Genomic DNA, 115,343 nt, shown 5'->3' with positions numbered 1-115,343 from the left:
AGCCCCTCGACTCGTATGCGCGCCTGCTCGCAGAAGGTGTCGGCCAGCACGAAGGCATCCTCGGCGCCGGGATGCCGGTCGGCGCGCTGTCGTTCGGCACGCACGCAGCACGCTGCCATCGCGAACAGCTCGGCCCCGATGTCGACTACGCGTCCCAGAAAGTTCTGTCGCTTCTCGAGCCCGGCCTGCCAGCGGGCCATCCCGTAGAACGTCGACCGTGCGAGCTTCCGAGAGGCTCGTTCCACATACCTGAGATGGACAGCCAGAGAACCGAATTCATTGTAGGAGTTCGGAAGTTGACCCTTGCCCGCCACCAGTTTGGGGAGCCACTTGGCGTAGAAACCGCTGGCCCTCGCTGCGGCTTTCGCTTTTGCCTCGGCGGAGGCCTTGGGATCGGCAAGATCACCTGCGGCCTTCAGGTGTGCGTCGACTGCCTCTCGCGCGACGAGCAGTCGCATGATCTCGCTCGACCCTTCGAAGATCCTGTTGATGCGCAGATCACGCACCAATTGCTCGGCCGGCACGGCCCGTTCGCCGCGCGCTGCAAGCGATTGCGCGGTCTCGTATCCGCGACCCCCGCGGATCTGTACGAGTTCGTCGGCGATGATGCACGCCATCTCGCTGCACCACAGTTTCGCGAGGGCGGCCTCGATGCGGATGTCGTTGCGTTTCTCGTCGGACATCTGCCCGGAGAGCTCGACGACGGACTCCAGCGCGTAGGTGGTGGCAGCGATGAACGAGATCTTCGACGCCACTGCGGCGTGCTCGCCGACGGGTCTGCCCCACTGAACCCTCGCGGACGACCACTCGCGCGCGATCTTCAGCGACCACTTTCCCGCCCCCGCACACATCGCTGGAATCGCAAGGCGCCCGGCATTGAGGGTGGTCAGCGCGATTTTGAGGCCGTCGCCTTCGCGTCCGATGAGGTTCTGCGCGGGAACACGCACCTTGTGCATGCGCGTGACACCGTTCTCGATGCCCTTCAATCCCATGAACGTGTTGCGGTGCTCCACCGTGATGCCCGGTGAATCTGCTTCGACGACGAAAGCCGAGATCCCGCCTCGATGTGCGTCGTCACTGTGGCCGTCTCTGCGGGGCACACGTGCCATGACGACGAGCAGTTCGGCGACAACACCGTTGGTGGTCCACAGTTTGACTCCGTCGAGTTCGTACGCCTCGCCGTCTTCGATCGGGGTTGCCGTGGAGGCGAGGCGAGCGGGGTCGGAGCCGACGTCGGGTTCGGTGAGCAGGAACGCGGAGATGGCACCCTTCGCGCAGCGTGGGAGATATTCCTGCTTCTGCTCGTCGGTGCCCGCGAGCGCGAGTGGCTCTGGCACGCCGATCGACTGGTGGGCCGACAACAGCGCACCGATGCTCGGATGCACGCTCGCCACCAGTGTCAATGCGCGGTTGTAGGCCACTTGGGAAAGGCCGAGCCCGCCGTAGCGGGGTGCGATCTTCATGCCGAAGCATCCGAGGTCGGCGAGAGCTGCAACGTAGTCGTCGGGGATCTCCGCGTCGCGTTCGATGACGGCGCCGTCCATCGTGCGGCACAGGTTCCGCAGTTTCGTCAGGAACTCTTCGGTGCGGGCGTCCTCGTCGGGGGTGGGTCGTGGGAACGGGTGGACGAGGCCGAGTGTGAGCCGGCCGAGGAACAGCTCCTTGGCGAAGGAGGGTTTGTCCCAATCGGCTTCACGTGATTCTTCGGCGACTGCGCGTGCTTGTTCTTCGGTGACGTGCGCGGATCCGGTCATGATGCGCCTCCATCGGAGAGTGTCTACCCGCGAGTATCCACCTTCGTGTGGTATGCGTCATACGGTTGAGCGGATTCGATACCGACCGGTAACTCAGGCGCCGGTGGTCCCGTCGTCAGGCACCGCCTGCACGCGCGGAGGTTCGGCCGCCACGGGCGGGAACGACGGACGACGCGTGCGATAGAAGACGACGCCACCGAGGACGACGGCGCCGAGTACACCGGTGACGAGCAGTGCCTTGCGTCCGCCACGCGACTGCGTATCGGTCTTCTTCGCGATGCCCTTGTCGGTCAGGGCCTTCTCGGTGGCCGCCTTGATCAGCGGAGACGCCTCTTGGCGTGCGCGACGTGCGTGAGCAGCGAGCTCCCTCGACACCTCGACACCCTTGCGGGCGACGACGAGGCCGGCTGCCGCCGACCCCTGAGCCAACGCCACAGCACCGTCCCCGGCGACACGAAGCGCGCCAACGAGATTGGTGGAGTCGTCGATCGGAGGTACGAGGTCGCGGACGGACTCGGAGAAAGCACTACCGGAAAGGGACTCGCTCACACTCGACATGGCTCCACACTGCCACACCGGTTCCTCCTTCCGTCAGAAGCGCGGGAGGATCATCACAGTAGGAGGAGTGCCGCACCGAACAACACAAGGATGGCAACATGGGGGTGTGACTTCACCCAACCAGACAGCAACCGCCACCCTCCACACCAACCGTGGGGACATCGTCATCTCCCTGTTCGGCAACCATGCGCCGAAGACGGTCGAGAACTTCGTCGGCCTCGCCGACGGCTCGAAGGAATACAAGACGCAGAACGCAAAGGGCGAGACCACCGGCCCGTTCTACGACGGTGCGATCTTCCACCGCGTCATCGACGGCTTCATGATCCAGGGCGGCGACCCCACCGGCACCGGCCGCGGCGGCCCGGGCTACCAGTTCGGTGACGAATTCCACCCCGAGCTGCAGTTCGACCGTCCCTACCTCCTCGCGATGGCGAACGCGGGCCCGGGCACCAACGGCTCACAGTTCTTCATCACGGTCGGTGCCACCCCGCACCTGAACCGTCGCCACACCATCTTCGGTGAGGTCGTCGACGCAGAGTCGAAGAAGGTCGTCGACGCCATCGCGACCACCGCAACCGATCGCGGCGACCGCCCGACCGACGACGTCGTGATCAACAGCATCACGGTCGCCTGAAAGAGAAACCCATGACGAACCCCGGCTGGGGCCCATCGGCCGAGGGGGGCGGCCCCGCGTCCCAGCCGCGGTGCGTCCGTCACCCCGACCGCACCACGCTGCTTGCCTGCACGCGGTGCGGCCGACCCTTCTGCCCGGAGTGCCTGCGTCCCGCGTCGGTGGGGCATCAGTGCGTCGAGTGTGTCGCCACCGCGCAACGCTCCGCACCGCAGGCCCGAACGGTCGCCGGTGCGCCGGTGCGCACCGATCGGCCGACTCCGCTGGTCACCTACATCCTCATCGCGCTCAACGTCGTGATCTTCGGGATCACCGCCGCGCAGTCCGGCAGCGTGATGAACAACGAGCAGGCCTCGCGCCTGTTCCTGGATTGGGCGCTGTGGCCGCCCATGATCGCCGCCGATGGCGACTACATCCGGGTGCTCGGCAGCGGCTTCCTGCACTACGGCCTGCTACACCTCGCGGTCAACATGTTCGCGTTGTGGATCATCGGCCGCGATACCGAGTTGGTTCTCGGTCGTGCCCGCTATCTCGCCGTGTATGTGGTGTCCATCGTCGGTGGTTCCGCTGCGGTGATGTTCCTTCAACCCGACGCTGTCACTGTGGGGGCGTCGGGTGCCGTGTTCGGTCTGCTCGGAGCCCAGGCCGTCATCCTGCTGCGGTTGCGTCGTAGCCCAGCACCGGTGCTTGCGGTGGTGGCACTCAACGTCTTCATCAGCATCACGATTCCCGGCATCTCCCTGTGGGGACATCTCGGCGGCCTGGTCGCGGGTGCTGCCGCGACGGCAGCTCTGCTCTACGCCCCGCAGTACACGGGCGCCGGAACCGACCGAATCAAGATCGTCCGCACGGGGTGGATCGCGCTCGCTGCGGTGGCGTTGGTCTCGCTCGTACTCGTGGTGCTCGCAGTGCTGCGTCTGCGCTCTCAGCTGGGAGTGTGATCGGGCGCCAGTCCGTGCACCGCAAGCGCGTCGTACACGTCGCGTGGGTCCGTGCCCAGATCCCAGCGGCCGAAGATCATCAGCCGCTCGTCGCCGGTTCCGGGTTCGAGCGTGTCGATTTCGAGCATCGGGACCCGCCGACCGAGTCGCGGGTATTCCACGATGCGTACCCGGTGCAGTGTCGCGCGCGGGAATTCACGACGACCGGACAGGCGCGTGGTCGCAATTCCCGATGCCTGCCCGTCGGTGTCGCCGAGGACCTCGAGGCGGGGCCGCTGGCGGGCAGCCGAGAACGCCATCGAAAGAACGAGTAGCGCAGCGAATCCGATGAGAATCCGGCCTACTGCGTCGGGAACGGCGAACACCGCCGCCACCGCGAGGACCACTCCGCCGGCTGCGAGGGCTGCGACAGCGACCGGGGGAGTGGACCATTCGAGTGGAGCTCGATCGGTCATGCCACTACGTCCGCACAGTTGTGCACAGGGTTCTCCACAGGTGGGGATGAATTACAGCGGTGTAATCCAGCGTCATCGGCGGTCGTCAACGCCACTTCATCGTCATGATCAGGCCCGCCACCATGAAGCCGAATCCGATGAGGAAGTTGTACGCACCGAGGCTGTTCATGAAGGAAATGTGCTCTGCGGCGAGGTAGTACACGATCAGCCACAGCAATCCGATGATCATCAGGCCGAGCATCACCGAGACGTAGATGGAGCTCGACGGCGCGGCCTTGACCTTCACCGGAGTACGGCTGACCGACCTCTCGACCGCGTCGTCCTTCTTCTTCCTGACCTTCGACTTGGGCATGGTGTCCTCGCTGGTACGACTCCGCCTCCTGCAGGCCGGCAGAGTAGGTTGGGCATCTACCTGTGCTGTACACGCTAACGCAGTAGCCGAAAGGGAGGTTCGACGTGTCGAACGGTCGGCTGCGCACTCTGGCCTGGGCGTCCGCGACACTGGTCGTGTGCCTCGTTGCGGGGCTGCTGCTCGGCACCACCCGCGGTGTTTCCGACGGTAGTGAATTGCGCGCGAGTGACTCGCCCCGCCTGTCCGACCTCGTTCGTGTCGCGCAGGCCGAATCGGATGATCTCGCTGCCACCCGTGACGCACTGGCCACGCAGGTCGCACAGCTTCAGAGCAGTGCAGCCACCGACGACGACGAAGTCGCTGCCGTGCTCGACCGGATCGCCGCACTCGAGGAACCTGCGGGACTGACCGAACGGCAGGGCGCCGGTGTCACCGTCACCTTGACCGATGCGCCGCGCGACGCCGACGGCCGGTATCCGGCAGGCGCCTCGCCCGACGATCTCGTGGTGCACCAGCAGGACGTGCAGAGTGTGCTCAACGCGATGTGGGCCGGTGGAGCGGAAGCCATCTCCATGCAGGATCAGCGGATCGTCGAGACCTCGGCCCCCCGCTGCATCGGCAACACCCTCCTACTGCACGGCCGCACCTACTCGCCCCCGTATGTCATCACGGCGCTGGGGGACCCCGCAGCGATTGCGGCGTCGCTCGATGCCGAACCCGGAGTGCGCTTGTACAAGCAGTACTCCACGCGCTACGGATTGGGCTTCACACAGCAGGTCGGTTCCGAACTCACTGTCCCCGCCTACACCGGCGGAGCCGCGGCACGATGACTCGGTGAGTACTCTGCTCACCATGCGCATTCTCGTCGTCGACAACTACGACAGCTTCGTGTTCAACCTCGTGCAGTACCTCGGTCAGCTCGGAACACGAGCAGAAGTGTGGCGCAACGACGACGAGAGGCTGACCGCGCCCGGCGCGCTCGAGAAGGTCGTCGACGAGTTCGACGGCATCCTGCTCAGCCCCGGCCCCGGCACCCCGGAACGCGCCGGAGTCAGCATCGACCTCGTCAAGGCATGCGCCGCCGCACGCACGCCGCTGCTGGGTGTGTGCCTCGGCCACCAGTCGATCGGTGTTGCATTCGGCGGAACCGTCGATCGTGCCCCGGAACTTCTGCACGGGAAGACCAGCCTCGTGCATCACGACGGTGCCGGTGTCCTGTCGGGCCTGCCCGACCCGTTCACCGCGACCCGTTATCACTCGCTGACGGTGCTCCCGGAAACGCTGCCCGACGAACTCGTCGTCACCGGGCAGACCGACAGCGGTGTGATCATGGCGTTGCGGCACGCGGAACTGCCCATTCACGGCGTGCAGTTCCATCCGGAGTCGGTGCTCACCCAGGGAGGTCATCGCATGCTGGCGAACTGGCTTGCCGTGTGTGGTCGGGCGCCGCAAGAATCGCTCGTCGCGCAGCTCGAGGGTGAAATGGCCAGGGCACTCGACGGTGGTGCCGCCTGAGGGCTCCCATACACACGACGCGGCGGCCTACTCCATCGGAGTAGGCCGCCGCGTCGTATGGAAGTTCGTGCTATCGGATTCCCAGGACCCCGACTCCGACGCTCACGGTGTCGGACTTGGAGATCTCCGAACCGGGCGGCTGCTGCTGGGTGATGATCGTGCCCACGAGACCGGCATCGAGTGTGGCCTCCCGGGTCTGCACGAGCTGAGCAGCCGAGCCGGTCCAGCCTGCCGCGCGAAGCGCCGACAGTGCCTGCGACACCGAACGGTTGGTGAGCACGGGCATCTCGATCCGGTCGCCGTCGGAAACCTGGATCGTGACGGTGCCACCCGAATCGGTCGTGGCGCCGCCCGCCGGGCTGGTCGACACCACGGTGCCTGCCTTCTCGCTCGACTCGACCTGCTCGACGACGACCTCGAATCCGGCGCCCTCGATGTTGCCTCGGGCAACTTCCTGGGCCTGTCCCACGACATTCGGGACACGGACCTGCTCGGGCCCGGAACCGAGTGTGATGGTCACCGTGGCGCCACGGTCGATGTTCGCGCCCGCCGACGGCTTCTGCTCGACTACGGTGTCGACCTCGTCCTCGTCGGACGGCGCCCGCAACACATTCGGGTCGAGCCGCAGCCCGACCGAATCGAGTTGTTGCGCGGCCTTCTCCTGAGAGAGGCCGTCGAGCCGCGGAATCTGCACCTGCTCGGGTCCACTCGACACCTCGATGGTGACAGTCGAGCCCTCATCGGCCTGGCTGCCCGGTACCGGGCGTGTGTTGACCACGTTGCCTTCGGCGACCACCGTGTCGGGTTTCTCCTGCAGAGCCACCCTGAAGCCGCTGTCCTGCAGTTGGCTTTCAGCCTCGCTCGCCGCGAGATTACGGACGTCGGGAACGGCAACCTGCGCCGCAGTGGAGCCAGGGCCCAGCGACCACAGGAACACACCGACGATGCCCACCACGATCACCGCCGCGACACCGAGGAGGACCTTGCGTAACGTCGAACCGCCACCGCCTTCGGAGTCGTCACCTGCAGCAGCCCCGCCTGCAGCGGCCGCTGCGGCAGCGGGACGATAGTGCCTGCCGGTGTTCTGCTCGACCGAATCGATCAAAGTGGTGCGGTCTTCGTCGGTCATCACCATCGGCGCGCTGGGACGCTGGCCGTTGAGAACCCGGATCAGGTCGCTGCGCATCTCTGCCGCGGACTGGTAACGGTTGGCGGGGTTCTTCGCCATCGCCTTGAGGATCACCGAATCCAGTTCGGGGGGAACCTGTCGATTCACCGACGACGGCAGCGGCGGATCTTCACGAACATGCTGGTAGGCGACCGCGACGGGTGAATCACCTTTGAAAGGGGGCTCGCCGGTCATGATCTCGAACAGCACGCAGCCCACCGAGTAGACGTCGGAGCGCGCATCGACCTGCTCGCCCCGAGCCTGTTCGGGGGACAGGTACTGAGCGGTGCCGATCACGGCGGCGGTCTGCGTCATGGGGCTCGACGCGTCGGAGATCGCGCGGGCGATGCCGAAATCCATGACCTTGACCGCGCCGGCCTTGTTGATCATGACGTTGGCGGGCTTGACGTCACGGTGCACGATCCCGTTGCGGTGGCTGAAGTCGAGCGCCGCGCACACGTCGGCGATCACCTCCATCGCCCGCTTGGGCGCCATCGGGCCCTCGCCGCGCACGATGTCGCGCAACGTGTCGCCCTCGACGAACTCCATGACGATGTACGGGATCGGGCCGGCTTCCGTCTCGGCTTCACCGGTGTCGTACACGGCGACGATCGCCGGGTGATTCAGTGCCGCCGCGTTCTGTGCCTCGCGCCGGAACCGCAGGTAGAACGTGGGGTCGCGGGCGAGGTCGGCGCGTAGAACCTTGATTGCCACGTCACGACCGAGTCGTAGATCCCGAGCCAGATGCACCTCGGACATGCCACCGAAGCCGAGGATCTCACCCAGCTCGTAGCGTGAGGAGAGCTTGCGCGGTGTGGTCATGACGTTCCTTGTGTGTCCGTCGGTGCGTTGTTCGTACCGTTGCTGGCTGCGGGCTCTTCGTCGCCTCCCGTACCTCCGTCGCCTTCTCCGCCACCCGAAGCGTCGCCCGGCGACTCTTCTCCTCCTTCGACGGGTTGCGTCGTGGTGGTGGTGGCGGTGGTTGTCGGTGTCGCGGTGGTCGTGGTCGGAGTTTGAGTGGTCGGAGTCGGAACCTCGACCGTGGTTGTCGGCTCTACTGTCGTCGGCACCTCGACCGTGGTCGTCGGCTCGAACGTCGGCGGCTGGGTCGGAACAGGGAGCGGAGCAGTCCACTCCGAGGTGGTCGTGGTCTGCGGTGCGCGTGTCGTCGTGGTGGGTTGCGGCCTCGTCGTGGTGATCTGCGTGGTCGGCGACTGCCCCGTGTCGGGCTCGTTCTCACCGTTGGTGAGCAGAACCACGCCCAGCGTGACCAGCGCAAGCACGATCGCCACGCCTGCGGCCCACGCGAGTGCGGTGGGGCTCGGCCCCTTCCGGTCGCCATCGCCGTCACCTCCGCCCGAAGCGGCGGCCGCAGCAGCATAGGGAGGTCGGCCGGTCGTCGGTGGCTGCGACGCCCCGGTGTACGGACCCTGCGTGTACGCGGTCGGTGCATACTGCTGCGTCTGCTGAGACGACTGCATGGGCACCGTCGTCGTCGCCCCCGGAACACCCGGAGGCAACACCCGATTGGCGCTCGTCACCGGCGGCACATTGCCCGGCGGCGGCGCGGGCCGGCCGGACCGCACGGCCGACACGGCGTCGGCGAACTCGCCGCCGCTCGAGTAGCGGTACTTCGGGTCCTTCGTCATCGCGATGTCGATGAGGTCGTGGACCTCGTGCGGGAGATCGGCGGGCAGCGGCGCGGGAGTTTCCTGCACGTGCTTCATCGCGACGGTGACGACACTCTCGCCCAGGAAGGGGCGCCGTCCCGACAGCACCTCGTAGCCGACGGCCCCGAGCGAATACACATCGCTCGCCGAGGTCGCTTCCTGCCCGAGAGCCTGCTCCGGCGCGATGTACTGCGCGGTGCCCATGACCATCCCGGTACGCGTGACGGGCGATGCGTCGACGGCCTTCGCGATACCGAAGTCGGTGATCTTCACCTGGCCGGTCGGGGTGATCATGATGTTCCCGGGCTTGACGTCGCGATGCACGACACCCGCATTGTGCGCGGCCTGAAGGGCCCGGCCGGTCTGTTCGAGCATGTCGAGGGCCTGCGACAACGACAGCCTGCCCACACGCGACAGGACCGCGTTGAGCGGCTCGCCGTGTACGAGCTCCATCACCAGATAGGCGACGGACTGCCCTTCCTCGTCGGTCGTCTCGCCGTAATCGAACACCCCGGCGATACCCGGGTGGTTGAGTTGCGCCGTGGTGCGCGCCTCGAACCTGAATCGGGTCAGGAAGTCCTGGTCGTGCGACAACTCTGCCTTGAGAACCTTCACCGCGACACGACGGTCGAGCCGTGTGTCCAGGCCTTCCCAGACCTGCCCCATACCGCCCGTGGCGATCAGTCGCGTGAGGCGATATCGGTCGGCGACCATGGCGCCGCTGTACAAAGCCATGTCAGCCTCCCTGTATTCCGGCCGAAATCACGGCCCGTCCGATAGGCGCAGCCACCGAGCCACCGGTAGCGGCGAGAGCGCGATCACCACCGTCCTCGACGATCACGGCCACCGCCACTGTGGGCTGCTGAGCGGGTGCGAACCCGATATACAGCGTGTGAGGTGGGGTGTTGCGCGGGTCGCTGCCGTGCTCGGCGGTGCCGGTCTTCGACGCGATCTGAACACCGGGAATCGCACCCTGTCCACCCGACCATTCTTCGGAGCCGATCATCAAATCGGTCAGTGTTGCCGCGACCGAGGGGTCGATGGCCTGCCCGAGGGATTCGGGCTTGGTTTCCGCGAGGAGTGCGAGATCGGGCCCCTCCAGACGTTCGACGAGATACGGCTTCATGCGCACACCGCCGTTGGCGACGGTCGCGGCGATGACCGCGTTCTGCAGGGGAGTCAGTGCGACGTCGCGCTGACCGATGGTGGACTGCCCGAGCGCAGCCCCGTCGGCGATCTGCCCGACCGTGCTCTCCGCGACAGGCAACGGAATGTCCATGGTCTCCCCGATGCCCAGAGCTTCCGCCTGGTCGACCAGAGCCTCACGACCGGTGTTGATGCCCATCTCTACGAACGCGGTGTTGCACGAGCGTGCGAACGCTTCGCGAAGCGACACCGTCGGAGCGCCGCCGCAGGCAGCGCCGCCGTAGTTCTCGAGGGTGGTCGTGCTGTCGGGAAGGGTGATGTTCGGGGCGGCCGTGAACTGATCGTCCGGGGTGACGCCCGACTCGAGGGCTGCCGCCGTCGTCACCACTTTGAACGTTGAACCCGGCGGGTAGGTCTGAGAGATTGCGCGGTTGAGCATCGGCTTGTCCGGGTCTGCGTTCAGTTCGTCCCACGCCGCCGACGTTGCGGCACCGTCGTGTCCGGACAACCGGTTCGGGTCGTAGCTCGGCGTGCTCACCATCGCGAGGATCTTGCCGGTCGCAGGCTCGATGGCCACGACCGACCCGGTGTATCCCTTGGAGGTGAGTTCGTCGTACGCGACCTGCTGCATGGCCGGATCGATTGTCGAGACCACATTGCCGCCGCGCGGGTTGCGTCCCGACACCAGATCGAACAGCCGGCGTCCGAACAGCAGGTTGTCGGAGCCGTTGAGCAGTTCGTCCTCACTGCGTTCGAGGCCCGTGCTGCCGTACTGCATCGAGTAGAACCCGGTGACCGGCGCGTAGGCGAGCGGACTCATGGGCTGTGCGGGTGTCGACGGATATTCACGCAGGTACTTGTAGCGACTGTCGGTGGGGATCGACACGGCCAGCGCCTGCCCGGCAGCCGAGATCTGACCGCGCTGACGGGAGTACTCGTCGATCAACACCCGTGAGTTGCGCGGGTCGGTGCGCAGATCGTCTGCCTTGATGACCTGCACGTAGGTGGCGTTTGCGAGCAGGGCGACAACCATGAACATCACGGCCATCGCGACCTTGCGGAGCGGAGTGTTCATTCGCGCCCCATCATTTCCGTCTGCGCTTCCGCGATGGGCGTCATCGGCTTCTTACGCGGCTGCACGGGTTCGCGTGCGGCGTGCGAGATCTTCATCAGCAGAGCGAGCAGCAAGTAGTTCGCGAGCAGCGACGACCCGCCGTACGAAACGAACGGCGTGGTCAGGCCCGTGAGGGGAATCAGTTTGGTGACACCGCCGACCACGACGAACAACTGGACGGCGAGGGTGAACGACAGACCGGCGGCGAGGAGTTTGCCGAAACTGTCGCGCACGGCGAGAGCGGTGCGCAAGCCGCGGATGACGAGGATGAGGAACAGCAGCAGGATCGCGGCGAGCCCGATCAGGCCGAGTTCCTCACCGATCGCGGCGATGATGAAGTCGGTCTTCGCGAACGGCACCTGGGCGGGCCGCCCGCTGCCGAGACCCGTGCCTGCGACACCGCCGGTGGCCAGACCGAACAGCGACTGCGAAATCTGATATCCGGTGTTGCTGTAGTCGGCGAGTGGGTCGGCCCACGTCTGGACGCGGACGCGGACGTGACCGAACATCTGGTACGCGAAGACGAAGCCGACCGCGAGCAGCGAAAATCCGATGATCAGCCAGCCCACGCGTTCCGTCGCGATGTAGAGCATCACCAGAACGGTGGTGAACAGCAACAGCGAGGTGCCCAGGTCTTTTTCGAAGACCATGACGCCGATGGAAATGATCCACGCGGCGAGGATCGGGCCGAGGTCTCGCGCACGGGGAAAATCCATGCCGAGGAAGTGTTTGCCTGCCGTGGTGAACAGATCACGTTTCGCCACGAGCACGGAGGCGAAGAAGATGATCAGCAGAATCTTGGCGAATTCACCCGGCTGGATACTGAAGCCGGGAAGCCTGATCCAGATCTTGGCGCCGTTGACCTCGGAGAACTGCGACGGCAGCAACGCGGGGATCGCGAGGGCGATCAGCCCGATCAACCCGAGGGTGTAGCTGAAGCGGGCAAGCAGCCGGTAGTCGTGGAGGAACACGAGGACAGCGATGAACAGGGCTATGCCGATCGCGGTCCACAGCACCTGCTGGTTCGCGTCGGGCGACGGCATCGGCAGACCCATGTAGCGCGCGTTTTCCTGGTCGGCCAGGTCGAGCCGGTGGATCAGCACGAGGCCGAGACCGTTGAGCAACGCGACGATCGGCAACAGCAGTGGATCGGCGTACTTGGCGTACCGCCTCACCGCCAGGTGCGCGACGAGGAACAACCCGGCGTACGCGAGTCCGTACTTTGCGAGATCGAGCGTGAGCGCCTGCTCGAGAGAGGCCTCGACGAGCATCATCGACACCGTCGTGATGCCGATCGCGACGAGCAGTAGTCCCAGTTCGGTGTTGCGCTTCGTGGATTGAGCAGGGGCCGGAGCGAAACCACCGGGGGGGCTGGGAAAAGCCCCCGCACCATGGGTCACCGACATCAGGCGCCCACCCTGCAGTTCTGGCCGGGGACCTGGGGTACGGGCGCCGGTTCCGGCGCCGCCGTCGTTTCGATTCCGCCGTTTTCGGGCGCTTGTTCACCGGGTGCGGGTGCTGCCTCATTCGGGACGGGCTCGGCAGGCGGGGCAGGTGTCTCACCGGGCACGGGTGCTCCCGGTGTGGGTTCGCCGGTCGCAGGTGGTGTGGGTTCCGGGGCCGGGGCAGGAGCCGGCTCCTCGACCTTGCACACCGGAAGCAGATCCTGCTGCGCGAGGCGGGCCATCTGCACGCTCGCCTCGTCGAGCGTCCCGGACGGAAGGCCGGCACGAACCTGCTCTCGCGCGGCGGGCTGAAGGTCGTCGACCATCATCACGCGACACTGCGCGTCGGCCGGATCCACAAGGGTCAGCTCGCCCTCGTCGGTCACGCACCCGATACGTGCCGGCTCCTGCAGCGAGTAACCGAAGATGTTGCCGGGGAGACCGCGCAGCACGGTGACGCGCGCGTCATCGGCGCTGACGTAGTAGTTGTTCTGGATCATCTGCCGACCGAAGTACCCACCTGTGGCGACCAGACCGAGCACCACGAGCGCGATGAGCGGGGCCCACCACCGGCTACGACGCTTCTTCGGCTCTTCGGGCGCTTTGTTGATGACGCGCTTGGGTGTGGCGCGGGGCGGCCGCATGGCGGCGGCGCGACCGGCGGCGGTGTTCGGCCGGGGAGCTTCGTCCTCGTCCTCACCCGATGCTGCTCCGGCGACGATGGGGTTGCTCTGCCCGTAGTCGAGATCGATGACGTCGGCGACCACCACGGTGATGTTGTCGGGGCCGCCGCTGCGCAATGCAAGTTCGATGAGCCGGTCGGCGCATTCGTCGTGGCCGCCCTCGCCCAGGGTGTTCGCGATCGTCTCGTCGCTCACCACATCGGACAGGCCGTCGGAGCAGATCAGGTAACGATCCCCGGCGCGCGCTTCGCGCACCGTCAGGGTCGGCTCCACTTCTGCACCGGTGAGCGCGCGCATGATCAGCGAACGCTGCGGATGCGTGTGCGCCTGTTCCGCGGTGATGCGGCCTTCGTCGACCAGTGACTGCACGAACGTGTCGTCGCGGGTGATCTGGGTGAGCTGGTTGTCGCGCAGCAGGTAAGCGCGGGAGTCGCCGATATGCGCCAGGCCCAGCTTGCTTCCTGCGAACAGGATGGCGGTGAGCGTGGTGCCCATGCCGTCGAGTTCGGGTTCTTCCTCGACCTGATCGGCGATCGCGGCATTGCCCTCTCGAACCGCGTCGTCGAGTTTGCCGAGGAGATCTCCTCCCGGCTCGTCGTCGTCGAGATGTGCGAGCGCGGCGATCATCAGTTGCGAGGCGACCTCGCCGGCGGCGTGACCACCCATTCCGTCGGCCAGGGCCAGCAGGCGCGCACCGGCATAGACGGAGTCTTCGTTGTTGGAGCGAACGAGACCGCGGTCACTGCGGGCGGCGTAGCGCAGTACAAGTGTCACGGGCGGAGCTCGATCACGGTCTTACCCACGCGCACAGGAGTGCCGAGGGGTACGCGGACAGCCGTGGTGACTTTTGCTCGGTCCAAGTACGTTCCGTTCGTCGAGCCGAGGTCTTCGACGTACCAATCGGACCCGCGCGGCGATAGTCGCGCATGCCGGGTGGACGCGTAGTCATCGGTGAGCACGAGTGTCGAATCGTCGGCGCGACCGATCATCACCGGTTGCGTGCTGAGCGTGATCCTGGTGCCCGCGAGGGCACCCTGCGTCACGACCAGGTACTTGGCGGTCTTGTTACGGCCGAGCGACGGCAATACCGACTGCTTGGGGGAGTAGCGCGGTAGTGGTCGCGCAGAACCGGCATAGATGTCCGAGCGCAATGCTCGTAGCACTGCCCAAACGAACAGCCACAGCAGGAGAAGGAAACCTGCCCGGCTCAGCTGCAGAATCAGCCCCTGCACGGCATGTCCTCCTTCGGCATGTGCGACCGGCGCGCGGTCGTCCGGTTCGGTGCGGTCACTCACAATACGGACATCGACCGACTCCATGCAGAATCAGATCCGCAGCTCGTGCTGCGGATGAGATCTGTGGATCCGGTGAGCCGGTTTTTCCGCTGGTCAGAGGATACGAACGAGGATTTCTGAGTGGCCTGCGCGGATCACATCGCCATCGGCGAGCTGCCAGTCCTGAACGGAAGCACTGTTGACGGTGGTGCCGTTGGTCGAACCGAGATCGGAAAGCATCGCGACCTGCCCGTCCCAGCGGATGTCGATGTGGCGGCGGGACACGCCCGTGTCGGGGAGGCGGAACTGGGCGTCCTGCCCGCGTCCGATGATGTTGCTGCCTTCGCGGAGCTGGTAGTAGCGGCCGCTGCCGTCCTCGAGCTGCAGGGTCGCGGTCAGGACACGTCCGGCCGCGGCGGGAGGCTGCTGGTAGCCGCCGCCCGCATATGCCTGCTGCTGGTAGCCCTGATCGGGCTGCTGGTAGCCGGGATCGGCGTAGCCCTGGTCGGCGTAGCCCTGCTGGCCGTACGCCTGCTGCTGGTAACCCGGGTCTGCGTAGCCCTGGTCGTACCCCGCGCCCGCTGCGTACCCCTGCTGCTGCTGGTATCCCTGGTCGGGCTGCTGGTAGCCGGGATCGGCGTAGCCCTGGTCGGCGTAGCCCTGCTGGCCGTAGTCCTGGCTGTAGGCCTGCTGTCCGTATGCCTGCTCGGCCTGCTGCCCGTACGCCTGGTCCTGTGAGTAGCCACCCTGGTCCTGCTGGTAGCCCTGGGCGCCGTAGCCCTGCTGGTAGTTCTGCTGGTCGTAGGCCGGCTGCTCGTAGCCTTGAGCGCCGTAGGCGGCCTGCTGGTCGTAACCACCCTGGTCGTCGTACCCGCCGCCCTGAGGGGCGTAACCACCGTTGTAGCCCTGTGCGTAGCGCTGATCCTGGCCGCCGTGCGCGTGACCGTTTCGTGCGTACTGTGCTTCCGCCTCGGCGGGGTCACGGCTTGGTTCGTAGCCGGGGTTCTGCGTCATGGAGCCAACTCCTGGTTCGGGGGTCACTGTTGGACGGTTCTGCGGGGTCCGCTGTGACGGGACGTGCGTCTGTGGACGCCCTGCCTCAGGGTCGACCGAGCCGCGTGTCCGGAACTGCCCGGTGTGCAGTGCCGAAGACGACTCGAATACAACCTGGATTTCACCGTATGTCTGCCATCCCTGTTCGCGAATGAAGTCCTCAAGGTGACGCGCGAACGCCTTCACAGTCAAGTCCCGATCCGCCGCCAAGGCCTCGTGATCGGAGTCGCTGATGGTGATGACGTACTTGTTCGGGGCCAGCGTGTGGCCACGATCAAGCTGCTGGACGCCGTCGGTGGCCTCTTGTTGGAGGGCAGCTTCGACTTCTTGGGGGACGACGCCACCACCGAAGACGCGGGCGAACGCGTCGCCGATTGCTGCCTGTAGCTTTCGCTCGAAGCGTTGGGCGATACCCATGACGACCCCCTTTCCGGTCCAGCGTGTCGTGGGTGCAGATCTCGCTAGTGCATGGTATCCATTTTTGCTCGGATTCGACCGGGCGGATTACTCCGCGTGTTCAACCTGACATGCCTGGGTGCGGGGACGGAGCCCGAAAAGTTACTCTGACCTCGCGAATCGGTGATTCGGTAGGCGCTGTGTTACTGTTTTCTGCGTTGCTCGGGCGAGTGGCGGAATGGCAGACGCGCTGGCTTCAGGTGCCAGTGTCCTTCGGGACGTGGGGGTTCAAGTCCCCCTTCGCCCACAGTGAGTAGTTCCACGAACTGCACAGAACGAGGTCACGAACTCGAAAGAGATCGTGACCTCGTTTTGTTTCTCCGGCCGTCGAAAGTGGATCGAACCCGGCCGTGCCCGTACCTGCTTGAACACATGTTCGAGTTGACGCGCGTCACACCACGTGGGACCATCCCTGCACCGACCTGAATACAGGTCGACCCCGGCTGGTGGTGGAACACCGAACCGGGGTCTGGGCACACGACAGGAGCGCTGTCATGCACCGTAGGGTGGAGTCTATCCACACGCCCCCAGGGGGCGCTTCTCATGGTTCGGTCTTCGATACCGACTTTCTTCTTCTCACCCCGCCGGGGTCTTCGCTGACGTCCTGACTTCTTGAGCCTCTCGACATACCCGTCGAGGGGCCCCGAGGTGTTTGTGCTGCGACGTGTGCGCGGGCCGGTCCGGTAGCCGCGGCATGTCGGGCATTCGTCGCTCGCCTCCCAGAGTCCGACGTCAGTGCTTCGACGCTGCGCGCAGGGGTGTCATTCCCGTGCGTGAAACCGACTGGGCGCCAGTACCTTCGTCTCCACAGCTGGCGGTGGAGCACCCGCTCGTGAGGGTCGACACGAACGACCGGGTCCAACGTAAGCCACACGTCTTCTACGGCGTGGGGCCAGAAGCGTTGGCCGAGATGGTCTATCGGGGTATGGCGACCGGGCAGCGTTGGGGAAGGGGCCGAAGGCAAGCTCAGCGACCCGCAGGGTCTCCGCTACCGCCCTCCACCTGACGGGAGATTCCGTCGAGCATTGTCGCGAGTGCCGTGGTGAACAGGACGTCGAGATCGAACTCCCCGGTGGCCTCGAGGAACACCTTCGCCGAATACGGGTACGGGCCCGATTCGATGAGCGCAGTGCCGCGGTCGTGATGGCGGCGCATCCAACGGTCCTGGTCCATACCGGTTTCCGCCTGTTCGTACGCCTCCGTCTCGAGGCTGGCGGCCGTGCCGTGCGCCAGATTGAACAACGCGATGTGAAGGACGAACACGGTGTCGGGGCTCAGCCCCAGTTCGGAGAGCACCCGCAGGTTCCATTCCGAATAGCGCAGCTGGTTCGGCCCCGCATAGGGCCGCGTCAGGGACGAAGTGCGTGCCAGCCACGGATGTCTCCGGTACACACCCCACAGTGCGGCCATCGACACTTCGAGTTGATGCCGCCAGGTGCCTTCCGGTACGTCGGGGAGGTCGATGTCCCCGAACGCTGCGTCCCGCATCAGCAGAAACAACTCCTCCTTGTTTGCGACGTGCCGGTACAGCGACATGGGCGCAAGGTCGAGGTCGGCGGCGATGCGTCGCATCGACACGGCCGCGATGCCTTCGGTATCGGCGATCCTCATGGCGCACCGCACGATCGGTGCTCGCCGTGTGAACTGTGGGACGGCAGGCTCGGTGACGTCCGTGGAGGTCACGGAAACCACGGTGCCGACGCCGGGCACCACTTCGACAAGGCCGCGACTGCGTAGTTCGGCCAATGCTTTGGTGGCAGTGGCCATGGCGACCCCCCACTCGGCGACGATCTTCCTGGTCGACGGAACGAGCTGCCCAGGGCGAAGGGAACCCGAGACGATGCGCTCGCGCAGCGCTTCGGCGATCTGTAGGTAGGGCGGGTTCATCGGGCTCCTCCAGCTGTACTAGTGCAGTGCGCACATCTGTCCTGAATGTTCAGGGCTGTACTAGTGCACTGACTCCGAGAATCACTGTTTTCGCTGTTCAGATCACTAGTAGTGCGCATGCGTACATCGTAGATTCACCAGTGGGCCCCAGAACAGTCGAACGGCCCGACAAGACGAGAAGGAGTCGAGATGTCGCACCGCCGTAGCGCCCTCATCAGCGGAGCCGGAATTGCCGGACCCGCCCTCGCCTACTGGCTCAACGAATACGGATGGCAGGTCACGGTGGTCGAAGCCGCGCCCGGCATCCGGCCCGGCGGACAGACCGTCGACCTCCGCGGCGCCGGAAGAACCGTCATCGAAAGGATGGGGCTCATGCCGGCAGCCCGCGCGGCATGCGTGGAACAGAAAGGGATCGCCTGGGTCGACGCCTCGGGCAGGCACCGCTCCGAGATGCCCGTCGACGCGTTCGGCGGCGACGGCATCGTGAGCGAAGTCGAAATCCTCCGCGGGGATCTTGCGTCGCTTCTGTACTCGGCCGCAGATGATCACGTCGAGTACCTCTTCGGTACTCGCATCACCGCGCTCGACGACAGCGGCGACGAGGTGACGGTCACGCTGTCCGACGGCACCGTTCGCACCGTCGATCTCGTATTCGGCGCCGACGGCCCGCATTCGGCGGTGCGCCGCTCAGTATTCGGTCCCGAGGAGGACGTCGTACATCCCGTCGGTGGCTACACTGCCTGGTTCACTGCGCCGAGCACTTCGATGGACACACACGGCTGGTACGAGATGTTCCAGGCACCAGGCGGACTGGTCGCATCGATCCGCCCCGATACCGATCCCACGCGCATGAAGGCATCACTGGCATTCGCATCCGAACCCCTGATGTACGACCGCAACGATATCGACGCTCAACGCAGCCTCATCGCCGAACGTTTCGCCGGTACCGGCTGGCACGCACCACAGTTGGCCGAGGCGGCGCGCACCGCCGAGGACTTCTACCTCGACGCGCTCGTCCAGGTGCGGATGGACAGCTGGACGAGCGGGCGCGTCGCGCTCGTCGGGGACGCTGGCTACTGCCCCTGCCCGCTCACGGGCATGGGAACGAGCCTGGCACTCGTGGGTGCGTACGTCCTGGCCGGTGAATTGGCAGCCGCCGACGGCGATCACCGCCGAGCCTTCGCGCGTTACGAGCAGGTCCTGCGCCCGTACGTGGAGCAGGGGCAACAGATGCCGGGTGGTGGCATGAAGATGTTTGCGCCGAAGAGCGCCTTCGTGATCCGCGTCGGTCAGATGCTCAACCGCGCCATCACCAGTCGCGTCCTCCAGCCGCTGGCGCGGAAGATGTTCTTCTCCCACGCGGAAAACATCGAACTTCCCGACTATTCGACCGCACCCGAACAGCAGATGTCCGAACAGCTGCGGTCCGCCCGGTAAGAGGATCGATGACAGGTCACCCGCCCGCACGCTCGGCGAAGCTCAGACCGACCAGCAGCACCACCACGATCGTCGTGGCACCGAGAAGCGGCCACACCCACATGCGCGCGCGCCGTCGCGCGGCAAGGACGATACCCGCGACAGTGCCGATGCAGGCCACGGCAATTCCTCCCCACGTGACTGCGAATGCGACGGTGAGATAACCCTCCTGGCAGCCTTCGGGGCCGCACGAATCCATTCCCATCGGAAACAGCATGGAGAAGAAGAACGCAACGGCCGCGAAAACGATGGTCACGATGACGAACAGAACGGTCACGGCGGTATCGATCGTGGCGGGAGCGGAGCTGCGCGGGTCTTCGTCGCCGCGGCTGTGGCTCATCGAAGTCATACGTCCATTGTCGGTGCTGCCGACGCGCTGTCCTGAGCGGTTCTACCCGAGTATCGAAGTGGCGTCTGCCGTGATCCCCGGGCACTATCGAATGCGACGAAGGGATGACCACAGTGGTGAACGACGCGGATCTCGCACACCTGCATCGATGCATCGAACTCGCTGAGGAATCATTGGTCGCAGGCGACGAACCATTCGGCTCCGTACTTGTCGGCGCCGATGGCCGAGTCCTCGCAGAAGATCGCAACCGAATCGCCGACGGTGACCGCACTCGGCATCCCGAATTCGCACTTGCCAGGTGGGCAGTGGAGAACATGACGCCCGACAGTCGCGCGGGCGCAACCGTCTACACCTCGGGAGAACACTGCCCGATGTGCGCAGCTGCGCACGGGTGGGTCGGTCTCGGCAGAATCGTCTACGTCGCATCGTCTCGGCAGCTCACCGAGTGGCTCGAGGAAATGGGCGTTCCACCGGCGCCGGTGCGGCCCCTGGCGATCCACGAGGTCGCGCCCGGCGTCATCGTCGAGGGTCCGGCACCGGAACTGGAGGACGCGATCCGTCGGTTGCATCGCCGATGCCACCTCGGTGAGTGAAAAGTGTGCGGAAATCAGGGCGCCACGGGATAGTGGCTGGTGATCGCCACCCGATTCCACGCGTTCATCACGATCGCGAGCCAGCTCACCGCTGACGCTTGTTCGGCGCTCAACGATCCGTCGTCCCACGCATCCGTCTCCGGAACGGGCAACCGGGTGACCTGCTCGGCGAGGGCGAGCGCGGCCCGCTCCTGAGCTGTGAAGTACTGAGACTCCCACCAGGCCGCGACCACGGCCAGCCGGTCGGTCGTCTCACCCTTGTCCAGTGCGTCGCGCGTGTGCATCCGTAAGCAGAATGCGCAACCGTTGATCTGCGATATTCGGATCTTGACCAGTTCGGCCAAGAGCGGATCCAGACCCGCGTTCTTCACCGCGGTCTCGGCCTGCTCATTGAGACCAACCAGTTGCTGGTACGCAGCCGGATGCAGCTTGCTGAGGTTCACGTCGCTCATCTGTCGCCTCGTGTTCGTGCTGTGCTGAGAATGCGCGGGACTGCGCTGACAAACTAGCCGAATCGCCGGTGTGCCGTGGTCCGAATCGTATTCGAGACGAATGAAAACGTTCCGGGGAGCACGGTGGAAGTGGAGGATGGCGGGTGCCCTCGTCTCCCGAACAGTGACCTCCGAAGGATTGGAAGGTGAGTATGTCGATCGTTGTCGTTGCGGGTAATCCCAAGCCCGGCTCTCGAACTCTCGACGCCGGAGTTCGGCTTGCGACCGCACTGACCGGCCGGGAACCCGACCATGTGATCGACGTGATCAGCCTCGGTGCAGGTCTTCTCGGGTGGGGTGACAAGGACGTTGCTGCCGCTGTGTCGACTGTTTCCGAGGCCGCTCTGGTCGTGTTCGCCAGTCCGACGTTCAAGGCAACCTACACCGGTGTGCTGAAACTGTTCCTCGATCAATTCGCCACCGGCGACGGATTGCGCGATGTCGTCGCGGTACCGCTCATGCTTGGCGCAGGCCCGGCGCACGCACTCGCGCCAGACCTGCTGCTCAAGCCGGTACTGGTGGAACTGGGTGCGACGACACCGGCGCCAGGGCTGTATCTCCTCGACTCGACCTATACGACGGACAACGCAATCGCCGATTACGCCGAACGTTGGGCGCGGGGGGTGACTGCGGCAGTCCGCACGGAGGCGTCTTGAACGCACTTCGACCACTTGGCCGTGTTTGTCCGTTCTTCCACACCTGGGGATAAGTGTGTTGAGCGATGTGCACGACGATCCGCACTGTTTCAGCGCAATGCGGTGTCCAGAGCGGCCATGAGTTGTGCAGCACGGCTTCTGCCGGTCGGTGCCGCCGGGTACCGGCACAGGACGTCGATCAACACCGGAGTTGCTCGCATGCGCGCTCTCTCGATCATCTTGTACCCGACGGCCGGGACGTCGCCGGCCTCGATCTCTGCGATACGTGCCGCATTGGCTGCCGCCCGAAGGATGTGCCCGACCTGGTGGGCTTTCGCGATGGGATGCAGATAGGCCGCGGCGGCGGCGTCGCCTGCGGCTTGTGCGGCCAGTCGCGCGACCTCGGTGGGAGCGTCCGCGGCTGCGCGATGCGCATCCATCGAGGTGATGCGTTGAAGTTTCGTTCGGCGTGCACCGCCGATGAACTCCCAGGCAGCGTCCAAGGCGGCACGAGGTCGAGGATCGTCGGGCCTGACGGCCTCGAACCGGGAGAGCACCTCATGCGCGGACTCGGCGACGTAACGAGCAACCACCCGCAATTCGTCGTGTGTCAGTTCGAAGTCGCCGGTCACCGACGTCATGGCTCGGTCCTCCCTCGTCGAACTCGCCCGATCGGCACCGCGCCGCCGTCAACCGACCCACAATGGGTGACAGCATGTCCGTCGTCGACGAAGGGATGTCCCAGTGGATCGATACGAACTCCCGCAAACGGTTCGCCGATCGTCGAAGGAGGTGCAGGAACTGTACGGTACTGCCTACGAAGCAGCGGTCAAGCGGGTCGGGGAGGGCGAGGACGCCGAGCGTGCAGCCTACGGGGCGGTCAAGGAGAAGTACGACCTCGAGAACGACCATTGGGTGCCGAAGCAGGATTGATATTCGGCAGCTGTAGACGCCGGATACGGTGAGGTGTATGAGCGCTGTTCCGAGCCACTGGATTCCGCACCGTCGCGAGGACGGTGAAGTCATCGGTTGGATCGACCTGGAGTCACAGGAACCGGAGATGATTCCCATCGACCGCCTGGGCCGGCCCCTCGAGCCGGTCTCCGACTGGACGACGGCCGAGGAAGTACTCGAAGACCGTGGCCTTCGATTCCTCATGAATCGGTTCCATTACGACGGACATACAGTGCGGATCAGGCACCTCTACGACGACCGGGTGATCGTCACGACCGCGGTATCCGATGCTGTCGGTGATGTCGGGCAGGAGTTCACGCTGCCATTCCCGGTGGGCACGGACCTCAGTGAGATCCGAACGCGCTGATCGGGCGGTCACTATGCCGGTGGCAGACCCAGCGCATCGGCGAGCAGCGGCCACGACTGATGGAACGCGTCCTGCCAGTACCCCCACGAATGAGTACCTCGAGGCTGCAGGTCGAATGTCGCGGGAATGTCGAGTTCGTTCAAGCGGTTCTGCAGGTTCGTCGTGCACCAGTGCACCGCCGCCTCGATCACACCACCGACCACGACCTGGTTCGCCAGCGCAAGCGCCTGATCCTCGACACTCGCATCCGGTTCTACGACCGTGAACTCATTGCCGAGAGTTTCGTGCGGTCCGGGCAGGCCGGTGGCGTCGGAGATGAACAGCTTGGTTCCGCGCAGGCCCTCGGCGTTGACCACCGGATCGTTCTCCACCCACGCCGGATCGTCGTCCTCGCCCCACATGTTGCGCACATCGCCGCCGCCCCATGTCTCGACGACGAGTTTGACGAACTCCCTGCCGATGGGGTCCGACGTTTGTGCGCACCCGCTGTAACCCGCTGCTGCGGAGTAGAAGCCCGGTTTGGCGATCGCGTATTGCAGCACGGCGGTGGCAGTCATCGAGTTCGCCGCGATGGCCTGTATGCCGTTGGTACCCAGCGCGGCATCGATCAGCGGCGGAAGCTCCTCGAGGAAGAACGTCTGCCACTTGTTGAGACCGAGGTTGGGATCTTCCCGTTTCCAGTCGGTGTAGTACGAGAATGCGCCGCCGATGGGCATGACCACGTTGACATCTTGTGTTTCCAGAAAATCGCCGACGTCGGTGTTGGCCCACCACGTTGCGGCATCGGTACCACCTCCGGCACCGTTGACCAGGTACAGCACGGGCCGGGCCTGGGAGGCGTCCCGTGGTCGCTGGACCCGGACGGGGATGTTCTTGTCCATCGCTGCGGAATAGACCTGCAGTGTCAGATGCTGTCCGTCGATCTCGCTCGAGACGATCCGGGAGCCGTCCGGCGACACCGGGTCTGCGAGCAGTGATTGTGTCGCAACGATGGGGTCGTTCGGCGGTTGCTCCTGTGCGAATGCGATGCCGCTACCGGCAGCGGCCGCCACCATCGTCGCGATTGCTCCGGAGACGACGATGCTCTTGACTCTCCCTTTCGATATCGACCGCATCTCGGTCCTTCCTCTAATGGTTCAGCCGGCGAGAGTTCCGTGCAGCGCGAGTGTGATGAGACCGAGTATCGACATGGTAGCCATGATGCCCCTCCACCCGCACTTCATTCGACATCGTGAAGTGTTGCCCGGCCGTGTCATTGGTTGTAACGCAGTTCTCTCGACCGCGATACGTAGTTGCACTGTCAAGATCAACACAACGTCACAACGTAGAGGGGTACTTCATGCTCAGAAAACTCGCTCTGGTCGGTGCTGTGGCTCTGTCGCTCGGCTTGGGTTCGGTGGGTACTGCTGCTGCGGAACCTGTGTCACCACTTCCGGTCATCGACAACTGGGGGTGTGAAGCGGAACCACTACGGTGCCACGTTCTCAACCCCCTGCTGGCGATTCTCATTGGAATCGCGACCGGCTCGGCCGACGGCGGTGGCCTTACCGGCCCGTAATCGGGTCCAGCGGCGCACCAGGAAGAACCCTGCCTGGTGCGCCGCCGGGGGCGATGACTTTTGCTGACGCGCGCAGTCTCAACTCCGTGCCATCAATGACGAGTGCGTGGAGGATCGAATGAGCCAGCTGCTGAGGGTCCAGAATTTCACCGTGTCGAGCGACGGCATTGCTGCTGGTGAAAACCAGAGTTTCGAGAATCCGTTCGGTCTCGACCACGGCGAGATGCTCGCGTGGGCCGGAGCTACGGCGAGCTGGCCCAATCGCACCGAGCCGGGTGGAAGTCGCGGCCTCGACGACTACTTCGCACGCGACTTCGCGCACAACATCGGCGCCGAGATCATGGGACGTAACAAGTTCGGTCCGCAACGTGGCCCCTGGGCGGATCACGAGTGGCTCGGATGGTGGGGTGACGAACCGCCGTTCCACACGCCGGTGTTCGTCATGACCCATCATGTGCGCCCGTCGTTCACGCTCGGAGACACCACGTTCCACTTCGTGAACAGCGACCCGGAAACCGTCCTCGAGCAGGCACGCGAGGCTGCACAAGGCAAAGATGTGCGCCTCGGTGGTGGCGTGACCACGATCAAGGAATTCCTCGATGCCGATCTGGTCGACACCATGCATGTAGCCGTGTCGCCCGTGAAGTACGGACGAGGTCTCCGGCTCTGGGAATCACCCGACGAGTTGCGCGACAGGTTCCACCTGGACGTCGTACCCAGTCCGAGCGGTGTCACTCACCACGTGTTCTGGCGGAAATGATGCGGACGAATCACTCCGCGCGGGGGCGCGCGAGATACCCGGCGATGAACAGCCCTTCGGCCGACACACAGACCTCGCCGTCGGTCGTGCTGATCTCTCCGACCGTATGGATTTTCCGGCCGTCGCGCGACACCTGACGGGCAGCGACCGTCAGCGGTTCGAACAATGGCGCCACGCGGTGGTACCGGACCGTGAGCTGCGCTGTCATGCCACGCTCGCCCGCGTAGTCGTTCGCGTTACCGAGAGCGTGATCGAGTAGGAGCGCAGACACGCCGCCGTGCACCTTTGCCGGTGGCCCCTGGTACGGCAGGTCGAGCGTGGTTTCGCCGCGGATCGATCCGTCGTCGTATCCCCGGAACTGCAGCGGCGGTGCGATCGGATTGTCGACGCCGGTGACAGGACTGTGGCGCGTCGGTCCGTTTCCCTCCCACATTTCGACCAATCGCGTGTCGAGGTCGGGGGAGTGCTCGTCGAGCGTGTCCGCGATCTCGTGCAGCGTGTCGCGGATGCGGGCGAGGTGTGGGTTGTCGCGTCCGGTGCGCAACACCGCCGTCATGAGACGTCGCGTTGCATCCGCGACCTCCTCGATCACATGGCCTGTGGGTGGGGCGCAGGTCGCGACACCTTCGTTGATCTCTGCCGAGGCAGTCGATGCCATGGTCACCCCTTCTCCACAATCCCTGCGCTGTACGAGGACCGACGGTAGGTCCTGACCGCAACGGTCGCCGGGCAACTTCCGCTGATCGGGAGCGGAAGCATTCGCGCTGACCGCGATGGTGGTCCGGTGTGCCGAACTGGCGCGAACCGCACTCTGAAACAACACGGTGCGCGCACCATTGTTCTGTGACCACACCCGACCAGGGCCGTCCCACTCGCGCACCGTTGGTGCTGACCTCGCTGATCCTCGTCGCAGCGGTGGCGAATCTGAATCTCGCCGTCGCGAACGTCGCGCTGCCCGACATCGGGAAGGCGTTCGATGCGACCCAGACGAGTCTGAACCTCATCGCGGTCGGATACTCGCTCGGCCTTGCGGCGTCCGTCCTCTATCTCGGCGCCATCGGCGACCGCTACGGACGCAAGAACATGCTGCTCCTCGGCATGGGGTTGTCGGTGCCCGCGTCGCTCGTCGCGGGTCTTGCACCGAACGAGGGGATTCTGTTTCTGGCCCGGGTGATCGGGGGAGTGTCGGCCGGGCTCGCCTATCCGACGACGTTGGCGCTGATCACGGCGCTGTGGTCGGGAGCAGGCCGGACCAGGGCAATCGCGTTGTGGTCGTCGATCGGCGGTGGTCTCACAGCGCTCGGGCCGCTCGTCGCCGGGTCGCTGTTGGAAGGCTTCTTCTGGGGGTCGGTGTTTCTCGTGACGATCCCGCTGGCACTTGTGGCGCTCGGACTCACGATCGTGTTCGTGCCGAGCCACGTCAACGAGTCGACGGACCCCGTCGATCACCTCGGGGGAATGGTGTCGGTGGTCCTGGTCGGATCACTCGTCATCGGTATCAACTTTGCACCGGTGGACGGAATGACCACTGTCGCCGTGTCTGCGCTCGCGATTGCTGTCGCCTCGGGTGCGGGTTTCGTGATCCGTCAACTGCGGGCGCGGAATCCGCTGTTCGATCTGCGGATCGCGCGGCGTCGGACCTTCTGGGTCGCGGCTGTTGCGGGCATCATCGTGTTCGGCACGCTGATGGGGACGATGTACATCAGCCAGCAGTACCTGCAGAACGTCCTCGGGTATTCGACTCTCGCCGCGGGATCGGCTGCGCTTCCCGCGGCGTTGGTGATGGTGCTGGTGGCGCCGCAATCGGCGAAGCTCGTCGAGTCGCACGGGGCTCGGTTCACGCTGCTGCTGGGATACGTCGCAATCGTGCTCGGATTGGTGGTGGCTCTGATGATGTGGGACGCCGATGCCCACTATTGGGTTGTTGCGCTGGGTTTCATGTTCCTCGGCGCAGGCGTCGGCCTGGCAGGCACACCGGCATCCCACTCACTGACGGGCTCGGTGCCGGTGTCGCGCGCGGGCATGGCCTCCGGAACAGCCGATCTCCAGCGCGACCTTGGTGGCGCCATAGTGCAGTCGATACTCGGAGCGCTGCTCACAGCGGGGTATTCGGCATCGTTCGCAGCCACGATTGCCGCGAATCCGCAGGCGTCGTCGGTCAGCGAACCGACGCAGGCCGCACTGGAGAAATCGTTCGCGGGTGCGGCGAACATCGCTGAACGGTATCCGCAGTACGCGCAGCAGATCATCGCCGCAGCCCGAGCAGCATTCCTCGACGGCGACACGCGCGCATATGCGGCAGCAATCGCAATCGTCCTCATCGGTGCGGCACTTGTGTTCTTCGCGTTCCCGAAGCGCGACGCCGAGCGTGTGCTGCTGGCGAGCTACGCCGCCGAGGATGCGCGTGAGGCCTGAGCGGCGTGTCGCCGGTGCCCGAACCGGCAGTTCGGCGAAGGTGGCGGCATGGTCTCTGCCTTGCGATGCGTCCTCATCGTCGTCGGGGGTGTTTCATCAGGTGTCGTACTGGGTGAGCCCAGCGTCGACACCTACATCGACTTCGGCTCGAGCTCGGTGTTCGATTCCGATGTCGCAGCGGCTGCGGCGGGCTCGATCGTGGCGATGCTCGCGGCAACGGTGTGCCGCGGCCGCTCACAGGTGGCAACCACGGTCCTCGCAGGGGCTCTGCTCGTGGCGATCGTCGCGTTGCCCGGAGCATGGAGTTACGACATCTATCCTGCGACGATCGGCGCGGGCCTGATTCTCGGTGGCCTGTCGGCGATGTGCTGGGGACCGCAACTGCTGTGTCGGCAGAGCGTACTTTCTGGCGCTGTGGTCGCCGGTCTGTTGACGGCGTCGCCGATCGCCGAATACCGAATGTTTGCGGCCTCGTCCCCCGGCTGGACGGCGTATGTCGAGGTGAGCGAGCAACCCGCGAATGTCGTGTGGTTGAGCTCGGCGGTCGCCGTCGCTGTCCTCGCGATCGCGACAGTGGTGATCGGTGGTGTCGATACGGGCGACGCACGGGCGTGGGACATGCGTGAGTTGGTGGCCGGTGTCGGAATCCCTTTTATCGCAATCGTCTTGTACTGGTCGTTCGACCGTGCCCTGTACACGCCGACGAGCGATTTCGGGCAGGGGCGATGGGTTCTGGGCGTCCTGATCGTGCCGATCGTGATCATCGCGGCACTGAGCTTGCGGAACCGCTCCGGAAAGCTGCTTCTCGCCGCTACTGCACTGCTCGTCTCGGCTCGTGCAGCAGAGGAATTGACCCCGGGCGCGTGGCCGATCCTGTTGATCCCGTCGATACTGGTGGCTCTCGGTGTGTGGCTCGGCCGCCGGTATCCGGTACCTCTTGTCGGGATCGGAGTGCTGGCGCTCGTCACGGCAACAGCGATCTTCGAGCGGGCACCATGGGACAACATGCATTTCGTGGCGACGATCTTCGCCCTACCGTGTGCTGCCGCATACACGATCGTCGCGTCCCTGCCCTCCACCGCAACTGTGACTGCGACGTCGCTGACACTGCCGGCCGTGATGGCGCTGCCGCTGATGATCCAGTTCGGGTGGACCGCATACACCCCGCTCACCGAAGCGAATCAGGACTTTCCGGAAGATGTGCCGAGCACATGGACGGTGATGACGGTCGCTGCGTCGGTGGCATCGGTGATTGCGTGCGGTGCCGCGATGGCGTGGTTGCAGTACCGGAGGCCGAGCCGGGACAACGCTGCGTAATGGCTCGGCGCCCGGTATTGCAGGTGTCGTGGTGTCAGGGCACGATCACTTCGGTCGACACCGGGATATTCGGACGGTCTGTGCGCAGGGTGAGCTGAACCCGGCCCTGGCCCGGATGCACCTGCACGACCATCGGATAGGTGCTCGAGTGGCGCGCGGGAACGAAATGGCTCACCGAGCCGCTCTGGCCGGTGTCGAGATTTCGCCAATCGATGATGGCAGTGACGTCGCAGGCCAGCAAGGTCGGAGCCCACTCTCCCAAAGGCGAGAACCCTTGCGTGATACGCAGTTCCACGGAATGAGTGGAACCGGGCGCATTCGAGTACTCGTACAACGGCCCGTCGTACGCGGTGCCGGATGCGCTCAATATGCCTGCGCAGATGCCATTTCCCAACGTCAACACCGGCGCTGTCGCAACATTGTTCATAACGCAGGATCGCGGTCCCACATTCGACCATCCGAGCTGACATGGGTCGGCGGCACTGGCCACACCCGGCGCCGCAACGAACATTGCAGTGCCCAGCAGTCCGGCAGCTGCAGCTGAAGTAAATCGGCGTGAGATTTTCATGCCCTCCACATCGGGCACGATACAGAATTCATTACATTGGCCGGGCGCATTCGGTGCCCGACGATGCGCTGAGTCATCGAGCCCGAAATTTCGAACCGGATGTCACATTCGAGGCGTCGCCGGTGTCTTCATGTCGACACCACTTCGATCGGAGGAATGATGACCACCAGAATCCCACCGGCGGAAATGACCGGACTCTACGGCGGACTCGTCAAGGCCATAGCGCGACGCATGGTCGGCAACGTACCCGACGGTGTGGCCGTGTCGTGGCACAACCGAAAGGTGATGAACTTCAGTCTCAGTGTCGGCCGCAAAGTCAAGAAATGGGACCGGTGCGACGAGAATCTGAAGTCGTTCGCCCAAATGGCGGTGGCGGCGCTCGTCGGATGCGAATTCTGCCTCGATTACGGGTATTTCGAGGCACACAACAAGGGACTCGACGAGAAGAAGGCGCGTGAGACGCCGAGGTGGCGCGAGTCCGCAGTGTTCACACCACTCGAACGCGACGTGATGGAGTACGCCGAGGCGATGAGCGTTACTCCACCGACCGTCACCGACGAACTGTCGGCCCGCCTTCTCGATGCACTCGGTCCGGCCGCACTGGTCGAGTTGACGGCCCACATCGCGTTCTCGAACTTCTCGACACGCTCCAACATCGCGCTCGGTGTGGGTTCGGAGGAATATGCGGCGAGCTGCGCTCTTGCGCCACTCGCCGTACCGTCGAAGTCATGACCGACGATCCGTTCGTCACCCACCGCAGCCTGCTCTTCACGGTCGCGTACGAGATGCTCGGTTCCGCTGCCGACGCCGAGGACGTCGTCCAGGAAGCGTGGCTGCGGTGGGATGCCGCGGACAGAACGGAGGTACGCGACGCCCGCGCCTACCTGGTCCGGATCGTCACTCGTCTGTCGCTCAACCAGTTACGGACATCGGCGCGGCGACGCGAGGAGTACATCGGGGAATGGCTGCCCGAGCCTGTGCTGACCACTCCCGATATTGCGGAAGATGTCGAACTGGCCGACAGCCTCTCCATCGCGATGCTCACCGTGCTCGAGACACTCGCACCGGCAGAACGCGCGGTCTTCGTATTGCGTGAGGTTTTCGATACTCCGTACGAGGAGATCGCCGCAGCGGTGGACAAGACTCCGGCATCGGTCCGACAGATCGCTCACCGTGCCCGCAGACATGTCGCCGCGCGACGACCCCGGATGGAGGTCGATCCGGGCGCGCAGTCTGTGGTTGTCGAGAAGTTCCTGGCAGCAGTCACGACGGGCGATATCCAGGCGTTGATGGAGGTCCTCGCCCCGGATGTCGTCGCGATTGCGGACGGCGGTGGAGTGGCGCCGGCATCGAAGAAGCCGGTCATCGGAGCGCGGCGTCTCGCCTCGCTGCTGGTTCGCTACCCGAAGCTTCGGGGTTTCGAGGTGGCCGCCACTCGGATCAACGGTATGGCGGGTGCACGCCTGACTGCGAACGGCGCCACAGTCGTGGTGAGTGTGGTGATTGCCCACGGCAGGATCACCCACATCTACGGGATCGCCAATCCGCACAAACTGGGACGCATGAACGAGACGGTGGAGCTGCGGCGGTGAGACGTCGCCGGGCAACTCACGGACTGTGCGGGCTTCAGCTGCACGAATGCCACGCATCCGAAAATCTACGCAAAACAGGTGTAGTCCGCTCCTCGATGGGTATACAGCGAGAACGCTGTCGATGTCCGGCACGGAGTGGATCTGTGCCGGACATCGCTCGCCTTGATGAACGAGAAGGGACTTTGTAGCGATGCTCGGACTCGGAATTATCGGCTGGATCATCATCGGCGGCCTGGCCGGCTGGATCGGTAGCAAAATCATGGGCACCGACGCCCAACAGGGCATTCTCCTCAACATCGTCGTCGGCATCATCGGTGGCCTGCTCGGCGGCTTCCTGCTGAATCTGCTTGGAGTCGACGTCGAGGGTGGCGGACTGATCTTCAGCTTCCTGACGTGCCTGCTCGGCGCGGTTATTCTGCTGTTCCTTGTCAAGGCAGTTACGGGGCGCGGCGTTCGCCGTTGACCCCTGCTGCCTGAATCTCGCCGTGGCCGACTCGATGTCGGCCACGGCGTGTCGGTCGGTCGCTCGGTCTCAGGGGACGACGTCGATGGTGCCCTGGCATACGGAGTTCTTGGTGTTGATGAACCACCATCCTCCGCCGGTCTGGACGGTCACGGTGAAATCGACAGTGCCCGTCCCCGTAAACGTCCGGTTGATCGGGATACCGGGGTTCGGGCTCCAGGCCGCCTGATCGCTGACGCTGCGCCCGGACTCGCCCGTGTTCCGGTTGGTCCAGTCGACGAGTACCTGTGTCCCGTACCAGTTGGGTCCGATGGCCGAGAGGATGCCACCCGTCGGACGAGGTAGATCGTTGCCGCCGCTGAGCAGAAGTGCAGGCTCCAGTTGGTCACCTCCCGGGGGAAGTGATCCGCCGGACGATGCGCGGACGAACCACGTGAACGACGGCGACCACGGAAGCGGATTCGCGCTCGTGCACGTCATGTCGGTGGACGTCGGTGCAGCGTTCGCAACACCTCCTCCACCGACAACCATGGCTGCACCCATTCCGACCGCGGTGAGCACCGAAGCACCCATACGACGCATATTCTGCTTACTCATGACGACTCCTCCGATATCTCGATCCGCATACGACCTGTCTATCGAGGGCGGGATGTCATTCGTGACCGATACCTCAGCGAATATGTATATGTCACAACTGAAGATGCTCATCACCGAGAGTGGCCTGGTGACGGATCCTGTCCAGCGGGAGCCTTCGTATGCCCGCTCGGCGCACGCGGTTAGTGTCCGGCACATCGGATCCACGCGGAAGGGACAGTGATATGCCGACCGTCGAAGAGCGCCTCGATCGCCTCGAAGCTCTTGAACAGATCAAGATGCTCAAGCATCGATATTTCCGGGCGTGCGACGCCAAGGATCCTGAAGCCATGCGCGCGTGTTTCGTCGAGCGGGGAGCCGACATCTACTACGGTCCTGCGCTCGGTAGCTTCGACGACGCGGACGGGCTGGTCGACATCTACTCCAGAATCGCCCTGCAGCGTGTCGATGATCGGTACGTCATCCTCGACATGCACCACGGCATGCACCCCAGCATCCAGCTCACCGGTCCGGCTACCGCCACCGGCGCGTGGACGCTGCGTTTCCGCCAGGTGGATCTGAACGCCCGTACCGAACGGGTCACCGCCCTCGACTACGACGACGACTACGCGGTCGAGAACGGCGAATGGAAGGTCGCCAGGTGCCACGTGAAGGTGCTGTGGTCGATCGAACGTCCCCTGACAGACGATGTGAAAGTGGTCCAGTAGCATGCCTGAGCGCAAGATCGCCCTCGTCACCGGAGCGAGCCGCAGTGTCGGTAGAGGGGTCGCGTGTGCGCTCGGTTCGGCCGGGTGGACGGTCTACGTCACGGCCCGCGGACCCGTCGGCGTGGACGGCCCGCTCGACCGGACCGCCGCCATGGTCACCGAACGAGGCGGACGCGGTATCGCTGTACAGTGCGATCACCTGGACGACAAGCAGATCCAGGATCTGTTCACGCGAATCGCGGACGAACAAAGCGACCGTCTCGACCTGCTGGTGAACAACGTATGGGCGAGCCCGAAAGGGTTTGCCGGCTTCAGTGAGCCGTTCTGGAAGCGGCCGGTGGACGACTGGGACAGCCTCATCGGTGTGGGTCTGAGAGCTCATTACGTCGCGTCGGTCGAGGCTGCCAAGCTCATGGTGCCTCGTGGAAGTGGCATGATCGTCAACATCTCCTCCTTCGGCACCCGTGGGTACCTGCATTCGGTGCTGTACGGGATGTCGAAGGCGGGTCTGGACAAGATGGTGGCCGACATGGCCGTCGACCTGCGCGGCACCGGCGTGACCGCTTTGTCGTTGTGGCCGGGACTGGTGAAGAACGAAGCGATGCTGGCACGCGGCCTCGACAACTTCCAGGGATTCCCACTCGCCAACGCCGAGACCCCGGAGTTCATCGGACGGGTCATCGCTGCGTTGGCTACCGATCCGAAGGTGAACGAACGCAGTGGATCCACTCTGATCACAGCCGAGGCCGCGTTGGATTACGGCGTCGTGGACATCGAAGGAAACCAGCCGGATTCGCATCGGAACATTTTCGGGGGAGGCCCGGTGTTCGGAGGCTGATCGACCGGGTGTACCCAACGTCAATCCATGGTTGACGACCGGGCATGCGTCAACCTATGGTTGACGCATGACGGAACCAGCGCGTAGCAACCATCCGATTCGCCTCGACGACCTCATCGAGGCGATAAAGAAAGTTCATCCCGACGCCCTCGATCAACTCCAGGACGCCATGATCGCCGCCGAACACCTCGGGGAGGTCGCCGACCACCTCATCGGCCATTTCGTCGACCAGGCCCGACGCTCCGGTGCGTCGTGGTCGGAGATCGGCCAGCGCATGGGCGTCTCCAAACAGGCTGCCCAGAAGCGATTCGTGTCCAAGGCCGACAACGATCTCGACCCGAACGAGGGATTCAACCGATTCACACCCCGCGCGAGGAACGTGGTGATGGCCTCGATGAACGAGGCACGCGCCGCAGGCAATGTCGAGATCACGCCCGAACACCTCGTTCTCGGGTTGTTCGCGGAACCAGAGGGTCTTGCGGCCCGCGCGATGGCCGCGCAGGGTGTCGCGCAGGGCGAACTACGACGTACCGTTCTTGCTGCGCTTCCGGCGAAGACGACCGGTCAGGTACCCGAGCTCATTCCATACGACGCGCGCGCTCGAAAAGCTCTGGAACTGACGTTCCGGGAGGCGCTTCGACTCGGCCACAACTACGTGGGCACCGAGCACATTCTCCTCGCGCTCCTCGAACTGGAGAACGGAACGGGAGCGTTGTCGTCGGCGGGTGTCGACAAGTCGACGGTCGAAGCGCACGTAGCCGAAGCGCTCGACGCGATTATTGCCGAGCAGGAGAAGTAGCACGAACCCAACCCTGCCCGAAGTTGCTCAGAATCCGCACAGTGCCTTCCGCGAACGTGACCCTGTGCCGGAACGTCCGGCACGCACGCGACGCGAGGAGATCTGACATGCGCACATTCGTCATCGACACAATTCCGGTGGAGGGCGTGGAACTGGACGAATCACGGCTTGCTCGGATTGTCGGCGGCCGGCCCACGAGTCGGGGTGACAGGGAGCGGACCGGCTGCACCCCCGATAGCCCTATCCAAGGGGACGATCCAATCCTGCCTTGAGTCCGGAATACCGGTCACTCGACTCGGCGAGGGACGCACAATTGTGTCCCTCGCCGAGTCGTGTCCAGCAGCAGTGTCCGGTGGCGGTGTATCTGCTGCGCTAATTCATTGCTCAGAGTCTGCACAGCGGTCCTCGTGACGATGTCCATGCTGCCGGGAGGTCCGGCACCGATAACGCGAGGAGAGCCGAATGAGTAAGTTCGCAATCGACACGATTTCCGCGACCGGCGCCGAACTGGACGAATCACACCTGGCCGGCGTCGTGGGCGGCAGGCCGAAAATTTGTCAGCAACCGACCGTGCTCAAAATGGAATCGGGAGACTGGCCGGATCGGACCCTTCCCGGCGACCCGCGGAGCCGATGCTGAGAACCCCGCAGGCGAACTGAACTGTGTCCCCTTGGGATGCGTAGCGGTCCTTGGCCCGGGGCACCACAGTGTGCCCCGGGTTGTCCTGGAGGGTTTCGTCCCATGCCCCATGTTCTCGTCCTTACTCAACCCGGTGATTTGCACGCGGACGCCGTGATCGAACGGCTGATCCAGCGCCAGGCGAGGTACACAATCTTCGATCCGGGTGACTTCCCATCCAACGCAGCAATGTCTGTGTCGTACGACCGGTCCGGACTCATCGGACGCACGCTTCTCGGGTCGGGGCGTCCTCTTGATCTCAATGCTGTCGACAGCATCTGGTGCCGCCGACCCAGCCCGACCACCCCAGCGCCCGAGATCGAGGATCCCATTGCACAAGAATGCATTCGGGACGAAGGCGGTACGTTCTCCGCGTACATATGGGACAGTCTGGATTGCCTTTCGGTACCTGGAAAAATGCGGTCCATACGACATGCATCATGCAAGCCTGAACAACTGTCTCGTGCGGGTGCGCTCGGTTTGGAGATACCTCCGACACTCGTCACGACGGATCCGGAAGAGTTTCTGGATTTCTGGGATCACCATGACGGACAAATCATCACGAAGCCCTTGGACAATCCCAGTCTTGGCGTGGGCGGACGCAGCTTCGTTCGATTCTCTGAGGTACCTACCACTATGGATCTCGCTTCGGCCGATGCGATCCGTTTCTGCCCGGTGATCACGCAGGCCTACGTACCCAAACTCGTCGAACTGCGGGTGACAGTCGTCGGTGATCGTGCGTTTGCGGTTGAAATCGACAGCCAGCGAAGCAATCATGCTCGCGGCGACTGGCGCAAGTACGACTCCACGCAAGGCCTGTACGCAGTTCACTCGCTGCCGGACGAAATAGCCGAGCGCTGCGTTCGACTCGTGACCGAGTTCGACCTGAACTACGGCGCACTGGATCTGATCTTCACACCCGACGGGCGCTATGTCTTCCTAGAGATCAATCCAGGCGGCCAATGGCTGTGGCTCGAAGAAGCGACAGGTATCCCGATTGCGGACGCGGTAGCAGACCTGCTGGTGTCCTCCGACGAACGGTTTTCACGATCCTCGACGAACGGAGCTTTCCGATGACCCCCACCATGCCGTCGCAAGACCATCGCGTCGACGCGAGTCTACTGTCGGCGCTCCTGGACGTGATCCGCCTGAAGAACAGTCCATTCGGCGACGAGCAAGCGCACTCATCGGAAGCCCTCCGTGTCCTACGTGAGAAGAATCCCGAAGTCCGGATGCGGCTCGTGCGACACGTGGAACCGTTCGACGAATCGTCCCAGAGCGCACTGCTCATCACCGACACGGAGGGAAACGTGACAACGGTGTCGTGGTCGCCGCCCTCGACTGTGCCGTGGCCGCTTCGAGGAGCACGACGAGCCGGTGAATCGACCCTGTTGTCCGTCGACGGGGAGACACTCACGGTCGGCGACGCCATTCTGCATCTCGACGGGATGTGGGATCGTCCGGACCTCCTCACCGGACTCATCGATGCTTGCGTGATACGTATCGCTTTGGAGGAAAATCCTGTCGAGCTGACAGAAATCCAGCTGCAGGAGGCTGCCGACGCATTCCGCCGGGCGCGAGGTCTGCTCACTCGTCACGAAACCGAGGCATGGATGGCGCAGAATCATCTGAGCCCGATCATGTTCGAGCGAACAGTCCGGCACGAAGCCGAGCTTGCGAGCCTTCGTCGTCGCGTGGTCGCCGATCGTGCGTCTGCATGGCTGCGCGAGCATGGAGAGACCCTCGACCGTGCGCGTATCGCGCGCGCTGTGTTCCCGGACCGTGCAGAGGCACGCGAGTTCGCGGCACGGGTTGCCGACGTTCATACCTACGAGGCGGATGACGCGATCCGTTACTTTGCAGGCGAACTGGGGCTTGTCGTAGCCGACGGTCGCGGGAAGGCGGAATTCTGCGACGTCGGGCGCGGCGATCTTGACGGCGAACTCGCAAATCTGATTTTCGCTGCGGAGCCGGGGACGGTGATGGCAGCCGAGGTGAGCTATGGCGAATGGGAGGTTGTGCAGGTCCTCGCCGTGTATCGAACGCGGAACGACGCCGCTGCTCTGCACATCGTCGAGCGTCGACTGTTCGACGAGTGGCTTGCCGAGCGCAGGCGCGCCGCGCGTGTCGAGTGGTTCTGGGGCGAGGCCGAGAAGACCGATCGAGTGACGGCGGGCATGGCGTCATGACAGGGGCAAAGTCGTGAAGCGCAGGGTTCGGTTGCGACACCAGTCGGGGATCTCGGACTGCGGTGCAGCATGCCTGGCCATGATTCTCGACTTCTACGGTGCACCGACCCCGGTCAACGACGTGGCGGACAACCTTGCGGTCGGGCGCGACGGGACGACGGCACTCGCGCTTGTTCAGGTTGCCCGCGACTATGGGCTGGACGTGCGTGCGTTCGGCCGGCCCGCCGAGTCGATCGCCGACGGACACACGAGGTTGCCGGCCGTGGTGCATTGGGATCACAACCACTTTGTCGTCGTCGACCGTGCGACGGCGCGATACGTGGTGGTGGTGGATCCGAGTCGGGGACGACAGCGCCTGACGCACACTGATTTCGCGGAGCGGTACTCGGGTGTTGTGCTCGAGTTCGGTGCGGGCGACATATCGTCGAAGACGCGGCAGGTACGGCACCGCGATACCCGCTGGCGGCGAGACTTCCTCGGACTCGTGTGGCGGGGTAACCGCGCATCGTTTGCGGGGGTCCTGAGTGCAGCGGTGATTCTGCAGATCGTCGGTGTCATAGTCCCTTTGCTCACCGCACTGTTCGTCGACAGGGTCGTTCCCGAGTCCGATTTCGGGCTCTTGGGCATGCTTGCGGTTGCGGTGGCGGGTATCGCCTTCGTGCTCCTTGCTCTGGGGGCACTGCGTACCGTGGTCATCGCTCGGATCCGTCGGCGGGTCGATGCCGTGCTCACCGGTTATTCGGTCGAGCGACTGTTCGCACTGCCGTTCACGTACTTCATGCGACGGGGCACCAACGACGTTGCTCAACGCATCGGCGGTATCAGTACAATTCGTGATCTGTTCACCGAGAGGGTTGTGGCTGCTCTGCTCGACGGTCCACTTGCCCTCACCTATGTCGCAATAGTGATGTGGTGGGCACCGAGCGTCGGGGTCGGACTGCTGGCACTGACAGTGGTGCAGGCGTTGCTGATCGGCGTTGTGCATCGACGAGTTGTCGATCTCTTGCAACGTGAGGCTGCGACGGCGGCCGAAGCGGAGGGCACGCTCATCGAGAGTATTCGCGGTGTCGAGACGGTGAAGGCGTCGGGAACCGAGGCTGTGGTGATTGCCCGGTGGAAGCGATTGTTCGAACATGCTCTCGCCGTGTCGGTCCGCAGTTCGCTCGTGTCGGGACTGGTCGACGCCGCACAGGCGGCTTTGCGTGCGGTTGCGCCCGCGGTGCTCCTGTTCGTCGGGGCGGTTCATGTGGTGAGCGGCAGGCTTTCACTCGGTCAGCTGATTGCGGTCAACGGGATGGCATTAGTAGCGCTCGGATGCGTGACGTCGTTGCTCACACTCGTGCAGTATCTGCAGTCCGCTGCAGCATATGCACGGCGCCTTCAGGATATCCTCGAATCGGATTCGGAACAGGCCGGTCTCGAAGTCCATACGGCGCCGCCGCTTTCCGGATCGATCCGGCTTCGGGACGTCGGCTTCCGATATGGCCCGAGGTCCCCGTGGGTGCTCCGCGGCATCGAGTGCGATATTCCGGCGGGCACCACAGTCGCGTTGGTGGGGCGGTCGGGTTCGGGGAAGAGCACGCTCGCGCGCCTGCTGCTCGGGTTGTACGTCCCAGAGGAAGGCACCGTTCTCTACGACGGACTCGACGCGCGGTGCTTGGAGGCGCGGTCACTGCGTGCACAGTTCGGCGTGGTGACGCAGGACAGCACCCTGTTCACCGGGAGCATCGCCGACAACATTGCCACGGGCAATCCCGACGCGCCGTTCGCGGATATCGTGCACGCGGCCTCTCTCGCGCAGATCCACGAGGATGTTGTTGCGCTGCCGATGGGCTACGACACGGTTCTCCGCGAGGGCGGTGGTCTTTCCGGTGGGCAGCAGCAGCGCGTGGCGATAGCTCGTGCACTCTTGACTCGACCTCGGGTGTTGTTGTTCGACGAGGCGACGAGCGCCTTGGATTCCATGACCGAAGCTGCGGTGGTAACCGGACTCAGGCAGCTGCGCCAGACCCGCATCGTCATCGCACATCGCTTGTCGACGGTGCGCACCGCCGACCTGATCTTGGTGCTCGAGGCAGGCAGGGTCGTCGAACGCGGCAGTCACGCACAGCTGCTCGAGCGCCAGGGGATCTATGCAGGGATGTGTGCGGAATCAGGGCGGTAACCTCGAGGTCTGCAGGTCCCCGGAAGTGGGGCCGTGACCGTTCGGGGGATGTCACGTGGGCTCGGTACCTGCACGGATCACCGTCTGTGTTCTCGGCCCGGTCACGGCGTTCCGTGACGGTGTGTCGGTCGATCTCGGCGGACCACGTCAACGCGCCCTGCTCGCTTCACTTGCGGTCGCGGCGCCGCACGCGGTGAGTGCGGCGCAGCTTCTCGCCGATGTGTGGCACGACGTTCCGGCGCCGACGGCGAACGCACTTCATTTCGCCGTGTCGAAGCTGCGGCGTCATCTCGATCCTCTGCGTGGCCGCGGGCAGCACGGTCCGGTCGTGCGCAGCGGATCGCACTATGCATTGCGGGTCGCTGAACTGGACTCGGCCCGATTCGATGCTCTTGTGAGGGAGGCCCACGGTGTTCGCGCCGGATCGGCGCCGCCTGCTCCCGACGATGCCGCAGTGCTTCTCAACGAGGCGCTCGGGCTGTGGAGGGGCGAACCGTACCAGGACACTGCACACCTCGCCGGTATCGTTCCCGAACGGACACGACTGGACGGGCTGTACCGCGACGCATCGTGTGCACTCGTCGACATCGACCTCTCGCGCGGACGCGCCCAGGAGGCCCTCCGTACCGCGGAGGCTCTCGTAAATCGGTATCCGCTCGACGAGAACGCGTGGGCGTTGCTGGCGCGTGCCATGTATCTGAGCGGTCGTCAGGCCGACTCGCTTGCCGCGATTCGGACGCTGCGGCGGACACTGATGGACGAGCTCGGTGTCGATCCAGGTGCGCTCATCGTGGAACTCGAGCGAAAGATCCTCTCGCACGAGGTCGTGGATGATGCGATGCCGGTGCCGCCAGCGCCGGCGCCCGAGGCCGCAGTGATCACCGATGAGCCGCCGAAGATGCCTCCGGCCCTGCCTGTTTCTCGCAGTCGGTTGATCGGACGTGCGGGTGACCTGTCGCGGGTGCCGGAACTGCTGGGCAAGCACGCTCTCGTCACCCTCTTCGGCCCGGGCGGAGTCGGGAAGACGCGCCTTGCCCTCGATGTGGCCGCAGGTGTGCGAATCGGCGACGGCACCTGGTTCGTAGACCTTGCCGGAGTCGTCGACGAGTCGTCGATCGTTGTGACCGTGGCGCAGACACTCGGTGTGCCGAGCGTGGACACTCCGGAGCAACTCGCCGAGCTGATCGGCTCACGCACGACCTATCTCATTCTGGACAATTGTGAGCACCTCGTCGACGCAGCGGCACACCTCGTGTCGGTGCTTCTCACGCAGTGCCCGCACGTGCGCATTCTTGCCACCAGTCGGGAATTGTTGGACGTGGACGGCGAATTCGGATACGAGGTGAGGCCTCTCGATCACGATTCTGCTGAAGAACTGTTCGCTGATCGCGCCGCTTCATTCGATTCGAGCTGGACACTGATGGACTCGGATCGCGTATCGGTACACAGGATCTGTGAAGGCCTCGACGGGCTTCCGCTTGCGCTCGAACTCGCCGCTGCACAATTGTGTGTGCTGTCCGAAGAGCAGATCGCCGATGGGTTGACCGATCGGTTCACTCTGCTCACCGAAGGTCCGAGACGTCTCGGAGCACGCCGACGCAGTCTGATGGACACTGTCGGCTGGAGTTATCGGTCACTCGATGACACAGCGGCTTCGGCGTTGCGTGCACTGTCGGTGTTCGCCGGAAGTTTCGACATCCACGGAGCTGCGGCCTTGCTCGGCGAGACCGAGCCGCTTCGCGCGGTCGAGACCGTACGCGCATTGGTGCGGCGATCGTTGCTGTCGGTGGTACCCGGTACCCGGACCCGGCGATATGTGATGCTGCAGACGATAAAACAATTTGCAGCACAACAAATGCTGCCTGACGAGCGCGAGCGCATTGCGTCTGAATATTACGCCTGGGTGGTCCGCAGAGCTACCGCCCTGGCCGCCGAACTGCGTGGGTCCGGTGCGCGAAATGCAGTGTCCGAGCTCTTCGCAGACAGCGCGGAGCATCGAGCAGCGCTGACCGCAGCGGTCGACCGGGGCGACTCCCATTACGTTCTCGAATTGTCGGGTGCGCTGTACTGGTTCTGGTACCGGCAAGGCAATGTGTCGGAAGGGCTGAGGTTCTTGCGATTCGGGATCGACGGTGTCGACCGGCATCCGATTGTGCCGAAAGCGGCGCATCTCGGCAGGGCGCTCATGGGCACGGCACTCCTGACCGATCTCACCGGCGATTCCGAATCCGCCCTGCACCACAGTGAACGGGCGTGGTCGATACTCCATGAGGCCGGCGATGCAGCGGAGATCGCCTACGCAGATTCCCTGCGGGCGTACTACCGAACGGTGTGCGGCGACCACGGTGGGGCCGTAGGCATCGTGCAGCGAAGGCTCGAAGTCGCAGGTTCGCTCGGTGACGACTGGATCGCGGCTTCACTACTGATGGTGCTGGGGATAGCCCAGCGGGGTGGTGGTGACAGTGCGGCACCGGAGACGTTGCGGACATCCGTCGACGTCGGCCGCCGGTGCGGTTATCGATGGGTACCGATCTGTTCGCTGTGGGCGCTGGCCAAGATCGCCGCGGACTCCAACGACCACCGTCGAGGTCTGGCACTCGCACGTGAGATCCTCCCGATTCTCGAAGAGGACGCCGAAGTCACCGGGTGGATCGTCACCATGCACACCGCGGCAGCAGCCCTCGCGCAAGCAGGACGGACAGCAGACGCGGCGCGTGTCCTCGGAGCTGCACGTGCGCACGGTGAACGCGCGGGCGTGCAGGCCGACCTACTCGATCCGTACGGTCCCCAGGAACATGCGGCGATGACAGCGGCGGCACGCACCGGAACCTTCGACGCGTACTGCGCCGAAGGTTCCGGTCTCACCCGTGAGGAAGTGAATGCTCTGATCATGGCTACGTCGCCATCGCGCTGAACGTGCCGTAACAGGGACTTCTGGCGTCGGTTCCCTGCGCGTCGCCGGTTCGGCATGCGATGCTGACGATCACAGCCCGAACATGAGGAGAGCGAATGAATCCCGTCGTCGAGACCACACGTGGCCGGGTACGGGGAAGGGTCGTGGACGGCACTGCAGTGTTCAAAGGTATTCCGTATGCGGCCACGCCTTCCGGCGACCGCCGGTTCGCCGCGCCGGAACCTGCACCTCACTGGACCGACGTGCGAGACGCGACCGAATTCGGTCCGACCGCACCTCAACCGCCCTACGGACCACCGCTCGACAAGCTGCTCGAGGAGGTGATGATTCCGGGTGAGAACCCGCTGAACCTGAATGTGTGGACCCCCGACCTCGAGGCTTCGCTGCCGGTGCTCGTGTGGATCCACGGCGGCGCATTCGTCCACGGCAGCAGTGCGATACCGATCTACGACGGAGCGAACTTTGCACGCGACGGCGTGGTTTTCGTCAGTAACAACTACCGGCTCGGGGCCGAGGGCTTCGCGCTGGTGGACGATGCCCCGGCCAACCGGGGTCTGCTCGATCAACTGGCGGCGCTCGAATGGGTCCGGGACAACATCGCGAAGTTCGGCGGCAATCCCCATTCGGTGACGATTGTCGGTGAGTCGGCGGGTGGGATGAGCGTCGGGGCGCTGCTCGCGATGCCCGCGGCGCAAGGCCTGTTCCACAGGGCGATAGCCCAGAGCGGAGCGGGTCATTCGGCGCTGTCGGCCGACACTGCGCGCACGGTGTCGGGTGCGCTCGCCGAGGCTCTCGACATCGAACCCACTCGCGCGGGCTTCTCGGCTGTCGACCCCGACCGGCTCATCACGGCGCAGGAAGAGCTGACCGTGCGTATCCGTGGCGACAAGGACGCTTCGAAATGGGGTGAGATACCCACTCATGCAATGGCATTCGAGCCGTATATTGACGGCACGGTGCTGCCGGAGCTGCCCGTCGACCGTCTCGCTGCCGAGGCCCGCTCCGACGTCGATCTCCTGATCGGCCACAACGAGGACGAGATGACCTTGTTCTTCGTGCCCTCAGGAGTCGATTCGATGATCGACGACAACAGTCTTCGCGTACTCGCGGCCCGGTACGGGCTCACCGAACCCGCCGCCCTCGATGCCTATCGGTCGGCCCGGCCGGACTCGACACCGGGGCAGGTGCTCATGCATGTGCTGCGTGACTGGATGTATCGGATTCCGGCCGTGCGCATCGCCGAGGCGCGTGCCGCGCATGACGTCGCCACCTACGTGTATCGGTTCGACTGGAAAACACCCGTACTCGATGGCCGGCTCGGTGCGACGCACGCGCTGGACATCGGCTTCGCGTTCGACAACCTCCATGTCCCGGGCAATAGCGCCCTGGCAGGGCCCACGCCTCCTCAGGGACTCGCGCAACGAATGCATCAGGCGTGGGTGACCTTCGTGACGACCGGTGCGCCCGGGTGGGCAGCGTATGGACAGCAGCGTACCGAGATGGTCTTCGGTGAGATCTGCGAGACCGTCGACGATGCCGAGCCCGACCTGCGTCAGTTGTGGCACGGGCTCCGGTGACGACGTTTGTTCCTCGAGCCGGAGGGTAGTCCGCAGGGTAGTCGTATACAGCCCAGCTCCTCTTGGGTCGGAGTAACCACATGCCCGGCGAGACCCCCAAGATTCCAGGTACACCGTCATCCATTGAACCGAGCGTCGAGGAGCCCACGACGCCGGTGGACCCGCTCGAAGCCAAACCCGACCAGTCCGAACCCGCCGGAGTGACCGCATCCGGCGCTCCGGTCGACGCGGAGCGCAAGCGCGCGCAGCAGGGCCGCTATCTGACCACCGCGCAGGGGGCGCGTCTCACAGATACCGATCATTCCCTCAAGGCAGGGGAACGCGGCCCCACCCTGCTGCAGGACCACCATCTCCGCGAAAAGATCACACAATTCGACCACGAACGCATCCCCGAGCGTGTCGTGCACGCACGCGGCGCCGCGGCACACGGAGTGTTTCGCGGTAACGGTGCCGCGACGAGCCTGACCCGTGCCGGATTCCTCGGCAAGGGTGTGGAAACTCCGGTGTTCGTGCGCTTCTCGACGGTGCTCGGTTCGCGGGGCTCGGCCGACGTGGTGCGCGACACTCGCGGATTCGCAACCAAGTTCTACACCGATGAGGGTGTCTTCGACCTTGTGGGAAACAACATTCCCGTGTTCTTCATCCAGGACGCCATCAAGTTCCCCGACATCATCCATGCGGGTAAGCCCCATCCTGATCGTGAGATCCCGCAGGCCCAGAGCGCCCACGACACGTTCTGGGATTTCGTCACCCTCCACACCGAGGCCGCCGCGCACACGATGTGGAACATGTCCGATCGGGGAATCCCGCGGTCGTACCGGATGATGGAAGGCTTCGGTATCCACACGTTCCGGTTGATCAACGAGTCGGGGGGACCTCGCTCGTCAAGTTCCACTGGAAGCCGCGCCTCGGAGTGCACTCGGTGGTGTGGGAGGAAGCCCAGTTGATCAACGGATTCGACCCCGACTTTCATCGACGTGACCTCGCCGATGCAATCGAGGCGGGCGCGTATCCGGAGTGGGATCTCGGTGTGCAGGTGTTCCCGGATACTCCGGAGCAGATGTTCGAGGGCATCGACCTGCTCGATCCCACCAAGATCGTTCCAGAGGAACTCGCGCCGGTGCAGATCATCGGCACCATGGCGCTCAACGCGAATCCGAGCAACTTCTTCGCCGAGACCGAGCAGGTCGCATTCCACCCAGGGCATCTCGTCCCGGGTATCGACGTCACCGATGACCCGCTTCTGCAGGGGCGTCTGTTCTCCTATCTCGACACGCAGATCACACGGCTCGGCGGCCCGAACTTCGCCCAGATTCCCATCAACCGCACCCACGCCCCGGTCAACGACATGCTCCGCGACGGTTTCCACCAGCATGCGGTGCACACGGGAGTTGCACCGTATCGACCGAACTCGCTCGACGGAGGGTGTCCGTTCACTGCGTCGCTCGAGGATGGGGCCTTCATCGACTTCCCGCACGAGCTTCCGGTTGCGAAGAAGGAACGCGCGGCCGCGCGGTCGTTCGACGATCACTTCTCGCAGGTCCGCTTGTCCTATGTGAGCTTGTCCGAGGTCGAGAAGCAGCATGTGGCCGGTGCCTATACGTTCGAACTCGGAAAGTGCTACGAACAGGCGATCAAGGAACGCGGCCTGCAGGAGCTCGCGAACATCGATCGCGACCTGTGTGCGACGGTGGCTGCCGGACTCGGACTTCCGGCTCCGGAACCGACCGTGCCCCTCGGTGATCCCACGCCGAGCCCGGCATTGTCGCAGGTCGGTTCGACGTGGCCCGTCGACGGGCGTGTCGTGGAAATCGTGGCCGACGATGCCACCGATGTCGGTGAACTGCAGGCAGCGGTCCGAGCGCTCGACGCCGCAGGCGTAGTTCCGCTGGTCATCGCGCCGCACGGTGGAACGTTGGGCGCAGGCGCGGTACCGGTCTCGCGCACCTTCCTGACCGCGAGGTCGATCGAGTTCGACGCCGTGCTCTTCGTGGCGTCGCCCGCAGATGCTCGGGTGAGCGTGCTCGTCGACGAGCTGTTCCGGCATCAGAAGGCGCTCGGAGCGTGGGGGGCCGGAACCGGGGCGCTCGGGAACACCGCGGCACCCGGTGTCGCCACGGCAAGCGATCCCCAGACACTGGTTTCCCAAGTGCTCGAACTTCTCGGGTCGCACCGGGTATGGGAGCGCGACACCGTGTGACAGACCTCACCGGAACCTGGGGTTTCAAGTTCGGGAACCCCAAGTTATTCTTTCGTTACCTCTGGTCGCAGCTGATATTCTCGCTGCGGCCAGTTGTTATTTACGGGCTCTTCATCTTCGTGGTCGCGGCGGACCCGATCGGCCGATCCTGCACCCCGTTTGGCACCCCGTTTGGCGCCACCGTCGAGTGGGTATCTCCGTTTTCCCGACCGTTTCAGTGCACGATACCGAGGCAGCGATGAGTGTCGACGATCCGATTTTCGCGTCTCGGCGCCGAGTGCAGGGCTACGCGCTCGTCGTCGCCTTCGTCTTCCTGATCATCGGCGTCCTCGGCTTCGTCCCCGGCCTGACGTCCAACTACGGCACGATCCTGCACGTGGGAGCCGATTCGCAGGCGCATCTGCTCGGCTTCTTCCAAGTGTCGGTGGTGCACAATGTCGTGCACCTGATCTTCGGCGTAGCCGGTGTGCTGGCTGCGCGCCGCTTGGTCTGGTCGCGCATTTATCTTGTAGCCGGCGGTTGTCTCTACCTGGCGTTGGCGGTGTACGGGATGCTCATCGATCACCACAGTGTCGCCAACGTCCTCCCGGTCAACAACGCCGACAATTGGCTCCATATCGCACTCGGTGTGGTGATGGTGTTGCTCGCCGTCGATCCTCGGGGTAGTCAACGTCCCCTGTTACCCGGGAAGCGTCTGCCGCGCAGGAAACGACTCCGCCCTCGACGCGGGTGACGGGGGCGCGCTTCTACATCTTGGCGTAGCGGGCCATCGCAAAGCAGTACAGACCGTAGATCGCCACACCGGCCCCTGCGCAAGTGAGCAGCACCGCGCCGAACGGCTGCGCCCCCAGCGTCTTCAATGCTCCATCCAGTCCGGTCGCCTGGCTGGGGTCGCTCCGCACCGTGGCGATGACCACGAGGATTCCCACTCCGACGATCGTGATCCCTTTCGCGACGTAACCCACCACGGCGAGGGGCTCGATCCACCTGCCCGCCCCGGTCCGGTCATAGGTAGTCAGGTCGTCGCGGAATCCCCGTGTGACGCCCTTGTACACGTGATAACCCCCGACACCCAAGAGGATCAGCGCAGCGACGATCAACAGCGCTTTGCCCGGCAACGATTGCATCAGCCGGGCACTGAGCGCGGCATTCTGCTCGCCGCTGGACTTTCCGGATCCCTGCGCGAAACCAATTGTCGAGTAAGATAATCCAACGTACACGGCGGCGATTCCCATGGCTTTGACGCGGTCCAGCGGTGAGTTCGACCTCGCGTGTTCACTCTGCCCGCCCCACACCGCCTCGACCACCCGCCACAGTGCCATCGCGACGAATCCCACCGAAAGAACCCATAGCGCGATGCGACCTCCGGGTTTGTCGGCCAGTGTGGCCAGCGCGCCCGACTGATCGATGTTCTCCCTCGAACCGAAAGCGACCGCGACGGCGAGCATGCCGATCAGCAGATGGAGTACTCCACTGACGACATGGCCGAATCGTGCGCCGCGTTCGAATCCTCGGCTGCGTGCGGCTCTTCGGGCACCACGGCCGACTTCGCCTGTCCTCATTTTGTTCCCACGTCCGTGACCTCCGCCTACGAGTCGCATTTGCCCCGTATCGAGGCCAGGGCAGGAGTACCCGGAGAGGCCTCGTCGGAAACCCCCGATCAATGGCCTGTTTGCGGGGGAGACGCGGCGGGTAATTCGGACGGAGATGGCGGCACCGGCCGGTGCCGCAATGGAGGAGGAAGCAACCCATGGCCGACGCACGCGTGATCTTCTACAAACCACTCGCCCTTGCAGCAAGCGTCGGTGGAGGCCTGCTCGCCGGTGCGGTCTTCAATCAGGTATGGAAGCGGATCGGTAGTGGTGAGAAGCCCGAACCGCAGGACTTGTCGCAGAAGACCCGCGACGTGCTCGTTGCGGCGGCAGTCCAGGGGCTGATCTTCGGCATTGTGAAGGCAGGCGTGGACCGGGCTACCGCGAGCGGCTTCAAGAAGGTGACGCACGTGTCGCCGGAATAACCTACTTCTCCCCCTTCGCCCGAGGGCGACGCGGCGACGAGTCTCAGGTCTCGGTGAGGATGCGCCGAACCCTCGGGTCTTCGGCGAGTTCCGCCCTGACGTTCCGAGCCCTCTCATTCGCGTCCGAATAGGCAGACGCGTGCGCGCTCGCGATGTGGTCGGAGAGAGCACGAGGCGACAGGTCGTACGCGTGGGGAGGGATCTCCAGACTCAGAATCCGGCCCGTGGGGGACACGGTCATCTGGATCCCGTGCGACGTTCCGTTGCCTCTGATCACGTCGATCTCGTTCTGGATCCTGCGGACCTTCGACGAGAACTCTTCGGTTCGGGTCACGACGTTCTCCTTTGTGTCACCAGCCGGGGTAGGCGGGCAGGGTTCTGGGTGGGATGGGGGAGCGGATGGTTTCGGAACCCTCGGCCGGGACGTCGGGTTCGATGCTGCGTCCCCAGTCTTGGCAGCGGTGCATTGTTTCGCCGAGGTCTGCGCCGAAGGTGATGGTGTAGCCGGTGTCGGAGAAGAGGTCTTCGGTGGGTGCGGACCATTGGTTTTCGGAAACTGGCAAGCCTGGTGGTTCTGGAAATGGCCCGGTGTTGTGTACGGTCGACCAGAAGTCCTCGGGGTCGAGTCTGGGGTTGTCGGAGCTGTAGGCGATGTGGTCGAACTGGACGTACTCCTCACTTCCGGACACGTTGGTGATGCGGTACGTTCCGTCGGCTTCACGGATTGCGAATTGCGAAGGCTGACTGCATACAGTGGCTTTGAAGCCGAGGTCGGTCTCCGTGATCTGGAGAATATGCGATCGCATGGTTCCGGCGAGTGATTGGTCCCATCGGGTGTTGATTTGGGAGCCATACTTGGGGTCGAGTGCTTCCGTGAATCCTGGGTAGGTTGCGTCCATACCACCGTAGTGGGCAATGATCATTGACTCGTATGCTGCGCGGATGAGAAGTCCCCGATAGTCGCCCAAATCGATGCCTGGCTCGGCAGACCAGGTGAAGGTGGCGTTGCGTATCTGCGCAGGGGATTGGTTTTGCGATGGCGTAACCATCGCGGTTGGTTTCTCCGGAGCTTTCTGCGAGCAGGATGCGAGAACCAGAATACTCAACGCTGCTGTGCTGGAAAGAAATATCCGTGCTGCGCTTGAATTCATTGTGAATAGGCCCATCGTCCACCCCCGGCCGCGACCGCGTCGCCGAGGAGCACTTCGCGGAAACCGGCTTCGCCATCTCTCTGGTCGGCATAGATGATGCTGCGAAGATCTTGTTGGCCGGCGTCGGCTGTGATCAGGTAGGCGTCTTGTATATCCCTACGGATTCCGGCGTCGGTCAAGATCCAGGACGCTTGATTGGTCAGTTTGCTATCAGGAATATCCTTGCGCTCGCGGAGGACTCCTTCTTCTGTCCAATCGGACGGAAGTGATGCGGCGTTCACTTGCCCGGACTCGGAGAGCGCCTGCAGCATGTTGAACCGGATGGTGTTCTGCGCGCTTGTCTCCGTCAGATACATCGAGGTATCCAGGCCCTCTATTCCTGATGCGTGACCCACGTATTGTCCTTCAGCATTGATGATTGCGGAGTCCAGGAGGACCCCGGTCGAATAAGCCATCGGCCCGGCGACCATCCCGCCCGGAAGCGCTGTCACAGCGCCGGTGACAAGAGTCTGCGCCACCGCGTATGCGTCCGAACGGTACTGGTTTCGGGTGTCGATCGCAGCCTGCTCGATGGCTCTCTCGTTCTCGTACGCACTGCTCAATCCCACCTCGACGAGACTCTGCAACCGGCCCGAATACGTTCCGTAGCTGTACTTCCCTTCACCACCCACCTGATCCAGCGCAAACCGTCGATCGAAGTCGGTGGCCTGCGCGAGTGCTGCGCCGTTGGCTAGTGCACCGGCTGCGGGGTCGGTGTCGAGGAGGGTGAACACCCGGGTTGCGGGGACAGGGCCGAGGTCGCCGAAGCCGTGGGTGGGTGTGGCGTCCTCGTCAGCTCCGACCATGTCGGACGCATACGGTGCCAGTGCTTCCGAGAAGGACTGTACTGCAAGGGGGTTGACCTCTCCGATCGTGCGGTCGGAAAGAAGTCCATCCGTTTCGGGCATATGGAGGAAGCGATCGAAGTTGTTGCTGCCGTCCCATCCCGATTCGGGTGACGACAGCGACTCGGCCAGACCGAAGGCCGCCTGCCCTGCCCGCTCTGCCCGGGCGACGTCGACGGGATCGGTCGGGTCGGGCGGGATTGCGTCTGCGGCGATCCAGTCGGTGAGACCGGCAAGGGTGGCGCCGTCGTCCTCCCACTCGCGGGTGAGCAGGGGCACGAGTACTTCGTCGCGATCGAATTGTGCAGGGGAACCGTCGACACCGGTACCCGACAACAGGTGGTACGACGCATCGGGATTGCGTGTACCGATGTCGAGGAACGTCCGCGCAGTCTTGTCGTAATAGGAAGGATCGGGTGTGGGAACCACGTGCGGGTCGGCATAAGTCGGCACCCCCGCCATGTATCCCGCGACCCGATTCAGCTCGACCCCCATCTGGGCGCCGGGCCGATACTCGGGATTCGCTTCGCCGAGCATCGTCCCGAGTGCGTCGAGACGGTCCAACCGGATAGCGGAACCCGGTTCACGTGGCCCGGGTTCGTATCCGTAATGGAGGGTGTCGCGGATGTCCTGTGGCACCCGGCCCCAACCGCCACCGTAGTCGGGGTTCGACAATGTGAGCAGACCGTTGCCCACCGCATCGGCCCACCCTGCCGCACCGGGATCGCCGTCGGCCTCCCATTGCTTGAAGGTCGCGAAGAGTTCTGTCAGCTCGTCCTGGCCGAGCCCGTTGTAGAAGGCATCGAGGTATTCGATGCTCACGCCACTGTCGGAGGACAGTGCCCGTCCGATGCGTTCGAGGTCGGAGTCGCGGGCACGGCCGGACCTGACGAGTTCGGCGTCTTCGTGGCCGTCCGGTCCACCCAACGTCCACAGTCCCTGGGTGCGGAAGTCTCCTCCGAACGTCGACAGTCGGATGGTGGTCTGGTCGATCGCGTCGGCGGCGTCGTTGTCGAGTTGATCGAAGGAGGTCAGTGCAGATTTCAATTGCACCTCGAATGTGAGGGCTTCGTCGTCGAGACATGCCTGCCCGACGGTATCGGCGCGGGAGTCTCCCGTGTCGCACCTGGGCGGGACGACAGTGCCGTCGTCGTGGACGGTGAAGCCCGCAGCGGATGCATTGTCGGCGATGCGAACCACGTTGTCGCGGGCGGGAATCAGTGCCGCGGATGCGGCACGAAGGGCATCGACCTGCTCTGCTACCGCGTTGGCAATGCCACGGCCGACGACGCGATCGCTCCACGCCCGTGCGGCTGCGGCTACGGCAGCGTCGCCGTGCCAGGTGCTGAATGCGTGGTCGACGTGACGATCGACCTGATCGGTTGCTTTACCGAATGCGATGTTCGCGGTCTCGGTGGCGTCGGCTGCAGTTGTGAGCGAAGCGGGGTCGAGCGCGCGGATCTGTGAGAGTGTCGACACCTACGACACGGTGCTTTCGAAGCTACTTCCTACCGCCTCGACCTGCCGTCTGAATTCGTCCTCGGTGATCTCGTAGTTCGTCGCTCCGGCGGATGTTGCTTCGGCCATGCGATGCAGGCAGACGGACATGGCGTGGTACGCGGTGCGCAGTGGAGCTTCGGCGCGCGTGAGCGCACTACCGACCGCCGAGGGCGTCATCGCTCCGGCCGCCCCCGCGAGGGGAGTTTCCGGCTTCAGCTCGCCGATGGTGTCGGCCTCCGCCGTCAAGGCTGCCGCGAAGGCTCTCAGCGCGTCGATGTCGACTTGCAACGATGTCATCCGCAACCAACTCCTGTATCTCGAGGCCGTCCCATCAGGGTTGGACGCAGCAGCCGACCGATCGGTTCCACCGAATTTCAGGCGAAGCGGATGACCGTCCCCATCACGGTGTTGCGCACGCCGGTGAGCCGAGTCGCCGTTGCTACCCGAGCGACCATCCGAGATGCACGTACCAGCAGTTGGGTGCGACGGCGTCGGGCCCGGCCGTAGAGACCGAGAGCGTCGATGACCGGATGTTCGGTCAACAAGGACCCGAGTGTCGCGCCATCGACCATCGCTTCGCAGGCGCCTCTGCCGAGATTGGGGGTCATCGCGTGTGCGGCGTCGCCGATCAGTGCGGTGTTGCCGCGTACGTACGACGGCAGAGCCGGTGACTCGTACAGATCGTGGTGCAGGACAGTTGCGGGGTCGATTCGGTCGAGGACGTCGCGCACTGCGGGATGCCAGTTCCCGAAGCGTGCACGGAGTTCGTCGACCGTGCCCGCTCCACCCGCAGGCGCGCGCACGGCCGCGAACCAGTTGGTGAGGTCGCCGTCGCGCGGGGTGATCCCGAACAGTGCGCCCGGCCCCCACGTCTCGCTCATCGCCGTGGTGGCTCCAGGTACCCAACCGCGCCAGGCCGCGTAGCCGGAGTGGGTGGGGCGGTACGACGGTCCGAAGAGTTGTTCACGTACTGCACTGCCGAGGCCGTCGGCGCCCACCACCACGTCGTATCCCCTGAGGTCGGCGAGTGGAGGGGCGGTGGAACCGAACTTGACGGTGCCGGTGGGGAGGGCCCCGAGGAGGAGGCCGAGCAGGGCGGGACGAGACAGCAGGATCGCCGGCGTACGGATGTCGCTGAAGCGTCCGAGGACCTTTCCGTCCCATCTCATGAGCGCGCCGGATTCTTGCAGCACGCCGAGGCGCTGTGCCTGCCCGCCCACGCCTGCGAGTTCGAGTGCCCGGGCGGCTTCGGGCCACAGTCCAAGTGCGGTTCCGGTGCCGGGTGGCGACGCTGCGCGTTCGAAGACGTCCACGTGCCAGCCGCGGGCGATGAGGGTGTTTGCAGCGGTAAGTCCGCCGATGCCTCCACCGAGTACGGCGGCCTTTCCTGCGAATGTCGTGGTCATGCACGCAACGTACTACGCCTGTAGTGAGTTGTCACTACGGGTGTAGTGATCGTCGTAGGATCGGGATGTGACCGACAAACGCACCGCTGTGCTCGACGCCGCGATCGAACTGCTCGGATCCGAAGGACTGCGGGCACTCACGCATCGGCGGGTCGACTCGATCGCCGACGTGCCGGCCGGGTCGACATCGAACTACTTCCGCACGCGTCAGGCGTTGGTCGAAGGAGTCCTCGATCGCCTCCTCGAACGCGACCGGGCCGACGTGGCGGCGCTCGCGGGCGCCGCATCGACAGCCCCGCGCGACGAACGTGAGCTCGAGGATCTGCTGTGCGGATACGTGCTGTTCTCGACCGACAGCGACACGGTGCGGACCCGGGCGCGCTTCGCGATGTTCGTCGAGGCCATGGCCGTGCCGGACCTGCGCACCGCGGTGGAGATCAGACGCAGCGAGCTGAGGGCGTGGGGCGCGTCGATGCTGGCAGATCTCGGAGTGGACGGCCCGGGTGAATCCGACGCCGGTGCGCGGCTTCTCGTCGACTATCTCGACGGGGTGATCTTGCATCGGCTGACGTCCGGAAGCGACCCGGACCCGAGGGAGGGGATTCGCCGCATCCTCGAAGCTGTGCTGCGTCCGCAGCGTGCGCGGTGACGCCCCCGCTACGGGCCGGTTACCGGCATATTTCCGCTGCTCACGTGCAAAGTAGGGCAGCCTTGCTTGCGTAACCCCCCGTGGCCTGGCATATCGTTTGTTGCGAGGCGGTGGGCCCACGACGTCCCACCGATCGTCAGGTTCGATCCCGCGCTGCCGAAAAAGGCACCCGCACCGTCGCGGATGGGCGGATACTGACGAGGACAAAGGTATCGGCACACCCGGGTCGATACCCATCTACAGCAGTAGATGGCCATCAGTGTTGCTGGTCGTCAGTTGCCATCACCGCAACGAAGGCTAGGTATGACTCACCTTCCCGGGCCTCGAGGGCTCTATCACCCGGCAAACGAGCACGACTCCTGTGGCGTCGCGTTTGTCGTGGACATGCATGGTCGACGCAGCCGCGACATCGTCGAGAAGGCGATCACCGCGCTGGTCAATCTCGAACACCGCGGCGCTGCGGGCGCAGAACAGAACACCGGCGACGGCGCAGGCATTCTCATCCAGGTCCCCGACGCATACTTCCGCGCGGTCGTGGACTTCGATCTGCCTCCCGCCGGCGCCTACGCCACCGGCATGGCATTCCTGCCCAAGGGTGCCGATGCCGCCGGTCAGGCGCAGGAAGCGGTGAACCGGATCGTCGAGGAAGAGGGCCTCGAGGTCCTCGGCTGGCGCGAGGTGCCGATCGACACCTCCGATCTCGGCTCGATGGCCAAGGACGCCATGCCGACATTCCGCCAGATCTTCATCGCCTCGGGCGCACGAGCCCTCACGGGCCTCGACCTCGAGCGACGCGCGTACGTGGTGCGCAAGCGCACCGAACACGAACTCGGCAGCAGTGGAGCCGGCCAGGACGGCCCCGGCAGCGAGACCGTGTACTTCCCGAGCCTGTCGTCGTCGACGTTCGTCTACAAGGGCATGCTTACGACGCCGCAGCTCAAGGGCTTCTTCCTCGATCTGCAGGACGACCGTGTCGAGTCGGCGCTCGGCCTCGTGCACTCACGCTTCTCCACCAACACGTTCCCGTCGTGGCCGCTCGCGCACCCGTTCCGCCGGGTCGCGCACAACGGCGAGATCAACACGGTCATCGGTAACTCGAACTGGATGCGTGCTCGCGAGGCACTCATCGACACCGACGTTTTCGGTGGGCGCGGCAAGCTCGAGAAGATCTTCCCCGTCGTCACCCCGGACGCATCCGATACCGCACGTTTCGACGAGGTGCTCGAGCTGCTGCACCTCGGTGGCCGCAGCCTTCCCCACGCCGTGCTCATGATGATCCCCGAGGCGTGGGAGCGGAACGAGGCGATGGATCCTGCCCGCCGCGCGTTCTACGAGTACCACTCGGCGCTCATGGAGCCGTGGGACGGGCCTGCATCGGTGTGCTTCACCGATGGCACGGTCATCGGTGCGGTCCTCGACCGCAACGGCCTGCGTCCGTCGCGCGCATGGGTCACCGACGACGGCCTGGTCGTCATGGCCTCCGAGGTCGGTGTGCTCGACATCCCCGCAGAGAAGATCATCAGCAAACGCCGCCTCCAGCCGGGGCGCATGTTCCTCGTCGACACCGCAAAGGGGCGGATCGTCGAAGACGAGGAGATCAAGTCGGAGCTCGCCGCCGAGCATCCGTACGAGGAGTGGATCGCCAAGGGCGTGTCACGCCTCGAGGACCTGCCGCCGTCTCGGTACACCTACATGTCGCACGAGCGTGTCGTGCTGCGCCAGCAGGTGTTCGGATACACCCGCGAAGAAGTGGACCTGTTGATCAAGCCGATGGCAGCGACCGGCGGTGAGGCACTCGGTTCGATGGGCACCGACACCCCCATCGCGGTGCTCTCGTCGCGTCCGCGGACGCTGTTCGACTTCTTCTCGCAGCTCTTCGCCCAGGTCACCAACCCGCCGCTGGACGCCATCCGCGAGGAGATCGTCACGAGCCTGGGTGGCATGCTCGGCCCCGAGGGCGATGTGTTGCGGCCCACCGCGGAGTCGTGCAGGCAGATCCTGTTGTCGGCGCCGGTCATCGACAACGACGACCTGCAGAAGCTCATCCACGTCAACGACAAGAAGCAGTACCCGGGATTCAACAGCGTCATCGTGCGTGGTCTGTACCCGGTCGCGGAGGGTGCGCGCGGTCTCCACACCGCGCTGGAGAGCATCCGCGAGCAGGTGTCGCAGGCGATCGACAAGGGTGCTCGCCTGATCGTGTTGTCCGACCGCGAGTCCGACGAGAAGCTTGCGCCGATCCCGTCGCTGCTGCTGACCTCCGCGGTGCACCATCACCTCGTGCGCGAGAAGACCCGCACCAAAGTCGGGCTGCTCGTCGAGGCAGGCGACGCCCGCGAGGTCCACCACATCGCCGCCCTGTGTGGTTTCGGTGCGGCCGTGGTGAATCCCTACATGGCGTTCGAGAGCATCGACGAACTGCTCCAGAACGGCGATCTGCCCGAAGGCATGACCCTCGACAAGGCGATCGCCAACTACATCAAGGCGGCGTCGAAGGGTGTGCTCAAGGTGATGTCCAAGATGGGCATCTCCACGCTCGCGTCCTACACCGGCGCGCAACTGTTCCAGGTCATCGGCCTGTCGCAGGAGCTCGTCGACGAGTACTTCACCGGACTGCAGAGCCAGCTCGGCGGCGTCGGCCTGGAAGAGATCGCGGCGGATGTCGCTGCGCGGCACCGGATGGCGTTCCTCGATCGCCCGTCCGAGCATGCGCACCGCGAGCTCGAGGTGGGTGGCGAATACCAGTGGCGTCGTGAGGGCGAATACCACCTGTTCAACCCCGACACGGTGTTCAAGCTCCAGCACGCCACTCGCACCGGCCAGTACAAGATCTTCAAGGAGTACACCAAGCTGGTCGACGACCAGTCGGAGCGGCTCGCGTCGCTGCGGGGGCTCTTCGAGTTCAAGACCGGGCTGCGACCGGCGGTTCCGATCGAGGAGGTCGAGCCGGCGTCCGAGATCGTCAAGCGGTTCTCCACCGGCGCGATGAGCTACGGCTCGATCTCGGCGGAGGCCCACGAGACCCTCGCGATCGCCATGAACCGCCTCGGCGGACGCTCCAATTCCGGTGAGGGCGGCGAGCATCCGTCGCGTTTCACCCCCGACGCGAACGGTGACTTCCGCCGCTCGGCGATCAAGCAGGTGGCGTCCGGCCGCTTCGGTGTGTCGTCGCACTACCTGTCGAACTGCACCGACATCCAGATCAAGATGGCGCAGGGTGCCAAGCCCGGTGAAGGCGGCCAGCTGCCGCCCCACAAGGTGTACCCGTGGGTGGCCGAGGTGCGTGGGTCGACGCCGGGCGTCGGCCTCATCTCGCCGCCGCCGCACCACGACATCTACTCGATCGAGGATCTCGCGCAGTTGATCCACGATCTGAAGAATGCGAACCCGCAGGCTCGTATCCACGTCAAGCTCGTCTCCGAGCTCGGTGTGGGCACGGTCGCGGCAGGCGTGTCGAAGGCGCACGCCGACGTCGTACTCATCTCGGGCCACGACGGTGGCACCGGTGCATCGCCGCTGACGTCGCTCAAGCACGCGGGTGCCCCGTGGGAGATCGGTCTCGCCGAGACTCAGCAGACCCTGATGCTCAACGGTCTGCGCGACCGCATCGTCGTGCAGGTCGACGGTCAGATGAAGACCGGTCGCGACGTCATGATCGCGGCGCTGCTCGGTGGCGAGGAGTTCGGTTTCGCGACCGCACCGCTCGTCGTGTCGGGCTGCATCATGATGCGCGTGTGCCATCTCGACACGTGCCCGGTGGGTGTGGCGACGCAGAACCCGGTGCTGCGCAAGCGGTTCACGGGTAAGCCGGAGTTCGTCGAGAACTTCATGCTGTACATCGCCGAGGAGGTGCGCGAATACCTTGCCGAGCTCGGCTTCCGCAGCCTCGACGAGGCCATCGGCCAGGTCGACTTCCTCGACACCGTGAAGGCCGTCGACCACTATCGTGCGTCGAAGCTCGATCTGTCGCCACTGCTCGAGAAGGTGACTTCGCCGATCTTCACCGATCAGGACATGCACTGCACCAAGGAGCAGTACCACGCACTCGACAAGGCTCTCGACAACGAGCTGATCGTCAAGGCACAGGCCGCTCTGGAGTCGGGCACCCCGGTGTCGATCGACACCACCGTCACCAACGTCAACCGCACGGTGGGCACGATGCTCGGTCACGAGCTCACGAAGCGTTACGGCGCGGAAGGACTGCCGGACAACACGATCGACATCACCCTGACCGGCTCGGCGGGTAACAGCTTCGGCGCGTACGTCCCCAAGGGCATCACGCTGAAACTGCTCGGCGACGCCAACGACTTCGTCGGCAAGGGCCTGTCGGGTGGCCGCATCGTGGTGCGCCCGCCGGAGAAGGTGTCGCCCGGATTCGTCGCCGAGGACAACATCATCGCCGGCAACGTGATCCTGTTCGGCGCGACCGGTGGTGAAGCACTCATCCGCGGTGTCGCCGGTGAACGCTTCGCCGTGCGTAACTCCGGAGCCACCGCTGTCGTCGAGGGCGTCGGCGACCACGGTTGCGAGTACATGACGGGCGGCAAGGTCGTCATCCTCGGCAGGACAGGACGCAACTTCGGCGCAGGTATGTCGGGGGGTGTCGCGTTCGTCTACAACCCGGACAAGGAATTCGAAGACAACCTGAACACCGAGCTGGTAGATCTCGAAGACCTCGAAGGCGAGGACTTCGTCTGGCTCAAGGGTGCCGTCGAGCGACATCGTGACGAGACGGGCTCCGAGGTTGCAGCCCGTATCCTGGCCGACTGGTCACAGCAGGTCGGCCACTTCGCGAAGGTGATGCCTCGCGATTACAAGAAGGTTCTCATGGCTATCAAGGACGCCACCATTCGTGGTGCGAACGTTGACGAAGCGATCATGGAGGCGGCTCGTGGCTGATCCGAACGGCTTCCTGAAGCACGGTTCTCGCGAAACACCGGTCCGTCGTCCGGTTCCCCTTCGGCTGCTCGACTGGAAGGAGGTCTACGAGCCGTTCCCGCTCGAGTCCCTCCAGATCCAGGCGAGCCGCTGCATGGACTGCGGAATCCCTTTCTGTCACAACGGTTGTCCCCTCGGAAATCTGATCCCCGAGTGGAACGACCTCGCCTACAAGGGCAAGTGGGACGACGGCATCGAGCGACTCCACGCGACGAACAACTTCCCGGAGTTCACGGGCAGGTTGTGCCCCGCCCCGTGCGAGGCATCGTGCGTGCTGGGCATCAACCAGGACCCGGTCACCATCAAGCAGGTCGAGGTGGAACTCGTCGAGAAGGCATTCGACGAAGGCAAGGTCACCCCGATCCCGCCGTCGAAGCTCACCGGACGCAAGGTCGCGGTCGTGGGGTCGGGTCCGGCCGGACTTGCTGCAGCGCAGCAGCTCACCCGCGCAGGCCACAGCGTCACGGTGTTCGAGCGTGCCGACCGCATCGGTGGTCTGCTCCGCTACGGCATCCCCGAGTTCAAGATGGAGAAGCGGTTCATCGACCGTCGTCTCGCGCAGATGGAGGCCGAAGGCACCGTCTTCCGCACCGGCGTGAATGTGGGCGTGGACATCACCGCCGAGCAGCTGCGTGAGCAGTTCGACGCGGTCGTCCTCGCAGGCGGCGCCACGGTCGCACGTGACCTGCCCATCCCGGGGCGTGAACTCGACGGCATCCACCAGGCGATGGAGTTCCTGCCCATCGCGAACCGGGTCCAGCTCGGCGACCTGCCTGCACCCACCATCACGGCGACGGGCAAGAAGGTCGTCATCATCGGTGGCGGCGACACCGGCGCCGACTGCCTGGGTACCTCACACCGGCAGGGTGCGGAGAGCGTTCACCAGTTCGAGATCATGCCGCGCCCGCCCGAGGAGCGCGCCGACTCGACCCCGTGGCCGACCTACCCGCTCATGTACCGGGTGTCGTCCGCGCACGAGGAAGGCGGCGAGCGGGTCTTCTCGGTCAACACCGAACAGTTCGTCGGTGCGGACGGCAAGGTCACCGCGCTGAAGGCACACGAAGTGCAGATGGTGGACGGCAAGTTCGAGAAGGTCGAAGGCAGCGACTTCGAGCTCGAGGCAGACCTCGTGCTGCTCGCGATGGGCTTCACCGGTGCCGAGAAGCCCGGACTGCTCACCGATCTGGGTGTGGACTTCGACCAGCGCGGCAACGTCGCCCGCTCGTCGGCGTGGAACACCAACGTCGACGGTGTGTTCGTCGCCGGCGACATGGGTCGCGGTCAGTCGCTGATCGTGTGGGCCATCGCGGAAGGCCGCTCGTGCGCGGCCGCGGTCGATCAGTATCTCGAGGGAGCAACGGCGCTTCCCGCTCCGATCACCACGCGCACCGTGCCGCAGCGCTGATGTAGAGCAGCGCTGATGTAGAGCAGTGCTGTACTGGGTCGCCCACCGGACACCGGTGGGCGGCCCGGTGTGTTCCGCTGCCGCACGGTGCCGGAGCGGTTATCGTTCTGCGCATGACTGCATCCGGGAGTGTCACGAAGCGGGCGCTGACGGCGGTCGCGGTCGGAGCGGGAGCTACCGCGATAGCCGTATCGGCAACGCAGACGGCGGCGGCCGATCCGTTGAGCGAGTGCGTTCGCAACGCCGGGGGCATCGTCACCGTCGACGGGGCATCGCCGGTAGCACCGGTTTTCGGGTTCGACGGACTCATGCTGCTGGGCCTCGATGGCGGTAGCGGCAATTCCTGCATCACCAATGTCGGACCGGGCACGGTGAATGTGACACACCCGGAAGGACGCGAACCGGGACGCACCCATGTGGCCGACGCCCCGCTCGAGATGCGCGTCGACGGGGGCGTCGGCAACGTCGCGGTCACGAATCTCGGTACCGGCGGCGTGACCGTCGACCGCCACGCTGTTGGGCCGAGGCCGGAGCCGGCCACGAGCGAACCCGAGCTGTTGCCGCAGATGGAACTCGATGCGGGCAGCGACGGCGTGTTCGTCACCAACATCGGGACGGGTTCGGTCGAGGTGATCGATTGGGACCACGCGAGGGGCCCGCTGCCCGCGGAGATTCCGGCCCCGCCGGGCATGGTGGTCACCGATCCGATCACCGGCAACGTCTACGTCACCAACTTCTTCGGACCCGCGGTGACCGTGGTTGATCGTGCCGGAGGACCGGTCTCGAGGGTTGTCGAGAGGCCCGACCCGGTCACTGCTCTCGACCACGGCACCAGCAACGTATTCGTCACCAACATCGGGGGCGGCGCCGTCACCGTCGTGCGCGAATAGGTTCCGCTCCGCGAAAAATACCGACTCGAATCACGCCGAGTTCACCGATGTGTCATATTCGTGATGGAAACTTGGGCGCGGCGTGATGTGACGAAACAGGGGCGGGGGATCTTCCATGGGGTTCGGTAGGGCATCGGCAATGCTCGCGGCAGCAGCCGCAGTCGCAGGTGCGATCGTGGCAGCGCCTGCAGCACAAGCTGATCCGGGCGGCTGCCCGACATTGAACGTGATCGCTGTCCCCGGGACGTGGGAGACGTCGAGCACCCCCGACCCCGAACGTGGTAACGGCATGCTGGCCCAGGTCACGGCCGGGCTTCCCGCCGGAGCCCGGGTCGACTATGTGCAGTACCCGGCCACTGCCTTCCCGTGGGAGGGCGACATGTACGGCATCTCCCGGAATCTGGCAGTCGACAACGCCAGGAACCTGATCGCCGGTACCGCAGCGCACTGCCCCGGTACCGATTTCGCGCTCGTCGGGTACAGCCAGGGCGCCGACGCCGCGGGCGATCTCGCCGCCGAGATCGGCACCGGACTCGGTGTGATCCCGCCGCACCGTCTGACCGCGGTCGGCCTGATCTCCGATCCGCGTCGCTCCGAAACCGATTCGCTCGTCGGAGCGCCCGTGCCCGGCAACGGCGCAGGCGGATCCCGTGTCGGTGGATTCGGGCTGGTGAGCCCCAACGTCCGCACTATCTGCGCCGTCGGAGACCTGTACTGCTCGACCCCTCGCGAGGATTACGTGACGCGCCTCGCCGGGTTCATGGCGATCACCGCGGGAACCGGCCCCGAGGAATTCGAGCACTACCGCGACGAGGCCACCATTCTCTACAACGACATCATGGCCGCGGGCGGGGTACCGATGCTGCAACTGCAGATCAGCCCCGAAGCGAACGCCGAACGTGAGACACAGATCCGCGAGTTCTACGGGTCCCAGATCCACCAGGACTACTCGAACTACGTGGTCGACGACCGCGGTACGACGGCAACGATCTGGCTCAACCACTGGCTTGCGTCGAAGGTATGAGGCGTGCGGGGCGCGTAATCAGTCGAGGTCGAAACGCGAGCCCACTCTCACTACCCGTGGAGCCAAGCGGCTCAGCCACTTCCTGGCCTTCGCACCCGGAGCGACGGTGACGATGGGACGGTTATGGCGCACCGCGGAGACGATCGCATCGGCCACGCGTTCGGGTTCGACGTGCAGTCTGCGGTAGATCGACTGCGCACGCTCGCGGCGAGCGGCGCGTTTCTCCCCGCTGGGAGCAACGTATTCGGTGTTCCGGGTGAGATTCGTGTTCACCAGGTCCGGGCACACCACGGTCACACCGATTCCGTGTTCGATCAGCTCGGCGCGTAGGCATTCCGAAAGCATGAAGACTGCGGCCTTGCTCGTCGAGTAGGCGGTCAGGTTCCGCTGCGTCATGAACGCTGCTGCCGACGACACGTTCACGATGTGTCCCCCGGTACCCCGTTCGACCATCTGTGTGGTGAACGAGCGGCACCCGTACACCGCGCCCCAGAAGTTGGTGTTCATGACATCTTCGAAGACCGACTGCGGGGTGTCGACGAAGGCGCCGATGACTCCGAAACCCGCGTTGTTGACGAGCACGTCCGGAATTCCGTGCCGTGACCGGACAGTCTTCGCGAACTCACGGACCTGCGCCTCGTCTGCGACATCGAGCTCGTAGGCATGTGCGCCGCCGCCGAAGACGGCGGTCGAACCACCTGCGGAGTCGGGATTGTCGATCAGATGCACTGTTTCGAGCGCACCGTCGAGATCTTTGTCCGCCACCACAACGATCGCGCCCGCGGCCGAGAAGGCGCGAGCGGAAGCGCGACCGATTCCGCTCGCACCGCCGGTGACCACGACCAGCGTGCCCGTCAGGTCGTGGAGGCGGGCGCGGATAGCGGTTCCGGCTCGCCATCGTCGGATCTGCGCGTACCGAGAGGGCATGTCTTCCATCCAACACGACGAAACGGCATGTGTCCGGCTCACCGTGCCCACACCACAGTGCCCACACCACCGTGCCCACACCACAGTGCTCACACGACGGTGATCGAGCGGGTGTGCCATCCGCTGGCGCCATCGGGGATCGGCTCGACGCGCAGTTCGGTCTGGACCTCGCCGCCTCGATCGGTCGCCCGTACCTGAAGAGTGTGCGTGCCGGGCACGGCCTGCCACCTCCAATGCCATTGACGCCAGGTGTCGACGGAGTATTCCTCGGCTAGGGTCGCGTCGTCCCACGGGCCTCCGTCTACCCGCACTTCGACCCGGGCGATACCGCGGTGCTGGGCCCATGCCGTACCCGCGACCAGGACCTCACCTGCGGTGACACGTGCGAACGGCGCCGGAACATCGATCCGGGACGCTGTCTTGATCGGTGCCTGCTCGGCCCAACCGCGACGCGTCCAATACGCCTGTGCCCGGTCGAACCGTGTCACCTCCCAGTCCACGACCCACTTTGTGGCCGAGACGAATCCGTACAGTCCGGGGACCACCTGCCGGACCGGGTAGCCGTGCTCGAACGGTAGCGGCTCACCGTTCATCGTCACCGCGAGCAGTGCGTCCCGGCCGTCACGCACGAGTGCTGTCGGCGTGCCCACGGTGAATCCGTCGGCACTGGTCGACAACAACATGTCGGCGTCAGGCGAGATGCCCACCTCGTCGAGTAGGTCCTTGATCGGGTAGCCGATCCACGTGGCGGTGCCTGCGAGAGACCCGCCGACCTCGTTGGACACGCAGGTCAGAGTGATAGTCCGTTCGACGGGTGTGCGAGCCGTGAGATCGTCCCAGCTCAAGGTGATCTCCCGGTCGACCATGCCGTGTATCCGCAGTGCCCAGTCGTCGGTGGTGAGCATCGGCACCTGTAGAGCGGTATCGATGCGGTAGAAGGTGTTGTTGCCGGTGATGAACGGTGTCGCGCCGGGGACTGCGATCTCGGAGCCGGGTGCGACCGCCGGCGCACGATCGGCCGTCTTCACGAGTGGTGCAACGAAGGCCATGCGGTTGCGGACTGCACCGGCGATCGAGCCCGCGAGGTGACGGCCTGCCATACCGGCGGACACTGCGACGGCAGCAGCGGCGCCTGCCAGCACGAGAAATCGTCGGCGGGGAATCCCTGAGTCTGCGTGTGTTGCATGGTCGATCCCGAGTGCGCACCGAGTGAGAATGGTCAAGGTTGCGAGGCCTGCGGCAACACCCACGATCGTCGGAACGGCGTCGACGACGGTCGCACCGGGCCGGGTCGTGGCTGCATACACCCCGACGAGGCCGAGGCCCACGAGAACGAGACTGCCGTAGGGGCGCCCGGGCCGCTCGACGACCCCGGCGAGCGCGGCGAACACCGCGATCAGGATGCTCATCCCGATGAACAGCGCCGCCTTGTCGTTGGTGCCGAAGGTGGTGATCGCGATTTCACGCGCCCACGAAGGACTTCGGTCGACGGTCGTGGATCCGACTGCGAAGAACGGGGACGCGGACGATCCGAACGGCACCGCTACGAGTTCGCCCACTCCCAGGGTGACCGCGGCGGCCAGTATGCCGGCGAGCGCCCGCGCTGCGAGCACGGGCCGCGCATGCGGTCTGCGGTTCCCCGTATCCGGGTCGCCCGCGTGCGTGCTCTCCTCGTTCGTCGTCATGCACCCGTCCTTCCGTCATGTCGGGGAGGACTTCGGTACCGAACATGAAGCGGATGGGTGAGCCGGTGTGGCAGTGGACGACGCGGCTTCCGATATCAGCCGAGATACACGAAGTGCGACGGACCTCCACCCGGCTCCGCGGAACCGGTGACCGCGGGGAAGTTGAACGGGAGTGCGGTGAGCTTGTGCGGATTTCCGTTCTGGTCGGCCTGCCAGCACTCGAGGAGCACGCCGTGGAATTGCGTACATTCGATTCGCGTCGACTCACCGAACGGTGAGGTGAGACGGTTTTTCGCGACCAGCGGATTCCAGAATTCGCCGTCGCTCGGAACGAGGAAGTCGGGCTGTACGACGACGGTCACCGCGCCGTTGTCGGACGGCCACTCGTCGGCAGCTGCGGTGCCTGCGGTGCCGAGCACCGCAGCGCCGGCCAGAGCAACTATGGACACTGTTCGGCTGAAGGTGCGCATGGTCCCTCAGCGTAGGAGCTGCGCTCGGCCGGTGTACCGGTTTCACACGCGCAATGTGTCGCGCACATGCCCGGTCTCGTTGATCGACGCAACCCGCCGCCGACCCGCACGGGAGACGAGAAGGCGCGTGACCGATGCGTATTCGATCGGGAATGCCAGCGGCAGCTCGAGTCCGAGGAGGTCTTGCAGCACGATGTTGATCACACCGCCGTGCGCGACGACCACCGCGGTCTCCTCATGCGCACACGAGGAAACGACCTGCTCGACCGACTGGAGCACCCGAGTGCGGAAAAGTTCCGCATCGACGAAATCGGGAAGGTGGCCAGCGAGGATGCGCTGATAGGCGTCGGATCCGAGTTCTTTCGCGGTTTCGAACGGAATGTAGTGATCGAGCTCGTAGTCGTACTCCGCGAGGCCCGCGATCTGCTCGACCGGCAGCGTCAGCCGGTCGGCGAGCGGCTGGGCTGTTTGGAGGGCTCGCAGCTGCGGGCTCGAGAACAACCGCGCGATCCGGTAGGGCGCGAGTGCTTCCACCAGCCGTCCGGCCTGGACCAGACCCTGTTCGGTCAGGGACGGATCAGCGCGCCCCAGGTTCACGCGGGCGTATTCCGGTTGGGCATGGCGGATCAGAAGAAGTTGCACGGAAACACCATGTCACGCGACTGGGCCTGGGCATGCTCGACCCCGGTTTCACGTGAAACTCGCCCGCTCAGTGGGGGCTACGAGCGTCATTGACCGGCCGGTATGCGCTCCTGCGGGGCCTCATCCCACTGGGGCAACCTTCTTGGCCGTTCGATGAGGGCGGTGGGAGTGGCGTCGTGTACCTCAGCGAGCAGCGTCGCCGGAAAGTAGACGGATGATGTCACCCCTGGATTTGTCTGGGAATCGAAGGTCGGGCGAAGACGGACCGAAAGTCCGTTACGCGCGGCCAGCCGCCCCACCACGAACAGGCCCATCTGGCGAGGCGCATTGACATCGACCCCGTCGCCGTCGGTGAGACGGGAATTGATCTTGTCGAGCGCATCGCGTGGGATACCGATCCCGACGTCGGCGATATCGAGGAGGAGCCCGCCCCCCACGGCCGGCGAGAACTCGACCCGGACCGAGCTGTTCGGGGGCGACGCGCGCAGCGCATTGTCGACGAGCTCGGCGATCAGGTGCACGACGTCGTCGACGGCTGATCCGAGCAGATATCCGTGCGGAGTGCTCCCGATCCGGACACGCTGATAGCTCTCCACCTGGGACACTGCGCCATGCAACACGTCCGACAGCGGTGTCGGTGAGGTGCGGGTGATCGGCCGAGTGCCCGCCAGCACGAGCAGAGATTCGCCCGTGCGACGCATTCTCGTGGCAAGGTGATCGAGCGAGAACAGACTCTGGAGCCGTGCCGGGTCCTTCTCCTGGTATTCGAGGGAGTCGATGAGCGAGAGCTGCTGTTCCACCAGAGTCTTGTTGCGTCGCGCCAGCGTTTCGAACATGACGTTCACCTGCTTACGGAGGTGGGCTTGCTCGCCGGCCAGTCTGAGTGCCTCGGTGTTCATCGAGTCCACAGCTCTCGCGAGTTCACCGATCTCCTCGTCGGTGTCGATGCCGATCGGGGCAAGGCGGACGCTCTCGACTTCGGCCCCGTCCTTGACGGCTGCGATGGCTGCCGGCAGTTCGGTATTCGCCGCCGCGAGCGTGCTGTCGCGGAGGCGGCGCATAGGAACCGAGAGGGACCGGGCAACGAGTAGGGCGATGACGAGGGCAAGCACGAGGATTGCGCCCACTACGACCGCGTCACGGATCGCGGCGGTGCGCGCGTCGGATGCGAGCCGATCGAGCGTGACGGTGATCTCCCGGGTGGCGCTTTCGATGGCGGCGCTGTAGGGCTCGGAGGCCGCGATCATCGCGTAACCCAGTTGCTCACCGAATTCGGGAGTGGGCTCCAGGGTTCGGACGAGGGCACGCCGGCCCTCGATGTCGGCGAGCATGCCGTCGATCTGCCCGGTGTCGAGGCGGGAACCGAGAAGCAGACGGAGCGTCGCTTCCTCGTTGTTCATTGCGCTCTGGGCGACCACCTGTGCGGCCTCAGGGTTGGTGCCCAGAAAGCGGAACGATTCCATCTGCGCGAGCAGGTTGCTCTGGGCATCCCAGACGTTGAGCAAGTTGGTGGCATCCACCAGCGCCTTGTTGTCCTCGAGGAGGTCGAACACGACGCGGATGATGTTCCGGCAGCGCGTCAGGAAGTCGGTGGTGGTGCGGCGCAGTTCGTCGGGGGCGATCTGCGCATTGACCGCGGCGAGGTAAAGCGCCTCACCATCCGCCAGCACCAAGTCGATATCCTGCGCGATATTCGGATCGAGATCGCTTCTTGCCGAAATTCGTTCGGCGAAAGCCATCGACCGTTCGATATCGTCCGTCGACATGTACTCGGCGGGCAACCCGAGCGACGCCGTCGTCGCCACACTGAGTACGGCACGCGAGAAATCGAGCATCGCGGGGGCCACCGCGATCTGGTCGGCGAGCGCCGCGACGCGTTGAGCATCCTCGAGTTGGGAGGACACACGGAACCCCCCGAGTACGCTGGCGGCGAGCAATGGGACTGCGAGGACGACACCGAGCTTGTATCCCAACCGCCAGTTGCGCGGCTGAGCCCCCCGGATGCTGCGCTGGCTCATGGTTCGAGTTGTTCCCTCCGCGAAAGAATTCCGACGAAGCAAATACTTCTGCTCTTCACCCCAGCGCATCGTTCTACATGAGATATGTGATCTTGTACACCCTCCGTGCACCACTTACAGTTGGCCGCCTGTGGTGCAGGTGCAGGTCACAGGACGAACGTCGCGGCTTTTGGCGGGAACGCTCCCGTTTCACGTGAAACACAGGGTACTTCAGCGACCACCCTGCATGTACGGTGCCGCGTCGTCTTCTCGGGAGAGTCGACGCGGGCGTTCGGTGACCGCAGTGGTACTCGGTGCCTGGATTTCGGCGAGCAAGGACGAGGGGAAGTAGACCGATGCGGTCACACCGGCATTGGTGTCCGAGTCGAACGTGGGACGGAGCCGGACGTTCATGCCGTTGCGCGCGGCGAGACGGCCCACTACGAACAGGCCCATCTGACGGGGCGCATTGACGTCGGCCTCGTCGCCATCGGAGAGACGGCTGTTGATCTGATCGAGTGCAGCGGGAGGGATACCGATTCCCACATCGGCGATCTCGAGGAGAAGTCCGCCGCCCTCTGCAGAGGCGAACTCGAGGCGGACCGGGCTGTTGGGAGGTGATGCCCGCAGCGAGTTGTCGACGAGCTCCGCGATCAGGTGCACGACGTCGTCGACGGCGCTTCCGAGGAGGTATCCGTGCGGGGTGCGTCCGATGTGGACCCGCTGGTAGTTCTCGACCTGGGAAACCGCGCCCCGCAACACATCGGTGAGCGGCGCCGGGGATGTGCGGGTGCGAGGCCGGGTGCCCGCGAGCACGAGTAACGACTCGCCGGTGCGACGCATGCGCGCTGCAAGATGGTCGAGGGAGAACAGGCTTTGCAGGCGGGCGGGGTCCTTCTCCTGGTATTCGAGCGAATCGATGAGCGAGAGCTGCTGTTCGACAAGAGTCTTGTTTCGTCGTGCGAGGGTTTCGAACATGACGTTCACCTGCTGTCGCAGGTGTGCCTGCTCGCCTGCGAGCCGGAGAGCTTCGTTCTTCATCGAATCCACTGCTCGCGACACCTGGCCGATCTCTTCGGTGGTCTCGATGCCGATCGGTGCGAGGCGGACGCTCTCGACGTCGGCGCCGTCCTTCACTGCGGCGATTGCGTTGGGGAGTTCGGTTTCGGCAGCGGCCAGGGTTTCCTTGCGGAGCCGGCGGAGTGGGAGGCCCAGAGATCGCGCGACGAGCAAGGCGAGACCGAGGGCGATCACGAGCATCGTGCCGATCAGGATCGAGTCGCGGATGGCATCGGATCGGGCGTTGGAGGTGAGACGGTCGAGTGTCGTCGTGATCTGATCGCTGGCATGGACGATGCTGTCGGCGTACGGCGCAGAAGCCGCCACCATCGAACCGCGTAGTTGCTCACCGAATTGGCGGGTGGGTGTGTAGTTCTGGATCAGCGCACGGCGTGCTGCGATGTCGTCGAGCATTTCTTCGATCTGGCCGGTATCGAGCCGCGAGTCGAGGAGCAGCCGTAGAGTCGACTCCTCGTTGTCGATGGCCTTCAGTGCAGCGGCCTGTGCCGCTTCGGGATCGGTTGCAAGCATGCTGAGCGTTTCCATCTCGCTGAGCAGATTGAGCTGTGCGTCCCACACAGTGATCAGGTTGGAGGCGTCGACGAGTGCGTCGTTGTCTTCGAGAAGGTCGAAGATGTCCCGGAAGATGTTCTTGCATCTGACCAGGAAATCGGTGGTGCGTCGCTCGCGTTCGTCCGCCGACATGCCCGAGCTCATCACGCCGTCGTGAAGAATTGCACCGTCGGTGAGGAGTGCGTCGAGTTCTTTGTGGATGGCTGGGCCGAGTCCGCTCTCGTCTGCCGTGTCGACCACCTGTCGCATCGTTGTGGTGACGTCTTCCGAGCTGGCCAGCGTCGGTGGGATTCCGAGGCTGGTCACGGTCACCATGCTCACGAGTGCAGTCGAGTATTCGAGCAGTGCCGGTGCGACGGCAATCTGGTCGGAGAGGGCGTCGTACCGGCTCGACTCCTCGAGCTGAGTGCTGATGCGGAGACCGCCGAGCAGCATCGCTGCGAGGAGGGGCACGGCGACGACGACACCGAGTTTGTATCTCAGCCGCCAGTTGCCGAGCTGGAAGATACTGCTGCGGCGGAGTTTCACGCTCGGTTTTCCTTCCACACAGGGCTATTTCGGCGCGTGAGAAAGTGCGCTGGAATACGTTCTACCCCTCGATGGTGGTCTTATACAAATCTCCACCCAAAGTTAGAGTAAAATCCCGAAGCGTGATCTGCCTGCTGTGAAGGGTCTCAACCGTCCAGTGCAGGGAAAACGTGTATTCGACGTCAGCTTTGCGAATGCCGCGGCTTTACGAACGGGAATGCGAGTGATTCGCGGATACTCCCACCGAGGATCAACATCACGATCCGGTCGACGCCCATACCGAGACCACCCGTCGGCGGCATCGCGTACTCGAGTGCGTGCAGGAAATCGTCGTCGAGCTCCATCGCTTCCTCGTCGCCGCCCGCGGCGAGAAGCGACTGCTCGGTGAGCCGCGCCCGCTGATCGATCGGATCGGTCAGTTCGCTGTAGGCGGTGCCGAGTTCGACACCCCATGCGACCAGGTCCCACTTCGCCGCGACACCACGTTTGCGGGGGTGCGGTCTGGTCAGCGGTGAGACGGATGTGGGGAAGTCGGTGTAGAACGTGGGAAATTCGGTGCGGGATTCAACGAGGTGCTCGTAGAGTTCTTGCGCCGTGGCACCCGCATCCCAGGCCGGGTCGTAAGCGATCGAGCGCTCGTCGCACATCCGGCGCAGGACCTCGACCGGAGTTTCGGCGTCGACGAACGTGCCCAGGGCCTCGGACAACGCGTCGTGGAAGGTCTTGATCGGCCACTCACCCGAAATGTCGATCTCCACCGGCGTGCCGTGGTCGTCGCGGCGAACGATCATCTCGCGTCCGTGCGCGGCGACCGCCGCCCGCTGGATCAGGGTGCGGGCGAGTGTGAGCATTTTTTCGTAGTCGCTGTGCGCCTCGTACGCCTCGAGGATCGTGAATTCCGGATTATGCTTGAAATCTGTACCTTCGTTGCGGAATACGCGTCCGATCTCGAACACTTTCTCCATTCCGGCCACGCACAGGCGTTTGAGATACAACTCGGGTGCGATCCGCAGATACAGGTCGGTGTCGTAGGCGTTGATGTGCGTGGTGAACGGCGCGGCATTGGCCCCGCCGTGTACGGACTGCAGGATCGGTGTCTCGACCTCGAGATACCCGACGTCCTGAAGTTGGTCGCGCAGGGACCGCACCACGGCACTGCGGGCAGCCAGTAGCCGCTGTGCGTTGCGGTCGATCGCCAGATCCACGTACCGCTGGCGAACTTTCGCCTCCGGATCGACAAGACCGCGCCACTTGTCGGGCAGCGGATGCAGACACTTACCGTTGATTCGCCACGAGTCGGCCAGCAGGGAGACCTCCCCGGTGCGACTGCGACCCATCTCGCCGGAGACTTCAACGAGATCGCCGAGGTCGAACAGGAATTGGCGGCCACCGACACGTTCGCGATCGACAAGGATCTGCACATCACCGGACCAGTCACGCACGACGGCGAACAGGACTCCACCGAAATCGCGGATCCGTAATATCCGGCCGGCTACCTGGACCGGCCCCCCGCGGATCGTCTCGCGGGCTTCGGCAACGGTATGGGTCGGTGCGTCGGCGACCGGATACGGGTCGACGCCGTACTCGACGATCCTCTCCAACGTATTCATCCGTACGCGGTCCTGCTCAGGGCCTCGGCGATTACCGTCGGAGTGTGCCGATCGCGGTGGGGCAGAGTCGGCCTCCGAGGCACTTCCGTCGTCGGGCACCGCATCGGGATCGACCGGCAGCATCGAATGGGTACCGGTGTGCTTCAAAAGTTTCCGGCGACCGAAACTGGGCACCGTGAGAAAGCCCTCGGCAACCGACGAAGCCAGTGCGATACGCGGAATCTCGCGGTTGTCGCGAAAACAGAGGAAACGCGGCACCCATTCGGGGTGGTACTTGACATTGGATCGGTAGAGAGCTTCGAGTTGCCACCACCGGGAGAAGAACAGCAGGATCGATCGCCACAACCGCATGATCGGCCCCGCCCCGATGCGAGAGCCCTCTTCGAACGCGGAGCGGAAGACCGCGAAGTTCAGTGAAATCCGGTCGATTCCGAAAAGCGATGCGTGGGTGGCGAGCTCGGTGACCATGAACTCGACGACACCGTTCGGTGCCGCCGGGTCACGACGCATCAGATCGAGCGACACGCTGTTTTCACCCCAGGGCGCGAGTGACAGCATCGCGACCGGTGTGCCGTCGACGATCGCCTCGACGAGAAGACAGTTCGCGTCGAGTGGATCGCCCAGCCGGCCGAGTGCCATCGAGAATCCGCGTTCGGTGTCGGTGTCGCGCCAGGCGTCGGCGAGCCGGATCACGTTGGCCATCTCGACGGTGCCGACATCGTAGTGTCGCCGAATCCGTACGGACACACCGTGCTTGCGCGCCCGGTTGACGGCCTGCCGCACCGGTTTCATGTCGGGGCCGGTGAGGGAGAATCCTTGCGTGTGCAATACGGCCTCGTCGCCGAGTTGCAGGACCGACAGTCCGGCACGGTGATACGCCCGGGCGCCGTCCTCGCTCGCGCCCATCACAGCAGGTGTCCATCCGTACGCGCGGGCAACACCCAGCCATTCGGCTATCGCGTGCGGCCACGCCTCGGGGTCGCCCACCGGATCGCCCGACGCAAGGCACACACCGATCTCGACGCGATAGGTGACGGCAGCCTTACCACTCGGTGCGAACACCACCGCCTTGTCGCGCCGCGTCGCGAAGTAGCCGAGCGAGTCGTCCCCATGCTGATCGAGCAGTCGCCGGATTGCGGATTCGTCTGTCCCGGTGAGCGCATTCGACGAGCGTTGGGATCGGAACAGGACGAACAGTGCGGCGAGCAACGCGAGTGCGCCGAGGAACCCGAGGGTGGTGCTGACGAGCCAGTGCGTGCGCCCGCTGAACTGGTCGTTGTCGATGAAGGTCAGGGCGGTGACGCGATTGACTGCCCACCACAAGCGGTCCTCGGGAGGCAGAGTTCCGGGAAATAGTTCGACGAGCCCCCAGCCGATCAATGTCGCGGTGACGAGTCCTCCCACGAGGACCACCAGCGACCACGGAATCGACCCCGGCCGCACGCGCGTGTTGAACTCGCCGAACGAGAGCAGCAGCACGCCCACGAGCAGCAGGTGCACGATCAGCGCCGCGAGGTGATTCGGATCGCGGTCCACGATCGCGAGCATCAGATTCGTGAGCGCGAAACCGCCGAGGTAGATCGTGAGAATCCACCAGGCGATGCGCTTGCGCCCCGCGATCGCGGCGGCGAGCACCGCGACGACGAGCGCGAACGACAGACTCGTATCGGGGGCGTCGAAGTAGTACTCGTCGACGTACTCGCGCGGCGTGTGAAGCCAGACGCGCAATGTGGGCGACAGCGACCACAACGCGACCACGCCCGCATACACGGCGAGCGCCACTCCGAAGAAGTGTGGAACCGCCGTCATGCGGGCGTGGAAGCGTGTGGGCGCTGTGGGAGACGGAACCGTCACCGGGGACGGTGGATCCGGCCTCGCGGTGAGATCCGCAGACATGTCCCGACCGTATCGTTGTCGGGCCTCGGTTGCGAACGCTACACGCTAGGACACTGCCTTCGTGTCGGTCTCGGCCGCGGAATCGGGCTCGCTACGCGACAGTGCGCTCGGCCACCAGATCTTGCGGCCGATATCGATCGTCAGTGCCGGAACCACCAGCGACCGCACCAGCAGCGCATCGAGTAGTACGCCGAACGCGACGATGAACGCAAGTTGCGCAAGGAACAGCAACGGAATCACCGCCAGCGCCGAGAACGTGGCGGCAAGCACGATTCCCGCCGACGTGATCACCCCGCCGGTGACCGTGAGCGCACGGAGCGTGCCGGTGCGCGTGCCCACCTTCTTCGTTTCCTCGCGCACCCGGGTCATGAGGAAGATGTTGTAGTCGACGCCGAGCGCAACGAGGAACACGAATGCGAAGAGCGGCACCACCGGATCCGCGCCGGGGAAGCCGAACACGTGGTTGAACAGCAGCGACGACACACCGAGCGTGGCCGCGAACGACACGATGACGGTGAGCATCAGCAGAATCGGTGCGACGATCGCCCGCAGCAGCACGATGAGCACCAGCAGCACCACGAGTGCGACGACCGGGATGATCAGTGTGCGGTCGCGGGTAGCGGTGTCCTTGGTGTCGAGGTCCACCGCGGTGGGCCCGCCGACGAGGGCGTCGGAGCCCGGCACCGCGTGCACGGCCTCGCGGATGCGTTCGACTGTCGCCTCTGCCTCGAGCGAGTCGGCCGGGTCGGTCAGGGTGGCCTGCAGGGCGATCTGCCCGTCGACCACGGTCGGTACACCGTCCGGCCCGACGACAGGTTCGACGGTGGTGACGCCGTCGATCCGCGCGGCGTCGGTCACGGCGTCGCGTGACGGTTCGTTTGCGATGATCACGGTCGGCGAACCGCTGCCTGCGTCGAAGTGCTCACCGAGGATCTGCTGTCCGGACTTGGAATCGGTCTGCAGGAGGAACAGATCGGACGAGGCCACTCCGGCAGCCTTGAATTGCGGCAGCAGCAGCGCGAAGGCGACGAGTACGAGACTGCACACGATCCAGATGGGTCGCGGTTTCGATCCCACCCACTGGGCGATTCGGTTCCAGAAGCGGTGCGCCTGTTCGAGGTTGTCGCTGTCGAAATTCGGTTCGTACCGCGGCCGGGTGGGCCAGAAGGCGGCTCGCCCGAGTAGGACGAGGGCGGCGGGCAGGAAGGTCATTGAGGCGACGAACGACGCGGCAATACCGATCGCGGCGACCGGTCCGAGACCGCGGTTGGAGTTCAGATCGGACAGCAGCAAGCAGAGCACACCGAGGATGACGGTGCCCGCCGATGCTGCGATGGGTTCGAGCGAGGCGCGCCACGCTGTGCGCATGGCAGCGTACTTGTCTTCCTGGATGCGCAATTCTTCTCTGAAGCGGGCGACGAGCAGCAACGCATAGTCGGTGGCTGCACCGAATACCAGGATGAACATGATGCCCTGGCTCTGCCCGTTGAGCGCGATCGTGCCTGCGTCGGCGAGCAGGTAGACGAGCGCACTGGCGAGCGCGAGTGCGAACACGGCCGAGATGATGACGACGAACGGAAGAATCGGGCTGCGGTAGACGACGATCAGGATGAGCAGCACCACACCGCCCGCGACGAGCAGCAGCAGTCCGTCGATCCCGGCGAACGCAGCCGAGAGATCGGCCGCCTGACCCGCGGGTCCGGTCACGTGGACGGTCAGGCCTTGCGGTGCGCCTTCGAGCGCGGTACGCAGCTCTTCGACGGCGTCCTTGACCTCGACGTTGCTGTCGATCGGGACGATCATCTGCACTGCCTGCCCGTCCTCGGAGGGAATGGGCGGCGGTCCCGCCGATTCCGTGGTGAGGAAGGCGATGTCGTCCTGGGTGATCCCGCCGTCGCGCTCGGCGACGACAATCGCCGGAATAGCGTCGCTGTCGCGGAACTCGGCGTAGATCTCGTCGGCGCGGGTCGATTCCGCCGAGGCGGGCAGGAAGGAACTCGCGTCGGTCGAGGCGACTTCGCTGAGTTTGCCTGCGAACGGCCCGCCGCCGCCAGCGATTCCGAGCCATACCAGAAGGAGCACGGCGGGTATGAGCCATCGCAGACGAGAACGGTGGGGTTTCGATGTCGTCGTGGTGCTCAAGAGCTCCTCCTGGTCGGGCCGGCACGGAACGTGCAGGCACCATGTTGCCTCGAGTGTGTCGGTCGCTCAGGATTCGGAGTAACAGGCCACCCGGATGGGCGCACACCAGCGTGGGAGGGTTTCGCCGGTGAGCGCGTCTGATCAGGCGGTGGCTGCTCCTGCAGAGTTACTGATCGACCGGATGACGCCGACGAGGCGTTTCGTCTGCTCGGGTGCGAACAGTTGGGCCGGCCCCTGCGGCGCGGTATCGGTGAACGGCGCTTCGAACAGCAGCTTCGGATCCATTTCTCCGTGCCGGGTGAGGTGACTGATCACAAGGTTGACGAAGTCGATCTGGCTGGACGAGGCGGTCCGCTCACCGAGGAACTCCGCGAAAGCTTCCTGCACGGCCTGCTGGTCGAGCCCGACCAGGGAGCGGATGAATCGCCCGAGCCCCTGTGCGTTTGCGATGGCCCGTTCCATGTCTTCGGAGTCGCCGGCGCCGCTGCGCGCCAGAAGCTCTTCGAGGGACTCCAAGTCGGCCGGGGTCAGCGACTTGCCGGAGCGCAGCTTCTGCAGGGCCAGGTTGTGGGGCTGGCGACGCAGATAGTCGCGCACTTTCGCGGTGTAGCGCTCGACATCGGTACCGGACCGCATCTCCGGCATATTCCTTTCGACGACCTCGCCGCGGGTATCGGTGAAGTCGGTGTAGACGATGGCCCGCTTCTTCTTCTCCAGCAGCCCGACGACCGATCGCAGTTCCCGCCTTGCGTGTTCGAGCATTTCCGGGGTGACGTCCTGCCACCATTCGTCGCTCGCGACCTCGCGGAGCAATTCTTCCTTGGCCTTGACCTTCGGGATCGTCAGCCCTTCCTCGAGCAGCCCGTCGGCGACACCGCGGATGGTGCCCTCGTGTTTCGGAAGGGTGCCGTCGTCGATGATGACAGCGAGCTGACCACGCAGGACGACGAGATCGAACCGCTTGGCCATCTCGTCGCTGTCGCGCACGGTGGTCGGCAGCCCGGCGAGACTCTCGACGATCTCGGCGGCCTGCTGCTCTGTCACTGAGTCCCAGGCGGCGCGGTCGGCGTACTTCTCGACTTCACGACGGCGAGTGCGGACGATGAAGTTGTCGAGCCGCATACCGGCAACCTGGGTGTGCAGTGTGTCCGCAGTTGCTTTGCGCAGCTCGGCTGCCGTGCCGGAACGGTCCAGTGCCGCCACGAGTTCGGTGCGTACGGTGAACAGCCGCTGCGACAGCGAGGGCGAGAGCGCGCCCTCGGAGGCGTCCGGGTGCTGATCGAAATAGTCGAAGTTGCCACACACGTCGAAGATGAAGAAATCGGTCTTGTCCTGGCCGGGGCCGTACAGGTCAGGTCGCAGACGGGTGCCACGGCCGACCATCTGCCAGAACTTCGACTTCGACCGCACGGGTTTGAAGAACACCAGGTTCACGACTTCGGGGACGTCGATGCCGGTGTCGAGCATGTCGACGGAGATCGCGATGTGCGGTTCCTGGTCGGGTTGTGAGAACTTGTCGATGAGATCCTGACCGTAGGTCACCGAGTGGGTGATGACGCGCGCGAAGGAGCCCTTGAATTCGGGGTAGTTGGCATCGAACCGATCCGCGATGAACTGGGCGTGCCGCTCGTTCTTCGCGAAGACGATGGTCTTGCCGAGCCTGTCGCCACCCGCGACGCGGTGGCCGTGGGTCATGACCGTTTCGAGGACCTTGTCGACGGTGTCGATGTTGAACAGCCACTTGTTGACGGCCTCGGCCTGGACGACGTCGGGGATCTCGTCGTCGGGGACGTCGTCGCCCCAGTCGATCCCCTCGTACCGCTTCTTCTCCTCGTCGGTGAGGTCGGCGTAGCGGATTCCCTGCAGCGGGAACGTGAGTGGCACCGTCACCGCTCGCGGTGGGACGAGGAACCTGTCGTTGATTGCCTGATCGAGCGAGTAGTTGTCGGTGGGGACACCGGTTTCGAGCTGGAACAACTGATAGGTGTTGTAGTCCACCTCGTCCTTGGGGGTGGCGGTGAGTCCGAGCAGCAGCGAGTCGAAATAGCCGAAGATGTGCCGGTACTTCTGGTACACCGAACGATGCGCCTCGTCGATGACGATGAGGTCGAAGTAACCAGGACCGAATCGTTTTGCACCACTATCAGTTTCGTCGATAAGGCCCATCATGGTCGGATAGGTGGAGACGTAGACACGACCCTCGGTGTTCTTGTCGGTCAGCAGGTTCACCGGCGACGAATCGGGTAGATGCGTCTTGAACGCGCCGACTGCCTGTTTGACGAGGGCCTTGCGGTCGGCCAGGAACAGCACGCGCTTCACCCAATTGGCACGCATCAGCATGTCGGCGAGTGCGACGACGGTGCGGGTCTTTCCGGATCCGGTAGCCATCACCAGCAACGCGGCCCGCTGATTCTCGTGCTCGAACCGTTCGATGACCGAGCGGATTGCCTTCTCCTGATACGGCCGGCCTGCGATCTCCTGCGGTACCGGGATATCGGCCAGCGGCCTGATCGAGGCTCGTCGCGCGACGAGCAGTTCGAGTTCGTCGCGGGTGTGGAACCCGGCCACCTGCCGCACCGGATAGCGCAGGTCGTCCCAGAAGTGGTGTTCGAAACCGTTGGTGTAATAGATGACCGGGCGGTGCCCCGTCATCTGTTCGAGGCAGTCGGCGTACAGCTTCGCCTGCTGCTTCCCGGCGAACGGATCCACGGACGTCCGTTTCGCCTCCACCACGGCAAGCGGGCGCCCGTCGGCGCTCCACAGCACGTAGTCGGCGAATCCGCTCTTGCTGTCGGGCATTCCGGTGACCGGGTACTCGCGGTCCCGTGGCTGGTCGAGCAGCCATCCGGATTCGCGGAGCATCAGGTCGACGAGGTCGCGGCGGGTCTGCGCTTCGTCGTAGTCGTGGGTGTCGGGGGCGACGGCACTGGCCTGGTGGGCCGCCTCGATCTGGGCGCGCAGCTCCGCGATGAGCTGCTCGAGGCTCGCTTTCTCCAGGTTTGCCGTCTCGGCGGCCTCGTCGCGGGCCTGAACCTGCGCGATGAGGTCCTGCTTCTCGGCTTCGGACTGTTCGAGCTTCGCGTCCTTGGCGGCCATCTCCGCTTCGAGTTTGCCGAGCTGCGCGACGGTCTTCGCGACGACTGCCCCGCCGCCGGGCTTGGGCAGCCGCGCCGGGTCGAACTGCTGCTGCGGCGACGGCTTGCTCGACGGCTGCGTCGCGTAGCTGCGGGCCAGCCAGGACAGGATGTGGAACAGTTCCGCGAGTGCCTTCGTGCCTGCGTCCTTCGGGACGGGTCTGGTCTCGTGGACGGCGGTGTTGCCGAGCCGGCGGATGAGATCCATTTTCGCGACGAGGGAGTGCCCGACGACGGCGACGAACTTGCCGTCGTGCAGCCGGGCCGCGAGGTCGGACTTGTACGGCTCGGGCAGGTTCTGGGTGCGGTAGATCCATTTGACGGTGTGCTCGACGACGCGGCGGGCGTAGAAGCAGGTGGTGCGGGGGTCGAAGAGTGCGTCGCGTTCGGCCTTCTTGGCCTCGGCGTGCAGCTGCGGCCATTCGGCCTGCAGGAAGTCGAAGTTCCCCACCATGGACCGTGGTCCTCTCTTCGCTCGTGTGCGCGCCCGCGCAGTGACGTGTCGTTCTGTGCTCGATCTTGGCACAAGCATCCGAGTTGTCCGGAGCCGACGAACACTACTGACGGGGTCCGACACGACCGGCCGGGGCCGAATACCGGCAACCTTCAATATTGCCGTCGCGCATTAAAGGTTGAGATACCAAGTTTTGATTGTATCGGGCAGAATGAAGGGATTCGCACCTTGCTGCGCGTGCCGCGTCCGCAGAGCGCGACATCCGAATTGGCGCAGGACGAGGACATCCGCGGGTTCAGTGACCAGGCGCGCCTCGTGGCCAACAACACCTCGGTTCTCCGGCGTGCGTCGAGCAGCTTGGTCGACACCGACGTCGTTACCGTGGATGACGTGGTCATGCTGCACGCAGCGACGAACGGCATCATGGCATCCGGCACGTCCAGAACTGGATCGGGGGCTCGAATTGGCATCCGCTCGAAGCGGATTTCGTCCCCCCATCGCCTGAGGATGTCGGACCGCTGATGACCGACCTCGTCGACTATCTCAACGGATCCCTGCACGGACCGCTGATACAAGCCGGGATCGTGCACGCCCAGTTCGAAACGATTCATCCGTTCACCGATGGCAACGGTAGGGTCGGTCGCGCTTTGATCCACACCGTACTTGCCCGGCGCGGTCTGGCCCCGGAGGCGGTGCTCCCGATCAGTCTCGTGCTGTCGACTCTCAGCGCCCGCTACGTCGACGGGTTGAGCGCCTACCGGTACGTCGGCAGCCCTGTCGACCCCGGCGCCCTCGCTGGTGTGAACGACTGGCTTTCGACGTTCATCGAGGCCGCTGTCGTCGCGTCGGAGCATGCGCAACGCCTGGCACAGGACATCGACGAGTTGGAGTTCGAGTGGGCTGGTCGTCTTGCGGGCCATCGCGAGGCACAAGGCCTTCGAGGGGAACCCCGCGCGCACTGTGCAACGCATCCTCGGGGTGTCGTTCCCCGCAGCGCGAGCCGCGCTCGAGGAACTCGCGGACGCCGGAGTCCTGTCCCGCAAGAGCGTCGAACGCGGCACCACAGGGTACGTCGCACGTGACGTGCTCGACCTGGTCGACTGTTTCCGATAGACGTGTCTCGGTATCAAGGATGTGGCGGCCCGTTGTCATCGCGCCGGGTGGCGCCGGATGCATCTCTCCGGCGCGGCCGTTCCCGACGGTATCGGTGCCGGGTGAGGGCGCCGGCGACGAAATGATCCAGGTGGTGCCGGTGATTGACCCGCGGGCGCCGGTCGGGGTCGATGTGAGGCGGCGCGATCCATTCGACACGGCCTGGATGCGCGGCATCGGGCGGTGCGACGCGGGTCGTCCAGCCGCCGGGACCGTCGTGAACGAGGGCATGGCAGCTGTCGCAGGCGAGATCCTCGTTGGTGATGTCGGTGGCGCCGCCGTACTTCCACTCGGTGACGTGGTGCACGGCCGTGAGGGAGGCAGGAGCATCGCAACCGGGGCGCGTGCACCCGCGAGACGCTGCGATGAGGGCGAGTCGCTGATCCGCTGAGGCAAGGCGTCGGGCGCGACCGAGGTGAAGGGGGCGGCCGTTGTGGTCGAAAATGGCGAGCACCGGGTGGGCGTTCTGCGCCATGCGCAGTGCATCCCTGATGGGAACGATGCCGCCGGTGGCGGTGGTCGCCGCGCCGGACGCCTTCTCGAGTTGGTGCACCGACATCGTGAGGATCGCTGTCACCGGGAGGCCGCGATGACTGCCCAGGACACCGGACGAGAGCATCTGCCGCAGTGCAAAGGTGAGGGCGTCGTGGTTGCGTTGTACCGCTGTGCGGGTGTCGCGGGCGGCGGCCTTCGCCATCGCGGTGCGGTCCAGATTCGGGGAATCGACATCCCCGGAGGGTGATTCGGGGTCGTCGGGGTTGTTCATGCCGGGGCGGGCGAGTTTGGCGAGCACCGGTTCGAGGAGTGCCCGCGTCTCCGGGTCGAGCAGTCCGGATATCGGGGTCATCAGGTCGGTGCCTTGCTTGCCGAGCCGCAGGCCGCGGCGCCGCTTCCGTTCGCGTTCGTCGGGGGCGTTGCCGTCGGGGTTGAGGTGGGCGAGCAGGTGGATGCCGATCTTGGTGACGTCTTCAGGGGTGGTGGAGCGGGCGGCGTCGGCGAGGATCTGTTCTGCGGCGTCGATTTCGTCGCGGTTGGTGCTGCTCGGGAGTTGGCGCATGGTTCTGGCGATCGCGGCAACGTGATCGGGACCGATGGCGCCTTCGCGGCCGGCCGACGCGGTGGCGGGCAGGGTGGCATCCATCGGTTCGCCGCTGAGGGTGTGCCAGGTGCCGGTCTTGTTGGCGCCCTTCACGCGTTTCGCGGCGTCGGCTCCCGAGATGCGGAGAGTGGAGACGAGGAAGTCGTTGATGGAGCGGCAGGCGAGGTGTGCGGGGATGGACCGTTCGACTGATTCGACGACAAGTCGGTGCCCGACGCCGGCGGCCTTCCGCAACGAGGTTTCCATCCGTTGTAGGGCTTCGACGACAGCGGCTTCGGACAGGCCCGTCAGCGGATCGGTGAGTAGACCCTCGATGGCAGCGTCGAGAGCGGCCAGGTGGTTCCCCACCTGACCGAGCCTGTCGACGCCATCATCCGAAAGCATGTTCGAAGTGTAGCGGGACCCTCCGACAAGAATCTGAGTTCGAGTCAGGGCGCGGCCTCGACCCCATCTCGCTGCCTGATCGGCTCGCTGCCCGATCGGCCTGCAGGCCAGATCAGACTGACTGCCCGTGGGCCACTGCGTCGACTTCGAGAGTGTCGGCGAGGCGACGAAGGAACGCAACTGCCTCGGCCTGGTCCGCCTTAGGCTCGATACGTTCGAGGAGAATTCCCCGCGCCAGGGTGGACGGGGCCAGACCGCGGGCGTCGGCGAGCTGGGCGAGCACCGTGTACTCCGCCTGGGCGAGCCGGATTTGCAGGACCTTGGTGCGCGGAGTCGGGTTCGCGTCCGGAGCCTCCGGCGGGACGTATCCGGCTTCTTGCTCGCGGGCATACATCTCGTCGGCCTCGGCATGGGCCTTGGCGAGGAGGTCGGGTGGGAGGTTGCTGGTCATGCGTTCTTCTCCTCGTACTGCCTCTGCTGGGTGGGGCTTGACTGCCAGGCGGTGGCCCCGTAGATCCGACCCTCGAACCGGACAGTGATCACGGTCAGGATCAGTCCGGCCGTCGGGGAGAACCCGATGGACCGATCCGACGTGCCGCTGTCAGAGGCTGGGTCCGGCTGGAAGAACACCTTGAGTGGGTCGAGGAATGCCTCCTCGACCTCTGCGGGGGTGAGTTCGTGCCGGTCCCACATGTGGGTGACGCTCTCGGGTGGCCAGATCAGTCGCACGCCCCATTGTAATACAAAGTAATACACCCTGCACGCAGTCGCCCGCGCGAACGAGTACAGGATCGGATTGTTTACCTACACCTCCGACCGAAATCTGCTCCCTCGGAATCAGCACGCCAAGGACTTCACCTCGCGCTCACCGATCCCCGGATGTGGCCGCGCATCGTCGACGCCGCGGTCGCTCTGGGGATGCGCCATCCTCGTACCCCGCTCTGCCCGTAACGACATGCGGCCGAGATCGCTTCGATCATGACCGAGAACGATCGCAAGCTTCGCAACAAGGAGCGGAAATCCGGGCGGTGCTTCCGATCTGGAGAACTTTGTGTTGACGCTCGTCGCCAGGCATGGGACCATCCCTGAACCGGCCTGAATACAGGTCGACCCCGGAGGGTGCTGGAACACCAACCGGGGTCTGGGCACACGACAGGAGCGCTGTCATGCACCGTAGGGTGGAGTCTATCCACACGCCCCCAGGGGGCGCTTCTCATGGTTCGGTCTTCGATACCGACCCTCTTTTTCTCACCCCGCCGGGGTCTTCGCTGACGTCCTGACTTCACGAGCCTCTCGACATACCCGTCGAGGGGCTCGAGGTGTTTGTGCTGCGACGTGTGCGCGGGCCGTTCCGGTAGCCGCGGCATGTCGGGCATTCGTCGCTCATCACCCGAGGTCCGACGTCAGCGCTTCGACGCTGCGCGCAGGGGTGCCATTCCCGTGCGTGAAACCGACTGGGCGCCAGTACCTTCGTCTCCACAGCTGGCGGTGGAGCACCCGATCGTGAGGGTCGACACGAACGACCGGGTCCAGCGTAAGCCGCACGTCTTCTGCGACGTGGGGCCAGAAGCGTTGGTCGAGATGGTCTATCGGGGTATGGCGACCGGGCAGCTGTGGGGAAGGGGCCGAAGGCAAGCTCAGGGACCCGTAGGGTCTCCGTACGGTCAGGCACCGTCGCCCGCAGGGCGCCCGCATCTTTACGCCGTCCCGTGCTCTGTCTTTGGCGACCTCGATATTTGCGGCTAGATGTCTGACTATCGAAGGGCCATGATCGAGGCAACAATGACACCTATGACGACTGTGCCGCTGGGCGAGGCCAAGGACAAACTTTCTGCGCTGGTCGAAAGCGTAGAGTCGACACACGATATCATCACGATCACTCGGTACGGGAAGCCTGCCGCGGTGCTCATGTCCGCCGAAGACCTGGAATCGCTGCACGAGACGATTTACTGGCTTTCACGTTCAGGCACCCGCGAGGCGGTCGCCGAAGCAGACCAGGACTACGCCCTCGGCCAGACGACCTCACTCGAGGATCTGCGCGCCGAATACGGTCTACCGCCGCGGTGACAAGACAGGCGTCCGAGGCATACCGTGCGAGGTTGCGTCACCGGCGCGGCGACTACCGCGACCGGCTGCATATCGATGACGTCGAACGGGTCGTTGTAGTCATCGACATCGACCACCGAGCCCATATCTATCGGACGTGACCGAAGAAATTCTCGTCGCTCGCGGACGGATGGAGAGTCATTATTCGAAGTAGTCCTCATCGACCTCGACGACAGTGAAGATCTGCCGAGTCTGCACTGCAACGCCGTACCGGATCATCAAGTCCGCGAGGCGCTGTCCGTCGATCAGGATGATCCGGGTGGCGATGTTCTGCGCGTACTCGCGGGCACCGGAGGTGAATGCGCTGGTGGTGATGAAGACGCCGCGGGCGGCACCGACGCCGTGTAGGGCACCGACGAACGCCTGAATCTCGGGTCTGCCGACTGTGTTTTCGGCGGCGTAGCGCTTGGCCTGCACGTAGATGCGTTCGAGTCCGAGCGGGTCCTGATCGATGACACCATCGACACCGCCATCGCCCGAGCCGCCGATGCGGGCTGCCCGGCCTTCGGTACCGCCGTATCCCATAGCGACGAGTACGTCGAGCACCGACTGCTCCAGGAACTCAGGGGCCTGATTGCGGAGCCGGTCGAGAAGGTCGGCTGCTACCTCGGCGTGCAGGCGACCGACGCCGCCTTCGATCTGCTCGAGTGGCTCGATCTCCTCTTCGACCGCCACGTGCGAGTCGTGTGCGACGTCGTTCGAGGAGGCGGTACGCGCGGGGGTGTGGGCCTGGTATTCGGGGAGCGCCTTCAGGATCTGCTTGGTGATTCCGTCTGGATGCGCCGCGAGCAGTGCACGCCCGGCATCGGTGATGACGAAGGTTGCGCGGGCCGGCTTGTCGACAAGCTTTGCGCGGTAGAGCCCACTGAGCGCCCATCCGATCCGATTGTCGACGCGCCGCCGTCCCGACGGCAGCATCTCTACCCGCTGCTCGGCAGTCAATCCGAGATGGTCCTCCACCGCTGTATGCAGGTCCCGCTTTCGCCAGACCTGTTCATCCATCAGTACTTCCAGCACGGGAGTGAGAAAACCGGACCACACCGGCATCTCCGATACCGGCGCAGTCACAGCTCGCCTCGGAAGGCGCGGGATTGGAGGGATGCGAAGAGGGCGTCGAGTTCGGAGAGCGCGGTGCGGTGTGACGCTCGCGTCGAATCGAGTGCCTGCACTCGTTGTGCGAACTCCCGCTGCACTCTCATGTCTGGCATTTCGAGCGGAAAGGCCTTCAGCTGCGTCATGTTGATTGAAGCGATTCCTGTCGTCTGTTTCGCAGACCGAAGGAAGTAGGCCTTCCCTCGGCTGCTTCCGACAGCCCAATTCAAGTACACAGGATTCACGCGCTCGCAGTCTGGCCGCACACGAAACACATGGTTCTGATGAATTGCCTCTGGTAGTTCATTCGCCCAGAGAGTGCCTCGGCCAAGCTTATCCGGGTCGCCACCCTCTGTCAGAAGGAGGTCGTTCTGTTTGAGGACCCATCGCTGGATCTCCGCCGCTGTCGCTTCGATTGTCTTGACGGCGCTCAACTCCAGCCGCTTGTCCTGAACATTCGCAACTGCCAGATAGGGCACCTCCCGGAGCGGAGAATCATTGACCTTTCGCCCCTTCGTGATCCCCGACGAGATGTCAGCCACGTCATCCAGCCGGACGTGCATCACCTCAATGGCTCTGGCCTCGAACATGTCGACATAGATTGCCTCGCCGAGCTCGTCGAGGCGGGCGAGGGCTTCGCGGCGCTTGGCGCGGAGGGTGTCGGCGTGGTCGAGGATCGCTGCGATCCGTCGCTGCTCCTCGATCGGCGGCAACAAGAACTCTTTGCGGTAGGCATCCTCCCTATTCAGCCCAGGGATCGCTGCGGCTCGATTCAGGTTGGGCAATCCGAGGTCCGATAGGCGGTGAAACAACCACCTGAGATCCGCCTCAGTTGAGGTCTCGTCGACGTAATAGGTCGTGTCGATCGGCCAGCACGGATGGTCAGAGTAGTTGACCTCGCCAAGTGATCCCTTGCGACCGACCACTATGGTGGGGCCAGCAGTCAAGGGGGTCGTGTGGGTACCGACTACGCCGTTCGATCCGAAGACGTTGGACTCGCCCTCAACCCGCGAACTCTTAGGGAGACTCTTCCCGTACTTGAATTCGCAAACCTCTGAAAGCCGCACCTTCGGCCACGCACTCACGCTGCACCCCCCGCCAGCATCTCCCGCAGCTGCGCCATGCCGTCTGTGATTTCCTTCTCGAGCTGGTCGAGCTCGTCGAGGATCTCGGTCGGCGCCCGGTGTTCGACATCCTCGTGCACGATCTCCTTGTACCTGTTCAGAGACAGGTCGTACCCCTGCGCGGCGATATCCTCACGCGGCACGCAGAAGCTCTGCTCCGTCCGCGCGCGCTCCAACTCGCCGCCGTCACGATCGGCCCAGCGCCGCAGTACATCCGGGAGGTTGTTCTTCGCGTGTTCGTCGTCCGACAGCTCTGCCAGCGCACCGAGCTTCTCGGCGTCGAGCAGCGGGTTGCGCTTGTCGTCGAGAGACATGCCGTCGGCCTGCACGTCGTAGAACCAAACGCTGTCGGTGCCGCCGGAGTTGGTCTTGGTGAAGAACAGAATCGCCGTCGACACACCCGCATACGGCTTGAACACCCCGGACGGCAGCTTCACCACCGCGTCGAGCTTCTGCTCCTCGACAAGGATCCTGCGAAGTTCCTTGTGTGCCTTCGACGATCCGAACAACACACCGTCCGGCACGATCACCGCCGCGCGGCCACCCGGCTTGAGCAGGCGCAGGAACAGCGCCAGGAACAGTAGTTCCGTCTTCTTCGTCTTCGCGATCTGCTGGAGATCCTTCGCGGTGTTCTCGTAGTCGAGGCTGCCCGCGAATGGCGGGTTGGCGAGAATCAGCGAATATGCTTCCGCATCACCGGTGTTCGCCTCGGCAAGTGAATCGCGATAGCGGATGTCGGGCTGCTCGATGCCGTGCAGCAGCATGTTCATCGACCCGATTCGCAGCATCGTGTTGTCGAAGTCGAAGCCGTGGAACATCTCGTGGTGATACTGCTCGCGCCCCTTGCCGGAGTTGATCGCATCCGCATGATTGGCGCGCATGTACTCCGACGCGCCCACGAGGAACCCGCACGTGCCGGACGCCGGGTCCACGATCGTGTCGCCCGGCTTCGGGGCTGTCATGTGCACCATCAGTTCGATGATGTGACGCGGCGTGCGGAACTGGCCGTTCTGCCCGGCGGCGGCGATCTTTGCGAGCAGGTATTCGTAGATGTCGCCCTTGGTGTCGCGGTTCTCCATCGGCACCTTGTCCAGCCGGTCCACCACCCGCTGCAGCATCCCCGCGTTCGGGATGCTGAGCCGCGCGTCCTTCATGAAATGCGCGTACGTGGACTCCTCGCCGCGCATGTTCTTGATGAACGGGAACACCCGGTTCGCGACGATCTCGAACATCTCGTCGGCGTGCCGGTCCTTGAACACCGACCAGCGCAGGTCGTTGTAGGGCAGGCCCTGGTCGTCGATGCCCTCGGGGAACGGGTTGCCTTCGAGCGGTGTGCCGAGCAGGTTCGCTTTCTCCAACGCGAGCGTCTGCTCGTCGTCCAACCGGCGAATGAACAGCAGGTAGGTGATCTGTTCCATCACCTCCAGCGGATTGGAGATACCGCCTGTCCAGAATGCGTCCCAGACTGCGTCGACCTTGTTCTTGATGTCACCGGTGATCACGGGTACCGCTACCTGCCTGTTCTGCTCGCCGAAGTCCAACAGAACTGTATAGACCCGGCCACCGACACCGAGCGTGCAGGTTAGGGTGCCATGTGCCCGAATCTCCGATCGGCAGTGTTCCGAGCGGTCCGGTCCCAGAAGCACTGGTCGCACGCCTGAGGTCTGCCGGATGTGTCTTCGCGGAAGACGAAGCCCGCCTGCTCAGCGATGCGGCGCGTAGCCCGTCCGATCTGGAAGACCTCGTACAGCAGCGGATCGACGGGCGTCCTCTCGAGCACGTGCTGGGATGGGCAGAATTCTGCGGTCTGCGGATCAGCGTCGACGCAGATGTGTTCGTTCCACGCCGTCGCACCGAATTTCTCGTGCACTGCGCCTCCGAACTCGTTGCACCGGGTTCATTCGTCGTCGACATGTGCTGCGGCTGCGGTGCGGTCGGGGCCGCGCTCGCCGCTGTCGAACCCACCATCTGTCTGCACGCCGCGGACGTCGACCCCGCGGCGGTCCGTTGCGCGCGGCGCAACCTCGAACGATGCGGCGGCGACGCACACTGCGGCGACCTCTTCGCGGCGCTGCCGGACTCGATGCGAGGCCACACCGATGTGATCGTCGCCAATGCCCCCTACGTACCGACGGCGGCGATCGCGACAATGCCGTCCGAGGCACGACTGCACGAGCCGCGTGTCGCGCTGGACGGCGGTGCCGACGGACTCGATGTGCATCGTCGCCTGGCGGTGTCCGCGTCGGAGTGGCTTGCGCCCGGTGGACACCTGCTGATGGAAGCCGGTCTCCGGCAGGTCGAGGCAGCAACCGGGATCCTCGCTGCGGAGGGACTGACAACGGTCGTTCACCGGTCGGACGAGTTCGATGTCACCGTGGTCGTCGGAGTCGCCGACGGTCGCGGCGTTCCCTCGCAGATCGCGCCCAGTGTGTAAGGCGATCGGCGGCGGGTAGACCGAAGTATGGTCACATTCGCACTCCAGAACCCGAACACCGGTACCGACGAAGAGCAATTCGAACGAATCGAAGACACAGACCGAGATGCGATCCTCGATCGCGCCACCGAAGCCCAGCGCAGCTGGCAGGAGACCTCCATCGACCAGCGCGCGGATGTTCTCCGCGCCGTCGCCGATCTCTATGAACAGCACAAAGATCGGCTGATCGACTACATGGGCCGGGAGATGGGCAAACTCCGACCGTGGGGCGCTGCCGAACTGGACATCGTGGTGGGCATCTACCGCTGGTACGCGGACAACGCCCACGAACTGCTCGCGCCCGAGGAACTCCCGGCGCAGGGCGCGGACCGTTCGTACGTGGTCAAGCGGCCTCTCGGTGTGATTCTGGGCATCATGCCGTGGAACTTCCCGTACTACCAGGTCGCGCGGTGGGCTGCCCCCAACCTGCTGCTCGGAAATGCGCTGGTGCTCAAGCACGCGGGGATCTGCCCGCTTTCCTCCCAGGCGTGCGAGGACCTCCTGATCGAGGCCGGGCTGCCGCGTGGGGTGTTCCAGAACATCTATGCTTCCGGCTCCCAGATGGAACCGTTCATCGCAGACAAGCGGATCCAGGGTGTCTCCCTCACCGGATCCGAAGGCGCCGGTTCGGCCGTGGCGAAGACGGCCGGGGAACACTACAAGAAGTCGCTACTCGAGCTGGGCGGGAACGACCCCTTCCTCGTGTTGGATGCCGACAACCTGGAGTGGGTACTGGACCGATACGTGGACATCCGGATGTTTGCCTCGGGCCAGGCGTGCAATGCGCCGAAGCGGCTCATCGTGCAGCCGGAATTCTACGATCGCACGGTGGCCTACCTGGAAAAAGCAATCGGTGCGCTCACGGTGGGTGCCTATGACGATCCGGATGCCGACGTAGGCCCCCTCAGCTCGATCGGTGCCCGCGACGAGATCGTCGACCGCCTCGACACCGCAGCACGCGAGGGGACCGCCACGATCCGGGTGGGCGGGAAGAAAATCGACCGCGACGGCGCGTACATGGAGCCGACCCTGCTCACCGATGTGGACCCGTCCGCAGATGTGGGGTGCAACGAGATCTTCGGCCCGGTCGCGATCGTGTACAAGGCGGACGGGGTGGACGAGGCCGTACGCATTGCCAACGAGGAATCCGAGTACGGACTGTCCAGCTCTGTATGGTCCTCGGACGTCGACAAGGCACACGAGGTGGCTGCGCGGCTCAAGGATGGCATGACGTTCGTCAACGAGCACGCCGTCACCGCAGCCGGTCTGCCTTTCGGCGGTGTCGGCCGTTCCGGCTACGGCCGCGAGCTGGCGCAGTGGGGCGTGGGCGAATTCGTCAACGAGAAACTGATTCGTGTGTCCGGACAGCACAGCGCTGGTCTGTCGCCCACATGAGCGTCGATTGCCCGCCGCAATCGGGCGATCAACCGAGCGGCAACTCAGCGAAAATGCTTGTCGGCTGGGCCGACCCGCCTTCCGGCTCCACACTGAATCCCAATGCGGTCGCATCCGAGATGCCTTCGAGCACAGCCGTGGTCGACGGTGCGACGTCGGCGGGTGTCATGGTGCCTGCGGCAGTCGCGCCGTCCGGCCCGATCAGCCACATCTGGTAGACGGTGCCGTCGGTCGGCGGCGCGACGTTGTTCATCACCAGCACACCGGCGTCGACGTCCTTCGAATACACGACCGTTGCCGTGCCGCCCCCTTCGATCGAACCCGAGGTGGTGCGCACGTCCTCGGCGGCGAGGACCTGCGCCGAGGTGGGGGGAGTGTCCTGGCCGAGCTGGGTTGCCACGCCGATACCGGCGATGGCGATCACCACCGCGGCCGCTGCCGCCAGCAGGAAATAGCGTCGCCGGTTCCGGCGTGCCGACAGGTCGATGGGGGAATCGGGCGCAGAGGAACCGGGAGCGGTGCCGATGGATTCAGCAGTGCCGATGGCTTCGAGCAGGCGGTGACGTACATGGGCCGGTGGCTCGGCGACTGTCGCATGCGAAACCTGTGCCATCGTCTCGCGAACCTCGCGGACCTCGCGCCGGAATGCTGCGGCGACGTCGGAGTCGGCCTCGGCCACTCGCAGTTCGATTTCGCGGCGTTCGTCGTCCGAGACCGCATCCAGGGCGTACACAGCGGCGAGGTCGAGCAGATGGTCGTCGAAGTCGAGACGGCTACTCGTCATCGCTGGTCACCCCCAGACAGTTCTTCAAGCGGATCAGGCCGTCCCTGATTCTCGATTTGATGGTCGGCAGCGTCGAGGCCAGTCGTTCCGACACTTCGCGATAGGTGAGCCCGCCGTAGTAGGCGAGCTCGACCGACTGGCGCTGCAGATCGGTCAGCGTGCCCAGACAATCGAGGACCTGACGCGTGTCGTCGCGACGGAGTGCTTCGTCGCTGACAGTGTCGAACTCTGTGGTCGTGGACAACGCGCCGTAGCGGGCCTCTCGTTCGGCGCCCGACTGCTCGGAGCGCACCCGGTCTACCGCCCTGCGGTGTGCCAGGGTGATCAGCCACGACAGCGCCGATCCCTGCGTGCGGTCGAATCCCGTCGCGGTCCGCCACACCTGCAGGTAGACCTCCTGCAGTGTTTCTTCGCTGTAGCCGGGATCGCGCAGTACCCGCAACACCATGCCGTACGCCCGAGCTCGCGTCAGGTCGTAGAACTGCGCGAAGGCAGCCGAATCCTCCGCCGCGACTCGATCGAGCAACGCTTCGAGTGTGTCGGTTCCGCCACCGACGTCGGTCATGGTCCGTGTCCGCTCATCGGACGAAACACTAGCCGGACGAATCGGGCCGCTCAACCTGCACCCACCTGGATGTGGCCCGGTCACGAGTGGCAGCGACGCATCGAGCACGCCGATCATCTCCCGTTGACGCGCGACCGCGGGGGCAGCGGAAGGAAATACGACGTTCGCTGCTGGTACTCGGGATAGCCGGGCCGCTTCGACATCGACTGCTCGAGCAGCCGCGCACCTGTCGCGTAGACGAGGAAGTACGTCATGATCGCGGGTGAGGCCGCAGTGATAGCGCCGGGCCACACACTCGCCGCGATCAGCCACAACCCCCACCACACCGTGGCGTCACCGAAATAGTTGGGATGCCGAGTCCACGCCCACAACCCGCGGTCCATGATCCGGCCACGGTTCGCGGGGTCGGCCTTGAACCGGCGGAGCTGGAGGTCTCCAATCGCTTCGAACAGCACGCCGGCAATCCACGCGGCGACACCGGCCCAGAGCACCACCGTGCCGAAGCCGCGGGTGGGTCCGAGTACCGCCGAGACCTGGATCGGCAACGACACGAACCATTGCGCCGCGCCCTGGGTCACGAAGACCTTGCGGATGATCGTGGCGATCGAGTGGTCACCCGCGCGTTCGAGCATGTCCGTGTAACGGGGGTCTTCACCTTTGCCCAGGGACTTGCGGTACATGTGCCATGTCAGCCGCAGCCCCCACACCGTCACAAGCGCCAGCAGGAGTAGCCGTCGCGAGGCGTCGCCGCTGCCGAGCAGTGCCGCGGCGGCAGCCACCGCCACGAAACCGAGCCCCCACGACACGTCCACCACGTTGTACCGGCCGATGCGGTGCCCGATAGCGAAGGTGACCGCCTGGATCGCGGCGAGCAGCACCACCGCGGACACCGTGATGAGCACGAACTCCGACCAGGCGTTCATCGCGCGCCCTCCTTCCGGAACACGATCTGCTGGACGTCGAGATAGCCCGAGCGGAACCCGGCCTCCGAATACGCGAGATAGAACTCCCACATTCGCCGGAACACGGCATCGAATCCGAGATCCGCGACACGGTCCGTGTGCGTGGTGAAACGTTCCCGCCACAATCGCAGGGTCTCGGCGTAGTGGTCGCCGAATCGCAGACGATCGACGGTGCGCAGCGACGTCAGCGAGCGCGTGATCACGTCGATCGATTCGGTCGACGGCAGCAACCCACCCGGGAAGATGTACTTGTGGATCCACGTGTAGCTGTCGCGCGTCTCGGCCATCCGGTCGTGCGGCATCGTGATGGCCTGTAGTGCGACGAGACCACCGGGTCGTAGGAGTCGGTCGAGGCTGCGGAAATATGTGGGCCAGTAGTCGTATCCCACCGCCTCGATCATTTCCACCGAGACGATCGCGTCGTATTCGCCGTCCACTGCACGGTAGTCGAGGAGGTCGATCTGTACGCGGTCCGACAGACCGGCCTCCGCCACTCGCCGCCGGGCCAGCGCCTGTTGCTCGGTCGACAGCGTCACCGAGCGCACGGTGGCACCACGCTTCGCGGCGCGCACGCTCAGTTCACCCCAGCCGGTGCCGATTTCGAGGAGCCGCGTTCCAGCTCGCACGTCCGCGGCATCGAGCAGCCGGTCGATCTTGCGGTGCTGGGACGTCTCGAGCGCATCCCACCGTGCGGGGAGCTCGTCGAACAGCGCGCTCGAATAGGTCATGGACCCGTCCAGGAACGTTTCGAACAAGGCGTTCGACAGGTCGTAGTGGCGGGAGATGTTGGAGCGGGTGTTCTCCTCGGTGTTCCGTTCCCCAGTGGGTTGCGCCGCGACGACGAGCCGGCGCAAACGCCGGAGCGGCAACGGGATCAGCGACCCGATCTCGGCGGCGAACGGGGTGAGCACCGCGACCGGGTCCGATGCGGTCCAATCACCCGCCATGTATGCCTCACCGAAACCGATGAGCCCGCCGTGGCCGAGCCTCCGGGCGAACGCCTCCGGACGACGGATGATCATCCGGGGAAGAATCCGGGAATCCGTGCCACGGGTGTCACCGGTCTTGCCCGCCCTACCGCCGCCTCCGAGTACGGTCCCGTCGGGGTACTCCACCCGTACGTCGAGGTGGGCGGCTGCATTGCGGAACAATCGGTCGGCGACCACCGCGGCGACGCGGGTGCGGAGTCCTCCGGGGACGGATGCCAACTCGGGCCATCTGGTCGCGTCGACACTCACACGCGGGGCCGGCAGTTCGAGTTCGGGTGTGCTCATCGGGAGATCTCCTGTAGATGTCTGGGGGCCGAGGGCGCAGCCGGACGCGGGACGAGGGGAAGTCCCCGCAGCCACAGCCCGACGCCCTGCCTTCGGATACGAGCCGAAACCATCTGGGGTGCAAGCGGATGGGTGAGCTGAGCCAGGGCGATCACCCCGGGGGTCGCGGGCCGGCCGGATCCGCGCATCGTGGCCGTGAAGGGCGGCTGCCCATCGCGGTGTAGCGACACCTCGACGTCGAGAAACGGTCCGGGCTCCGCGACCCGCAGAAAGTACCGGCCGTCGACCTCATTGAACGGAGAGACGTAGAACGCTTTGCCGACTTCCGCGTGCCCCGAGGCATCCGGCCTCAGCAGATAACAGTGCCTACCCCCGTAGGTGTTGTGCACCTCGGCCACGACGCACACGAGCGCGCCGCCGGGGTCGTGGCACCAGAACAGTGTCAACGGATCGAAGACGTGCCCGAGTACCCGCGCGTTGAGTAATGCGGTGACGCGTCCGCCGTGCAGGTCGATGCCTTCGCTGAGGAGATAGTCGTCGAGCCGGTTTCGCAGCGTTCCTTGCTGAGCGGTGCCGTCGAAGTGATCGGCGGGGTCGAACCGGGCGAACGGGCGCAACCACCACGGCAGTACCGGTAGGTCGTCGAGGTCGACGAACCAACTGTAACTACGGTATTCGAAGCCGTTCCGAATCGGTGCGCGCCGAACGTGTCCGATTCTGGTGCGGTAGAGCCACGCTGTCGTCATGGCGACACCTCCGCCCCGCTGAAGGAAGACGCACCCCACTCGACGCCGAGCTGCCGAGCGGCCTCCACGCCGGACCGGGCGCCGTCTTCGTGGAATCCCCATCCGTGGTACGCGCCGGCGAATGCGATTCTGCTGTCGCTGATCTCGGGCAGACATGCCTGTGCTGCCGTCGATTCGGGCGTGTACAGCGGGTGTTCGTACGTCATCTCCGCGATCACCTTGCGCGGGTCGACAAGATGCGCGCCGCCCAGGGTGACGAGGAATCGCCGATCCGTGACCGTGGCGAGCCGCATCAATCTGGTCATGTCGTAGGTGACGATCACGCCCTCGGGCCCGGTGTCGGCAGGCGCCAGATAGTTCCACGACGCGCGGGCGCGCTCGCTACGGGGCAGCAGCGACGTGTCGGTGTGCAACTGTGCATGATTCGTCGAATACGGTAACGCGCTGAGTATCCGGCTCTCCTGCGGAGTCGGGCGGGCGAGCATGGCGAGGGCCGCAGACGGATGCACGGCGATTACGGCCGCGTCGAACCACCGAACATCTCCGTCGCCGACGACCACGCACACCCCGTCATCCGTCCGCTCCACGCTGCGCACCGGGGTGTCGGTGAGCACCTCGTCGAGCCGGCGCGCGAGTGCGTCGACGTAGGTGCTCGAGCCGCCGGTCACGGTCCGCCAGGTGGGGGAACCGAAGACGGTGAGCATGCCGTGGTGGTCGAGGAACCGGAAGAGGTAGCGAGCGGGATAGCGGGTGGCCAGCGCCGGGTCGCACGACCACACCGCTGCGACGAGAGGCGTCATGAAATGATCGATGAAGAACGGGGAGAAGCGGTTCCGTGCAAGAAAAGCGTCGAGCGGCTCGTCCTTCCCGTCGTCGCCGGTTTCGAGCAAGGCCAGCGCGGCACGGTGGAAACGCAGTATCTCACCCAGCATCCGGAGGTAACTCGGCTTCGTGCACGACCGCCACGTGGGAAAGAGCCCCGGAAGACCCTTCGCCCCCGCATATTCGAGACCGGTGGCGTCGGAGCGGATCGACATCGACATGTCACTCTCCTGAGTGGCGACACCGAGCTCGTCGAACAGACGTAACAGTGTGGGATAGGTTCGGTCGTTGTGCACGATGAAGCCCGTGTCGACCGAGACTTCCTGCCCGTCCTCGAGCGTGAGGTGATGGGTGTGGGCATGGCCACCGAGGCGTGAGTCCGCCTCGAACAGGGTCACACGGTCGCGCCGGGACAATACGTGGGCGGCGCTGAGCCCGGCGACACCGCTGCCCACCACGGCGATGGAACGGGACGGTTCACGCGTCATGGTTTCCTCCGGTAGAGCTCGTCTCGGGTGTCAAGGCATCGATGAGGAAGTCGGCGGTGACGGAGTGCCACCAGCCGGGCCGGGTCAGCATGAAATGTCCCGCGCCGGGCAGCGGACACCATGTTGCGTCGACTCCGCGCAGCAGGGCCGCCGCGGTCTGGGATTCGGCCGAAGCGGGATCCGTCCAGCGGTCTCCGGTTCCGTGCGCCACCAGGAGCCGACGTCCCGCAGGGATGAGTGCGGCGTCTTTGTCGGGCCACCAGGGGGCCAGCGCAACCACCGCTTCGACGCCGTTCTGTGCGGCGAGATGTGCTGCGACCCGCCCGCCCATCGAATGCCCCACGAGGCCGATCCGGGTGTCGGGCCGCCGATCGAGTGTCGCGTCGAGTGCACGCAATGCGTCGTGCACCGGGCTCATCCGGTCGCCGTTCCAGCCGCGCACTCCGTACTGCACCTGGCCCACCGTGATGCCGTGACCCGTCAGCCTCGAACGTAACGCCTCGGTCAGCAGGGCCATTCGCACGCTCGTCAGATGCCACGGTCGTGTCCCCGCATGGCTCGAAGGTTTGCCACCGGGCAGTACGAGGACGTGCGCGCGTCCCCGAGGTGAAGTGGAATCCATGCTCGGGCTTCGGTGCGGGCGCGATTCCGGATGGGTCACCGGCGCCGGAAAATTTTTCTTCCGATCGCACCCATCCCCCTGCCCCGCAGCGGCGAATGACTCTCCGACACACCTCATCGACGCGGTTCGAGGACCGCGCGTACCGAAGGGAATGAGACGATGGCGAATCGGACACGTAAGAGCTTGGCGCTTATCGGTATCGGCGCTGCGGCGGTACTGAGCATTTCCGCCTGCACGTCGGACGACAGCTCCGACACCACGATGGATACGACCACCAGCACCATGACCGAAACCACCGCACCGATGGAGACGACCGAGTCGGCCGCGGCGATGCCGGCAGGCCTCGTCGGGCCCGGATGCGCCGCCTATGCAGAACAGGTGCCGACGGGTCCCGGTTCGGTCGAAGGCATGGCGCAGGAGAATGTGACCACTGCGGCATCGAACAACCCGATGCTCACCACGCTCACCGCGGCGGTCTCCGGGCAGCTCAACCCGGATGTGAACCTCGTCGACACTCTCAACGGCGGCGAATTCACCGTGTTCGCGCCGGTGGACGACGCCTTCGCGGCGGTCGATCCCGCGACCATCGAAACGTTGAAGACCGATTCGGCGCTGCTGACCGATGTCCTCACCTACCATGTGGTCCCCGGTCAGATCGCGCCCGCCGATATCGCCGGCGAGCAGACCACCGTTCAGGGCGGCGCCGTCGAGGTCGCAGGCTCCGGTGACGAGTGGACGGTCAACGACGCCAACGTGATCTGCGGTGGCATCGAAACAGCGAACGCGACGGTCTACCTGATCGACGGCGTCCTGATGCCGCAGTAGTACTGCCTCGGCAAGCAGAAGGGAGACCCCATGAGGAAAACAATCATCGGTCTCGCTGCGTCGCTCCTCGCCGCAGCGGGCTCGACATTCGTTGCAGCACCCGCGCAGGCGGCTCCGCTGAACCCCGTTCCGCAACTCGATGTGAGCCGCTACCTGGGCGGCTGGTACCAATTGGCGGCCAATCCAGCGCCGTTCAACCTCGATTGTGTGCGTGACACCACCGCCAACTACTCACTGATCGACGAACAGAACATCCGCGTGGAGAATTCGTGCACCACGATCACGGGTGAACGCCGAGGAATCGTGGGCAACGCGCGGGTCAACGACACTGCGTCGCTTCATGTGTCGTTCCCCGGTGTGCCGACACAGGATTCATTGGACGGGCCGAGCAACTACATCGTCGCGCATCTCGCGGACGACTATTCGTGGGCGCTGGTCGGTGACCCGAGCAGGCTTTCCGGTTTCGTGTTGTCACGGTCCCCGGTGGTGGACGCGGCGGGCTGGCAGGAGATCCGTGCAGTCGTGGAGAGCGAAGGCTACAACTCGTGCCTGATGCTCACCTCTCCCACGACGGAAGGGCTTCAGGAGATCAAGCCGCTCTGTACTGTGTGAGCGATGCGGAAAGACCGGTGGCGCACAGCGTCACCGGCCTTTCCGTGTCACCGGTCTTTCCGCGCTGTTCCGGCAATGTTCTCGAGCATGCCGGCGAAGATGATTCCGTGGAACGGAAGAAGTGAGTACCAGTACATGCGGCCGGCAAGGCCTTTGGGAAAGAAGACGGCGCGCTGGTACAGGCGGGTGCGGTCGGTGCCGAGGGGTTCGACCCGCCATTCGAGCCATGCGCCGCCCGGCGCAAGCATTTCCGCTCGCAGCCGCAACAACTTCGGGCGGTCGATGCGCTCGACCCGCCAGAAATCGAGTGCATCACCGGTGTGCAGGGTGCGGGGATTCCGCCGTCCGCGGTTCAGTCCCACTCCGCCCGCGAAGCGGTCGAGCCAGCCGCGAATCGTCCACGCCAACGGGAATGAATACCAGCCGTTCTCGCCGCCGATTCCTTCGACGACATCCCACACCGCGTTCACGTCGGTGTCGCAGTCGAGGCTGCGCTCATCCGTGTAGACGACCTCCCCGGCCCACTCCGGATCCGACGGTAGCGGGTCGGCGGGCGCGCCGACAGGCGACGCGTTCGCCCAGGTGGTTTCCACTTCGCCGCGTTCGATACGTCCCAATGCCAATGCGACGGCGTCGCGGTACCCGGTGAGCCCGCCGCGCGGCGGCGCGATCACTTCGTCGACGGCGTGATCGTCCATCACCGCATCGTTTCCCAGCGATTCGATCAGGGTGCGGCCCAGGGACGGCGGGATCGGAGTGACCAGGCCGATCCACAGGCCGGCCAGTTTCGGTGTGAGAACCGGAAGCACCAGGATCCTGCGACGGTGCAATCCCGCGACGTCTGCGTAGACCTGCATCATCTCGCCGTACCGCAGCACATCGGGCCCGCCGATGTCATAGGCGCGGCTGCTCGGCAGCGGGGCGGTCGCTGCGGCAACCAGATAGTGGAGCACGTCCCGGATCGCGATCGGCTGGATCCGGTTGTTCACCCATCGGGGTGTCGTCATGACGGGCAGGCGATTGCTCAGATGCCGGATCATCTCGAATGACGCCGAACCCGAACCGATCACCACGCCCGCCTGAAGCACCAACGTGGGTACCCCGGATTCGAGCAGGATCCGGCCCACCTGTGCTCGCGACTTCAGGTGCGTCGACAACTCCGCGGACTTCGGGTGCAGGCCACCGAGATAGACGATTCTCCCCACATCTGCGCTGCGTGCGGCTGCGGCGACGTGTTCGGCAGCGCGTCGTTCTGCGTCGAGGAATTCGCCGCGACCACCCATCGAATGCACCAGATAGTAGACGACGTCGATGTCCCGGCATGCCCGCTCGAGCGATTCGGGATCGCCGAGGTCGCCGCGCACCACCTCCACATCGCCGGCCCACGGCACGTCGCGGAGTTTGTCTGGATTGCGCGCGAGAACCCGCACCCGGTGTCCCGCTGCGACCAGGCGAGGTGCGAGCCGGCCGCCGATGTACCCGGTAGCCCCCGTCACGAGGATGCGCAGCGACTGCCCGGGCGACTCGGCGCGACCTGTTTCGGTCATGACGCCGCCAGCAGGTGGCCGAGCTGGTGGCGCAGGCAGTCCTCGAGGGAGGCTCGGCGGAATGTGTGCCCGGCGTCGAGCAGGCGCCGGGGTACGACGTACTGGTCGGCGGTCGCCAACTCGCGGGCACCTTGCTCACCGAGCAGCAACTTCGGACCGAAGCCCGGGACGGGCACCAACGCCGGACGGTGCAATACATCCGCCAGAACTCGCGTGTATTCCTCGTTTCGGACCGGTTCCGGCGCAACAGCATTGACAGGGCCCGACAACGCCGGGTCGTAGAGCGCGCGATGGTAGACGTCGAGCAGGTCGTCGAGATCGATCCATGACAACCACTGCCTTCCGCTGCCGAGGCGCCCACCGAGACCTGCGGCGAACAGGGGCCGCATCAGCTGCAGCGTGCCGCCGCGCGGGGTCTGCACCACCCCGGTACGCACATTGACCACGCGCAGCCCCGCGTCGGCCGCGGGTGCGGTGGCGGCCTCCCAATCGGTCACCACATCGGTGAGGAAACCTCCTCCACCCGTGGAGTGCTCGTCGAGTGGTTCGTCGCCTCGGTTGTAGCCGTACAGTCCGATCGCCGACGCACACACGAACGTTGCGGGTCCGTTCGCGGTCCCGGCGGCGCGTTCGGCGAGCCGTCGCGTCGGCCCGATGCGGCTCTCGCGTATGGCGGCCTTGTGCGAATCGGTGAACCGGCCGGCGATCGACGCGCCGGCCAGATGGACTACTGCGTCGACCCCCTCGAACAGGTCGGGGGCGGGTGACTCGGGATCCCAGCGGCGCTCGTCGTCGCCCTGTGCCGGACGACGCACGAGGCGGATCACTCGGTATCCGCCCGTGCTCAGGAACGCGGTCAGTGCCGTGCCGACGAGCCCGGTCGTGCCGGACACCGCGACGGTCGCGGGCCGCACTCCCTGCTCGCGTGCCCAGCGGTGCCTCGCGAGGTCGTCGGCGAGCTGGCGGTGCCGATACCGGAACGTCTGGAGCAGCAAGCGCTCGGGGATCGGAGTGTCGACGCGATCGGTCACACGGGTGCGGTTGTCGTCGACCTTCTCGAACCGGTGTTCGTGACGCCACGAGCGGACAAGCCCTGACGGTAGCGACATCACCCCGTCGCGGCCGAGTGCATCGACGAAGCGAGCCGGTGGATCGTAGGCGTCGCGCTGATGGTCCGCGACCCACCGCAAGCCCCCGGGCAGTCCGAGGACGGCGCGTCCGTCCGCGAGGGATTCGGCCTCGGATACGACGCTCATCGGCTGCCACGGCGGTAGCAGGCGATGGATCGCGCCGCGCCGCGTGTGCCAGTCGAACACGTCGTCGCGGGACGCATCGACGATGCTGCTGTACTCGATTCCCATCGTGCCTCCGTGGATCGTTCCGCCTGTGTTCCATTCGGAGCCGGTCGCTCGGCGGATGGATCAGCCTCGGGCGGAGATCTCTCCGTATCGTGCCAACGCCACCTGTCGCTCGTGGGCATGATCGACCATCGGCTCGGGATATCCGGGCGGTGGGCCGTCCGGCAGCCGATGGACACTCTTACCCGCGATGCCGCCCAACTCGGGTACCCAGCGGCGCACGTAGTCACCCTTCGGATCGAACTTCTCGCCCTGTGAGGTCGGGTTGAAGACGCGGAAATAGGGTGCGGCATCGGTGCCGCAACCGGCCGTCCACTGCCATCCGTGCTGGTTGGATGCGAGATCTCCGTCCACGAGGTGCGACATGAAGTGCTTCGCGCCCCACCACCACGGCAAATGCAGATCCTTGGTGAGGAATGACGCGACGATCATCCGGAGCCGATTGTGCATCCAGCCTTCCGCGAGTAGTTGCCGCATGCCCGCGTCGACGATCGGGAATCCGGTGCGGCCCTGCTGCCACGCGGCGAAGGCACGCTCGGCGTCCGGCCCGGTGTCGTAGCGGATGCTCTCGAACCGGGGGTTGTAGTTACGGTATGCGGTGTCGGGGCGGTGGTGGAGGACGTCGGCGTAGAAGTCGCGCCAGCACAGTTCGCTGCGGAAGGCCACGGCGCCGGGGTCCGAACGGCCGCGCAGATCATGGAGCAGGGTGCGCGGGTGCAGGCACCCGAATTTGAGGGCGGCGGACAACCGGCTCGTGCCGTCGAGATCGGGCCGGTCGCGGTCGGTGTCGTATCTTTCGAGCTCGTCGTCGCGGAACTCCCGCCACCGACGCAGCGCAGCCTGTTCACCGGCCGGGGGCAGCGTGATGTCGGTGTCGTCGTCCGGGATGTCGACGCGCAGGTCGATTCCGTCCGGGTCCAGCCACGACACGGTGGAGACGTCGGTAGTCGCGGGCGAGCGCCACCCGTGGTCGAGCCACGCGCGCCGGAACGGGGTGAACACTCGGTACGGTGTGCCGTCGTTCTTGACGACGCGGCCGGGTGAGACCGCGTACGGCGAGCCGGTCCGGACCAGCGGCACATCACCGAGCGCGGTCTCGACCGCTCGGTCGCGGCGCGATCCGTACGGCGCGTGATCGGCACTGATGTGCACAGCACCCGCATCGAACTCGCGGGCGATCTTCGGTACCACGGTGGCGGGGTCGCCGCGGACGACCAGCAGCCGCCCGCCGAGGTCGTCGTCGAGAGCGCGCAGACATCGCAGCAGAAATGTGTGGCGGGGTCCGGTTGCCGCGAACCTGTCGTCGAGCACGAACAGCGCGATCACTCGGCCGGCATCGGCGGCACTCGACAGGGTGGGCATATCGCTCAGCCGCAGATCGCGGCGGAACCAGACGACTTCGGTGGTACTCACCCGTCCAGTGTGCGTGGAGGGGGATGGGTGACAATGGCGAACATGGCCGATGCGTTCGAAGTTCCCATCCGTGACGACTCGATCAGGCTCGGTCAGTTCCTGAAACTGGCGAGCCTGATCGACTCCGGTGCCGAGGCCAAAGAGGTGATCGCCGACGGTCTCGTCTCGGTCAACGGTGAGATCGAGGTGCGCAGGGGCAGGCAGTTGCACACCGGCGACGTCGTCGAGATCGGTGGAGTGAGCGCGCGGGTGGCCCGCGACACGTGACCGGTCAGTCTGCCGCGCGGACGACCACGCCGTCATGATCGCTGTAGACGATCTCGCCCGGGTTGAACGTCACCCCGCCGATCTCGACGGGCACGTTCTTCTCGCCCGACCCGGTCTGGGTGCTTTTGCGCGGGTTGGTGCCCAGCGCTTTGACACCGATGTCGAGGGTGCGCAGGATTGCGGAGTCGCGGACGGCACCGTTGATGATCACGCCGGACCAGCCGTTGTCGACTCCGCGTCCGGCGATGATGTCGCCCACGAGGGCGGTATGGATGCTCGCGTCGCCGTCCACCACCAGGACACCGCCGTTGCCCGGCTCGGACAGCGTCTGCTTGACCAGCAGATTGTCCTGGAAGCAGCGGATCGTCGTGATCGGTCCGGCGAACTCGGCGCGGCCTCCGAACTGGATGAACTGGGTGTCGCAGCTGCGGATGTCGGGGCCGATCTCGTCGGCGAGGTCGGCGGTCGCGGTGAATTCGATGGCTTCGCTCATGGGGGGAGGATAATCCCTGTGCAGGCGCCCCTCGATGATGGTGACGACGGCCACGGGCTCACTTCGCCGCAAATGGGTAGATTCTTGTATTCTTACTGGCCGGTTTCGACCATGACGGATACAGGACGGTGACATGCCTCTCGACGCCCGATCGGCCGTTGTTCGCGTGCCGAAAGCCGGTGAGTTGATCGCCGCGAGTCTGCGTCGTCAGATCATCACCGGTGAGCTGGAGGCAGGTGAACCGCTGCCCAACGAGGCCGCTCTGATGGAGCGATTCGGGGTGTCCCGGCCCACGCTGCGCGAAGCGTTCCGAATCCTCGAATCCGAAGGCATCATCACCGTGCTCCGCGGTGCGCGCGGCGGCGCGCGCGTCCAGGCGCCCGATGGATCGACGGCGGCCCGGTACACGGGCTTGATCCTGCAGTACCGCGGTGTTCCCCTCGCCGACGTCTACCGCGCACGCACCGAACTCGAGGTCGCGGCTGTCGGGTTGATCGCCGCAGACCCGGGCGACCGCATCGACGCACTCGCAGAGGTCGTCGAGCGCGGCGACACCCTGGTCGACGACCCGCACGCGTTCGTCAAATATGCGAGCGATGTGAACCGCACGATCATGGAACTCGGCGGCAATCAGACGATGTCGACGCTCGCGAGCATGCTGCTCGACATCATGGACGCGCACAACGCGCTGTTCCTGTCGACGCGGACGGAGCGGGACAGTCCGGGGACGGCCGTCGCGTTGCGCGCCAACCACAAGCTCGTCGAATTGTTGCGCGCTGGGGAACCCGGTGCGGCGGAGGCATTCTGGCGTCGTCACCTGGACAGCGTCGAGCGCTACATGACCGGCGACTCGGAAACCACTCTCGTCGAAGTGCTGTCGTGATCAGCTGCCGGTCGCGGTCAGCCACACCAGTGCGACGTTCAGCGCAACGATGAGGCCCGCGGTGAGCCACGCGGCTGCGGTCACCGCCGGGGCGTTGCGCATCCCGCCCATCACTGTTGCGTCGGAGGTCAGCCGCACGAGGGGAATCACCGCGAACGGGATGCACATACTCAGCACCACCTGACTGAGTACGAGCGCGAAGGTCGGATCCACGCCGACGGCGAGCAGGATCAGGGCGGGAATCATCACGACCACGCGCCGGATGAACGGGCGGATCCGGATGTGGAGCAGACCCGCCATGATCTCAGCGCCTGCGGCCGAGCCCACGGCGGTCGACGCCAGTCCCGACGCGAGCAACCCCACCGCGAACGCCGTCGCGACTGCGGGGCCGAGGGCATCGGTGATTGCAGCGTGTGCGCCCTCGATGGTGTCGGTGCCGGGCGTGTCGCGCAGGGCGGACGCTGCGAGGAGCAGCATGCCGATGTTGACGGTGCCAGCGACGAACAGGCCCCCGGCCACATCCCATCGGGTCGCGCGTATGACGCGGTCGAGTTTCGGTCCTGGTTCGACTTTGCCGTGCCGTCCGCGTGACAGCGCCGAATGCAGATAGATCGCATGCGGCATCACGGTCGCGCCCAGCATCGACGCGGCGAGCAGGACGGTGTCGGTGCCTGCGAATCGGGGCACGAGCCCGGCGGCGGCATCGATGGGGGAGACGTCGGTGAACAGCAGACCGCACAGGAACCCGATGGTGATGATGGCCAGCATGCTCACCACGACGTACTCGAATGTTCGCTGACCTCGACGGTTGTGCACCGACAGGATGACCATCGACACGGCGCCGGTGATCAGGCCGCCGACGAACAGCGGGAGCCCGAACAGCAGGTGCAGGGCGATCGCCCCGCCGATGACTTCGGCGACGTCGGTGGCGATTGCCATGACCTCGGCCTGGATCCAGAATGCGCGACGCGACGGGGTGCGGAGCCGGTCGCCGAGTAGTTCCGGGAGGGAGCGGCCGGTGACGACACCGAGTTTGGCAGACAGATACTGGACGAGGATCGCCATCGCGTTCGCGACGACGAGTACCCACAGCAGCAGGTAGCCGTAGCGGGCCCCCGCGGTGAGGTTGGCGGCGACGTTACCGGGATCGACGTAGGCGACGGCCGCGACGAAGGCGGGGCCGACGAGTGCGGCCAGACGCGGAGTTGCCGTTGTGCGCGTCGTGTTCAGCGGCCGAACCGGCGCTCGTAGTCGGCGCGTTCGCGGTCCGCGCGGGCGCGGGCCTTCGCGCCGAGCAGCGCGGGGTCGAAGCCGTGCTGCTGGAGGCGATGACGCTGCCAGATCGGCATGAGTGCGACGGAGAAGTAGATCCACGGCAGCAGCAGGAGCAGCATCATCGACAGCGGCATCCAGACCGGGCCGGGGATGAGCAGGAACAGCAGCAGGAACGGGATGAGGGGAAGGTTCCACCGCAGCAGGTACCGCCTGGCTGCCCCCGGCCCGACGATGTCGTCACGCACCCACTCGCGCATCTCGGTGGGCAGCGTGCGACCGAACATGTAACCGATCCGCTGAGGCAAATTAGGTCGCGCGCTACTCATATTGCCCAGGATAGAGCGTCACTCGTAGAGGCGCGTCAGGCTGTCCGAGAATGTATCGACCACCACTTTCCTGCGCAGCTTCATACTGGGCGTGAGATCGCCCTCTTCGACGCTGAGCTCGCGCTCGATGATGGTGAACTTCTTGATCTGCTCCCATCGATTGAGCTGCAGATTGAGCGTGTCGATGTCCTTCGAGATCAGTTCGCGCGTCTTGTCGTGTTGCGTGATCTCGGAGAACGAACGGCCGTCGAGGCCGTTCTTGCTCGCCCATTCCGTGACGGCCTCGGCGTCGAGCGCCACCAGCGCGACGCAGTACGGCTTGCCCTCACCGTGGACGATGATCTCCGCTGCGTAGGGCGAGATGCCCTTGAAGGTCGCTGCAATCGCCGACGGCGCGACGTACTTGCCCTGCGACGTCTTGAACATGTCCTTCTTGCGATCGGTGATCTTCAGGTAGCCGTCGTCGTCGAGGCTGCCGATGTCGCCCGTGTGAAACCACCCGTCGGACTCGAGCGCTTCCGCGGTCGCGTCGGGACGATCGTGGTAGCCGGTCATCACGCCGGGGCCCTTGATGAGCACTTCACCGTCTTCGGCGATCTTCACCTCGGTGCCGGGGAGAGGCCAGCCCACCGTGCCGAGCCGGTTGGCCTGGGGGCGGTTGACGCAGGACGCCGCCGAGGTCTCCGTCAGTCCGTAGCCCTCGAGTACAGGAATTCCGACGGCGTCGAACCACTGGGCGACGTCGGGATTCAGTGCCGCCGAGCCGGAGATGAAGAAGCGGAGACGACCGCCGAATCGTTCCCGGATGGTCGAGAGCACCAGCTTGTCGGCAACCTTGTGCTGGGCCGAGTCGAGCAGGCCCGGTGAACGACCGCCCTGGCGCGCCTTCGACACGGTGGTGCCCACGCCCATGGCCCAGTCGAAGAGCACCTTCTTGATGCCGCCCTCTTCGTTCATCATCCCTTCGACGCGCGCGTGGGCTTTCTCGAAGATGCGAGGAGCCGCGCCCATGAACGTGGGGCGCACGGCGGCGAGATTCTCGACGATCTTGTCGACCCGCCCGTCTACTGCGGTGGGGAAGCCCATCTGCAGCGGCAGCGTCAGCAGCACCTTGCCGAACACGTGCGACAGCGGAAGCCAGAGGTACTGCAGATCGCCGGACCCGAGAAGACCGACGGAGTCGACCGCGGCGGCCTCATACGTCCACGCCGAATGCGGCAGGCGCACGCCCTTCGGCTTGCCGGTGGTGCCGGAGGTGTAGATGACGGTCGCAAGGTGGTGGGGCTCGATGCTGTGAATCCGGTCGATCACCACACCCGAATCCTCGGCGAGACGAGCCCGGCCGAGCTCTGCGAGCTCGTCGAATCCGATCACCCAGTCGCCGTCGCCCGATCCGTCGATCACGACGACCTTGGCGACATCCGGAAGTTCACTGCGATGCTGAAGGAGTTTGTCGACCTGCGTGTGGTCTTCCGCGATGACGATGTGGCTTCCCGAGTTCGCGACGATGAACGCGACATCCGGTGCGTGGGTGGTGGGATACACCGTCGTGGTCGCGCCGCCTGCGCACATCACCGCGAGATCGGACAGCACCCATTCGTAGCGGGTCGACGACGCCAGCGCGACGCGGTCTTCGAGGCCGAGGCCCAGCGACAGCAGCCCGGCTGCGAGGAGGCGGGCCTTGTCGCCGGTCTCTTCCCACGTGGAGCTCGTCCACCCGCCCTTGCCGTCGGGGTAGCGGAAGGCTTCTTCGTTCGGGGTTGCGGCGACGCGGTCGATGAACAGCCGAGCAACGGACGGCGCCCGCTTCTCGATCTTGGCGTGATCGACTTTTTCCTCGGACGCGCGCATTGTGGTCATTGCCCCAGTCTAGGAGTCCGCCCGGTCCTGAGCAGCGCTTCTCCGGGCACGCTTTTCCGGGCAACATAGGGAGACAACTTTCCCCCGTCTGTGCGGGTTCCCGTGGGTCGTGAGGCAACGGAACCTCGTGCAAGTGGGGGAAGAATTCAGTCACGGGCACTCCTGTCGACGACCTCTGGGATGCCTGCACCAACCCCGAGCGGATCCCGCGCTGGTTCCTGCCGGTCAGCGGGGAACTGCGTGTCGGCGGCCGATACCAGCTCGAAGGCAACGCCGGAGGCGAGATCCTCACCTGTAACCCGCCGAAGTCGTTCTCCGCGACCTGGGAGTTCGGTGGCGGCATGAGCTGGATCGAAGTGGCGGTGATCCCCGAACCCGGCGGCCATGCCCGCTTCGAACTCGCGCACATCGCGCATCCCGAAGGTGACCACTGGGAGACGTACGGTCCGGGCGCCGTCGGCATCGGATGGGACCAGGCACTTCTCGGTCTCGGCTTGCACATCGATACGGGCGATGCGGTTGATCCTTCCGAGTTCGAGAAATGGTCGCTCTCACCCGAAGGACTCTGCTATGTCCGGGAATCGGGAAACGGCTGGTACGAAGCCGACGTCGCCGCGGGAACCGACCCGGAGGCGGCACGCGCACGGGCCGACCGCACCATCGCTTTCTACTCGGGGGAGTAGCCGCCGGTTACCCACCGGAGTGCTCCATTCAGCGGTGCATTCATGGTCGGTCGATGAGTGGGGTCAGCAGCGGTGTCAAACGGAAATCGATCAGCTTTCGCATGACGAGCGAGGTGGTGGTTTGCTCGACGCCGTCGATGTCGAGGATGCGGCCGGCGATGCGGTAGAGGTCGTCGGTGTCGTGGGCGACGACGTGGATGAGGAGGTCGGTGACGCCGCTGAGTCCGTGGACCTCGATGATCTCCGGCACTCCGTCGAGCGCCTGTGCGATCTGCGACAGTTTGCGCTGCGTGACGCTGGTGAGGATGAAGGCCGTCAGCGGGTATCCGAGGGCGCCGGGATCGATTCGGCGTTCGAATGAATGCAGTACACCCTGCGTTTCGAGCTTGCCGAGCCGGGCCTGCACTGTGTTGCGGGACAGACCGGTTCTATCGGCGAGGGCGATCACGGTGGCACGGGGCTCCTCACCCAGTGCGGCGAGAATCTTGGCGTCGATCGAATCTACAGTGGATTTGGTGGGCATTCTGTTTACCTCCGATGTGGGCGAAGTCGCGGTGGTGTGCAGAATGCTGAAATTCTGCGGTTGCTCTTGCGGAAGTGTATGCCTGTGCTCGACCCTGGTGAGAGATCTGCACATAGATTCTGCTGCCCTTCCAAGGACCAGTCCACTCGGCTACATCAGGAAGTGACCCATGAGTACCTCGCCCGCTGATCTGCACGCACAGGTGTCCGGTGACAGCTCGGACCCACTGGCCGAGATCGAACAGCGGGTGTTGTGGCTCTCGACCTCGATGATCCACCACGCCAACCGTATTCGGCCGAATCTCACCGGGCTCAAGGTCGGTGGTCATCAGGCGTCGTGCGCGTCGATGGTGTCGATCATGACGTCGCTGTGGTTCGAGCAGTTGCGGCCGGGAGATCGGGTGTCGGTCAAACCGCACGCCTCTCCGGTCCTGCACGGCATCAACTACCTGCTCGGCGAGTTGGACGAGAAGTATCTGACGACCCTCCGCGAGTTCGGTGGATTGCAGTCCTACCCGTCCCGGTCGAAAGACCCTGACCCGGTGGACTATTCGACCGGGTCGGTCGGCATCGGCGCGACCGCACCGATCTGGGGCGCCATTGCCCGCCGCTACGTCGACACCGCGATCGGTGGCGCCGGGACCGGCAGGCAGTACTCCCTCGTCGGTGACGCCGAACTCGACGAAGGCGCAGTGTGGGAAGCGGTCCTGGACCATTCGGTCGCTGAACTCGGCGAAATCGTGTGGATCGTCGATCTGAACCGGCAGTCCCTGGACAGGGTGGTGCCGAACATCGCTGCAGGGCGGCTCGAAGCCATGTTTGCGGCCGCCGGCTGGCAGGTGATCACCGTGAAGTTCGGGACTCTGCTGGAATCACTGTTCACCCGTCCCGGCGGTGCAGCGCTGCGCAGCCGGATCCTGGACATGCCGAATCCCGAGTACCAGCGGATGCTGCGCTGCAACGCCGACGAGGTGCGCACACGACTGCCCGGCGACGGCCCCGATGCCGCGGCGGTTGCGTCGCTGATCGCCGAACTGGACGACGTCACCCTGCTGAAAGCGATCCGCAACCTCGGCGGACACGATCTCGACGCGCTGCGCGCGGCGTATGCGCAGATCGACGACACCCGCCCCACGGTGATCATCGCCTACACCGTCAAGGGCCGCGGCTTGCCTACCGAAGGCCACCCGCAGAACCACTCGTCGCTGCTGACCGTCGAGCAGTACGCCCAACTCGCGGCAGGGCTCGGCATGGACACCTCCGACCCGTGGGCCCGGTTCGCCACCGACAGCGCAGCCGAACGTCTCTGCCGGGCCACCGCCGACCGTCTGACCCGGGACAAGGTCGAACTCGGCACTCCACCGGCAGTCCCGTCCGACATCGGACGCACCCCGTCCGGGACATCCACCACCCAGGCCGCGCTGGGACGGGCCCTGCTGGATCTGAGCCGTGAAGCACCGGCTGCGGCCAAACGCGTCGTTACCGTCAGCCCCGACGTCTCGTCCACCACCAACCTGGCGGGCTGGTTGAACAAGGTCGGCGTGTGGTCGCCGAACGAACGCCGCAACTGGTTCGACGACGACGCCGAGACGATCATGCACTGGCGGGAAAAGCCCACCGGGCAGCACATGGAGCTCGGCATCGCCGAAACCAACCTGGTCGGGTTGATGGGTGAGCTCGGTGCCACCTGGAGCCGATGGGGCCAGCCGTTGTTCCCGATCGGGGTGATGTACGACCCGTTCGTCGAACGTGCGCTCGAGCCGTGGTCGTACGGGATCTATGCGGGCGGCCAGTCGATTCTGGTCGGTACCCCGTCCGGTGTCAGCCTTGCCGCGGAAGGTGGTGCGCACCAGTCGATCAAGACCCCATCGATCGGGTTGGAGCAGCCCGGGTGCATCAGTTACGAACCGGCGTTCGCGATCGATGTCGAGTGGACGCTGCTCGACAGCATCTCCCGGCTCGGCCGGCCCGACGGTTCGTCGTCGTATCTGCGGCTGTCGACCCGCCCGGTGGATCAGACTCTGGCGAATGTGCCGACGGATCCCGCTGCCCGGGAACGTCGTCGTCGGCAGGTGGTCGCCGGTGCCTATACCCTTCGGCGCGCTGAGGATCCGGCGGTGACGCTGGTCGGTATGGGTGCGGTGATTACCGAAACCCTCGCTGCGGCAGATAGGTTGGTCGATCAGGGTATCGCAGCCGAGGTGGTGTGTGTGACCAGTCCCGGACAGTTGTTCGAGGCGGTGCAGGCCCGTCGCGGACTCGCCGATGGTCCGTCGTGGATCCTCGATCAGGTGTTCTCCGCTGATCGGGCGGCGCCGATGGTGACCGTTCTCGACGGGCATCCGCACACCTTGGCGTTCCTGGCGGGTATCAACAGTGTTCGTGGTGCCGCGTTGGGTGTGAGCAGTTTCGGGCAGGTCGGTTCGCTCGAGGATGTGTACAAGTATCACGGGATCGACACGGACAGTGTCGTGCGTGCCGGCCTCGACCTGATCGCCTGACAGGGGAATTCGAAGACATGACGACGACACAAGAAGGCATCTCGGTAACGCTGCGGTAGTTTGGTGTAACTCCGATTTCTACTGACTGGTAGGGGTGCGACATGCCTGCTCCAAACGCTGCGACCTTCACGAGGCTCGCCGACCTCATCGCGATCGAGGACAGCTCCTCGCGACCCACGCGACCCGTCGTCGAGGCCTTCACCGGCCGTGAGATCGCGACCGTGCCCGTCGGCACCGCCGACGACGCGAAAGTCGCGATAGACCGCGCGCGGAAGGCGCAGGTCGCGTGGGCGAAGACGCCGGCTGCGGAGCGCGCCGAGATCTTCCACCGCTATCGCGACCTGCTGATCTCCAAGCGCGAGTCGCTCATGGACATGGCGCAGGCCGAAACAGGTAAATCGCGGGCATCGGCGCAGGAAGAAGTGCTCGACATCGCAATGACCGCGCGCTACTACGCACGCACCGCCGCGAAACTACTGCGCCCACGCAGCGCCACGGGAATGCTCCCCGTCCTGACGAAGACCACGGTGCGGCACCACCCCAAGGGCGTCGTCGGGGTGATCGCGCCGTGGAACTACCCGATGACGCTCGCCGTCTCCGACGCGATCCCCGCGCTGCTCGCGGGTAACGCGGTGGTGCTCAAGCCGGACAGTCAGACCCCGTACTGTGCACTTGCGGTTGCCGACCTGCTCTACGAGGCGGGGCTGCCGCGCGACCTGTTCGCCGTCGTGCCCGGGCCCGGTTCGGTGGTGGGTACCGCACTCGTCGAGAACACCGACTATCTGATGTTCACGGGTTCCTCGCAGACTGGTCGTCTCCTCGCCGAGCAGGCGGGACGACGTCTCATCGGTTTCTCCGCCGAACTCGGCGGCAAGAACCCGATGATCGTCACCGAAGGTGCAAACCTGCGCGAAGTCACCGAGGCCGCGATGCGCGCGTGCTTCTCGAACTCCGGTCAGCTGTGCATCTCGATCGAGCGGATCTACGTCGAGAAGTCGATCGCGCCCGAGTTCCTGCGCATGTTCGGTGATCGGGTGCGTAAGGTCGCGCTCGGTGCGAGCTACGACTTCGGCACCGAGATGGGATCGCTCATCAACGAGGACCAGGTCAAGACCGTGTCGGGGCACGTGGACGACGCCGTCGCGAAGGGCGCGACCGTCGTCGCCGGCGGGAAGGCGCGCCCGGACCTGGGGCCGCTGTTCTACGAGCCCACCGTCCTGACCGACGTCCCCGAAGACGCAGAGTGCTACGCCGAGGAGACGTTCGGTCCGCTCGTATCCGTGTACCCGGTGGACAACGTGGAAGAAGCGATCCGACGCGCCAACGACACCGAATACGGCCTCAATGCGTCGGTGTGGGCACGCACCAAGGCGGAGGGCGAGGCGATCGCCGCGCGCATCCACGCGGGCACCGTCAACGTCGACGAAGGATATGCACCCGCGTGGGGGAGCACCGACGCCCCGATGGGTGGCATGGGTATTTCCGGAGTGGGGCGGCGACACGGACCGGACGGCCTGCTCAAGTACACCGAGGCGCAGACGATCGCGACGACGCGCGTGCTCAACCTGGACGGTCCGCGGGGGTTGCCGAAGAAGGTGTGGGCGAAGGTGCTGGCGCCGTTCGTCGCTGCGATGAAGTGGTTGCCGGGGCGGTAGTGCTCACTGGTCCGCGACAGGTGTCTTCCGTTCGATGGTCGTCGCGAGCGGTTTCTCGATCACGAAGAACAGGCACGCTGCCGCGATGAGCGCGAGCGGCGCGATCGCGAGGTAGATCGGGGTGAGCGCCTCGTTGTACGACTCGATGACCGCCAGGTTCAGCGAGTCGGGCAGGGCACGAACAATGGATGGTGTGAGCGAATCCGCGTGGATCCCGTTGTCGGCCGCGTCGGGGACTCGTTCGGTGATCAGCGTGGCGACCCGGGTGGTGAATACGCTGCCGACGACACCGACGCCGAGTGTCGCGCCGATCTGGCGGAAGTAGTTGTTGCTCGCCGTGGCTGTACCGACCTCGTCGATGGGGAATGAGTTCTGCACGACGAGGACCAGCAGCTGCATGGAGGTGCCGAGGCCGAGGCCGAGGAGTGCCACGAAACATCCGAGAAGCCACAGGGGGCTGTCGACGGTGAGTGCCGACAGTAGGACCATGGCGGCTGCAACGAGAATCGCTCCGACGATCGGCCAGTTCTTGTAGCGGCCCGTGCGGGTCACGTGGCGGCCGAGGAGCGTGGAAGTGACGAACAGCGTGCCCATCATCGGGAGCATCATCAGCCCCGCTGCGGTCGCTCCCATGCCCGCCACCATCTGTAGATAGGTGGGCATGTATGACGCGACACCGAACAGCGAGACGCTGATGAGGAGCCCGGCGAGGGTGCACAGGTTGAAGTTCCGGTCGCGGAACAGATGCAGCGGGATAACGGGTTCCGCAGTCCGGGATTCGATGAACAGGAACAGCACTACTGCCACGAGGGTCGCGGCGATCATCGTGACAATGGTGGGTGATGCCCACGGGAATTGCGCGCCGCCCAGCGTGGCGACCAGCACGAGAAGTGTTGTCGCGATGGACAGCACGGCCATCCCGGCGACATCGATCCGGGGCCGCGACCGCCGACGCTCTGGGAGGCGAAGGAAGAAGGCTGCGGCCAGCAGCGCGAGTAGCCCGATGGGGATGTTGATCCAGAACACCCAGCGCCATCCGGGGCCTTCGGTGAAGAATCCGCCCAGCAGTGGGCCACTCACGGATGACAATGCGAAGACGCTACTCATGATGCCCATGTACTTGCCGCGTTCACGGGCGGGGATGACATCGGCGATCGTCGCCTGCGACAGGATCATCAACCCACCGCCGCCGAGGCCCTGGATGGCTCTGCCGGCGATGAGCCAGACGATGTTCGTCGCGGTCGCGCTGACCACCGATCCGATCACGAAGACGGAGATGGCGACCATGAGAATCGGTTTGCGTCCGAGGAGGTCTCCGAGCTTGCCGTAGATCGGCATCATGATCGTCGACGCGAGAATGTAGGCGGTGATCACCCACAGCATCAGGTCGGCGCCGTGCAGTTCGCCCACGATGGTGGGCAGCGCGGGGTTGAGGACGGTCTGGCTCAGCGATGCCGAGAGCATCGCCAGCAGCAGCCCGGCGAAGATGAATGCGATCCGGACGGGAGGCGCCGACGATTCCTGTTCGGTCTTCGAGGTTTCGGTGGTCACGATCGCGTGACGTTTCTGAATTGGGTGCATTTCCGACGCAGAACTGCATCTGCATCGGTTTCCTCGAGGTCCGCGCGGGTGAGGATCGGGCGCATTGCCGCCCGCATCACGGCTCCCGCGACGGTGACGACCATTTGCGCTGCTTCTTCGGGAGATTCGTCGGGATGGTTCGCAGTCCAGCCGCTGGAGGCGACGAGTCGTTCGGTGACGAACTCGGTGACGAGCGCCTGCACGTCGTCGATGTATCGAAAGCGGCGGCGCGAGAGTTCGGGATGGCGCTCCATCAGATCGGCGTATTCGGTCTGCGTGATCTGTTTGTGGTTGGTGGTGCGGAAGACCGTCAAGAGTAGGAACGCGACTTTTTCGACGAGGTCGTCACCCGGCTCGATGAAGAATTCGTCGAGGACCGTGTCGCTGATGACTGCGGCGCGCAGGCCCAGCACGGCGTCTTCCTTCGACTTGAAGTAGTTGAAGAAGGTGCGTGGTGAGACGTAGGCGGCGTCGGCGATCGCTTCGATGGTGACGTCCGACAGGTGGTCGTGCGTCGCGGCTGCGTTCGCGGCGGCGAGGTGGATTGCCGTCCACGTGCGGGCGCGCTTGCGCTCGCGATGCGATACCTGATCGGTTGCAGTCATGAATATTTACATTATGGCAACTACCGGTGGATGCAAATCGGATTCTCGGATCTCGCAGGGAGGCCGAGAGCCTCTACCGGCACGACAGCGTCTGCGGGAACCGCTGCACGAAAAGACAGAAACATCCTTTCCGGAAGGGTGTTTCTGACTTTTTCTGCGGTAAATCTGCTGAACGCCTCAGGCGCCCTGGTGCCGGGCGAGTGAATACTCGAGTTTCCGCAGCAACTGCACCAGCTCGCTCTGGTCGTCCTTCGACAGCTCGGCGAGCATGCGGGTTTCGTTCTCGAAATGAGCGACCGCGACCTCGTCGATGAGCTTCTTTCCTGCCTCGGTGAGCTCGGCATGCACGATGCGCCGGTCGTCGGCGTCGCGTTCACGTCTCACCAATCCCGCCTTCTCGAGACGGTCGATGCGGAGGGTGACGCCACCGGTGGTCACCAGCGAGCTTTCGGCGAGTTGTCCGGAGGTCATGCGATAGGGCTCGCCGGCGCGGCGCAGTGCAGCGAGGACATCGAACGAGGCCATGTTGATGCCGTACTCGTCGAAGATCCGCGCGATGGTGCCCTGA

99 protein-coding genes, 1 tRNA gene and 3 pseudogenes (2 of these 103 only partly in view) are annotated in these 115,343 nt (G+C 64.9%); 45 read left to right on the top strand and 58 right to left on the bottom strand.

What is annotated here, in order from left to right; translation table 11 throughout:
- Both MWU77_RS11675 and MWU77_RS11670 read right to left on the bottom strand, forming a co-directional pair.
- Nucleotides 1-1,754, bottom strand: partial view of an acyl-CoA dehydrogenase family protein gene (locus MWU77_RS11675; RefSeq protein ID WP_247273757.1) — the 5' portion only. The gene continues 202 nt to the left of window position 1, outside the view; 1,754 of the gene's 1,956 nt are visible here — the first part of the coding sequence; it begins with the start codon at nucleotides 1,752-1,754; the stop codon falls past the left edge of the window.
- 93 nt (nucleotides 1,755-1,847) lie between these two features.
- Nucleotides 1,848-2,303, bottom strand: coding sequence for a hypothetical protein (locus tag MWU77_RS11670; protein ID WP_247273756.1), 456 nt, complete (start codon nucleotides 2,301-2,303; stop codon nucleotides 1,848-1,850).
- Between the two features lie 115 nt (nucleotides 2,304-2,418).
- Here MWU77_RS11670 and MWU77_RS11665 point away from each other — a divergent pair, with 115 nt between their 5' ends.
- The gene (locus tag MWU77_RS11665) at nucleotides 2,419-2,946 is read left to right on the top strand and encodes a peptidylprolyl isomerase (RefSeq protein ID WP_247273755.1); all 528 of its coding nucleotides are present in this window, start codon (nucleotides 2,419-2,421) and stop codon (nucleotides 2,944-2,946) included.
- A gap of 11 nt (nucleotides 2,947-2,957) precedes the next feature.
- Complete coding sequence (locus MWU77_RS11660; RefSeq protein ID WP_169689103.1) at nucleotides 2,958-3,884, top strand: rhomboid family intramembrane serine protease; 927 nt, start codon at nucleotides 2,958-2,960, stop codon at nucleotides 3,882-3,884.
- Here MWU77_RS11660 and MWU77_RS11655 read toward each other — a convergent pair.
- Nucleotides 3,869-4,339: a PH domain-containing protein gene (locus MWU77_RS11655; protein ID WP_169689104.1), complete on the bottom strand. Its 471-nt coding sequence runs from the start codon at nucleotides 4,337-4,339 to the stop codon at nucleotides 3,869-3,871. The genes MWU77_RS11660 and MWU77_RS11655 overlap by 16 nt on opposite strands.
- A gap of 85 nt (nucleotides 4,340-4,424) precedes the next feature.
- Nucleotides 4,425-4,691: a cell division protein CrgA gene (gene crgA / locus MWU77_RS11650; protein ID WP_169689105.1), complete on the bottom strand. Its 267-nt coding sequence runs from the start codon at nucleotides 4,689-4,691 to the stop codon at nucleotides 4,425-4,427.
- A gap of 104 nt (nucleotides 4,692-4,795) precedes the next feature.
- Between crgA and MWU77_RS11645 the strand changes: the two genes are divergently transcribed.
- On the top strand, nucleotides 4,796-5,521 hold the full coding sequence (locus MWU77_RS11645; RefSeq protein ID WP_169689106.1) for a DUF881 domain-containing protein: 726 nt from the start codon (nucleotides 4,796-4,798) through the stop codon (nucleotides 5,519-5,521).
- A gap of 22 nt (nucleotides 5,522-5,543) precedes the next feature.
- Complete coding sequence (locus MWU77_RS11640) at nucleotides 5,544-6,206, top strand: aminodeoxychorismate/anthranilate synthase component II (protein ID WP_247274109.1); 663 nt, start codon at nucleotides 5,544-5,546, stop codon at nucleotides 6,204-6,206.
- A 70-nt stretch (nucleotides 6,207-6,276) separates the two neighbouring features.
- Here the strand turns inward: MWU77_RS11640 and pknB are convergent, their stop codons facing one another.
- The 7 genes from pknB to MWU77_RS11605 all read right to left on the bottom strand — a co-directional run bounded on the left by pknB (nucleotide 6,277) and on the right by MWU77_RS11605 (nucleotide 16,176).
- Nucleotides 6,277-8,196 carry a Stk1 family PASTA domain-containing Ser/Thr kinase gene (gene pknB / locus MWU77_RS11635; protein WP_247273754.1) on the bottom strand — a complete coding sequence of 640 codons (1,920 nt, stop codon included), beginning with the start codon at nucleotides 8,194-8,196 and terminating at the stop codon, nucleotides 6,277-6,279.
- The gene (locus tag MWU77_RS11630; RefSeq protein ID WP_247273753.1) at nucleotides 8,193-9,779 is read right to left on the bottom strand and encodes a serine/threonine-protein kinase; all 1,587 of its coding nucleotides are present in this window, start codon (nucleotides 9,777-9,779) and stop codon (nucleotides 8,193-8,195) included. Before MWU77_RS11630 ends, pknB begins: the two co-directional genes overlap by 4 nt.
- Nucleotide 9,780: 1 nt before the next feature.
- Entirely contained in the window at nucleotides 9,781-11,265 is a 1,485-nt protein-coding gene (locus tag MWU77_RS11625) for a penicillin-binding protein 2 (protein WP_169689109.1), read from the bottom strand.
- Nucleotides 11,262-12,710, bottom strand: a complete 1,449-nt coding sequence (locus tag MWU77_RS11620; protein ID WP_169689110.1) for an FtsW/RodA/SpoVE family cell cycle protein — start codon at nucleotides 12,708-12,710, stop codon at nucleotides 11,262-11,264. The genes MWU77_RS11625 and MWU77_RS11620 overlap by 4 nt, the downstream gene beginning before the upstream one ends.
- Complete coding sequence (locus tag MWU77_RS11615) at nucleotides 12,710-14,206, bottom strand: PP2C family serine/threonine-protein phosphatase (protein WP_169689111.1); 1,497 nt, start codon at nucleotides 14,204-14,206, stop codon at nucleotides 12,710-12,712. The genes MWU77_RS11620 and MWU77_RS11615 overlap by 1 nt, the downstream gene beginning before the upstream one ends.
- Nucleotides 14,203-14,664, bottom strand: coding sequence for an FHA domain-containing protein (locus MWU77_RS11610; RefSeq protein WP_054713680.1), 462 nt, complete (start codon nucleotides 14,662-14,664; stop codon nucleotides 14,203-14,205). The genes MWU77_RS11615 and MWU77_RS11610 overlap by 4 nt, the downstream gene beginning before the upstream one ends.
- Nucleotides 14,665-14,820: 156 nt before the next feature.
- A complete protein-coding gene (locus tag MWU77_RS11605) occupies nucleotides 14,821-16,176 on the bottom strand; it encodes a DUF3662 and FHA domain-containing protein (protein WP_247273752.1) in 1,356 nt (451 codons plus the stop codon).
- Between the two features lie 203 nt (nucleotides 16,177-16,379).
- Here MWU77_RS11605 and MWU77_RS11600 point away from each other — a divergent pair.
- A tRNA-Leu gene (locus MWU77_RS11600) sits at nucleotides 16,380-16,462 on the top strand.
- 719 nt (nucleotides 16,463-17,181) lie between these two features.
- Here MWU77_RS11600 and MWU77_RS11595 read toward each other — a convergent pair.
- A complete protein-coding gene (locus MWU77_RS11595) occupies nucleotides 17,182-18,102 on the bottom strand; it encodes a TetR/AcrR family transcriptional regulator C-terminal domain-containing protein (protein WP_247273751.1) in 921 nt (306 codons plus the stop codon).
- A 189-nt stretch (nucleotides 18,103-18,291) separates the two neighbouring features.
- Between MWU77_RS11595 and MWU77_RS11590 the strand changes: the two genes are divergently transcribed.
- Entirely contained in the window at nucleotides 18,292-19,539 is a 1,248-nt protein-coding gene (locus MWU77_RS11590) for an FAD-dependent monooxygenase (protein WP_247273750.1), read from the top strand.
- 16 nt (nucleotides 19,540-19,555) lie between these two features.
- On the opposite strand, the gene MWU77_RS11585 is transcribed toward MWU77_RS11590, so the two are convergent.
- A complete protein-coding gene (locus MWU77_RS11585; RefSeq protein ID WP_247273749.1) occupies nucleotides 19,556-19,927 on the bottom strand; it encodes a hypothetical protein in 372 nt (123 codons plus the stop codon).
- A gap of 104 nt (nucleotides 19,928-20,031) precedes the next feature.
- Here MWU77_RS11585 and MWU77_RS11580 point away from each other — a divergent pair, with 104 nt between their 5' ends.
- Nucleotides 20,032-20,520, top strand: a complete 489-nt coding sequence (locus tag MWU77_RS11580; protein WP_169689121.1) for a nucleoside deaminase — start codon at nucleotides 20,032-20,034, stop codon at nucleotides 20,518-20,520.
- 14 nt (nucleotides 20,521-20,534) lie between these two features.
- Here MWU77_RS11580 and MWU77_RS11575 read toward each other — a convergent pair whose 3' ends face one another.
- Entirely contained in the window at nucleotides 20,535-20,972 is a 438-nt protein-coding gene (locus MWU77_RS11575) for a carboxymuconolactone decarboxylase family protein (RefSeq protein WP_169689122.1), read from the bottom strand.
- Nucleotides 20,973-21,163: 191 nt separating this feature from the next.
- Between MWU77_RS11575 and MWU77_RS11570 the strand changes: the two genes are divergently transcribed.
- Nucleotides 21,164-21,667: an NADPH-dependent FMN reductase gene (locus tag MWU77_RS11570; protein WP_247274107.1), complete on the top strand. Its 504-nt coding sequence runs from the start codon at nucleotides 21,164-21,166 to the stop codon at nucleotides 21,665-21,667.
- Between the two features lie 89 nt (nucleotides 21,668-21,756).
- Here the strand turns inward: MWU77_RS11570 and MWU77_RS11565 are convergent, their stop codons facing one another.
- A complete protein-coding gene (locus tag MWU77_RS11565) occupies nucleotides 21,757-22,287 on the bottom strand; it encodes a putative immunity protein (RefSeq protein ID WP_247273748.1) in 531 nt (176 codons plus the stop codon).
- Nucleotides 22,288-22,390: 103 nt separating this feature from the next.
- Between MWU77_RS11565 and MWU77_RS11560 the strand changes: the two genes are divergently transcribed.
- Both MWU77_RS11560 and MWU77_RS11555 read left to right on the top strand, forming a co-directional pair.
- Nucleotides 22,391-22,579 (top strand): ChaB family protein, encoded by a 189-nt coding sequence (locus MWU77_RS11560; RefSeq protein ID WP_169689124.1) that lies wholly within the window; start codon nucleotides 22,391-22,393, stop codon nucleotides 22,577-22,579.
- Nucleotides 22,580-22,616: 37 nt separating this feature from the next.
- Nucleotides 22,617-22,967 (top strand): hypothetical protein, encoded by a 351-nt coding sequence (locus tag MWU77_RS11555; RefSeq protein ID WP_169689125.1) that lies wholly within the window; start codon nucleotides 22,617-22,619, stop codon nucleotides 22,965-22,967.
- 11 nt (nucleotides 22,968-22,978) lie between these two features.
- On the opposite strand, the gene MWU77_RS11550 is transcribed toward MWU77_RS11555, so the two are convergent.
- The gene (locus tag MWU77_RS11550; RefSeq protein WP_247273746.1) at nucleotides 22,979-24,082 is read right to left on the bottom strand and encodes an alpha/beta hydrolase family protein; all 1,104 of its coding nucleotides are present in this window, start codon (nucleotides 24,080-24,082) and stop codon (nucleotides 22,979-22,981) included.
- Between the two features lie 561 nt (nucleotides 24,083-24,643).
- Here MWU77_RS11550 and MWU77_RS11545 point away from each other — a divergent pair.
- Nucleotides 24,644-25,285, top strand: coding sequence for a dihydrofolate reductase family protein (locus MWU77_RS11545; RefSeq protein WP_247273745.1), 642 nt, complete (start codon nucleotides 24,644-24,646; stop codon nucleotides 25,283-25,285).
- Between the two features lie 10 nt (nucleotides 25,286-25,295).
- Here MWU77_RS11545 and MWU77_RS11540 read toward each other — a convergent pair whose 3' ends face one another.
- Nucleotides 25,296-25,943, bottom strand: a complete 648-nt coding sequence (locus MWU77_RS11540; RefSeq protein ID WP_247273744.1) for a PaaI family thioesterase — start codon at nucleotides 25,941-25,943, stop codon at nucleotides 25,296-25,298.
- A 185-nt stretch (nucleotides 25,944-26,128) separates the two neighbouring features.
- Between MWU77_RS11540 and MWU77_RS11535 the strand changes: the two genes are divergently transcribed.
- Nucleotides 26,129-27,700, top strand: coding sequence for an MFS transporter (locus MWU77_RS11535; RefSeq protein WP_247273743.1), 1,572 nt, complete (start codon nucleotides 26,129-26,131; stop codon nucleotides 27,698-27,700).
- 48 nt (nucleotides 27,701-27,748) lie between these two features.
- Nucleotides 27,749-29,017, top strand: coding sequence for a hypothetical protein (locus MWU77_RS11530; RefSeq protein ID WP_247273742.1), 1,269 nt, complete (start codon nucleotides 27,749-27,751; stop codon nucleotides 29,015-29,017).
- A 34-nt stretch (nucleotides 29,018-29,051) separates the two neighbouring features.
- Here the strand turns inward: MWU77_RS11530 and MWU77_RS11525 are convergent, their stop codons facing one another.
- Nucleotides 29,052-29,444: a hypothetical protein gene (locus MWU77_RS11525; RefSeq protein ID WP_169689131.1), complete on the bottom strand. Its 393-nt coding sequence runs from the start codon at nucleotides 29,442-29,444 to the stop codon at nucleotides 29,052-29,054.
- Between the two features lie 300 nt (nucleotides 29,445-29,744).
- On the opposite strand from MWU77_RS11525, the gene MWU77_RS11520 reads away from it, so the two are divergent.
- The 3 genes from MWU77_RS11520 (at nucleotide 29,745) to MWU77_RS11510 (ending at nucleotide 31,640) form a co-directional block, all read left to right on the top strand.
- Nucleotides 29,745-30,317, top strand: a complete 573-nt coding sequence (locus MWU77_RS11520) for a carboxymuconolactone decarboxylase family protein (protein ID WP_247274106.1) — start codon at nucleotides 29,745-29,747, stop codon at nucleotides 30,315-30,317.
- Nucleotides 30,314-31,177, top strand: coding sequence for an RNA polymerase sigma-70 factor (locus MWU77_RS11515; protein ID WP_247273741.1), 864 nt, complete (start codon nucleotides 30,314-30,316; stop codon nucleotides 31,175-31,177). Before MWU77_RS11520 ends, MWU77_RS11515 begins: the two co-directional genes overlap by 4 nt.
- A gap of 190 nt (nucleotides 31,178-31,367) precedes the next feature.
- Entirely contained in the window at nucleotides 31,368-31,640 is a 273-nt protein-coding gene (locus MWU77_RS11510; RefSeq protein WP_206040203.1) for a GlsB/YeaQ/YmgE family stress response membrane protein, read from the top strand.
- A 69-nt stretch (nucleotides 31,641-31,709) separates the two neighbouring features.
- On the opposite strand, the gene MWU77_RS11505 is transcribed toward MWU77_RS11510, so the two are convergent.
- Nucleotides 31,710-32,237: a hypothetical protein gene (locus MWU77_RS11505; protein ID WP_247273740.1), complete on the bottom strand. Its 528-nt coding sequence runs from the start codon at nucleotides 32,235-32,237 to the stop codon at nucleotides 31,710-31,712.
- A gap of 221 nt (nucleotides 32,238-32,458) precedes the next feature.
- Here MWU77_RS11505 and MWU77_RS11500 point away from each other — a divergent pair, with 221 nt between their 5' ends.
- The 11 genes and pseudogenes from MWU77_RS11500 to MWU77_RS11450 all read left to right on the top strand — a co-directional run bounded on the left by MWU77_RS11500 (nucleotide 32,459) and on the right by MWU77_RS11450 (nucleotide 47,033).
- Nucleotides 32,459-32,941, top strand: a complete 483-nt coding sequence (locus tag MWU77_RS11500) for a nuclear transport factor 2 family protein (protein WP_247273739.1) — start codon at nucleotides 32,459-32,461, stop codon at nucleotides 32,939-32,941.
- 1 nt (nucleotide 32,942) lies between these two features.
- Nucleotides 32,943-33,779 (top strand): SDR family NAD(P)-dependent oxidoreductase, encoded by an 837-nt coding sequence (locus MWU77_RS11495; protein WP_169689137.1) that lies wholly within the window; start codon nucleotides 32,943-32,945, stop codon nucleotides 33,777-33,779.
- A 67-nt stretch (nucleotides 33,780-33,846) separates the two neighbouring features.
- Nucleotides 33,847-34,578: a Clp protease N-terminal domain-containing protein gene (locus tag MWU77_RS11490; protein ID WP_169689138.1), complete on the top strand. Its 732-nt coding sequence runs from the start codon at nucleotides 33,847-33,849 to the stop codon at nucleotides 34,576-34,578.
- A gap of 462 nt (nucleotides 34,579-35,040) precedes the next feature.
- On the top strand, nucleotides 35,041-35,217 hold the full coding sequence (locus tag MWU77_RS11485) for a hypothetical protein (RefSeq protein ID WP_247273738.1): 177 nt from the start codon (nucleotides 35,041-35,043) through the stop codon (nucleotides 35,215-35,217).
- Nucleotides 35,218-35,319: 102 nt separating this feature from the next.
- Complete coding sequence (locus MWU77_RS11480; protein ID WP_247273737.1) at nucleotides 35,320-36,333, top strand: MvdC/MvdD family ATP grasp protein; 1,014 nt, start codon at nucleotides 35,320-35,322, stop codon at nucleotides 36,331-36,333.
- Nucleotides 36,330-37,445, top strand: a complete 1,116-nt coding sequence (locus MWU77_RS11475) for a TIGR04500 family putative peptide maturation system protein (protein WP_247273736.1) — start codon at nucleotides 36,330-36,332, stop codon at nucleotides 37,443-37,445. The genes MWU77_RS11480 and MWU77_RS11475 overlap by 4 nt, the downstream gene beginning before the upstream one ends.
- Before the next feature lie 13 nt (nucleotides 37,446-37,458).
- The gene (locus tag MWU77_RS11470) at nucleotides 37,459-39,609 is read left to right on the top strand and encodes a peptidase domain-containing ABC transporter (protein ID WP_247273735.1); all 2,151 of its coding nucleotides are present in this window, start codon (nucleotides 37,459-37,461) and stop codon (nucleotides 39,607-39,609) included.
- Between the two features lie 55 nt (nucleotides 39,610-39,664).
- On the top strand, nucleotides 39,665-42,523 hold the full coding sequence (locus MWU77_RS11465) for a BTAD domain-containing putative transcriptional regulator (protein ID WP_247273734.1): 2,859 nt from the start codon (nucleotides 39,665-39,667) through the stop codon (nucleotides 42,521-42,523).
- A gap of 95 nt (nucleotides 42,524-42,618) precedes the next feature.
- Nucleotides 42,619-44,100 carry a carboxylesterase/lipase family protein gene (locus MWU77_RS11460; protein ID WP_247273733.1) on the top strand — a complete coding sequence of 494 codons (1,482 nt, stop codon included), beginning with the start codon at nucleotides 42,619-42,621 and terminating at the stop codon, nucleotides 44,098-44,100.
- An 80-nt stretch (nucleotides 44,101-44,180) separates the two neighbouring features.
- Nucleotides 44,181-46,300, top strand: a pseudogene (locus MWU77_RS11455) (catalase).
- Between the two features lie 238 nt (nucleotides 46,301-46,538).
- Nucleotides 46,539-47,033 (top strand): DUF4383 domain-containing protein, encoded by a 495-nt coding sequence (locus tag MWU77_RS11450; RefSeq protein ID WP_247273732.1) that lies wholly within the window; start codon nucleotides 46,539-46,541, stop codon nucleotides 47,031-47,033.
- 13 nt (nucleotides 47,034-47,046) lie between these two features.
- Here MWU77_RS11450 and MWU77_RS11445 read toward each other — a convergent pair whose 3' ends face one another.
- Entirely contained in the window at nucleotides 47,047-47,862 is an 816-nt protein-coding gene (locus MWU77_RS11445; protein WP_247273731.1) for a DUF1206 domain-containing protein, read from the bottom strand.
- 188 nt (nucleotides 47,863-48,050) lie between these two features.
- Between MWU77_RS11445 and MWU77_RS11440 the strand changes: the two genes are divergently transcribed.
- Nucleotides 48,051-48,317: a DUF4235 domain-containing protein gene (locus MWU77_RS11440; protein WP_169689147.1), complete on the top strand. Its 267-nt coding sequence runs from the start codon at nucleotides 48,051-48,053 to the stop codon at nucleotides 48,315-48,317.
- 43 nt (nucleotides 48,318-48,360) lie between these two features.
- Here the strand turns inward: MWU77_RS11440 and MWU77_RS11435 are convergent, their stop codons facing one another.
- The 5 genes from MWU77_RS11435 to MWU77_RS11415 form a co-directional block, all read right to left on the bottom strand.
- The gene (locus MWU77_RS11435; RefSeq protein WP_247273730.1) at nucleotides 48,361-48,651 is read right to left on the bottom strand and encodes a YbaB/EbfC family nucleoid-associated protein; all 291 of its coding nucleotides are present in this window, start codon (nucleotides 48,649-48,651) and stop codon (nucleotides 48,361-48,363) included.
- Between the two features lie 16 nt (nucleotides 48,652-48,667).
- Nucleotides 48,668-49,423: a hypothetical protein gene (locus MWU77_RS11430; RefSeq protein WP_247273729.1), complete on the bottom strand. Its 756-nt coding sequence runs from the start codon at nucleotides 49,421-49,423 to the stop codon at nucleotides 48,668-48,670.
- Nucleotides 49,424-49,464: 41 nt separating this feature from the next.
- Entirely contained in the window at nucleotides 49,465-51,831 is a 2,367-nt protein-coding gene (locus MWU77_RS11425; protein ID WP_247273728.1) for a hypothetical protein, read from the bottom strand.
- Complete coding sequence (locus MWU77_RS11420; RefSeq protein WP_169689150.1) at nucleotides 51,832-52,149, bottom strand: type VII secretion target; 318 nt, start codon at nucleotides 52,147-52,149, stop codon at nucleotides 51,832-51,834.
- 77 nt (nucleotides 52,150-52,226) lie between these two features.
- Complete coding sequence (locus MWU77_RS11415; RefSeq protein ID WP_247273727.1) at nucleotides 52,227-53,258, bottom strand: FAD-dependent monooxygenase; 1,032 nt, start codon at nucleotides 53,256-53,258, stop codon at nucleotides 52,227-52,229.
- Nucleotides 53,259-53,325: 67 nt separating this feature from the next.
- On the opposite strand from MWU77_RS11415, the gene MWU77_RS11410 reads away from it, so the two are divergent.
- The 5 genes from MWU77_RS11410 to MWU77_RS11390 all read left to right on the top strand — a co-directional run bounded on the left by MWU77_RS11410 (nucleotide 53,326) and on the right by MWU77_RS11390 (nucleotide 62,164).
- The gene (locus MWU77_RS11410; protein WP_169689152.1) at nucleotides 53,326-53,907 is read left to right on the top strand and encodes a TetR/AcrR family transcriptional regulator; all 582 of its coding nucleotides are present in this window, start codon (nucleotides 53,326-53,328) and stop codon (nucleotides 53,905-53,907) included.
- Between the two features lie 303 nt (nucleotides 53,908-54,210).
- Nucleotides 54,211-58,806, top strand: coding sequence for a glutamate synthase large subunit (gene gltB, locus MWU77_RS11405; RefSeq protein WP_247273726.1), 4,596 nt, complete (start codon nucleotides 54,211-54,213; stop codon nucleotides 58,804-58,806).
- Nucleotides 58,799-60,250: a glutamate synthase subunit beta gene (locus tag MWU77_RS11400; protein WP_247273725.1), complete on the top strand. Its 1,452-nt coding sequence runs from the start codon at nucleotides 58,799-58,801 to the stop codon at nucleotides 60,248-60,250. Before gltB ends, MWU77_RS11400 begins: the two co-directional genes overlap by 8 nt.
- 113 nt (nucleotides 60,251-60,363) lie before the next feature.
- Nucleotides 60,364-61,140: a YncE family protein gene (locus MWU77_RS11395; protein WP_247273724.1), complete on the top strand. Its 777-nt coding sequence runs from the start codon at nucleotides 60,364-60,366 to the stop codon at nucleotides 61,138-61,140.
- Nucleotides 61,141-61,255: 115 nt separating this feature from the next.
- Nucleotides 61,256-62,164, top strand: coding sequence for a cutinase family protein (locus MWU77_RS11390; RefSeq protein ID WP_247273723.1), 909 nt, complete (start codon nucleotides 61,256-61,258; stop codon nucleotides 62,162-62,164).
- Between the two features lie 18 nt (nucleotides 62,165-62,182).
- Here the strand turns inward: MWU77_RS11390 and MWU77_RS11385 are convergent, their stop codons facing one another.
- From MWU77_RS11385 to MWU77_RS11345, 9 genes are all read right to left on the bottom strand, one after another.
- Nucleotides 62,183-63,091, bottom strand: coding sequence for an SDR family NAD(P)-dependent oxidoreductase (locus MWU77_RS11385; RefSeq protein WP_247273722.1), 909 nt, complete (start codon nucleotides 63,089-63,091; stop codon nucleotides 62,183-62,185).
- A gap of 89 nt (nucleotides 63,092-63,180) precedes the next feature.
- Nucleotides 63,181-64,776, bottom strand: a complete 1,596-nt coding sequence (locus tag MWU77_RS11380) for a molybdopterin-dependent oxidoreductase (protein ID WP_247273721.1) — start codon at nucleotides 64,774-64,776, stop codon at nucleotides 63,181-63,183.
- A gap of 95 nt (nucleotides 64,777-64,871) precedes the next feature.
- Nucleotides 64,872-65,246, bottom strand: coding sequence for a hypothetical protein (locus tag MWU77_RS11375; protein WP_054714056.1), 375 nt, complete (start codon nucleotides 65,244-65,246; stop codon nucleotides 64,872-64,874).
- Between the two features lie 42 nt (nucleotides 65,247-65,288).
- Nucleotides 65,289-65,888: a histidine phosphatase family protein gene (locus tag MWU77_RS11370; protein ID WP_169689158.1), complete on the bottom strand. Its 600-nt coding sequence runs from the start codon at nucleotides 65,886-65,888 to the stop codon at nucleotides 65,289-65,291.
- 86 nt (nucleotides 65,889-65,974) lie between these two features.
- Nucleotides 65,975-67,906, bottom strand: coding sequence for an ATP-binding protein (locus tag MWU77_RS11365; RefSeq protein ID WP_247273720.1), 1,932 nt, complete (start codon nucleotides 67,904-67,906; stop codon nucleotides 65,975-65,977).
- Between the two features lie 210 nt (nucleotides 67,907-68,116).
- Nucleotides 68,117-70,045 carry an ATP-binding protein gene (locus MWU77_RS11360; RefSeq protein ID WP_247273719.1) on the bottom strand — a complete coding sequence of 643 codons (1,929 nt, stop codon included), beginning with the start codon at nucleotides 70,043-70,045 and terminating at the stop codon, nucleotides 68,117-68,119.
- Nucleotides 70,046-70,227: 182 nt separating this feature from the next.
- Nucleotides 70,228-73,551: a bifunctional lysylphosphatidylglycerol synthetase/lysine--tRNA ligase LysX gene (lysX, locus tag MWU77_RS11355; protein WP_374229854.1), complete on the bottom strand. Its 3,324-nt coding sequence runs from the start codon at nucleotides 73,549-73,551 to the stop codon at nucleotides 70,228-70,230.
- Nucleotides 73,552-73,596: 45 nt separating this feature from the next.
- Entirely contained in the window at nucleotides 73,597-75,693 is a 2,097-nt protein-coding gene (locus MWU77_RS11350) for an efflux RND transporter permease subunit (protein WP_247273718.1), read from the bottom strand.
- A 141-nt stretch (nucleotides 75,694-75,834) separates the two neighbouring features.
- Nucleotides 75,835-79,281 (bottom strand): DEAD/DEAH box helicase family protein, encoded by a 3,447-nt coding sequence (locus MWU77_RS11345; protein ID WP_247273717.1) that lies wholly within the window; start codon nucleotides 79,279-79,281, stop codon nucleotides 75,835-75,837.
- 521 nt (nucleotides 79,282-79,802) lie between these two features.
- Between MWU77_RS11345 and MWU77_RS25130 the strand changes: the two are divergent.
- Together MWU77_RS25130 and MWU77_RS11335 are read left to right on the top strand one after the other, a co-directional pair.
- Nucleotides 79,803-79,886, top strand: a pseudogene (locus MWU77_RS25130) (fic family protein); the annotation flags it as partial.
- Between the two features lie 304 nt (nucleotides 79,887-80,190).
- On the top strand, nucleotides 80,191-80,394 hold the full coding sequence (locus tag MWU77_RS11335; protein ID WP_247273715.1) for a hypothetical protein: 204 nt from the start codon (nucleotides 80,191-80,193) through the stop codon (nucleotides 80,392-80,394).
- Nucleotides 80,395-80,407: 13 nt separating this feature from the next.
- Here the strand turns inward: MWU77_RS11335 and MWU77_RS11330 are convergent, their stop codons facing one another.
- From MWU77_RS11330 to MWU77_RS11320, 3 genes are all read right to left on the bottom strand, one after another.
- Nucleotides 80,408-81,916: an HNH endonuclease signature motif containing protein gene (locus tag MWU77_RS11330; protein ID WP_247273714.1), complete on the bottom strand. Its 1,509-nt coding sequence runs from the start codon at nucleotides 81,914-81,916 to the stop codon at nucleotides 80,408-80,410.
- Nucleotides 81,917-82,028: 112 nt separating this feature from the next.
- Complete coding sequence (locus MWU77_RS11325; RefSeq protein WP_169689164.1) at nucleotides 82,029-82,367, bottom strand: hypothetical protein; 339 nt, start codon at nucleotides 82,365-82,367, stop codon at nucleotides 82,029-82,031.
- Entirely contained in the window at nucleotides 82,364-82,645 is a 282-nt protein-coding gene (locus MWU77_RS11320) for a transposase (RefSeq protein ID WP_247273713.1), read from the bottom strand. Before MWU77_RS11320 ends, MWU77_RS11325 begins: the two co-directional genes overlap by 4 nt.
- 1,062 nt (nucleotides 82,646-83,707) lie before the next feature.
- On the opposite strand from MWU77_RS11320, the gene MWU77_RS11315 reads away from it, so the two are divergent.
- Nucleotides 83,708-83,983: a type II toxin-antitoxin system Phd/YefM family antitoxin gene (locus tag MWU77_RS11315; protein ID WP_169689165.1), complete on the top strand. Its 276-nt coding sequence runs from the start codon at nucleotides 83,708-83,710 to the stop codon at nucleotides 83,981-83,983.
- 180 nt (nucleotides 83,984-84,163) lie between these two features.
- On the opposite strand, the gene MWU77_RS11310 is transcribed toward MWU77_RS11315, so the two are convergent.
- Genes MWU77_RS11310 through MWU77_RS11300 form a run of 3 tightly spaced genes read right to left on the bottom strand, consistent with a single transcriptional unit; the run spans nucleotide 84,164 to nucleotide 87,740 of the window.
- On the bottom strand, nucleotides 84,164-85,069 hold the full coding sequence (locus tag MWU77_RS11310; RefSeq protein WP_247274104.1) for a restriction endonuclease: 906 nt from the start codon (nucleotides 85,067-85,069) through the stop codon (nucleotides 84,164-84,166).
- 17 nt (nucleotides 85,070-85,086) lie between these two features.
- Nucleotides 85,087-86,199, bottom strand: a complete 1,113-nt coding sequence (locus tag MWU77_RS24955) for a restriction endonuclease subunit S (protein ID WP_247273712.1) — start codon at nucleotides 86,197-86,199, stop codon at nucleotides 85,087-85,089.
- On the bottom strand, nucleotides 86,196-87,740 hold the full coding sequence (locus MWU77_RS11300) for a class I SAM-dependent DNA methyltransferase (RefSeq protein WP_247274103.1): 1,545 nt from the start codon (nucleotides 87,738-87,740) through the stop codon (nucleotides 86,196-86,198). Before MWU77_RS11300 ends, MWU77_RS24955 begins: the two co-directional genes overlap by 4 nt.
- Before the next feature lie 92 nt (nucleotides 87,741-87,832).
- Between MWU77_RS11300 and MWU77_RS11295 the strand changes: the two genes are divergently transcribed.
- The gene (locus MWU77_RS11295) at nucleotides 87,833-88,672 is read left to right on the top strand and encodes a putative protein N(5)-glutamine methyltransferase (RefSeq protein ID WP_247273711.1); all 840 of its coding nucleotides are present in this window, start codon (nucleotides 87,833-87,835) and stop codon (nucleotides 88,670-88,672) included.
- 27 nt (nucleotides 88,673-88,699) lie between these two features.
- Nucleotides 88,700-90,106 carry an aldehyde dehydrogenase family protein gene (locus MWU77_RS11290; RefSeq protein ID WP_247273710.1) on the top strand — a complete coding sequence of 469 codons (1,407 nt, stop codon included), beginning with the start codon at nucleotides 88,700-88,702 and terminating at the stop codon, nucleotides 90,104-90,106.
- Between the two features lie 28 nt (nucleotides 90,107-90,134).
- Here MWU77_RS11290 and MWU77_RS11285 read toward each other — a convergent pair whose 3' ends face one another.
- The 7 genes from MWU77_RS11285 to MWU77_RS11255 form a co-directional block, all read right to left on the bottom strand.
- Nucleotides 90,135-90,890 (bottom strand): anti-sigma factor domain-containing protein, encoded by a 756-nt coding sequence (locus tag MWU77_RS11285; protein ID WP_247273709.1) that lies wholly within the window; start codon nucleotides 90,888-90,890, stop codon nucleotides 90,135-90,137.
- Nucleotides 90,880-91,455 carry a sigma-70 family RNA polymerase sigma factor gene (locus MWU77_RS11280; RefSeq protein ID WP_169689169.1) on the bottom strand — a complete coding sequence of 192 codons (576 nt, stop codon included), beginning with the start codon at nucleotides 91,453-91,455 and terminating at the stop codon, nucleotides 90,880-90,882. Before MWU77_RS11280 ends, MWU77_RS11285 begins: the two co-directional genes overlap by 11 nt.
- Before the next feature lie 113 nt (nucleotides 91,456-91,568).
- Complete coding sequence (locus MWU77_RS11275; protein WP_247273708.1) at nucleotides 91,569-92,378, bottom strand: DUF1295 domain-containing protein; 810 nt, start codon at nucleotides 92,376-92,378, stop codon at nucleotides 91,569-91,571.
- Entirely contained in the window at nucleotides 92,375-93,691 is a 1,317-nt protein-coding gene (locus MWU77_RS11270) for a class I SAM-dependent methyltransferase (RefSeq protein ID WP_169689171.1), read from the bottom strand. The genes MWU77_RS11275 and MWU77_RS11270 overlap by 4 nt, the downstream gene beginning before the upstream one ends.
- The gene (locus MWU77_RS11265) at nucleotides 93,688-94,437 is read right to left on the bottom strand and encodes a DUF1365 domain-containing protein (RefSeq protein ID WP_169689172.1); all 750 of its coding nucleotides are present in this window, start codon (nucleotides 94,435-94,437) and stop codon (nucleotides 93,688-93,690) included. Before MWU77_RS11265 ends, MWU77_RS11270 begins: the two co-directional genes overlap by 4 nt.
- On the bottom strand, nucleotides 94,434-95,747 hold the full coding sequence (locus MWU77_RS11260) for an NAD(P)/FAD-dependent oxidoreductase (protein ID WP_169689173.1): 1,314 nt from the start codon (nucleotides 95,745-95,747) through the stop codon (nucleotides 94,434-94,436). Before MWU77_RS11260 ends, MWU77_RS11265 begins: the two co-directional genes overlap by 4 nt.
- Nucleotides 95,737-96,369: an alpha/beta hydrolase gene (locus tag MWU77_RS11255; RefSeq protein WP_247273707.1), complete on the bottom strand. Its 633-nt coding sequence runs from the start codon at nucleotides 96,367-96,369 to the stop codon at nucleotides 95,737-95,739. Before MWU77_RS11255 ends, MWU77_RS11260 begins: the two co-directional genes overlap by 11 nt.
- 159 nt (nucleotides 96,370-96,528) lie before the next feature.
- Between MWU77_RS11255 and MWU77_RS11250 the strand changes: the two genes are divergently transcribed.
- Together MWU77_RS11250 and MWU77_RS11245 are read left to right on the top strand one after the other, a co-directional pair.
- Nucleotides 96,529-97,194: a fasciclin domain-containing protein gene (locus MWU77_RS11250; RefSeq protein WP_169689175.1), complete on the top strand. Its 666-nt coding sequence runs from the start codon at nucleotides 96,529-96,531 to the stop codon at nucleotides 97,192-97,194.
- A 30-nt stretch (nucleotides 97,195-97,224) separates the two neighbouring features.
- Nucleotides 97,225-97,806 (top strand): lipocalin family protein, encoded by a 582-nt coding sequence (locus MWU77_RS11245; protein ID WP_247273706.1) that lies wholly within the window; start codon nucleotides 97,225-97,227, stop codon nucleotides 97,804-97,806.
- Between the two features lie 47 nt (nucleotides 97,807-97,853).
- Here the strand turns inward: MWU77_RS11245 and MWU77_RS11240 are convergent, their stop codons facing one another.
- The 3 genes from MWU77_RS11240 to MWU77_RS11230 are packed head-to-tail and all read right to left on the bottom strand — an operon-like array spanning nucleotide 97,854 to nucleotide 102,073.
- Nucleotides 97,854-99,353 carry an SDR family oxidoreductase gene (locus MWU77_RS11240; protein WP_247273705.1) on the bottom strand — a complete coding sequence of 500 codons (1,500 nt, stop codon included), beginning with the start codon at nucleotides 99,351-99,353 and terminating at the stop codon, nucleotides 97,854-97,856.
- Nucleotides 99,350-100,714, bottom strand: coding sequence for a TIGR01777 family oxidoreductase (locus MWU77_RS11235; protein ID WP_247273704.1), 1,365 nt, complete (start codon nucleotides 100,712-100,714; stop codon nucleotides 99,350-99,352). The genes MWU77_RS11240 and MWU77_RS11235 overlap by 4 nt, the downstream gene beginning before the upstream one ends.
- Nucleotides 100,715-100,774: 60 nt before the next feature.
- Nucleotides 100,775-102,073 (bottom strand): deoxyribodipyrimidine photo-lyase, encoded by a 1,299-nt coding sequence (locus tag MWU77_RS11230; protein ID WP_281499347.1) that lies wholly within the window; start codon nucleotides 102,071-102,073, stop codon nucleotides 100,775-100,777.
- A gap of 84 nt (nucleotides 102,074-102,157) precedes the next feature.
- Here MWU77_RS11230 and MWU77_RS11225 point away from each other — a divergent pair, with 84 nt between their 5' ends.
- Nucleotides 102,158-102,391: an RNA-binding S4 domain-containing protein gene (locus MWU77_RS11225; RefSeq protein ID WP_169689351.1), complete on the top strand. Its 234-nt coding sequence runs from the start codon at nucleotides 102,158-102,160 to the stop codon at nucleotides 102,389-102,391.
- A 4-nt stretch (nucleotides 102,392-102,395) separates the two neighbouring features.
- On the opposite strand, the gene rraA is transcribed toward MWU77_RS11225, so the two are convergent.
- Nucleotides 102,396-102,884 (bottom strand): ribonuclease E activity regulator RraA, encoded by a 489-nt coding sequence (gene rraA, locus MWU77_RS11220; RefSeq protein WP_169689180.1) that lies wholly within the window; start codon nucleotides 102,882-102,884, stop codon nucleotides 102,396-102,398.
- Nucleotides 102,885-103,017: 133 nt separating this feature from the next.
- Between rraA and MWU77_RS11215 the strand changes: the two genes are divergently transcribed.
- On the top strand, nucleotides 103,018-103,767 hold the full coding sequence (locus MWU77_RS11215; RefSeq protein WP_169689181.1) for a FadR/GntR family transcriptional regulator: 750 nt from the start codon (nucleotides 103,018-103,020) through the stop codon (nucleotides 103,765-103,767).
- On the opposite strand, the gene MWU77_RS11210 is transcribed toward MWU77_RS11215, so the two are convergent.
- From MWU77_RS11210 to MWU77_RS11200, 3 genes are read right to left on the bottom strand one after another with little or no spacing between them, the layout of a single operon-like run.
- Nucleotides 103,768-104,997 carry an Nramp family divalent metal transporter gene (locus MWU77_RS11210; RefSeq protein ID WP_247274102.1) on the bottom strand — a complete coding sequence of 410 codons (1,230 nt, stop codon included), beginning with the start codon at nucleotides 104,995-104,997 and terminating at the stop codon, nucleotides 103,768-103,770.
- Nucleotides 104,994-105,368, bottom strand: coding sequence for a DUF5313 family protein (locus MWU77_RS11205; protein WP_169689182.1), 375 nt, complete (start codon nucleotides 105,366-105,368; stop codon nucleotides 104,994-104,996). Before MWU77_RS11205 ends, MWU77_RS11210 begins: the two co-directional genes overlap by 4 nt.
- An 18-nt stretch (nucleotides 105,369-105,386) precedes the next feature.
- Nucleotides 105,387-107,228 carry a long-chain fatty acid--CoA ligase gene (locus tag MWU77_RS11200; RefSeq protein WP_247273702.1) on the bottom strand — a complete coding sequence of 614 codons (1,842 nt, stop codon included), beginning with the start codon at nucleotides 107,226-107,228 and terminating at the stop codon, nucleotides 105,387-105,389.
- Nucleotides 107,229-107,398: 170 nt separating this feature from the next.
- Between MWU77_RS11200 and MWU77_RS11195 the strand changes: the two are divergent.
- Nucleotides 107,399-107,911, top strand: a pseudogene (locus MWU77_RS11195) (SRPBCC domain-containing protein); the annotation flags it as partial.
- 40 nt (nucleotides 107,912-107,951) lie between these two features.
- Here MWU77_RS11195 and MWU77_RS11190 read toward each other — a convergent pair.
- Complete coding sequence (locus tag MWU77_RS11190) at nucleotides 107,952-108,434, bottom strand: Lrp/AsnC family transcriptional regulator (protein WP_247273701.1); 483 nt, start codon at nucleotides 108,432-108,434, stop codon at nucleotides 107,952-107,954.
- A 169-nt stretch (nucleotides 108,435-108,603) separates the two neighbouring features.
- Between MWU77_RS11190 and MWU77_RS11185 the strand changes: the two genes are divergently transcribed.
- Both MWU77_RS11185 and MWU77_RS11180 read left to right on the top strand, forming a co-directional pair.
- Entirely contained in the window at nucleotides 108,604-110,934 is a 2,331-nt protein-coding gene (locus tag MWU77_RS11185) for a pyruvate dehydrogenase (protein ID WP_247273700.1), read from the top strand.
- Nucleotides 110,935-111,035: 101 nt separating this feature from the next.
- On the top strand, nucleotides 111,036-112,589 hold the full coding sequence (locus tag MWU77_RS11180; RefSeq protein WP_169689186.1) for a succinic semialdehyde dehydrogenase: 1,554 nt from the start codon (nucleotides 111,036-111,038) through the stop codon (nucleotides 112,587-112,589).
- 3 nt (nucleotides 112,590-112,592) lie between these two features.
- Here MWU77_RS11180 and MWU77_RS11175 read toward each other — a convergent pair whose 3' ends face one another.
- The 3 genes from MWU77_RS11175 to MWU77_RS11165 all read right to left on the bottom strand — a co-directional run.
- Nucleotides 112,593-114,140 (bottom strand): MDR family MFS transporter, encoded by a 1,548-nt coding sequence (locus tag MWU77_RS11175; protein WP_247273699.1) that lies wholly within the window; start codon nucleotides 114,138-114,140, stop codon nucleotides 112,593-112,595.
- Nucleotides 114,137-114,775 (bottom strand): TetR/AcrR family transcriptional regulator, encoded by a 639-nt coding sequence (locus MWU77_RS11170; protein ID WP_247273698.1) that lies wholly within the window; start codon nucleotides 114,773-114,775, stop codon nucleotides 114,137-114,139. Before MWU77_RS11170 ends, MWU77_RS11175 begins: the two co-directional genes overlap by 4 nt.
- A gap of 177 nt (nucleotides 114,776-114,952) precedes the next feature.
- Nucleotides 114,953-115,343: the 3' portion of a MarR family winged helix-turn-helix transcriptional regulator gene (locus MWU77_RS11165; RefSeq protein WP_247273697.1), read on the bottom strand. Its footprint extends 131 nt past the window's final position; only the last 391 of its 522 coding nucleotides appear in the window; its start codon lies off the right edge, out of view; its stop codon occupies nucleotides 114,953-114,955.

Source organism: Rhodococcus sp. F64268 (assembly GCF_023015605.1).
Classification (GTDB): Bacteria; Actinomycetota; Actinomycetes; order Mycobacteriales; family Mycobacteriaceae; genus Rhodococcus.
Note: the sequence above shows the minus strand (reverse complement) of the source record. Positions and strands in the feature narration are given on the sequence as shown.

Coding starts and splice junctions, on each gene's coding strand:
- MWU77_RS11630 (WP_247273753.1), bottom strand. CDS start 9,779: ATGGCTTTGTACAGCGGCGCCATGGTCGCCGACCGATATCGCCTCACG.
- MWU77_RS11460 (WP_247273733.1), top strand. CDS start 42,619: ATGAATCCCGTCGTCGAGACCACACGTGGCCGGGTACGGGGAAGGGTC.
- MWU77_RS11250 (WP_169689175.1), top strand. CDS start 96,529: ATGGCGAATCGGACACGTAAGAGCTTGGCGCTTATCGGTATCGGCGCT.
- MWU77_RS11580 (WP_169689121.1), top strand. CDS start 20,032: ATGACCACAGTGGTGAACGACGCGGATCTCGCACACCTGCATCGATGC.
- MWU77_RS11555 (WP_169689125.1), top strand. CDS start 22,617: ATGAGCGCTGTTCCGAGCCACTGGATTCCGCACCGTCGCGAGGACGGT.
- MWU77_RS11325 (WP_169689164.1), bottom strand. CDS start 82,367: ATGACCAGCAACCTCCCACCCGACCTCCTCGCCAAGGCCCATGCCGAG.
- MWU77_RS11475 (WP_247273736.1), top strand. CDS start 36,330: ATGACCCCCACCATGCCGTCGCAAGACCATCGCGTCGACGCGAGTCTA.
- MWU77_RS11185 (WP_247273700.1), top strand. CDS start 108,604: ATGAGTACCTCGCCCGCTGATCTGCACGCACAGGTGTCCGGTGACAGC.
- MWU77_RS11385 (WP_247273722.1), bottom strand. CDS start 63,091: ATGCCCTCTCGGTACGCGCAGATCCGACGATGGCGAGCCGGAACCGCT.
- MWU77_RS11205 (WP_169689182.1), bottom strand. CDS start 105,368: ATGAGTAGCGCGCGACCTAATTTGCCTCAGCGGATCGGTTACATGTTC.
- MWU77_RS11640 (WP_247274109.1), top strand. CDS start 5,544: ATGCGCATTCTCGTCGTCGACAACTACGACAGCTTCGTGTTCAACCTC.
- MWU77_RS11655 (WP_169689104.1), bottom strand. CDS start 4,339: ATGACCGATCGAGCTCCACTCGAATGGTCCACTCCCCCGGTCGCTGTC.
- MWU77_RS11215 (WP_169689181.1), top strand. CDS start 103,018: ATGCCTCTCGACGCCCGATCGGCCGTTGTTCGCGTGCCGAAAGCCGGT.
- MWU77_RS11520 (WP_247274106.1), top strand. CDS start 29,745: ATGACCACCAGAATCCCACCGGCGGAAATGACCGGACTCTACGGCGGA.
- MWU77_RS11330 (WP_247273714.1), bottom strand. CDS start 81,916: ATGCTTTCGGATGATGGCGTCGACAGGCTCGGTCAGGTGGGGAACCAC.
- MWU77_RS11480 (WP_247273737.1), top strand. CDS start 35,320: ATGCCCCATGTTCTCGTCCTTACTCAACCCGGTGATTTGCACGCGGAC.
- MWU77_RS11510 (WP_206040203.1), top strand. CDS start 31,368: ATGCTCGGACTCGGAATTATCGGCTGGATCATCATCGGCGGCCTGGCC.
- MWU77_RS11390 (WP_247273723.1), top strand. CDS start 61,256: ATGGGGTTCGGTAGGGCATCGGCAATGCTCGCGGCAGCAGCCGCAGTC.
- MWU77_RS11505 (WP_247273740.1), bottom strand. CDS start 32,237: ATGAGTAAGCAGAATATGCGTCGTATGGGTGCTTCGGTGCTCACCGCG.
- rraA (WP_169689180.1), bottom strand. CDS start 102,884: ATGAGCGAAGCCATCGAATTCACCGCGACCGCCGACCTCGCCGACGAG.
- MWU77_RS11265 (WP_169689172.1), bottom strand. CDS start 94,437: ATGACGACAGCGTGGCTCTACCGCACCAGAATCGGACACGTTCGGCGC.
- MWU77_RS11190 (WP_247273701.1), bottom strand. CDS start 108,434: ATGCCCACCAAATCCACTGTAGATTCGATCGACGCCAAGATTCTCGCC.
- MWU77_RS11565 (WP_247273748.1), bottom strand. CDS start 22,287: ATGACGTCGGTGACCGGCGACTTCGAACTGACACACGACGAATTGCGG.
- MWU77_RS11495 (WP_169689137.1), top strand. CDS start 32,943: ATGCCTGAGCGCAAGATCGCCCTCGTCACCGGAGCGAGCCGCAGTGTC.
- MWU77_RS11585 (WP_247273749.1), bottom strand. CDS start 19,927: ATGACTTCGATGAGCCACAGCCGCGGCGACGAAGACCCGCGCAGCTCC.
- MWU77_RS11620 (WP_169689110.1), bottom strand. CDS start 12,710: ATGTCGGTGACCCATGGTGCGGGGGCTTTTCCCAGCCCCCCCGGTGGT.
- MWU77_RS11660 (WP_169689103.1), top strand. CDS start 2,958: ATGACGAACCCCGGCTGGGGCCCATCGGCCGAGGGGGGCGGCCCCGCG.
- MWU77_RS11245 (WP_247273706.1), top strand. CDS start 97,225: ATGAGGAAAACAATCATCGGTCTCGCTGCGTCGCTCCTCGCCGCAGCG.
- MWU77_RS11575 (WP_169689122.1), bottom strand. CDS start 20,972: ATGAGCGACGTGAACCTCAGCAAGCTGCATCCGGCTGCGTACCAGCAA.
- MWU77_RS11625 (WP_169689109.1), bottom strand. CDS start 11,265: ATGAACACTCCGCTCCGCAAGGTCGCGATGGCCGTGATGTTCATGGTT.
- MWU77_RS11235 (WP_247273704.1), bottom strand. CDS start 100,714: ATGGGAATCGAGTACAGCAGCATCGTCGATGCGTCCCGCGACGACGTG.
- MWU77_RS11570 (WP_247274107.1), top strand. CDS start 21,164: ATGTCGATCGTTGTCGTTGCGGGTAATCCCAAGCCCGGCTCTCGAACT.
- MWU77_RS11530 (WP_247273742.1), top strand. CDS start 27,749: ATGGTCTCTGCCTTGCGATGCGTCCTCATCGTCGTCGGGGGTGTTTCA.
- MWU77_RS11525 (WP_169689131.1), bottom strand. CDS start 29,444: ATGAACAATGTTGCGACAGCGCCGGTGTTGACGTTGGGAAATGGCATC.
- MWU77_RS11545 (WP_247273745.1), top strand. CDS start 24,644: ATGAGCCAGCTGCTGAGGGTCCAGAATTTCACCGTGTCGAGCGACGGC.
- MWU77_RS11275 (WP_247273708.1), bottom strand. CDS start 92,378: ATGAACGCCTGGTCGGAGTTCGTGCTCATCACGGTGTCCGCGGTGGTG.
- MWU77_RS11230 (WP_281499347.1), bottom strand. CDS start 102,073: ATGCCCACCCTGTCGAGTGCCGCCGATGCCGGCCGAGTGATCGCGCTG.
- MWU77_RS11415 (WP_247273727.1), bottom strand. CDS start 53,258: ATGACCACGACATTCGCAGGAAAGGCCGCCGTACTCGGTGGAGGCATC.
- pknB (WP_247273754.1), bottom strand. CDS start 8,196: ATGACCACACCGCGCAAGCTCTCCTCACGCTACGAGCTGGGTGAGATC.
- MWU77_RS11540 (WP_247273744.1), bottom strand. CDS start 25,943: ATGGCATCGACTGCCTCGGCAGAGATCAACGAAGGTGTCGCGACCTGC.
- MWU77_RS11365 (WP_247273720.1), bottom strand. CDS start 67,906: ATGAGCCAGCGCAGCATCCGGGGGGCTCAGCCGCGCAACTGGCGGTTG.
- MWU77_RS11550 (WP_247273746.1), bottom strand. CDS start 24,082: ATGCGGTCGATATCGAAAGGGAGAGTCAAGAGCATCGTCGTCTCCGGA.
- MWU77_RS11375 (WP_054714056.1), bottom strand. CDS start 65,246: ATGCGCACCTTCAGCCGAACAGTGTCCATAGTTGCTCTGGCCGGCGCT.
- MWU77_RS11290 (WP_247273710.1), top strand. CDS start 88,700: ATGGTCACATTCGCACTCCAGAACCCGAACACCGGTACCGACGAAGAG.
- crgA (WP_169689105.1), bottom strand. CDS start 4,691: ATGCCCAAGTCGAAGGTCAGGAAGAAGAAGGACGACGCGGTCGAGAGG.
- MWU77_RS11515 (WP_247273741.1), top strand. CDS start 30,314: ATGACCGACGATCCGTTCGTCACCCACCGCAGCCTGCTCTTCACGGTC.
- MWU77_RS11590 (WP_247273750.1), top strand. CDS start 18,292: ATGTCGCACCGCCGTAGCGCCCTCATCAGCGGAGCCGGAATTGCCGGA.
- MWU77_RS11450 (WP_247273732.1), top strand. CDS start 46,539: ATGAGTGTCGACGATCCGATTTTCGCGTCTCGGCGCCGAGTGCAGGGC.
- MWU77_RS11345 (WP_247273717.1), bottom strand. CDS start 79,281: ATGGTGGGGAACTTCGACTTCCTGCAGGCCGAATGGCCGCAGCTGCAC.
- gltB (WP_247273726.1), top strand. CDS start 54,211: ATGACTCACCTTCCCGGGCCTCGAGGGCTCTATCACCCGGCAAACGAG.
- MWU77_RS11180 (WP_169689186.1), top strand. CDS start 111,036: ATGCCTGCTCCAAACGCTGCGACCTTCACGAGGCTCGCCGACCTCATC.
- MWU77_RS11395 (WP_247273724.1), top strand. CDS start 60,364: ATGACTGCATCCGGGAGTGTCACGAAGCGGGCGCTGACGGCGGTCGCG.
- MWU77_RS11420 (WP_169689150.1), bottom strand. CDS start 52,149: ATGACATCGTTGCAAGTCGACATCGACGCGCTGAGAGCCTTCGCGGCA.
- MWU77_RS11315 (WP_169689165.1), top strand. CDS start 83,708: ATGACGACTGTGCCGCTGGGCGAGGCCAAGGACAAACTTTCTGCGCTG.
- MWU77_RS11255 (WP_247273707.1), bottom strand. CDS start 96,369: ATGGATTCCACTTCACCTCGGGGACGCGCGCACGTCCTCGTACTGCCC.
- MWU77_RS11595 (WP_247273751.1), bottom strand. CDS start 18,102: ATGAACCCGCCCTACCTACAGATCGCCGAAGCGCTGCGCGAGCGCATC.
- MWU77_RS11270 (WP_169689171.1), bottom strand. CDS start 93,691: ATGAGCACACCCGAACTCGAACTGCCGGCCCCGCGTGTGAGTGTCGAC.
- MWU77_RS11605 (WP_247273752.1), bottom strand. CDS start 16,176: ATGGGTATCGCCCAACGCTTCGAGCGAAAGCTACAGGCAGCAATCGGC.
- lysX (WP_374229854.1), bottom strand. CDS start 73,551: ATGTCTGCGGATCTCACCGCGAGGCCGGATCCACCGTCCCCGGTGACG.
- MWU77_RS11260 (WP_169689173.1), bottom strand. CDS start 95,747: ATGACGCGTGAACCGTCCCGTTCCATCGCCGTGGTGGGCAGCGGTGTC.
- MWU77_RS11285 (WP_247273709.1), bottom strand. CDS start 90,890: ATGACGAGTAGCCGTCTCGACTTCGACGACCATCTGCTCGACCTCGCC.
- MWU77_RS11380 (WP_247273721.1), bottom strand. CDS start 64,776: ATGACGACGAACGAGGAGAGCACGCACGCGGGCGACCCGGATACGGGG.
- MWU77_RS11445 (WP_247273731.1), bottom strand. CDS start 47,862: ATGAGGACAGGCGAAGTCGGCCGTGGTGCCCGAAGAGCCGCACGCAGC.
- MWU77_RS11240 (WP_247273705.1), bottom strand. CDS start 99,353: ATGACCGAAACAGGTCGCGCCGAGTCGCCCGGGCAGTCGCTGCGCATC.
- MWU77_RS11170 (WP_247273698.1), bottom strand. CDS start 114,775: ATGACTGCAACCGATCAGGTATCGCATCGCGAGCGCAAGCGCGCCCGC.
- MWU77_RS11200 (WP_247273702.1), bottom strand. CDS start 107,228: ATGACCACAATGCGCGCGTCCGAGGAAAAAGTCGATCACGCCAAGATC.
- MWU77_RS11490 (WP_169689138.1), top strand. CDS start 33,847: ATGACGGAACCAGCGCGTAGCAACCATCCGATTCGCCTCGACGACCTC.
- MWU77_RS11280 (WP_169689169.1), bottom strand. CDS start 91,455: ATGACCGACGTCGGTGGCGGAACCGACACACTCGAAGCGTTGCTCGAT.
- MWU77_RS11310 (WP_247274104.1), bottom strand. CDS start 85,069: ATGCCGGTGTGGTCCGGTTTTCTCACTCCCGTGCTGGAAGTACTGATG.
- MWU77_RS11440 (WP_169689147.1), top strand. CDS start 48,051: ATGGCCGACGCACGCGTGATCTTCTACAAACCACTCGCCCTTGCAGCA.
- MWU77_RS11225 (WP_169689351.1), top strand. CDS start 102,158: ATGGCGAACATGGCCGATGCGTTCGAAGTTCCCATCCGTGACGACTCG.
- MWU77_RS11500 (WP_247273739.1), top strand. CDS start 32,459: ATGCCGACCGTCGAAGAGCGCCTCGATCGCCTCGAAGCTCTTGAACAG.
- MWU77_RS11485 (WP_247273738.1), top strand. CDS start 35,041: ATGAGTAAGTTCGCAATCGACACGATTTCCGCGACCGGCGCCGAACTG.